This window comes from Streptomyces sp. WY228 (assembly GCF_019287315.1).
GTDB classification, from domain to species: Bacteria; Actinomycetota; Actinomycetes; order Streptomycetales; family Streptomycetaceae; genus Streptomyces; species Streptomyces caviscabies.
The window spans coordinates 3806997-3921983 of sequence record NZ_CP079114.1 but is presented as its reverse complement, the minus strand read 5'-3'; the positions used below and the strand labels follow the sequence as shown (position 1 = coordinate 3921983).

Below are 114987 nucleotides of genomic sequence, written 5' to 3'. Positions count from 1 at the left end.
CGCAGCCGACGTTCCGTGCCACCGCGCACGGCTCGATCGCCCTCGGCCACAACGGGAACCTGGTCAACACCGCCCAGCTCGCGGAGATGGTCGCCGACCTCCCGCGCAAGGACGGCCGCGCCACCCAGGTCGCCGCGACCAACGACACCGACCTGGTGACCGCGCTGCTCGCCGGGCAGCGCGACGAGGACGACAAGCCGCTGACCATCGAGGAAGCCGCCGCCAAGGTGCTCCCCGACGTCAAGGGCGCGTTCTCGCTGGTCTTCATGGACGAGCACACGCTCTACGCCGCCCGTGACCCGCAGGGCATCCGCCCGCTGGTCCTCGGCCGTCTGGAGCGCGGCTGGGTCGTCGCGTCGGAGTCCGCCGCGCTCGACATCTGCGGCGCCAGCTACGTACGCGAGATCGAGCCGGGCGAGCTCGTCGCCATCGACGAGAACGGTCTGCGCACCTCGCGATTCGCAGAAGCGAAGCCCAAGGGCTGTGTCTTCGAGTACGTCTACCTGGCCCGTCCTGACACCGACATCGCCGGCCGGAACGTCTACCTCTCCCGGGTGGAGATGGGCCGGAAGCTGGCCGCCGAGGCCCCCGTCGAGGCGGATCTCGTCATAGCGACCCCGGAATCCGGCACCCCCGCCGCGATCGGGTACGCGGAGGCCAGCGGCATCCCGTTCGGCGCCGGACTGGTGAAGAACGCCTACGTCGGCCGGACCTTCATCCAGCCCTCGCAGACCATCCGCCAGCTCGGCATCCGGCTCAAGCTGAATCCGCTGAAGGAAGTCATCAAGGGCAAGCGCCTGGTGGTCGTCGACGACTCGATCGTCCGCGGCAACACCCAGCGCGCCCTGGTCCGGATGCTCCGCGAGGCCGGAGCGGCCGAGATCCACATCCGGATCTCCTCGCCGCCGGTGAAGTGGCCCTGCTTCTTCGGGATCGACTTCGCGACCCGCGCCGAGCTGATCGCCAACGGCATGACCGTCGACGAGATCTGCACCTCCATGGGCGCCGACTCGCTCTCGTACATCTCGATCGACTCCATGATCGAGGCGACGACGATCGACAAGCCGAACCTCTGCCGCGCCTGCTTCGACGGTGAGTACCCCATGGACCTCCCGGACCCGGAGCTGCTCGGCAAGCAGCTGCTGGAGACCGAGCTGGCGGCGGGCCCGGCGGCGACCGCCGCGGCCGACGCGCTGCGCCGTCCGTGACCCGGACGCGCCGCCGCATCCCCCACCAGCCCCGTATCTCCACACGAAAGATCCCAGGCCATGTCTGAGACAACAGGTGCTTCCTACGCGGCGGCCGGCGTCGACATCGAAGCCGGTGACCGTGCCGTCGAGCTGATGAAGGAGTGGGTGAAGAAGACCCAGCGCCCCGAGGTCGCCGGTCTCGGCGGGCTCGGCGGGTTCGCCGGTCTCTTCGACGCCTCGGCGTTTCTGCGCTACGAGCGTCCGCTCCTCGCCTCCGCCACCGACGGTGTGGGCACCAAGGTGGACCTGGCGCGTCAGATGGGCGTGTACGACACCATCGGCCACGACCTCGTCGGCATGGTCGTGGACGACCTCGTCGTCTGCGGCGCCGAGCCGCTGTTCATGACCGACTACATCTGCGTCGGCAAGGTGCACCCCGAGCGTGTCGCGGCCATCGTGAAGGGCATCGCCGAAGGCTGTGTCCTGGCCGGCTGCGCCCTGGTCGGCGGCGAGACCGCCGAGCACCCGGGTCTCCTCGGCCCGGACGACTTCGACGTCGCCGGAGCCGGTACGGGCGTGGTCGAGGCCGACCGACTGCTCGGCCCGGACCGTATCCGCAAGGGTGACGCGGTCATCGCCATGGCGTCCTCCGGTCTTCACTCCAACGGGTACTCGCTCGTCCGCCACGTGGTCTTCGACCGGGCCGGCTGGACGCTGGACCGCGAGGTCGAGGAGTTCGGCCGCACGCTGGGCGAGGAGCTCCTGGAGCCCACCCGGATCTACTCCCTGGACTGCCTGGCCCTCACCCGGACGACCGAGGTGCACGGCTTCAGCCACGTCACCGGCGGCGGCCTGGCGAACAACCTGGCCCGGGTCGTCCCGGACGGTCTGCACGCCACCGTGGACCGTTCCACCTGGACGCCGGGCGCGGTCTTCGACCTGGTCGGCAAGGCCGGTCAGGTCGAGCAGCTGGAGCTGGAGAAGACGCTGAACATGGGCGTCGGCATGATCGCGATCGTCCCGGCCGACTCGGTGGACGCGGCACTGACGACGCTGGCCGACCGCGGGGTCGACTCCTGGGTCGCCGGTGAGATCACCGACCGCGGCGACCACGCCACGGGCGCCGAACTGACCGGAAGCTACGCACGCTGAGCCGTACGCCGTGGTGCGCCGGGCGGACCGCCCGGCGCACCGGGCACGGAACGGTCGGAACGGAAGCCGGGCCGCACCGGGCACGGCCGGATCGGGACACACAGAACCCGGCCCGGGGCAGGCCCGGACCGGGTTGATGTGTCAGGCGAGGTCAGCTGCCGCGGCGCTGCGACGAGGGACCGGACTGATCGTCCTGATCCTCGTCATCGTCCTGGTTGTAGCGATCCGCGTACTGTGCGTACGGGTCATCTTCCTCGTCGTCCTCGAACGGCTCTGCGTTCGGTGGCTGACTCGAAGGCGATGCGCCCAGCTCATTGGCCAGACGCGACAGGTCCGTCCCGCCGCTGCTGTACTTCAGCTGGCGGGCGACCTTGGTCTGCTTGGCCTTTGCCCGGCCGCGCCCCATGGCTCGACCCCCTCGGTGACGGGGCTCGACGGCCCCAGAGTCTTGACACGCGTTCATGTTTCGGGACGGACTCTCGACAGAGAGACCGCGCCCGTAGAGCTTTAACGGTACCTGCTTCCGTGGCCATACGGTACGCCGCCCGCATTCCGGTCCCCGGCACAGGGCCAGTGAGGAGCCCCGTCCTCGCTGGTCAACTGCGATTTTAACCTCTTGTGGAGGTACGACCCGCCGACGGGCGTGAGTCTTGTCTCGTCGGCCGGCGGGTCGTCGGGCGCCGCCCGGTCAGCGGGAGCGCGCCTCCGCCATCCGCTGTTCGGCGAGCCGGTCGGCCGCTGCGGCCGGCGGAATCCCGTCCGCCTTCGCACGTGCGAATATTTCCAGCGTGGTGTCGAAGATCTTCGTCGCCTTCGCCTTGCACCGGTCGAAGTCGAACCCGTGCAGCTCGTCGGCCACCTGGATCACGCCACCGGCGTTGACCACGTAGTCGGGTGCGTAGAGAACCGACCGGTCGGCCAGGTCCTTCTCCACGCCCGGGTGCGCGAGCTGGTTGTTGGCCGCGCCGCACACCACCTTCGCGGTGAGCACGGGGACGGTGTCGTCGTTCAGCGCGCCGCCGAGCGCGCACGGCGCGTAGATGTCCAGGCCCTCGGTGCGGATCAGCGCGTCGGTGTCCGCCGCCACGGTGACCTCGGGGTGCAGGTCGGTGATCGCGCGCAGCGACTCCTCGCGGACGTCGGTGATCACGACCTCGGCCCCGTCGGAGAGCAGATGCCCGACGAGGTGGCGGCCGACCTTGCCGACGCCGGCCACGCCGACCTTGCGGCCGCGCAGCGTCGGGTCGCCCCACAGGTGCTGGGCCGAGGCCCGCATGCCCTGGAAGACACCGAACGCGGTGAGCACCGAGGAGTCGCCCGCGCCGCCGTTCTCGGGGGAGCGGCCGGTGGTCCAGCGGCACTCGCGGGCGACGACGTCCATGTCGGCGACGTAGGTGCCGACGTCGCAGGCGGTGACGTAGCGGCCGCCGAGCGAGGCGACGAACCGGCCGTAGGCGAGGAGGAGTTCCTCGCTCTTGATCGTCTCCGGGTCGCCGATGATGACGGCCTTGCCGCCACCGTGGTCGAGGCCCGCGAGGGCGTTCTTGTACGACATCCCGCGCGACAGGTTCAGCGCGTCGGCGACGGCGTCGGCCTCGGAGGCGTACGGGTAGAAGCGGGTACCGCCGAGGGCCGGGCCCAGGGCGGTGGAGTGGAGGGCGATGACGGCCTTGAGGCCGCTGGCACGGTCCTGGCAGATCACGACTTGCTCGTGGCCCCCCTGATCCGAGTGGAACAGGGTCTGCAGTACGTCAACGTGCCCGCTAGTCACATCGGTCACTGTGGTGACTCCCAAAGAACGAAGCGGCGGAGGCCCTCCTAGGGGTGGGGAGGGCCCCGGACCGACCGGCTCGGCCGGTCCGATGGGCAAGAGCGTAAGTCCTCCGGCGGCGCGGATCTGCCCCTGCGCGAAGGATCACCCTCCGGTGGTGCGGAGCCATGACACGATGCGCTCCATGTCGGTGGTGTCTTCGGTGCTCGTCCCTTACACGTCCTACCTCCGGATCTACGAGCCGCTCGCCGCATTCGCCGAGCCGGAGCGGAGCCACTGGGCGCGTTACGCGCAGCGCGACGAGCTCCCCACGGCCCAGGACGAACTGCGCCGCTCGCTGGCCGACTTGGCGTCGACGCCGCCGGTCGGGGTGCCCGTGCACGAGAGCGGCGACGCGTTCGTGGCGGAGCTGGACGGGGTGGTGTGCGTCTGCCCGTGGCGGACCAGGCTGCGGGGCTGGCTGGCACTGGAGGAGCTGGGGGGCATGTTTCCGGCCAACGTGCTCGACGCCCTGCTGCCCGCGGTGGTGCGCGGCCAGGCGACGGCGGACCACGAGCGCTGGCAGCGGCTCCACCCGGACGCCCGGCCCTGGATCCGGACCACGGTGTGGCAGGTCCCGGTGCGCTGGTTCGTCCTCTTCCACGACGAGGAGCGGGAGTACGCGGCGGCCGACGAGGACGGGGCCGCGCCGGTCCTGCGCTACCGCACCCGGATGGTCGAGGCCCGGCGCCGACTGGCGCGGGCGCTGCGGACCCTGCGCGAGAGCGTTCCCGAAGGTCCGCTGACCGAGGGCCTGGTGGACGTGGGGCGCTGGCTGGAGGAGTTCCATCCGCGCTCGCTGGTCGAGCTGGACTACGGGGGCCTCGTCCACGCGCTGCCGGCGGAACGGCTCGCCGGGGATCGGTCGGCGGCGGATGTGGCGGAGGGGCTCACCGCGCTGCGGGACGGCGACAGCGAGGGTGCGGGAGAGGCGTACGCGCGGCTCGCGGAGCGCTGGCGGGCGGTCAGGGACCTCCAGTTCACCAATTGACGTGAAAAGGCCCACAGTGGCATCAAGGTGATGGAACCGGGGCATCCTTCATTCGGAGCCGGAAGGAGGAGGAAGCCGGGCCGCCTCGGCGGAGGGCGGCGAAGAGGGTCCGACGATCAACTGACGGGCCGTGAACCTGCGTCCTGTGTGGCGCGTGTGATGGGTGAGGCGGAAGCGTACGTCGCTGGGCCCAGGACCTACGTCCCGAACCGGGCCTTTGCCTCAAGCGTGATGGACAGCACTAACGGGGCCCTTGCGCCTATCCCTACCCCTCATGCCAAAATAGGACAAGGAGTCCGGGGGGGGCTCCTTCTGTCCAAGTAAGGGCAGAATGCTCGACATTGCACTCTATGGGGGGTCTGACGACTCCTGATCGCTCTGTGACTGATCGTCACCGGGGCGTGACTGTCCGCTATGGCATGGTCCATCGGCTTCCGTCGCTGATGAACACCTGGGAGGGCAATTCCATCGGTTTGGCCGACGTGGCTGGACGGATGGTGTAGTTGTAGTGCCGAGGACAAGCCGTTCGTCCTATAACCGACTCGGCCCGCGTCCGCCATTTCGGGCAACGCGGGTCAAGGTGCAGAATTTAGAGGAAAGAACCGAGAAGGTTCGGTTCTCCCGAGGAGGCCGCTCATGACCGCTCGCACCCCTGATGCCGAGCCGCTGCTGACCCCGGCTGAGGTTGCCACGATGTTCCGCGTGGACCCGAAGACGGTCACCCGTTGGGCCAAGGCTGGCAAGCTCACGTCCATCCGCACGCTCGGTGGACATCGCCGGTACCGCGAGGCTGAGGTCCGCGCACTGCTTGCGGGTATTCCGCAGCAGCGCAGCGAGGCCTGACACACCCCTGCCACGCAGCAGCACAGCAGTACAGCACCACCGCAGTACAGCAGCACAGCATCACCAACCGGGCAGCTGCCAGGTCCCCCAACCTCAGCCGTCCACCCATAGCTCCACTCGACGGACGCCTGCCCCAACGGGCGTCATACCTGTGTCTTACGGGTGTCGTCGTATCGATCGCGCTGGACTCCGCCGGGTCCAGCGCGATCTTTTTTGTGCCCGGGTTCCGCACCCCGGGTTTCGCGCCGCCGGGCCGGCCTCTTCGGGCCCTCGCGGGCCGTTCCCGGCCCCTCCGGCCGCCCGTTCCAGAACCGGGCGGTCGGTCGGCTTCAGGGGGCCGACGGGGGCCTTCGTGGGTCTGTGAGCGGGTCTGTGCGGGAGTGTGGGTGAGCGTCCCGGACGCGGTGGGACAGCCCCGGACGGAACGGTCCTCGCGCGTCCACCGCCCCCGTGCAATTGCACATATTAAATTCACTAGTTGTAGGGGAGGCGTAAAATCCCCCGGTCTGAAAACTCTTTCGGTGACTACCGTCACACTGCCCGATGCTTGCCAACTCCGAGCCTGCCACTGTCGGAACGCGGAGTCACCCGGCCGATGGTCGTGTCGTCGGGGGTCTTTCGTCCTCGTTCCCGTCCGGCCGCCCGGCGGCGTCCTGGGAGGCGCCGGAGCGGTCCGGGGCGGGCTCGCCCTCTTCTCCGGCCCCCGGGGCCGCCCCGGGCTCCATGGCGAGGCGCAGGAGGCGGTGGCAGACCGCACAGTGCCGGGTGAGGTGGCGATAGGCGGAAGCGGCCGCCAGATGGGCGCGCAGCAACGCGCGGGTCTCGTGTCGTGCTGTGGACGCGGACATACGAGCCACCTCCCGGTGGGCCCGGCCCGGACGTCCCCCGCCGTGAGAAGCACCGAGCAGTGCCGAGAAAGCACCGAGCAGTGCCGAGAGCGCCGAGAAGCGCCGAAGAACGCCGGGGGGCGCCGGGAAACAGGGACAGCCTCTGCTTCTACGGGGTACCCGCGGCGGATGGAGCCGTCAAGACGCGGGGCAGGACGCGAGAAAGCCCGGATCGAAACGATCCGGGCTTTCTTCCACTGCGGTCCTGACGGGATTTGAACCCGCGGCCTCCACCTTGACAGGGTGGCGAGCACTCCAAACTGCTCCACAGGACCAGGTTTTCGCCGCTTGCCTTGCGGCTTGCTGCGAAACCAGACTGTACAGGAGGTGGGAGGTCCAGGTCGACTTCACTCCTGGTGGTGACTCCGTCACCGCCTCGCGGGCCCTGCCGGAGCCTCCGCGTCAGGGTGCCAGCGCGTCGATCGCCTTCACGATCCGCTTGTCCGAGACGGGGAACGCGGTGCCCAGCGCATGGGCGAAGTAGCTCACCCGCAGCTCCTCGATCATCCAGCGGACGTCCAGCACCTCCTGCGGCACCGGCCTGCCCTGCGGGAGCTGTTCGAGCAGCCAGGCGTACTCGTCCTGCATCTCGTGGACCTTCGCCATCCGCGTGGTGTCCCGCTGGACGGCCGTCGGCATCTGCTGGAGCCGCCGGTCGGCCGCCACGAGGTAGCGCATCAGGTCCGGCAGCCGGCGCAGTCCGGTGGCCGTAACGAAACCGGGCGGTACGAGACGGGCCAGCTGCTCGCGCACGTCCGTGACGTTGGCCACCAGCGTCAGGCTGTTCGTCGCCTTCAGCCGGCGCTCGCTCGCCTGCCAGGCGGCCAGGATCTGCTGCACCTGGTCGATCGTGCGGACGGTCAGGTCCACCAGATCGGCGCGGACCTTGTCGTACAGCGTCCGGAACGCCTTCTCGTCCCACGCGGGTCCACCGTGCGCGGCGATCAGCCGGTCGGCCGCGGCGGTGGCGCAGTCCTCGAAGAGGGCCTGCACCGAACCGTGCGGATTACGGGAGAGGGCCAGCTTCTGCTGATTGCTCAGCCGGTCGGACGCGAACTTCGCCGGGTTCACCGGGATGTTCAGCATGATCAGCCGTCGGGTGCCGCGCCACATCGCCTGCTGCTGCTCGGCCTCGGTGTCGAAGAGACGTACGGCCACGGTCTCGCCCTGGTCGACGAGGGCCGGATACGCCTTGACCGGCTGGCCGGCCCGACGGGTCTCGAAGACCTTGTTGAGCGTGCCGATCGTCCAGTCCGTGAGGCCCGAGCGCTCGATGGACTCTCCGGACGGTCCCGCGGTCGCCGCGGCCGCCTTGGAAAGCGCCTGCCGGGCCTTCGGCCGCAGCCGGAGCTTCAGCGCCTCCAGGTCCTTGTCCTCGGCGACCTTGCGCCGCCGCTCGTCGACGATCCGGAACGTGATCTTGAGGTGCTCCGGGACCCGGGAGAGGTCGAAGTCGTCCGCGGTGACCGGCACGCCGACCATCCGCTGGAGCTCGCGCGCCAGCGTCTGCGGCAGCGGCTCCTGGAGCGGGACCGCCCGGTCCAGGAACTTGTCGGCGTAGTTCGGCGCGGGGACGTAGTGCCGGCGGATCGGCTTCGGCAACGAGCGGATCAGCTCGGTGACGACCTCCTCGCGCAGCCCCGGGATCTGCCAGTCGAAGCCCTCGGACGTCACCTGGTTGAGCACCTGGAGCGGTACGTGGACGGTCACGCCGTCCGCGTCCGCGCCGGGCTCGAACTGGTACGTCACCCTGAACTTGAGCTTCCCCTGCCGCCAGGAGTCCGGGTAGTCGTCCTTGGTGACGGCCCCGGCCTTCTCGTTGATCAGCATGGAGCGCTCGAAGTCGAGCGCGTCCGGCTCCTCGCGCTTCTTGTTCTTCCACCACGAGTCGAAGTGCGCCCCGGACACGATGTGTTCGGGGATCCGCTGGTCGTAGAAGTCGAAGAGCGTCTCGTCGTCCACGAGGATGTCGCGGCGGCGGGCGCGGTGCTCCAACTCCTCGACCTCGCCGAGGAGTTTGCGGTTGTCGTGGAAGAACTGGTGGTGGGTGCGCCAGTCGCCCTCGACCAGGGCGTTGCGGATGAACAGATCCCGCGAGGCCTCCTGGTCGATCCGGCCGAAATTGACCTTGCGCTGGGCGACGATCGGCACACCGTAGAGGGTGACCCGCTCGTACGCCATCACCGCCGCCTGGTCCTTCTCCCAGTGCGGCTCGCTGTAGGTGCGCTTCACCAGGTGCTGGGCCAGCGGTTCGATCCACTCGGGCTCGACCTTGGCGTTGACCCGCGCCCAGAGCCGGGAGGTCTCCACCAGCTCCGCCGACATCACGAACCGGGGCTGCTTCTTGAACAGCGCCGACCCCGGGAAGATCGCGAACTTGGCGTTGCGCGCGCCCACGTACTCGTTCTTCTCGGTGTCCTTCAGCCCGATGTGCGACAGCAGACCGGCCAGCAGCGAGGTGTGCACCGCCTGCTCGGGAATCGACGCCTCGGCCTTGGGCTCCTCGACGGTGATGCCCATCTGCTTCGCGACCGTACGCAGCTGCGCGTAGATGTCCTGCCATTCGCGAATGCGCAGGAAGTTCAGATACTCCTGCTTGCACATCCGGCGGAACGAGGACGAGCCGCGCTCCTTCTGCTGCTCGCGCACATAGGCCCAGAGGTTCAGATACGCCAGGAAGTCGGACGTCTCGTCCTTGAACCGGGCGTGGTTCTGGTCGGCCTGGGTCTGCTTCTCCGCGGGCCGCTCGCGCGGGTCCTGGATGGAGAGCGCGGCGGCGATGACCATGACCTCGCGGGCGCAGCCGTTCTTGTCGGCCTCGATGACCATGCGGGCCAGGCGCGGGTCGACGGGCAGCTGGGAGAGCTTGCGGCCGAGCGGGGTGAGCCGCTTCTTCGGATCCTTCTCGCCCGGGTCGAGCGCCCCCAGCTCCTGGAGGAGCTGGATGCCGTCGCGGATGTTGCGGTGGTCCGGCGGGTCGATGAAGGGGAACTTCTCGATGTCCCCGAGCCCGGCGGCGGTCATCTGGAGGATGACGGAGGCCAGGTTGGTCCGCAGGATCTCCGGGTCGGTGAACTCCGGCCGGGTGGTGAAGTCGTCCTCGGAGTAGAGCCGGATGCAGATCCCGTCCGACGTACGGCCGCAGCGGCCCTTGCGCTGGTTGGCGCTGGCCTGGGAGATCCGCTCGATCGGCAGCCGCTGGACCTTGGTGCGGTGGCTGTAGCGGGAGATCCGGGCGTTGCCCGGGTCGATCACGTACTTGATGCCGGGGACCGTCAGTGAGGTTTCGGCCACGTTGGTCGCGAGGACGATACGGCGTCCGGTGTGGCGCTGGAAGACGCGGTGCTGTTCGGCGTGCGAGAGGCGCGCGTAGAGCGGGAGCACCTCCGTATGTCTGAGGTTCCGCTTGTTCAGCGCGTCCGCCGTGTCCCGGATCTCGCGCTCGCCGGAGAGGAAGACCAGGACGTCGCCGGGGGCCTCGTGGCCCAGTTCGTCGACGGCGTCGCAGATCGCGGTGATCTGGTCGCGGTCGGAGTCCTCGCTGTCCTCCTCCAGGAGGGGCCGGTAACGGACCTCCACCGGGTACGTCCGCCCGCTGACCTCCACGATCGGGGCCTCGCCGAAGTGGCGGGCGAACCGCTCGGGGTCGATGGTCGCCGAAGTGATGACGACCTTCAGGTCCGGGCGCTTCGGGAGCAGCCGGGCCAGATAGCCGAGCAGGAAGTCGATGTTGAGCGACCGCTCATGGGCCTCGTCGATGATGATCGTGTCGTATGCCAGCAGCTCGCGGTCCGTCTGGATCTCGGCGAGCAGGATGCCGTCCGTCATCAGCTTCAGATACGTCGACTCCGGGTTCACCTGGTCGGTGAAGCGGACCTTCCAGCCGACCGTCTCGCCCAGCGGCGTCTTCAGCTCGTCCGCGACGCGCTCCGCGACCGTACGGGCGGCGATCCGGCGGGGCTGGGTGTGCCCGATCATGCCCCGGACGCCGCGCCCCAGCTCCATACAGATCTTGGGGATCTGCGTGGTCTTCCCGGACCCGGTCTCACCGGCGACGATCACGACCTGGTGGTCGCGTATCGCCTCCAGGATCTCGTCCTTCTTCTGGCTGACCGGCAGCTCTTCCGGGTACGACAGGGCCGGCAGCCGGGCCGCGCGCGCCGCGAGCCGGTCGGCCGCCTTTCCCGCCTCGGCCGCGATCTCGTCCAGCACGGACTGGCGGGCCTCGGGCTTGCGGATGCGGCGCGCTCCTTCGAGGCGCCGGCCGAGCCGGTTCGCGTCACGGAGCGAGAGCTGTCCGAGCTGGGACTGGAGATCGGCGAAGGAAGTAGACATACGGATCCCAGGATCTCACCCGGGCCCGGCCGGTGGCGACCTCATTTCGCGCGGGCTGCGTCACGCGGCACGTACCATTTCGGGCAGTCGAACGCTCGTCACCGCCGCTCGCGCGAGAAAGGCCCGGTCCCGTGTCCCGTACGCAGTGGTGGAGCCTGACGGCGCTGCTCGCGGTCGTCGTGGGGCTGCTGTGCGGACCGGCGGCGAGCGCGATGTCCTCAAACGCCGCGCCCGGGGCGCTCGGCCCAGCGGCTTCCGCCCCGGCCTCCGCCACCGCCCCGGCCTCCGCCGCCGCGCAGACCCTGGCCGAGGCCCGGACCCGTGCGCAGGCCCCGGTCGCCGAGGCCGCCGACCCGGGCATCCCGGTCCCCGGCTGCGGGAAGCTCCGGGACCACGACGGCGAGCCCGCCGCTCCCTCCCGCTCCCGGGCCGCGTACGACCAGGCGCCGGGCCTCGCCCCGTGGGGGCTGCCCGCCGCGACGGGCGCGCCGCCGGCCGAGCCGCCGCCGGGGATACGGGTCAGGGCCCCGGTCCCCGTCACACCGACCCCGGTCGAGCTCTCCGTGCTGAGGGTGTAGGCGGGCCCCGCCCGCCCCGCACCCGTCCCTCTCTCCTCCCGCACACAGCACGGAGCGCCCGCATGCCCACGCCCAAGAAGTCCGCGCCCAAGAAGTCCACGCACCAGACGTCCACCGCCGCTTCGAAGAAGCCCCTCGTCTACGGCGCGGCGGTCGTCCTCGCCGCCGGTCTCCTCGGCTTCGCCTCGTACAAGGCCACCGCCCCCGACGACACCTCGAAGGACACCACCGCCACCGGCCCCGCCGCCGAGGTCTCCGCCGACCCGAACGAGGGCGTCTACCCGGAGCTGGCGAAGCTCGCCCGCCGGGACGCCGACGACAAGCTGGCCACCGGCCGCGCGGACGCCCCGGTCGTCCTGATCGAGTACGCCGACTTCAAGTGCGGCTACTGCGGAAAGTTCGCCCGGGACACCGAGCCGAAGCTGATCGAGAAGTACGTGAAGGACGGCACGCTGCGCATCGAGTGGCGCAACTTCCCGATCTTCGGCGAGGAGTCCGAGAACGCGGCGCGCGCCGCCTGGGCCGCCGGGCAGCAGGACCGCTTCTGGGAGTTCCACCGCGCCGCCTACGCCGAGGGGGCGAAGGAGAAGGGCTTCGGCAAGGACCGGGTCAAGGCGCTCGCCGCGGAGGCCGGGGTGAAGGACCTGAACCGGTTCATGAAGGACCTCGACGGCGAGCCGGCCCGGGCCGCCGTCGCGAAGGACCAGGAGCAGGGGTACGGGATCGGCGCGACGTCCACCCCGTCGTTCCTGATCAACGGCCGGCCGATCGCGGGCGCCCAGCCGGACGAGACGTTCACGCGGGCCATCGAGGCCGCCGCCGAGCAGGCGAAGACCACGGGGGCCGCGGGCCAGGCCGGGGAGCCCGCCAAGTGACGGCGGACATCGGCTACTTCGCTGCCTTCCTCGGCGGGCTGCTCGCCCTGGTCAGCCCGTGCAGCGCGCTGCTGCTGCCGGCCTTCTTCGCTTACTCCATCGACTCGACCTCCCGGCTGCTGGCCCGCACCGGCATCTTCTACGCCGGGCTCGCCACCACCCTCGTGCCGCTCGGCGCGGCCGGTTCGTACGCCGGGCGGCTGTTCTACGGCCACCGCGACGCGCTCGTCACCGGTGCGGGCTGGCTGATCATCGTGCTCGGCGTCGCGCAGATCGTGGGCCTCGGCTTCGCGTCCCGGCGCATCGCGGCCCTCAGCGGCCGGATCCGTCCGACCACCGCGTTCTCCGTCTACGCGCTGGGCGCGGTCTACGGCCTGGCCGGATTCTGCGCGGGCCCGATCCTGGGCAGCGTCCTGACCGTCGCGGCGGTCAGCGGCAGCCCGGTCTACGGCGGACTGCTGCTGGCGGTGTACGCGCTCGGCATGGCCGTACCGCTGTTCCTCCTCGCCCTGCTCTGGGAACGCTTCGACCTCGGCCGCCGGGCGTGGCTGCGCGGCCGGGCCGTCCGGGTCGGCCGGTTCGAGCTGCACACCACATCGCTGCTGTCGGGGCTGTTCTTCATCGGCCTCGGCGCGCTGTTCCTCGTGTACGACGGGACGACCGCGCTGCCCGGGCTGCTGGGGGTCGACGACTCGTTCGCGGTCGAGCAGTGGGCGCAGAAGTTCGGCGAGCGGGTGTCGGACGGGGTGGCGCTGGTCGCGGTGGTCCTCGTGGTGCTGCTGGTCCTGGGCGTACGGGCCTGGCGTCGGCGCGGCGCCGACGTACCGCGGGAGGAGCGGCGGGAGCAGCAGGAGGAGACCGAGAAGGTGTGACACGGCGAAGGCCCCGTCCGGTGGACGGGGCCTTCGAGTGGTGGCTGGGGCCGGGATCGAACCGGCGACCTATCGCTTTTCAGGCGATCGCTCGTACCAACTGAGCTACCCAGCCACGCAGCTCACCGAGGTGATCTGCAGCGGTCCTGACGGGATTTGAACCCGCGGCCTCCACCTTGACAGGGTGGCGAGCACTCCAAACTGCTCCACAGGACCAAGCAATGTGCGAAACAAGTCTCGCACACGGTGAAACGTGCCCCCAACGGGATTCGAACCCGTGCTACCGCCTTGAAAGGGCGGCGTCCTGGGCCACTAGACGATGAGGGCTATTGGCCCGCCGGTTCGCTTTGCAGCGCGTCGGGGACGTGAGAAGCATATGGGATGGGTGGAGCTATCGCCAAAACGGTTTACGGCGAGGGCGTCGGGCGCGCCGGAGAGCGGGTCGGGGAGGGCGAGGTGGCAGGTGGGGAGCCTGGCGAGGAGGTCGGGGACGGGGTGGGTGAGGTGGGGGAGCCCGGCTTCAGGTTCTCCTCCGGGAGGTGGCGGCCGACCTCGGCGGTCGTCAGCCCGAGACCGCCCAGCGTGATCTCGTCCCAGGCCTGGAGCCGGCGGGTGGAGCGGTCCATGTAGAGCACCGAGGCGTGCACCTTCTCCGGCTTCTCGTTCTGCACGGCGCGCAGCCCGCCGCCGCCCGTGGAGCCCTCGACCTTCAGCCGGGTGCCGAGCTTCAGCTGTTCGTTGATCCGGCGGTGGAGGTGGCCGGCCAGCACCAGCGGGACCGTGCCGTCGGTCTCCCGGGCGGTGTTCGGGTCATGGGCGACGGCGATGTCGGCGGGGGTGCCGGCCTGCTCCTGGTCGCGCAGCGCGGAGGCCAGGCGCGCGCCCTCCAGCCGGGCGGCCGCCTTGCCGCCGACGGGGGCGGTCCGGTCCGGGGTGAAGGAGACGTCGCCGGTGCCCGCGATCCGCAGCCCGCCGACGTTCACCGCCCTGCCGTCGTCGAGGACGTGGACGTTCTTGAATTTCTCCAGGTAGGCCTGGGTGACGGCGGAGTCGTGGTTGCCGCGCACCCACACATAGGGCGCGCCGAGGTCGCGGATCGGGTCGAGGAAGCCGTTCTCCGCGGCGGAGCCGTGGTCCATCGTGTCGCCGGAGTCGACGATCACATCGATCTCGTACTGCTCGACGAGCGAGGCGATGATGTGCCAGGCGGCCGGGTTGAGGTGGATGTCGGAGACGTGCAGGACCCGGATGGTGCCGGGGTCGGGCTGGTAGACGGGGAGCGTGGAGGTCGCGTCGTACAGCTTGGTGACGTTGGTGACCAGGCGGGCCAGTTCCTGCTGGTAGATGTCGAACTCGGTGACGATCGAGCGGGCGTCGCCGACCAGGGACGGGGCGCTGGAGAGCAGCCCGGAGAACTTCGGCTCCAGGACGGACTTCGGGTTCCAGGTGGCGTAGGCGCTGACGCCGGACGCGGCCAGCAGGGTGAGGGCGAGCCCGCCGGCGGCCAGGGCGCGGCGGGGGCGGCGGTAGACGACGAGGCCGAGCGCGGTCGCGCCGGAGACGACGGCGACGCAGGAGCGTACGGCCAGCTCCCGGGTGCCGGCGGCCACGTCCCGGGTGACCTCGTCCTGGAGGTGGGAGAACCGTTCCGGCCGGTCGACCAGGGCCTGGGAGCGCTCGGGGTCGAGGCGGTCCACGTCCACGTCCAGCCGGAGCGGCGCGGTGTGCGAGTCCAGCTCCAGGGCCCCGAGCGGAGACACGTTGATCTTGCTGCCGCCGGTGAGGGAGGGGCGCAGGGTCATGTTGGTGTCCATGGGGCCGACCGGCGTACGGATGGAGCCCACGGCGAGCAGTCCCAGCCAGGCCCCCAGCACGACCACGGCGAGCATGCCGAGGGCGCGGAGGTACGGGCGGCGGGCGGGGCTCGTCAGGTCGCCGGGGGCCGCGGCGCCGGTGCGCGTGCGGGAGCCGGCCGGGGCGCCGGTGCGGGGCTTCGGGCGGACGAGCTGGCTGAGGCGGTGCCGGATGCGGGCGGCTGCGGCACGGAACGGGACGCGGACCATTGGGCCCGTATGCCCCGGTACGGCCTCCGCCATGCCGGGCGGCGGAGGCGGTCATGAGTCCGGGCGGGCCGCCATCTGCCCGCACCCGGCCCCGTACGTGACAATGGCGGGGTGCTGGAGATGACGCGGGAACAGTTCGAGGAGCTGGTGAGCCAGGCTCTGGACCGGATTCCGCCGGAGCTGACGCGGCTGATGGACAACGTGGCGGTGTTCGTCGAGGACGAACCCGACCCGGGCGACCCCGACCTGCTCGGGCTCTACGAGGGCACCCCGCTCACCGATCGCGGTGAGTGGTACGCCGGGGTGCTGCCGGACCGGATCACCATCTACCGGGGGCCGACGCTGCGGATGTGCGCGTCGCACGAGGACGTCGTCGCGGAGACCGAGATCACCGTGGTCCACGAGATCGCCCACCACTTCGGCATCGACGACGAGCGGCTGCACGCCCTGGGCTACGGGTGAGCTTCTGCCGTCGCGTCAGGAGGCTCTGAACGCCGAGGAGGCGTGGACGGCGACGGTGGTGGCCGTGCGCGGGGCGGTGGGGCGGCGGCCGGATCGGGACACGGTGTTCTCGGGGGCGGAACCGGCGGGTGGAACCGGCGGGCGGGACCGAGGGGCGGCAGGGCGACGGGGCGCTTCGGCGGGCGTCGCGCGGGCGCGTGGTGTTTCGGGCGTGTCTCCGGCGGGGTCGGGGGAGTTGGGCACGGTACGACGACGCCGTGCCGCTCGCTTGTGTTCCCCGCGGCCCCGACGCCGCGCTCCCCGCTCAGCTCCGCCGCCCTGCCCCCGCTCGCCGCTCCCTCGCCCCGGAGGTGCCCCTCGTGCGCCAGTTGTCCGCCCCTGTCCGCTGGGCCGCCGTCACCGCCCTGACGATCGCCGCGTCCACCGGCTGCATGAGCGTCGGCGAGGACGGCGCCGGAGGGCCCGGTCCCTCCCGCTCCGCCGGTCCGAAGGGCTCCGCCGCCGATCCGGCCGGGGACACGGTTCCCGGCTCCGGGCAGGCCGGGGGGCGCGGCGGGGGCGCCCACCCGCACTCGGACCGGGGCGCCCCCGGGAGCAGCCCGAGCCCGGACGCCTCCGGTGCCGCGCCGTCGGTCACCCCCAAGGGCTCGCGCCCCGAGCCCGGTGCTCCGGTGCCCACCCGGGGCGGCCCGCAGCCCTCGCCGACCCCCTCGACGCCGGGGCCGGGGGAGCCGCCACCTACCACCCCGGAGCCGCCGGTCCCGCCGACGCCCGATCCGGACCCGGAGCCCGAGCCGGAGCCCACCGATCCGCCGGAGCCGCCCCCCTCGGCCTCGCCCGCCGCGCAGCTGCGGGCCCATGCGATGAGCGGACCGGAGGGCGCCGGGCCGTTGCGGACCCCGGAGGCATCGCCGCAGGTGGGGCCGGTGTAGCCGGGGTCACAGTGAGGGTGGTTTGCGCAAGGTGGGTGAGAGTGCGTATGGTGGTAGATCGTTTGATCCCATTGCCCGGCGCCGACACAGAAGAGCGCCGTGTGGCGCGTACTCTCCCTTGCCGTGGCTGGACCGCATTGAGGCGGTCGAAATTGCGAATCACGGAGTTATGGGCGCGTGCCGAGACTCCGGAAGGTTTCGCATTTCGCATGTCAATTTCCAGTTCTGACCACACCGTCATGCCCGAGAACGTCGACAACGCCGCGCTCGCCGAGCTCGTCGAGTCCGCCGTGACCGAGGCCCCCGCCGGCGCCCCGGCCGCCGAGAAGACCGTCGTCGAGAAGACTGTCGTCGAGGAGCCCGCCGTCGCCGAGAAGTCCGTCGCGGACTTCATCACCGACGCGGACCCGCAGGCCGAGGCCCCCGAGACCGCTGACGCCCCCGAGGCCGAGGCGTCCGAGACCCCCGCCGAGCCGACCGTCACCTTCGGCGACCTGGGCCTGCCCGAGGGCATCGTCCGCAAGCTCGCGCAGAACGGTGTGACCACGCCCTTCCCGATCCAGGCGGCGACCATCCCGGACGCCCTGGCCGGCAAGGACATCCTCGGCCGCGGCCGTACGGGCTCCGGCAAGACGCTCTCCTTCGGTCTGCCGACCCTGGCCGCCCTGTCCGGTGGCCGCACCGAGAAGAAGAAGCCCCGCGCCGTCATCCTCACCCCGACCCGTGAGCTCGCGATGCAGGTCGCGGACGCGCTCCAGCCGTACGGCGATGTGCTCGGCCTCAAGATGAAGGTCGTCTGCGGCGGTACGTCGATGGGCAACCAGATCTACGCGCTGGAGCGCGGTGTCGACGTCCTCGTCGCCACCCCGGGCCGGCTGCGCGACATCATCAACCGTGGCGCCTGCTCCCTGGAGGACGTCCAGGTCGCCGTCCTCGACGAGGCCGACCAGATGTCGGACCTGGGCTTCCTGCCCGAGGTCACCGAGCTGCTCGACCAGGTCCCGGCCGGCGGTCAGCGGATGCTCTTCTCCGCCACCATGGAGAACGAGATCGGCACGCTGGTCAAGCGGTACCTCTCCAACCCGGTGACGCACGAGGTCGACAGCGCCCAGGGCAACGTCACGACCATGTCGCACCACGTCCTCGTCGTGAAGCCGAAGGACAAGGCGCCGGTCACGGCCGCCATCGCCGCCCGCAAGGGCCGCACCATCATCTTCGTCCGCACCCAGCTGGGCGCGGACCGCATCGCCGAGCAGCTCATCGAGTCGGGCGTGAAGGCCGACGCGCTGCACGGCGGCATGACCCAGGGCGCCCGTACGCGGGTCCTGGAGGACTTCAAGAAGGGGTACGTCAACGCGCTCGTCGCGACCGACGTCGCCGCCCGCGGTATCCACGTCGACGGCATCGACCTGGTCCTGAACGTGGACCCGGCCGGTGACCACAAGGACTACCTGCACCGCTCGGGCCGTACCGCCCGCGCCGGCAAGTCCGGTGTCGTCGTCTCGCTGGCCCTCCCGCACCAGCGCCGCCAGATCTTCCGCCTGATGGAGGACGCGGGCGTCGACGCCTCGCGCCACATCGTCCAGGGCGCGGGCGTCTTCGAGCCGGAGGTCGCCGAGATCACCGGCGCCCGTTCGCTCACCGAGGTCCAGGCCGACTCCGCGAACAACGCCGCCAAGCAGGCCGAGCGCGAGGCCGCCGACCTGACGAAGCAGCTGGAGCGCGTCCAGCGCCGCGCCGTCGAGCTGCGCGAGGAGGCCGACCGCCTGGTCGCCCGCGCCGCACGCGAGCGGGGCGACGACCCCGAGGCCGCGGTGGCCGAGGTCGCCGCCGAGGCGGAGGCCGCCCTGGTGGCCGCCATCTCCGTCCCGGAGCAGCCGGTCGCCCGCGACGAGCAGCGCCGCGACGAGCGGGGCAACTACGAGCGCCGCGACAACCGCGGTGGCGACCGTGGCGGTTACCGCGGCAACGACCGCCGTGACGACCGCTCCTCCGGTGGCTTCCGTTCCGGCGGCGACCGCCGTGACGACCGTGGCGGCCGTCCGTTCGAGCGTCGTGACAACGACCGTCCGTCGTTCCGCGACCGCCGTGACGACCGTCCGTCGGGCGGCTTCCGTTCCGGTGGCGACCGTCGTGACGACCGTGGTGGCCGTTCCTTCGAGCGTCGTGACAACGACCGCCCGTCCTTCAACCGCGACCGTCGCGACGACCGTCCCTCCGGCGGCTTCCGCTCCGGTGGCGACCGTCGTGACGACCGTGGCGGCCGTTCCTTCGAGCGTCGTGACAACGACCGCCCGTCCTTCAACCGCGACCGCCGCGACGACCGCCCCTCCGGCGGCTTCCGCTCCGGTGGCAGCGACCGCCCGTTCAACCGTGACCGTCGCGACGACCGCCCCTCCGGCGGCTTCCGCTCCGGCGGCGGCGACCGCCCGACCGGCCGTCGTGACGACCACCGCGGCGCCAACACCGGCACCAACACCGGCTCCTTCGGCCGCCGCGACGACAAGCCGCGCTGGAAGCGCAACGGCTGACCCCCGCCCGGCCGACACCCGGCCGAGCAGGTCCGCCTGACAGACCGGCAGGGCCCGTACGCCACCGAACCGACTCGGTGACGTACGGGCCCTGTTGCTGTTCTCCGGGCATCCGCAGGCCCGCTCTCCGGAAGCCGCGACGGGCCCGACACCGATACCGGATCGGCTGCCGGGACCGGGCGGGCTATGCTCGTGGGGTGATCAGTCGAGGGCCGTTAGCTCAATTGGTCAGAGCAGCGGACTTTTAATCCGTTGGTTGTGGGTTCGAGTCCCACACGGCCTACCGGCAGCAGGACAGGGGCAACCCTCTGGCCTGCGGTGGAGCGCCCCGATCGGTTTCGGCCGGTCGGGGCGCTCCGTCGTTCGGGGGCGCGTGGGTGAGCGCTGGTTCTCCGGGGTGCGCTCCTCCGTCCGCTCAGCGGTCGCGGAGTTCGGCCAGGGTGGTGTCGAGGTCTGCGGCGGGCGGCCGGTTGTGGGGGAGCTTGGCGAGCACGGCTGCCATGCCGCAGGTGTTGGTGAGGGCGGAGAAGACCAGTCCCGCGGCGATGCCGGCCGCGAGGAGCTGGAACGCCGGGTGGACGAGGATGCCCAGGAGGAGGCCGGTCAGGACGACGGATCCCGCGGTGAAGCGGACCTGGCGTTCCATGCCCCAGGCCGCGCGGGCGGCGCCCTGGGGGCGGTGCAGGTCGTGGCCGTCGGCCGCCCAGGCGCCGGTGCCCCCGGAAAGGGTGGCGGCGGCGATGTGGTGCTCGGCGAGCATGCGGCAGGCGTTCTCGGACCGTGCGCCGGAAGCGCAGACGACCAAAATGTCCCCGCGCTCGGCGGCGTGGCGGATGTCGGGCAGGGCTCGCCGGATCTGGTCGAGGGGGATGTTGAGGGCGCCGGGCAGGTGCCCGCTTGCGTACTCGCCGGGGGTGCGGACGTCGATCACGGTGAGTTCGTGCAGTCGGGTGCGGGCTTCGCCGGCTCCGAGGGTGGTGAGCTGGGTCATGGCCGGTGTCATCCTTTGCTGTCGGCGGGGTCCCGCTCACGCGGGAGTATATTTACCCCAGGGGGTATGTGGTGAGGAGTGGTGATGGAGCTTGATCTGGCGGGTGCGGAGCTGAAGGCGGTGCTGAACCGGCTTCGCCGGGCGCAGGGGCAGATCTCCGGAGTGATCCGGATGATCGAGGAGGGGCGGGACTGCGAGGAGGTCGTGACGCAGTTGGCGGCGGCTTCCCGGGCGCTGGACCGGGCCGGATTCGCGATCATCGCGACCGGGTTGCAGCAGTGCCTGACCGAGATGGAGGACGGCAGCCGCACCGGCGAGGACCGGGACGTGATGCGCGGTCGGCTGGAGAAGTTGTTCCTGTCGCTGGCCTGAGCCGACGGGCGGCCCGCTCAGACGACCACGTCGATGAGCATGACGGCCGCCACCGCCAGCAACACGAACGCGAAGACGCGCTGGAGGGTCCGTCCGGTGATCCTCGACGCGAGCCGCTTGCCGTCCCAGGCTCCGAGGATCGCGGCCCCGGCGAACGGGGCGATCACCTCCCAGCGCAGCTCACCGCCCGTCCCGGTCCGTGAGGTGAGCGCGGCCAGGGAGTTGACGGTGATGACCAGAAGACTGGTGCCCACCGCCTTCTTCATCCGCAGGCCGAGGACTCCCACCAGGGCCGGGACCGCGAGGAACCCGCCTCCCACACCGAGGAGTCCGGTCACGGCACCGAGTCCGGAGCCGGCGGCGGCCGCCTTGGCGGGACGTACCCGCTCGGGTGTCCCGGCGGCGGCCGGGCGGAGCATCCGCAGGGCGGCCAGGGACGCGACGACGGCGAAGGCCCCGGTGAGCACAGCCGCCGGGAGGCGTCCGGCGGCGGCTCCGGCGAGGAAGGCCGGCCCGATGCCCGCGAGGGCGAACAGGCCACCGGTCCTCCAGGCGACGTCGCCGTCGCCGGCGTGGGCGTACAGGGCGGTGGCGGAGGTCGCGGTGACGATGATCAGGGCGGCCGTGGACGCCGACGCCGGTGAGAAGCCGAGCAGATAGATCAGGGCGGGAACCGCGAGCACGCTGCCACCGCCGCCCAGGGCGCCGAGGGCCAGACCGATGACGGCCCCGGCGATCAGAGCGAGGACGAGGGTGCTCACGCTATCGAGCCGCTGTTCCCGCGTTCGTCGACGACCGGATACCCGGCGGCGGGCCACGCGTTCATGCCGCCCTCCACGTCCACCGCGTCCGCCCCTCGTTCGGCCAGGAGCTTCGCGGCCAGCCCGGTCAACGGGGCGTGCAGGGCGTCCGGGGCGTGTCCGGCCCTCCACTCGGGCTTCTCCCGCACATCCAGCAGGACGGACTCGGGCCGCTCGCCGCCGGTACGACCGCGTGCTTCGTGCACGGACAGGCGCGGTGCCTTGCGGTTGAAGAGGAACATCGTCGCTCTCGCCTTTCTCTTCCGTGTTGCGTTCGGGGCCGGTTCAGCCGGTGACGACGGTCAGCCCGGCCTCGGCGGCGGCGTCGAAGCGGTCGTCGACGGCCACGACCTGCCGTCCGGCCGCATCCAGCAAGGAGGCGGCGATGCCCGCGCGCATGCCGCCCGCGCAGTGCACCCAGACCGTGCCGTCCGGCACCTCGCCGAGCCTGCGGTGCACTTCGTGGACCGGGATGTGCACCGAGCCCTCGATCCAGCCCTCCGCCCTCTCGGAGTCCCGGCGTACGTCCAACACCACGGCCTCTTCCGTGCCTTCGGCCGCGAGCCGCGCGAACGTGGCTCGCGGGAACGAAGCCGGACGCTCGCCGTCGCGCAGCCACGCCTCGGGGCCTCCGGTCGCGGCGGCGGCCGGCCGGTCGATACCGACTCGGACCAATTCCCGCTGAGCTGATGCCAGTTGCTCGGGGCTCCCGGCGAGCAGGGTGACGGGCTTGCCCCACGGGATCATCCAGGCGAGGTAGGTGGCGAGCTTGCCGTCCGCCTCGAAGTTGAACGAACCCGCCACATGGCCTTCGGCGAAGGCGACGCGGTTGCGGAGATCGACCACCCACTCCCCGGCCGCGAGCCGTGCGGCGAGTTCCCGCGGATCGGCGATGGCGGGAGGGGTCAGGTCGACCGGGGCGGGGCCGGTCGCGTTTGCGGGGCCCATGTGCGCGTAGTAGGCGGGCACGTCCTCCAGCCCGGCGAGCAGCTCGGCGACGAAAGTGTCCACGTCCACGGTCAGTGCCGAGTTCGCGGCCTTCTCCTTGCCGATCGTCGTCGCGTCCCCGCCCGCCTGCGCGGACGAGCAGAAGCTGCCGAACCCGTGAGTGGGCAGCACGGCCGTGTCGTCGGGCAGGGCGTCGGCGAGCCGGTGCGCCGAGGCGTGCTGGGCGCGGGCCAGCTGCTCGGTCAGCCGCGGCTCGACGAGATCGGGCCGGCCGACCGTACCGATGAGCAGCGAGCCTCCCGTGAACGCGGCCACGGGGCGGCCCGCCTCCTCCAGTACGTACGCGGTGTGATGCGGCGTGTGTCCGGGCGTCGAGACCGCTGTGAGCGTCAGGTCTGCGTCGACGTCGACCGTGTCGCCGTCGAGGACCGGGGTCCGGGCGAACGACACGTTCGCCCCCGCCGGCACCAGATAGACGGCGCCCGTGATCCGGGCGAGCTCCAGCCCGCCGGTGACGTAGTCGTTGTGCAGGTGGGTCTCGACCACGTGGGAGACGCGTACCCCGCGCCGCGCGGCCGCGGCCAGCACCTGATCGATGTCTCGCGGTGGGTCCACCGCCACCGCCGACGACACGCCTCCTGCCAGGTAGCTGCGGTTGCCCAGCCCTTCCAGCTCGATCACGTCAACGAAGAACACAGTGATGCTCCTTCCGCGAAAATTACCCCCCGGGGTATATGGCCGACTCTAGCACTATTACCCCCGGGGGTATATTTGGAGTGGTCGCCGGCCCGGCTCCGTCCGGACCGCGCGGCATCACTCACCCCGCCCGGCCAGGCCTTTCCATCCGTTGGTTCTTGCGGTGGAACGCCTGGGTGGGGCTGCCTCGGCAGCGGTGGATGCGACCGGCGTCACGTGGCTCCACGGAAAAGTGGTCGGAGCGGCCGCTCCGATGACGTAGAGTTGGGTTCACCGACGCGGGGTGGAGCAGCTCGGTAGCTCGCTGGGCTCATAACCCAGAGGTCGCAGGTTCAAATCCTGTCCCCGCTACTGAAGGCCCGGGCCCGGCACGTACAGCGTGCCGGGCCCGAGTCGTTTCCGGGGCCGGCCGAAGACGCTTGACCTTGACGCAGCGTAAAGATCTAGCGTTTCCGGCATGGAGTGGTCCATTCAGGAAATCGCCCGCCGGGCCGGCACCACGAGCCGCACGCTCCGGCACTACGGGGACCTCGGTCTCCTCGCGCCGAGCCGGATCGGGAGCAACGGCTACCGCTACTACGACCAGGACGCCCTCGTCCGGCTGCAGCGCATCCTGCTGCTGCGGGAGCTCGGGCTCTCCCTGCCCGCCATCAAGGACGTGCTGGAGGGGCAGCGGGACACGGCCGTGGCGCTGCGGGCGCATCTGCTCCTGCTCGAACAGGAGCAGGAGCGCATCGGGCGGCAGATCGCCTCGGTGCGGACCACTCTCCACAAGACCCAGGAGGGGACGGCACTCATGGCCGATGAAGTGTTCGACGGCTTCGACCACACCGCCCACGAGCAGGAGGTGACCGAGCGCTGGGGCCGGGACGCGTACGAGGAGGGCGACCGCTGGTGGCGTTCGCTCGGGGACGCGGAGAAGAAGGCGTTCCAGGACGAGCACGAGGCCATCGCCCGCGACTGGGGGCGGGCCAGGGAAGCCGGGCTCGCCGCCGACGGGGCCGAGGCGCAGGACATCGCCCGGCGGCACTGCGCCTGGCTGTCCTCGGCCAAGGAACCCAGCCGTGCGTACGTGATCGGGCTCGGTGAGATGTATGTCGCCGATCCGCGCTTCGGAAAGAACTACGATCGCCACGGGGACGGCACCGCCGCCTTCGTACGGGACGCGCTGACGGTCTACGCGGAACACCGGCTCTCCGACTGACCCCGGAAGCGCCGGGCCTCCGTTCGCTTCCCCCTATTCGGCCGATGCGGAGTCGCCGCTCGGCGCGGCTCCGGGAAGCCTGGACGGGGCGCGGTACCGTCCGCAGCCGTGGGTGGACCGGGCAGGGAGTGCACAGGTGGGGATGGCCGAGAGACGGCGCAGCGGCACGGCGGGGAGCATCGACGCCGTGGGCCGTGCGGTGTTCGGCGCCCCGGGAGGCGATGTGACACCGGGCGGCCGGGGGTCCCGGCGGTTCGTCCGGATGCTGCCCGCCCTGCTGATCATCGGCGGGCTGATCTTCGACTCGCTGGCCCCGCCCAACTTCACCGCCGTCCCGCTGTTCGTCGCGGCCCCGCTGATCGCCGCGCCGTTCTTCTCGCGGTCCAGGACCGTCCGCACGGGCATCGCCGCGGTCGTCTCCGTCATCGCGATGCGGCTCTCCGACGGGACGTCCACCCAGGTCGTTCCGGTCATTGAGATGATCACCGTGCTCACCGCCGCGGCGCTGGCCCTCGTCATCAACGGCGTCGTGCGGCGCGGCAACGAGCAGCTTGCCTCGGCCCGGGTGATCGCGGAGACCGCCATGCGGGCCGTGCTGCCGACGCCGGCCGAGCGGATCGGCGGGCTCCAGGTGGCCGCGCGGTACGAGGCGGCGCAGGCGGACGAGTTCGTCGGCGGCGACCTGTTCGCCGTCGCGGACACCCCGTACGGCGTACGCCTGGTGGTCGGCGACGTACGCGGCAAGGGGCTCGGCGCCGTCGAGGCGGTGGCGGTGATCATCGGGTCGTTCCGGGAGGCCGCCGAGCAGGAGCGCTCGCTGGAAGGTGTGGCGCAGCGGCTGGAGCGGGCGCTGGCCCGGGAGGGGACGCGGCGGTACGGGCTGGACGCCATGGAGGGGTTCATCACCGCCGTACTGGCCGAGATCCCGCCCGGTTCGGCCTCGCTGCGCCTCGTCAACCGCGGCCATCCGGAGCCGATCCTGCTGCACGCGGACGGCACCTTGGAGGTGCTGGCGCCCTCGATGCCCGCGCTGCCGCTGGGGATGGACCTGGGGGTGTGGCCGGACCGGGCCGACGAGTGGGAGATGCCCGCCGGGGCGACGCTCCTCGCGTTCACGGACGGCCTGTCGGAGGCCCGGGACGCGAACGGGGTCTTCTACGATCCGGCGGCCCGGCTGCGCGGCCGGATCTTCCCGGGCCCCGAGGAGCTGCTGTCGGCGCTGACCGACGACGTACGGCTGCACACCGGAGGGCGGACCACGGACGACATGGCGCTGCTCGCGGTCGGCCGGCCGGCGGAGGGGCAGCCCGCGCGCCGGACGACGGTGAAGATCGTGGGCCGGGGCGAAGACACGGTGCGTAGTTGAAGGGCACCGCTCCGCATAACATTTGACACACCGTCAGAAAAAGCAGTGCGGCTGAGTCGCAGTCAAGTCGCCCGATTCCGCCCGCTTGCGACCCGTACATCCCCGCTGTGTCCCTTAATGATCAACAGGAACAGCTTGGAATCGGGCCCGGGTGTCTATTAACGTTCGATAACGCAGCGCGGTCGTCCCAGCCGTCGTCAGAGACGGCACCGCGCGCGAGCGCCGAATTCCGCAAGGGAACCGGGGAACCACCTACATGGGGTGAATCGGACGCCTGCGTCTCGTGAGAGACGGAGGGGCCCGTAGGAGACCTTCCTGCTCCGAACCCGTCAGCTAACCCGGTAGGCGAGAAGGAAGGAAAGGAGTGCGCCCACGTGGCGTCCAACAAGCCTGCCCCTGAGGCCCCGTCACCCTTCAGTGCCGACACCTTCGGTGACGCGGAGCGGTCCTGGGAGGAGTGGAATCCCACCGAGGAGTCCATCCGGCCCGTGCGCGGCAGGCACCGCGTAGCCAAGCAGCGTGGTCTGGCCCGTAGCTCCACCGTCCTCGGGGTCGGCGTCATAGCGGCCGTCGGTGCGGGTGGCATGGCCACCGCGCAGGACAAGGCCCCGGTCTCCATCTCTCTTCCCGATTCCATCGCGGACAACCTCCCCGACGCCAAGTCCCTTCCCGGCGTCGGGTCCTTCATGTCGGACGCCGCCGAGCCCGCGCCGGTCGCCGCCGCCGCGCCGCTCACCACCGCCGGCCTCACCACCGCCGAGGCCGAGGAGGGCGCCACCGACGCGGGCGAGGCCCTGCGCGCCCGGATCCTCCAGCAGGCCGAGCAGCAGCAGGCCAGCGCCGACGCCGAGGCCAAGGCCGCCGCCGAGAAGGCCGCTGCCGAGAAGGCGGCGCAGGAGGCCAAGAAGCAGCAGGACCAGGCCGAGGCCGAGGCAGCCGCGAAGAAGAAGGCCGAGGAGGAAGCGGCCGCGAAGAAGAAGGAGGCCGAGCGTCTCGCGAAGCTCGCCGCCAGCTTCTCCCTGCCCACCTCCTCGTACACGATCACCTCGACCTACGGTCAGTCCGGCGCCCTGTGGTCCTCGGGCCAGCACACCGGCCTGGACTTCGCCGGGTCGGCCGGCACGCCGATCAAGGCCGTGCACGGCGGCACGATCACGTCGGCCGGCTGGGCCGGTTCGTACGGCTACCGCACGGTGCTCCAGCTCGATGACGGCACGGAGGTCTGGTACGCGCACCAGTCCTCGATCGACGTCTCGGTCGGCCAGAAGGTCACCACCGGCGAGACCATCGGCCGCATGGGCGCCACCGGCAATGTGACCGGTGTCCACCTCCACATGGAGGTCCGCACGGCGGGCGGTTCGGCGATGGACCCGATGGCCTGGCTGAACAGCAAGGGCCTCTCGGTCTGAGCCCCCGGCCTCGCACGCCTTCCTGTGCGGGGCCCGGGCCGCGGTTCCCGGGCCGTTCGGTCCGATTCCTCGGCCCTCCGGCTGACGACGCACGTCCTTCGCCTTCGCCCCACCCCGAAACCCCGGCAGCCCTGACGCACACCCCCCCGACGTCAGGGCTGCCGGTCTGTCCGGGGACGGCCGGCCCACTCGGCCCGGACGGCCTGACCGGGTTCGCGCGGCGATGGAATACCACCCCCGCCCCGGCCCGTTGAACCCTCACATGACTTCTGCGCGCACCCCTCTCGGCACCTCCGACCTCCAGGTCTTCCCCCTCGCCCTCGGCGGCAACGTCTTCGGCTGGACGGCGGACGAGGAGCAGTCCTTCGCGGTCCTGGACGCGTACGTCGCGGCCGGCGGCAACTTCATCGACACCGCCGACGCCTACTCCTCCTGGGTCGAGGGCAACCGGGGCGGCGAGTCGGAGACCGTCATCGGCAGGTGGCTCGCCTCCCGGGGCAACCGCTCCGACGTCGTCGTCGCCACCAAGGCCGGCGCCCATCCCGATTTCCGCGGCCTGTCCGCCGGCACCCTCAAGGGCGCGGCCGAGGCCTCGCTGCGCCGGCTCGGCACCGACCACATCGACCTCTACTACACGCACTTCGACGACGAGACCGTCCCGGTCGAGGAGATCATCACCGCCCTCGACCAGCTGGTGAAGGACGGCAAGGTGCGCCACATCGCCGCCTCCAACATCAGCCCCGAGCGGCTGCGGGCCTCCCTCGACTTCTCCGAGCGCGAGGGCCTCGCCCGGTACGTCGCGCTCCAGCCGCACTACAACCTGGTCTCCCGCGACACCTACGAGGGCGAGCTCCAGGACACCGCGGCCGCCGCGGGCCTCGCCGCCGTCCCGTACTACGCGCTCGCCTCCGGCTTCCTCACCGGCAAGTACCGCCCCGGTACGACCGTGGAGAGCGCCCGGTCCGCGAAGGCGGGCGGCCACCTGGAGTCGGCGCAGGGCCGCAGGGTGCTGGCCGCCCTCGACCAGGTCGCCGGGGAACGGAACGCCGAGATCGCGACGGTCGCACTCGCCTGGCTCGCCGCACAGCCGACCGTCGCCGCCCCGATCGCCTCCGCCCGTACGGTCGAACAGCTCCCCGCCCTCGTCGCGGTCGCCGACCTGGAGCTGACGGACCGGGAGATCGCGCTGCTCACGGAGGCGTCGGCCTGACGGAACCCCTACTGCGGCGGCCGGCGGTGGCTGTGCGGTGGGCCGCTGTACGGCTGCTGCGGGACCGGGCCGCCGTAGCCGTATCCATGCCCGTTTCCGTACCCGTACCCGTTTCCGTACGGCGGCGGCCGGTGGTGGGCCGGCGGGCGGTGGGACGTGAGGCGGGCCGCGTGGGTGAGGGCCGGGGCGGCGATGTCGCGGCGTTGCCAGAGGTGGTGCAGCAGCTCCCGCTCGCGGGCGCCGAAGTCCGGGCCCACCGCGCCGTGGCGGGCCCGGCGGCGCAGGCCGGCCAGGGAGGTCGCGAACGACTCGTACTCCGCGACCGCGCGGGCCGCCGCCCGGCCCCGGGTCCGGTCCTGCTGCCAGTGGCGGGCCAGGTCGCGGGCCATGCCCCGGGCCCGCATGGAGGAGAGCGCCGTCGGTTCGGCGGGAGTGAGCCAGCCGGCCGCCGCGTACGCGGGCAGCTCGGCCGCCAGGGTGCGCAGCTCGCGCTGGCGTGACCAGATCGCCAGCCAGGTCACCAGGCCGAACGCCGGGACCATGACGATGCCGTACACCGCGTAGAAGCCGTACGGGCCGAAGGCCGACGAGCCGTTCCACAGGGCGTGCAGCCCCATCGCCAGCAGCAGGCCCAGCACCGGCAGGGCGATCCGGCGACCCCGGTGGCGGCGGGCGCTGACGGCCGCGAAGCCGAAGCCGAGGCCGGTGAGGACCGTGAACAGGGGGTGCGCGAACGGCGACATCACGATCCGTACGAAGAACGTCCCCGCCGTCACCGAGGCGAACCCGGAGCTGCCCAGCTGCTGGTCCTCGCCGAAGGCGTTGCCCAGATAGAGGATGTTCTCGGTGAACGCGAAGCCCGTCGCGGTGAACCCGGCGACGACGATCCCGTCCACCACCCCGCCGAACTCCCGTCTGCGGAACAGGAAGATCAGCAGCACGGCCGCCGCCTTCGCGCTCTCCTCGACGACCGGGGCGATCACCGTCGCCCCCAGGGTGTCGGCGCCCGCCGGGTCGGCCGTCGCGGTGGCTATCCAGCGCGTCGCGAAGGAGTTGGCGATGATCGCGACCAGCGCGGCGGCGCACGCGCCCCAGGCGAAGGAGAAGATCAGATTCCGCCAGGGGCCCGGCTCGACCCGGTCCAGCCAGCGGAAGGCGGCCATCAGGAGCGGCACCGGCAGCACCGCCAGGCCGAGACCGACGAGGAACCCCTCCGGCCCGGTCTGTTCGCGGACGAGGGCCAGGATCACCAGCCCGCACAGCACGAGCGCCACGATCACGGCACCGGCGCGGAACACCTTGCTGCGCCACACCATGCCGACCCGGCGCGGCCGGTAACGCCACTGGCCACGCTCCGGCGCGGCGCCCAGGACCTCATCGAGCCGCTGCTCGTGGAGGACCGGGACGGCGGGCCGCGCCTGCTGATACCGCACGGAAGGGTCGGACACCTCTCGACCCTAACGAGGAGCACCGACACCCGGCGACGGCGCATCCGGCCAGGACATGGCCGTACGCCGTCGCGCACCGCCCTGGGTCAGACGCGGGCGAACAGCAGGTCGTGGACGACGTGGCCCTTGTCCAGGCCCTGCCCCTCGAAGCGGGTGAGCGGCCGGAACGCGGGACGCGGGGCGTAGCCGCCGTCGGCCGCGGTGTTCGCGAAGCGGGGGTGCGCGGTGAGCACCTCCAGCATCTGCTCGGCGTACGGCTCCCAGTCGGTCGCGCAGTGGACGATCGCGCCGGGCTTCAGGACCGGGGCCACCAGGTCCAGGAACTCGGGCTGGATGAGGCGCCGCTTGTGGTGCCGGGCCTTGGGCCACGGGTCGGGGAAGTAGACCCGCAGGCCGTCCAGCGACTCGGGGGCCAGCATCTCGCGGAGCAGGATGATCGCGTCGCCGTTCGCCACCCGTACGTTGGTCGAGCCCGCCCGGTCCGCGAGGCCCAGCAGATTGCCCTGGCCGGGGGTGTGGACGTCGACCGCGAGGATGCCGGTGCCCGGGTCGTCGGCGGCCATCTGCGCGGTGGCCTCGCCCATGCCGAAGCCGATCTCCAGGACCACGGGCAGCCCGTCGAACAGCTCGGTCAGGTCCAGGACCCGCTTGCCGTCGATGTCCAGGCCCCACTTCGGCCACAGCCGCTCCAGGGACTCCTGCTGGCCGGTGGTGACCCGGCTGCGGCGCGGCTGGAAGCTGCGGATCCGGCGCTCGTGGTGCGAGCCGGCCGGGTCGGCGGCGGGGCCGCCGGGGAAACGGGGCTCCATACGCAGTCGGCGGGCGCGCTCGAAGGAGGCGGCCCGCAGCGCGGCGGCTTCGTCGGCCGTGGAGCCGGTGGCCCCGGCTTCGTCGGTCACGGCGTCGGCGGCCGTGGAGCCGGTCGCGGACGTCCCGGCGTCGTCGGGGGCCTCGGCGGGCGTGGGGTTCAGGGGCTGCTCAGACACAATGACCGGATTCTACGGCGGGCGGCCTCCACCCCGTCTCCCGAGCCCGGCGCAGCGCGAGCCGCGCCACCTCCCGTCCGATGGGCAGGCACGCCGTCGCGGCGGGCGACGGGGCATTGAGCACATGCACGGTGTGCGGGGCCTCGCGGATCAGGAAGTCGTCGACCAGCGTGCCGTCCTTCAGCACCGCCTGGGCCCGGACCCCGGCGGGCGACGGGCGCAGGTCCTCCTCGGTGACGGCGGGCAGCAGTCGCTGGACGGCCCGGGTGAACGCGGACCGGGACAGCGAGCGGTGCACCTCGCCCGCTCCGTACCGCCAGTGGCGGCGGGCGATCTGCCAGGTGCCCGGCCAGCTCAGCGTGGACAGCAGTTCGGCGGGGCGGACCTGCGGCCAGGTGTAGCCCTCGCGGGCCAGGGCGGGCACCGCGTTCGGACCGACGTGGACGGAGCCGTCGAAGCCCCGGGTGAGGTGGACGCCGAGGAAGGGGAACGCCGGATCCGGCACCGGGTAGACCAGACCGCGCACCAGCTCGGGGCGGGCCAGCGCGTAGTACTCGCCCCGGAACGGCACGATCCGCACTCCCGGGTCGTCCCCGGCGAGGCGGGCCACCCGGTCGCAGTGCAGCCCGGCGCAGTTGACCAGCACCCGGGCCCGGACGACCAGGCCGTCCGCGGTGCGCACCGCGACGCCCCAGGGGCGCCGGTCTATCGCGGTGACCTCCGCGCCGTACCGCACGATGCCGCCCGCCGCGGTGACCTCGGTCGCGAAGCGGGTGGCCACGGCGGTGAAGTCGCAGACGCCCGTCGTGCCGACCCGGATCGCCGCCAGACCCCGGACCTCCGGTTCGTACTCCGCGATCTGGGCCGGGCCCAGCTCCCGCACGGGCAGTCCGTGCTCACGGCCGCGCTGCACCAGGCCGTGCAGCCGGGGCAGCTCGGAGCGCTCGGTGGCGACGATCAGCTTGCCGGTGGTGGCGTGCGCGATGGAGTGCTCCGCGCAGAAGTCCGCCAGCTCGGCGGAGCCGCGCAGCGCGTACCGGGCCTTGAGGGAGCCGGGGCGGTAGTAGATGCCGCTGTGGATCACGCCGCTGTTGCGGCCGGTCTGGTGGCGGGCGGGGCCGCGCTCCTTCTCCAGGACCGTGACCCGGGTGCCCGGAGCCGCCCGGGTGAGCGCATACGCGGTCGACAGACCGACGATCCCGCCGCCGATCACCAGCACATCGCAGTCGTACGCCGCGTGCGTCATCATCACGCCACCTCCCACCCCGATAGTGCACTGACCCACTGACAACCGGCTCAAACCCGAGATGGGCAGGGCGTGGCGCACATTCCGCCCGGCACCGGCCCGGTGGGCGGAGTGTGCGTCCGGGTCTCAGGCCTGGGTGACCAGCAGCGGGCGGGCCCGCTCCCGCAGCTCGGCGACGCGGGGCTCGTCCCCGTACGGCTCCAGGCGGTGCAGCAGATCGCGCACGTACTCCGTGGTGCGGGCCGAGGAGATCCGGCCCGCGACCTCCACCGCGCGGGTGCCCGCCGCGCAGGCCGCGTCCAGATTGCCCGACTCCAGCTCGGCGACGGCGGAGACGACGAGCCGCAGTCCGTGGCTGCGGACGAACTCCTCGGTCGGCCGGGACAGCGCCTGCTCGGTGAAGCGCCGCACCTGGCGGGGGGCCTTCAGGTCCCGGTAGCACTCGGCGGCGTCGGCGGCGAACCGGTCGTAGCCGTAGAAACCGAGCCAGGGCGGGTCGGAGTCGCCCGCACGGGACCGCTCCAGCCAGCTCTCGGCGCCCTTGAGCGCGGCCCCCGCGGCCGGTGCGTCGCCCGCCTTCGCATGGGCGCGGGCCTCCACCAGCCGGAAGAAGCTCATGGTGCGGGCGGTGGCGAGGCCGCGGTTGCGCTCGACGGCGGCCTGGGCGAGGTCGACGCCTTCGTCGGCGAAGCCGCGGTAGGTCGCCTGGAGGGACATCGAGGCGAGGACATAGCCGCCGAGCGGTACGTCGGCGGCGGCGCGGGCCAGGCGCAGGGCCTGGATGTAGTAGCGCTGAGCGGCTTCCTGCTGGCCGGTGTCGAAGGCCATCCAGCCGGCCAGCCGGGTCAGCTCGGCGGACGCGCCGAACAGGGCCCGGCCGACCTCGTCGGTGTACGAGCCGAGGAGCAGAGGCGCGGCGTCGACGCGTAAGCACTCGGGAACCATGGAGGAACGCCAGTCGCCGCCGCCGTACTTGGAGTCCCACCGCCGGGCGTCCTGGGCCGCCTCGCGCAGCTTCGACACATCGCTGTGGCCGACCCGCAGCGGCGAGGCGTCCGCCGCGGTCTCCGGGCCCGGCTGTACGGGAACGGAGCCGGCCGCGCCGGGTGCGCCGCCGGGAGTGTGGAGGATCTGTGCGCCCCGGGCGTCCGGTGCGCCCTGGGCGCCGCGGGCCGCCGGACCGGACGGCCCGTCGGGGGCGCCGCCGCGTGCTCCGAGGATCGCCGCCTGCGCCGCCGTCGGGTCCCGGGCCACCGACGGATCGGCGGGGGTTATCAGCCAGCGGGAGGCGGGTGTCGCGTACGCGCTCACCGAGAACGATCCCGCCAGGGACTGCCAGATCCCGCCGCCGCCCCGCCGCCCGGCCAGATCCAGCCGGTACAGCTCGGTCGCCGACCGGACCGCCTCGCCCACGTCCCGGGGGAAGGCGAGGCCGACCTCCGGGGCCGGGTCCGCGTCGGCGAGGCCGATCTCGTGCAGCGGGACCGGCCGGCCGAGCTTGGCCCCGATCGCCGCCGCGATGAGATGCGGCGCCGCGCCCTGCGGCACCATCCCCTTGGCGACCCACCGGGCCACCGAGGTCTTGTCGTAGCGAAGTGTCAGACCGCGCTGTGCTCCGAGGTCGTTGACCCGCCGGGCGAGCCCGGCGTTACTGATTCCCGCGAGGGCGAGAACCGTGCCGAGCTTCTCGTTCGGCCCGCGTTGCTCCCTGGACATGCGCCACCCCTCGACACACAGACAGCCGCCGCGTCACCGAGGACGGCGCGCGGCATTCGTACCGATGCCTCCCCAGGTTCGAACCCTCGTACTCCGCCTGCACACGCATGTGGCCGAGCCCCGAGGAATATGCCCCCCTGTCGAGAACACCAGTAAACACAGCGTAGTTCTCCCTATCCCTACCGTTAAGGGGCAGACGTCCGGATGGCGGGATTGTTGTCCGTGCGGGCGGTCCGGGCCGTCCGGGCGCGGGTGCGCGGGCCGGGGTGCGGCGTGCTCCCGGCGTGTGGCCGTGCGCCCGGCCGTGCGCTCTGGCCCGGCCGTCGCCGTGACGCTTGGCTGGGTACCGCGTGGGTCGGCCCGCTGCACTGGACTCAGTGGGCTGGGGGAAACCGCCGCTCCATTCCCCGCGGGCGGCGGACCGGTCCGGGAGGTGAGGCCCACCTCCCGGACTGTGCGTGGAGGGGTCGCCAGGGGGGCGCGGCACGGTATGCGCGCGTGGTGGCGCTTCGAGAGAATGGCCGAATAGCGACGGTCCGGTGAGGGTCTGGCCAACGGTCCGACTATGGCCGGATATCGCCGCTGTTTCCGGGCGGCGCCGGCCCTTCCCCTTCCACGGGGACGGGCCGGGGCGGCGCGGAGACCGGACGGCCCGACCTCCGCAACTCCCGGAACCCGCACTTCCGTTGCTGTCGTCCCGGTGAAGGTCGCGTCGGGCCTTTGCCAGGGGCGCATGCTCTTCCGGCGTGCGCCGCCCGTACACCCTCTCCTGCGGCATTGTCGTGGCAGCATGTCCCGCAGCGGCGTTCTCGCTCATCTCGTGCGCCGTTTGTCCACAGCCTGTGGAGGCGGCGATGCGTTGGTTGGTGGGATGGAGCAGTATCGCCGCGAGCTTCGGCACCGTCGGCGCCGTCGGAAACGGCGGAGAGGGGCGCACGGTTCACCCCGTGGGCTCCCAACTCCTGTGGGGCGACCCGGATCCGTTGTGGGCGGTCGGCGACTGGCGCCCCGACGAGATCCGCGTCATCGGCGTCGCGACTCCCGAAGGGGCGCCCACCGCACGCCTCGCGGTCCTCGGCTGCTGCGGCGCCACCGACGAGCAGCTGCGCGTCGGACTCCTCGCCGCGCGCGGCGGCGCGATGCGCCATCTCACCGCCTGGCCCGGCAGTTACACCGCCGTCGTGCAGATCGGCCGCCGCATCACCGTCGCGGGCGACCTGGCCGGCGCCCGGCCGGTCTTCCACACCCCCTGGGCCAACGGCACCGCCTACGCCACCGCCGCCCTGCCGCTCGCCGACCTCATCGAGGCCCAGCTCGACATCGGGCACCTCGCCGCCCTGCTCGCCTGCCCGGAGACGCCCGAGGCGCTCGGCGACGGCACGCCCTACGTCGGCGTGAAGCGCGTCCCGCCGGGCCACGCGCTGATCCTGCGGGAGGGCTCGCGGGAGATCACCGGGTACGAAGCCGTCGCCTCGCTCGCCGTCGCCGCACCCCAGGCCGACCCGGTGCACGCCGTGGAGGGCGTACGGGACGCGCTCGTCGAAGCCGTACGCGCCCGGCTCACGGCCCCGCGCCACGCGCCGGAGAACCTGCCGCAGGACCCTGGGCCCGTCCCCGGCATGGGCCCCGCCGACCGGCGCGCCGCCCGGGGCGGACCGGTGGCGGGCATCGGCGCCGACCTCTCCGGAGGCAGCGCGTCGGCCACCCTCGCCCTGCTCGCCTCCGGGCTGCCCGGACTGCCCGGCACCCTCCTCGGCCACGGCACCGGCGCCGGCGAGCGGCTGCTCGCCGTCACCTTCAACGACCTCACCACCCGCGGCAACGAGGACGAGATGGAGCGGGCCCGCGCCATCGCCGCCAACCCGCGCCTGCACCATGTGGTCGTCGCGGCGGGCGAAGAGGCCCTGCCGTACTCCGGGCTGGAGACCGTCACCCTGACCGACGAACCGGCCCCCTCGCTCGTCCTGGCCGACCGCCACCGCCGCCGGCTCTCCGCGGGCAGCGCCGACCACCTCGTCGGATCCGGGGCCCGGCAGGTCCTGGACGCGCACCCGGCCCGCCTCGCCGACCTCCTGATGGACCGGCGCAGACGCCACCTCCTGCGCCCCGTCGCCGCCCTCACCAAGGCCGAAGGCCCCACCGCGCACTCGCTGTTCGTCCCGCTGACGGTCTACCGCGCCGCCCGCCGGCTGGCCCGTACGTCCTACCGCACCGGCCTGGAGTCCGCCGCCGGGCTCCTCCCCGACGCCAACCGTCACGCCCCCGACCTCGCCACCCCCGCCGACGCCTCGCTCGCCGCCCTCGCCTGGTCGCGCCCGGGGCCCGCGGCGCGCTGGCTGACGGGGGAGGCGCTGGCCGAAGTATCGGTTCGTCTCCAGGAGGCGGCGATCCGACCCACCTCCGTACAGCGCCCGGGGGAGGCCCGGGCCCGCGCCGCGCTCGCCCGGGGGGCCGCCGACCACCGGATCCTGGAGCAGGCCGCGGAGATCCGCAGCCAGCGCCTGCACGCCCCGTTCCTCGACAACCAGGTGGTCAGGGCGGCCCGCGCGCTGCCCGAGTCGCTGCGCGTCCAGCCCGGCGCACGGGCCGCGATCCTGCGCCGGGTGCTCGGCGGGGCGGGCATCCACGATCTGCCGCCCGGCTGGGGTGCGCCCTCCCAGGCCACCTCCACCGCCGTCACCCGGACCGGCCTGCGCACCGCGCTGCCCGACCTGATGGCGCTGTTCGACGCCCCGCTGCTGGCCGACGCGGGACTGGTCGAGGCCCGGGTGGTCCGCAAGGCCCTGCGCGCCGCCTCCGAGGGCGAACCGCTGCCGCTGGACGGTCTGGCGGACCTGGCCTCCACCGAACTGTGGCTGCGCCGCCTGGTGACCCGCCGCGGCACCTGCTGGACGGGCACCGCCGCCCCGCGCCAGCGCGCGGTCGCGGGCGGTGTGATCCCCGCCCGGCGCACGCTCCAGCCCTGACCGGAAGAGACCGGAAGAGACCGGGCACCGGTCCCCGGGAGCCTCCGGTCCCGGCAGCCTCAGGAGCAGCTGATCCGGGAATCCGCCCAGTCCGCCAGGGCCACCCCGCCCATCGGGGTCTCCGGCTCCACCACGAGGCGGATCGAGGACTGCCCGGCGATGTTCACGCTCACCGGGACGGCGGGCTCGCCGCTCTTCATCACCGGGGAGCGCCAGAGCCGCGCGCCGTTCCCGTTGAACACCGAGAAGCGCACCGCGCCGAGCAGCGGCGTCAGATCGTCCACCCCGACCATGGCCTCGTAGCGCGTGCACGGCCGGTTCAGCTCGATGGTCACCGAGGAGCGGGCGTGCACGGTCACCCCGTGCGCGTAACGGGTGGAGGCGATCGACACGTTCGACCGCTGCCAGACCCAACTGCTCTGCCCCATCGCCACTTCCGGCTCGGAGTGGTCGCCGAACACGGAGTACGCCAGCTCGCTGACCTGGTACACCTCCGGCGCGGGCGGCGGCGGTGTGGGCTTCGGCGGCTCGGGCGTCGGCTTCGGGGACGGCGGCGAGCTCGGCGCCGGGGGCGCGGGCTTCGGCGGCGGCTCCGGGGAGGGCGTGGGGCTCGGCGTCGGCGTGGGCTTCGGGGACGGCGCCGGGGGCGCGGGCGGTGCGGGGGCGGCCGGAGGCTTCGGCGCCGGCTCGGGGGACGGCGGAGGCTCCGGCGTCGGCACCGCGGGCGCCACGGCCGGCGGCTTCGCGACCGGCTTGGGCTCCGGCTTCGGCTGGTCGTCGCCGACGAGCGCCCACACCAGACCGGCCACGGCCACGGCCACGGCGGCGGCGATCCCGGCCTTGGCGGGCGCACCGAGCCCCTCGGAGGCCGCGGCGCCTCCGGCGGCGCCACCGGTGGAACCGGAGCCGGTGGCCGCCGCGGCGGCTCCCGCTCCGGCGGCCCCGGCCGCACCGCCGGCCACGATGCCCGCGGCCTTGAGCGAATACCCGGCGGCGAACCAGCCGATGACCGCGACGGGCAGCAGCGCCGGGATCCCGGCGTTCACATGGTCCAGCTCGCCCGCGGCCACCCGGCACTTGGCGCACTCGTCGAGGTGCTTGCGCAGCCCGCGTTCGGCCCGGGTCCGCAGCCCGCCCCGGGCGTGGGCGCCGAGCCGGTCGGCGTACTGCGCGCAGTCCCCGCCGGTGGTCAGCGCCTGGCTGACATGGGCCTGGAGATACGCCTGCTTGAGTCCTTCGCGGGCGCGGCTGGCCAGGACGGCGGTGGCGTTGGCGGTGAGGCCGAACAGCGGGGCGATCTCGCTCGGCGACTCCTCCTCCACCGTGGTGTGCCACAGGACCGCCTGCCAGCGCTCCGGGAGGCTCCGGAACGCCTGCATCGCCATCGTCTGCTCGGCCTCGTGCATCGCCAGGACGTCGGCGCCGAGTTCGAGGGTGTCGTCGTCGGAGACCTCCGAGGAGCGGGAGGCCTGGGCGGCGAACACCGCGAAGTCGTCGACCAGATGCTCCCGCTTGGCGCTCTTGGTCCAGGCGGCGGCGACATGGCGGACGGCGGTCATCAGATAGGCCCGGACCGCTTCCGTCGGCCCCTTGCCGCCCCGTACGGCCTGGAGCGTGCGCGCGAACACCTCGGCCGTCAGGTCGTCGGCGGTGTGCGCGTCCCGGCAGCAGCTGCGGGCGTAACGGAGCACGGCGCCCGAGTGCCGCCGGAACAGCTCCTCGTAGGCCTGGTCGTCGCCCGCCCGCATGTCCTCGATCAGCCGGGCGTCGGAGAGACCGGCCTCGGGGGCCCCGCTGCGGCCCGCGCGCTGCTGCGGAACCGCCGGCGCGCCGGCACCGCCGGAGGCGTCCTCCTCGGCGCGGGCGGGCCACGGGCCGGGCAGGACGGTGCCGCCCTCGGCCTCACCGTCCGACGAGCCGCGTACAGCCTGGTTCGGCACCTGCCCGGCGGACAGCCCGTCCGCCTTCGTGTCCCTGTCGGCCGCAGCGATCTCGCCGAGCGGCTCTTCCTGCTGCTCGTTACCGCTCATCGCGGAAGCCCCCGTATACACCCTCGGACCCGAATACCGGCCAAGACTGCCACATGGCTCAATCGCGTTGGCATCTCAGTCCTGCCAACCACTCATCCGGGGCGTTTTCCCGAATACGAGTACTGGAGAACCTTCTTTCGGGGAATGAGACCCCGTCGATTCGTCTCCCGGCACCCGATCCCCGCCCGTCCGCGCCCGCCCCTGTCGACAGCCGGACGGACCGGGCGGACACGGACGGACGGACACGGACGGACGCGGACAGACGGACGGGCGGACGGCTGCGTCACGCAGGCCGCGACCGCAGCCCCTCCAGCAGGATGTCCAGCAACCGGGCCGAAGCCGCGGCCTGCTGAGCGGCGTCCGGCAGCGAAGGAGCCGCCGTCGCGATGACCAGCAGCACATCGGCCACCGTCACATCCCGACGCAGCTCACCGGAGTCCCGTGCCCGGTCCACCAGCTGCCCCACGACCTCCAGCAGCTCGACCGCGCCCGAGTCCTCACCGAGGCCGTCGAGCTCGTCGCCGCTCCCGGACCGCGGGCCGACGACGCGGAAGTCGTCCTGGCCCACTCCCTGCCGCTGCTGCGGAACCCGCGTCTCGTCCACCGCGCCCGACGCCGAAGCCGCCCCGGAAGCCGCCGGTGCGCCCGGCTCCTCCCCGTCGACCCCGACCCGCAGCACCTGCGGCGGCAGCAGCCTGCCCGCACCCGACGCCACGGACGTACGCAGGAAGCGGGAGAGCGCCGACCAGGGCTTCTCCTCCTGCCCCAGCGCCGTACGCGCCTGCTCGGTCAGCCGGGAGGTCTCCTCCTCGGCTATCCGTCGTACCAGCACGTCCTTGCTCGGGAACCGTCGGTAGACGGTGCCCACGCCGACGCGCGCGCGACGTGCCACATCCTCCATCGGAGCGCCGTAACCCAGCTCTCCGAACACCTCACGCGCCGCGCGCAGCACGTGCTCCAGATTGCGCTGCGCGTCCACGCGCAGCGGAGCCGAGCGCGGCGCGCCCGCGGCTCCCGTCGTCGCCCCGTTCGGGGCCTGTCCGGCACCGGCCGAACTCAGCGCCGCGGCACTCACCGCGGCCGCCGAGCGAACGGCGTCCGCCGAGCTCATGACGCCGAGCGCACCCACGGAGCCGAGGCGTCCGTGGTCCTCGGACGCGCGCGAGAGCGCAGCCTGGCCATGCGTATCCTGAATATGCATAACTTCCCCCGGTTATGACGTCTCCCCCCGGAGACTTCCCGCCGTTTCAGACGGGGAGCGGAGCACAACGAAATCCGCACCCGACACCCCGACGGGTTACGAACATAGTTGAGCCCGCGTCAATTCAGAAGGGGGTAGTTCCGCATGGGGCGCCCCTCGATCGGACCAAGATCCGATCGGCGCCGGAACTTCGCCCTTCTGCCTCCCTCGTGCGTAGCGCCTGACCTGCACCGCTGTCGTTTTCCGCCACCCGCGGGCCCCGAGTGCCGTTGAGCATCCGCCAGTCACACAATTTGCCGGGCCTGTGGACAAACCACTGACTCCGTTGCGTCATGGGGTGGTGATGGCTCCAGATTCCCGGGGGACGACCCCCGGCACCCGGCCAGGTGTGCGCATTCTCGTCGTCGGCGGCGGCTACGTCGGGATGTACACAGCGCTGCGTCTCCAACGGAAGTTGAAGCAGAGACTGAGGAGCGGCGACGCCGAGATCGTGGTCGTCACGCCCGAGCCGTACATGACGTACCAGCCCTTCCTCCCCGAAGCGGCCGCCGGCTCGATCTCGCCCCGCCATGTCGTCGTGCCGCTGCGCCGCGTCCTGAAGGACTGCACCATCGTCATCGGCGAGGCGCAGCGCGTCGACCACAGCAAACGGACCGCGACCGTCACCACCCTCGCCACCGGCGAGGACGGCACCGGAGCCCTGGAGATCGGGTACGACGAGATCGTCATCGCCCCCGGATCCGTGTCGCGCACCCTGCCCGTCCCCGGCCTCGCCGAGTTCGGCATCGGTTTCAAGACCGTCGAGGAGGCCATCGGGCTGCGCAACCACGTCATCGAACAGATGGACATCGCCTCCGCCACCCGCGATCCCGCGATCCGCGACGCCGCGCTGACCTTCGTCTTCGTCGGCGGCGGCTACGCGGGCGTGGAGGCGCTGGCCGAACTGGAGGACATGGCCCGCTACACGGCGCGTTACTACCACAACATCAAGCCGGCCGACCTGAAATGGATCCTGGTCGAGGCCTCCGGGCGCATCCTCCCCGAGGTCGGCGAGGCCATGGGCACGTACGCCATCGGCGAGCTGCGCGGCCGGAACATCGACGTACGCCTCGACACCCGCCTCGACACCTGCGAGGACCGCGTCGCCGTCCTCAGCGACGGCTCCCGCTTCCCCACCCGCACCCTCGTATGGACCGCGGGCGTCAAACCGGCCCCGCTGCTGGCCGCCACCGACCTGCCCCTCACCGAACGCGGACGGCTCCGCTGTACCGCCGGCCTCGGCGTCGAGGGCGTCCCGCACGCCTGGGCCGCCGGCGACGCCGCCGCCGTACCCGATCTGACCGCCTCCGAACCGGGCCGCGAGACCGCCCCCAACGCCCAGCACGCGGTGCGCCAGGCGAAGGTCCTCGCCGACAACGTCCTCGCCTCGATCGACGGCCGCCCGATCAAGGAGTACCGGCACGCGTACGCCGGATCGGTCGCCTCCCTGGGGCTGCACAAAGGCGTCGCCCACGTCTACGGTCGCAAGCTCAAGGGCTACCCCGCCTGGCTGATGCACCGTACGTACCACCTCAGCCGGGTGCCGACGTTCAACCGGAAGGCGCGCGTCCTTGCCGAATGGACCCTGTCCGGACTCTTCAAACGCGAGATCGTCTCGCTCGGTTCGCTGGAACACCCCCGCGCCGAGTTCGAACTCGCGGCGGGCGGCGGCTCCGGCACCCCGGGGATCCCCGGACCGGGCCGCCCGAAGGGCCCGGAAGAACCGCCGGACGACCGCCGGACGGACAGCTGACGGACATCCGGCGGACAGCTGACGGGCGGGCAGGGCGGCGACTGTCAGTACGGTCGGTCACACTGGACGTGTGACCATAGGTGGGCCCACGCCTGCACAGAGTGACCCGACGGGCAGTGACCGACAGTGACCTGCGGCGACGCACCACCAGCACGACGAGGCCCGGCTGCGCCTTCCCGGGGGTACGGCCCCCGGAGCCCCGAACATGCCCGAAGAAACGGCAGAAGAAGCAGCCCGCCCGAGCGGACCAGACCGACACACGAGGCCAGAAATACCGTGAACTTCACGCGTTGGAGCGCCCGCCTTCCCGGAACGCAGCGCCGAGCCGCCGCGCGGGACGACCGCAGCGCCGTGCCGGCGGCCCGAGCCGAGTACGCCCGGCCGGAGGGCTCGCCCGCCCCGCCGGACGACGCCTCCCCGGCGCCTTCCGGACCCGCCCCGACCGAGGCCCTGCCCGGGCCCGCCCTCGACGACCTCTCCGCCCGCGAGATCCTCGGCCGGCTCCCCGCCCCCGTCGCCCTGCTGCACGGCGCGGACCACCGCGTCGCCTACGTCAACGACGCGTACGAGGCCGCGTTCGGCCCCCGCCCGTCCGGCGTCCCCGCGGCCGAGGCCCTGCCCGAGCTCGCCCAGCTCAGCGTGCTCCCCCTGCTCGACCAGGTCCTGCGCAGCGGCACCGCCCGTACGGTCAAGTCCCGCAGGACCGCCGAGGGCGGCTCGTACACCGTGACCTGCACCCCGGTCGCCGCCTGGGACAGCGCGGAGGAGAAGGAGGGCAAGGAGCCCGACAGGGGCGACGCCAAGGCGGACGCCAAGAAGGAGGGCGGCGTCCTCGTCTACGCCGCCGACGTCACCGACCACGCCGAAGCCGCCGAACGCCTGCGCACCAGCGAGCGCCGCCACCGCGAAACGGCCGTCACCCTCCAGCGCTCCCTCCTCCCGCAGGAGCTGGAACAGCCCGACGACCTCCGCATCGCCGCCACCTACCAGCCCGGCGGAACCGACGCCGCGGTCGGCGGCGACTGGTACGACGTCATCACCCTCGGCGCGGGCCGCACCGCCCTGGTCATCGGCGATGTGATGGGCCGCGGCGTCCGGGCCGCCGCCGTGATGGGCCAGCTCCGCACCGCCGTCCGCGCCTACGCCCGGCTCGACCTCCCGCCGCACGAGGTGATCCAGCTGCTGGACATCCTCGCCGCCGAGATCGACGCCAGCCAGATCGCGACCTGCGTCTACGCCGTCCACGATCCGAACGAGGGGCAGCTCGTCTACGCCTCCGCCGGACACCTCCCGATCCTCGTCTGCGACGAGGACGGCACGGTCCACCGCGCCGCCGACCCCACCGGCCCCCCGCTCGGCACCGGCGGCTGGGTCCACACCTCGGGCACCATCGCGCTGCCGCCCGGCTCCACCGCGGTCCTCTATACGGACGGCCTGGTCGAACGGCGCAGCGAGGACATCGACGAGGGCGTCGCCTCCCTGGCCCGCGCCCTCTCCGGCGCCAAAGGATCACCCCAGGTGGTGTGCGACCGGCTGATCCGCTCCCTGGGCGTGACCGCCGAGCACGACGACGACGTGGCGGTCCTGGTGGTCCAGCACCCCGCCCGTACGGGACCGAACGCGGAGCTGTTCCACAACGCCGCGCTCGACCTCCTCGGCGGCATCGAGGCCGCCCCGCGCGCCCGCGCCTTCGCCACCGGGGTCCTGACCTCCTGGCGCTTCCCGGTCGAGCTCCGCGACCTGGGCGTCCTCGCCACCAGCGAGCTCGTCGCGAACTCCCTCCAGCACGGCACCCCTCCGATGCGCCTGGGACTGCGTCGTACGGACCGCCGGCTGATCATCGAGGTCACCGACGGCGACGACCACCTGCCGCGCCGCCGTCAGGCCGAACCGGCGGACGAGGCGGGACGCGGCATCTCGATCATCGCCTCGATCGCCACTTCATGGGGCAGCCGGCGCACACCGGGCGGCGGCAAGGCGGTCTGGTGCGAGTTCGCCCTGCCGCAGTGAAGCAGGGCGGTAGGGCGAACGTTCTTCGTCAGGCCCGGTCAGTGACCGGCGGCAGCCGAGGCGGGAGCGGGCGCGCCGTTCCCGGCGGGCACCGCGCCGTCCGCACCTTCGGGCAGTGACACCGCCACCACCCGCGAGGGGACGGCCGCCAGCGACGGCTGGTCCTGTACGGGGGTGAGCCGACGGCCCAGCCGCAGCGCGAGCACCGTGATGCCCAGCGAGAACAGCACGAAGGTCACGATGTACGGGCCGTGCAGCGACGCCCCCATCGGCCCGCCGACGGCCGGACCGACCGCGAGCGCGAGCTGCTTGCACAGGGCGAACGCCGAGTTGTACTGCCCGACCATCGACTCCGGCGCCAGATCCGCGACCAGCGGCGCGACGGTCGGCGACAGCATTGCCTCACCGAGCCCGAACAGCGCGTACGTCGAGATGAACGCGGCCGTCGCCATGGCCTGGCTGCCGTGGCCCAGCCCCGCGTATCCGGCGACGATCCAGGCGAACGCCCAGATCAGGCCGACCGCGGCGATGACCCGGCTGCGCCGCCGGCGCTCCACGAGCCGCAGTACGACGAACTGCGCGACGACGATGACCGCGGTGTTGGCGGCCAGCGCGAAGCCGAGGGTGGAGGGCTCGATCCCGGCGGCCTCCGTGCCGTACGCGGCGAGCCCGGACTCGAACTGCCCGTAGCAGGCGAAGAACAGCACGAACCCCAGCACGCACAGCTGCACCATGGCCCGGTGCGACAGCAGCGCCCGCAGCCCGCCGCCCTTCGCGGCGGAGCCGTCCGCCGGCCTGGCACCGCCGAGCGAAGCCGTACGCGGCATCCGCACGGTGGTCACGACGACACCGAGCACCACGAACATCGCGGCCTCGATCAGGAAGAGCATCGTGAAGCTCGCCGGACGGTCCACGTCCACCAGCTGCCCGCCGACGAGCCCGCCGAGGCCGAGCCCCAGGTTCTGCAGGAAGAACTGCATGGCGAAGGCGCGTGTACGGGTCGCGGTGCTGGAGCACCACACGAGCATCGTGGCGAGGGCGGGCTGCATGACGGCGGTCCCCGCACCGAGGACCGCGGCGGCCAGCACGGCGGCCGGAACGCTGCTCGCGAACCCCAGGGCGGCGGCGCCCACGGAGGCCAGAGCGGAGGCCACCACCAGCACGGGCAACGGGCCCCGCCGGTCGATGGCCCGCCCGGTGAACGGCAGAACGGCCAGCGCCGCCATCGCGAAGACCGCCAGGACGACTCCCGCCGTCCCGGCGCCCAGATCCCGTACCTGCGCCACGTAGACGTACAGATACGGAACGGTGAACCCGAGCCCGAACGCGCTCAGCGCGCTGCCCAGCTGGATCCGCCGCAGCGCTGCGCCCATCTCCCTGGTCACACTCACCTACCTCAAGATCTTGAAGGAATCAGACTCGAAGACTTTAGCACTAAACTTAGAAGGTGAAAACTACAGCCTGAAGGACTTCAAGGGTGGTGAAGGCGTGCCATACTGCCCGCCATGTCTGAGAGCACCGAGGAGCCCGGCCCCAGCGAGCCGAGCCTCGACGAACAGATCGCCGCCTATCAGCGCGAGTTCCGCGACCTCGACCCGCAGGTCGAACAGGTGGTCTCCGCGCTGGGCCGCCTGAACCGCCGGATGAACGTCGCGTACGGGAGGCAGGTCGCCGCCCTCGGCATCAGCAACGCCGAGTGGGAGGTCCTCAAGACCCTGGTCCTGTCGGGCGCCCCCTACCGGCTGGGCCCCGGCGAACTGGCAAAGCGCCTCGGTCTCACCCCGGCCGCCATGACCCACCGCATCGACCGGATGGCCGGCGAGGGCCTGGTCACCCGGGACCGCGACGAGAACAACCGGGTCCGCGTCATCGTCGAGCTGACCGACGAAGGCCGTACGAAGTGGCTGGAGGCGATGCGCATGGCGACCGACTTCGAGGAGGACCTCCTCCAGGACCTGTCCGGCGACGAACGCGGTGTCCTCGGCGAACTGCTGGTCCGCCTCCTGCGCCGCGTGGAACACGCCCAGCCGGACGCCGGCGGCCGCCTCACCGACCTGGACTGACGGCCACGCCGGAGGTCCTGCGGAGGTCGCCGCAGGGGCCACCGGGGGAGGGTTGACACACCCCTGGTGGATCCGTAAAGTTCTCCGAGTTGTCACGGAGCCGGAACGGTTCCGCGGCAGCCGATCCCGCCGCGAACGCGGCAACCAAACTTCAGCACGATCTCCCACTCGGGACGATTTCGGCATGCCGGAATTCATGACGAGGGCCCGATTATGAGCCGCCGGGAGAATCCGCTAGAGTTTGAGCGTCGGAACGGCCCAACAGCCGGGAAGACAAGCCCCGCTGACTGGGAATCAGGCCCGAAAGGATCTGATAGAGTCGGACTCGCCGAAAGGGAAAACGCGAAAGCGAAGAACCTGGAAAGCGAAAACTGCACGGCCCGCTTCGACCGGGAATCGGACACGAAAGAGTCTGATAGAGTCGGAAACGCAAGAACGAAGGGAAGCGCCCGGAGGGCCCCGGTGAAACGGGACCGAAGGAAGCGTCCGTTCCTTGAGAACTCAACAGCGTGCCAAAAGTCAACGCCAGATATGTTGATACCCCGGCCTGCTTCGGCAGGTTGGTGGTTCCTTTGAAAGTCCTGCCGTTCCGCTCCTTGTGGGTGGCGGTAGGCAATAGGACGCTGTGAACCTATTCCGACCGTCTTATGTTCCGCTCGTGGTGTGCCCGTTGTGTGTTCACAACAGTTTGTTCCTGGCTCAGGACGAACGCTGGCGGCGTGCTTAACACATGCAAGTCGAACGATGAAGCCGCTTCGGTGGTGGATTAGTGGCGAACGGGTGAGTAACACGTGGGCAATCTGCCCTTCACTCTGGGACAAGCCCTGGAAACGGGGTCTAATACCGGATAACACTCTGTCCCGCATGGGACGGGGTTAAAACTCCGGCGGTGAAGGATGAGCCCGCGGCCTATCAGCTTGTTGGTGGGGTAATGGCCTACCAAGGCGACGACGGGTAGCCGGCCTGAGAGGGCGACCGGCCACACTGGGACTGAGACACGGCCCAGACTCCTACGGGAGGCAGCAGTGGGGAATATTGCACAATGGGCGAAAGCCTGATGCAGCGACGCCGCGTGAGGGATGACGGCCTTCGGGTTGTAAACCTCTTTCAGCAGGGAAGAAGCGAAAGTGACGGTACCTGCAGAAGAAGCGCCGGCTAACTACGTGCCAGCAGCCGCGGTAATACGTAGGGCGCAAGCGTTGTCCGGAATTATTGGGCGTAAAGAGCTCGTAGGCGGCTTGTCGTCGGATGTGAAAGCCGGGCTTAACCCGGGTCTGCATTCGATACGGGCTAGCTAGAGTGTGGTAGGGAGATCGGAATTCCTGGTGTAGCGGTGAAATGCGCAGATATCAGGAGGAACACCGGTGGCGAAGGCGGATCTCTGGGCCATTACTGACGCTGAGGGCAGCGTGGGGAGCGAACAGGATTAGATACCCTGGTAGTCCACGCCGTAAACGTTGGGAACTAGGTGTTGGCGACATTCCACGTCGTCGGTGCCGCAGCTAACGCATTAAGTTCCCCGCCTGGGGAGTACGGCCGCAAGGCTAAAACTCAAAGGAATTGACGGGGGCCCGCACAAGCAGCGGAGCATGTGGCTTAATTCGACGCAACGCGAAGAACCTTACCAAGGCTTGACATATACCGGAAAGCATCAGAGATGGTGCCCCCCTTGTGGTCGGTATACAGGTGGTGCATGGCTGTCGTCAGCTCGTGTCGTGAGATGTTGGGTTAAGTCCCGCAACGAGCGCAACCCTTGTTCTGTGTTGCCAGCATGCCCTTCGGGGTGATGGGGACTCACAGGAGACTGCCGGGGTCAACTCGGAGGAAGGTGGGGACGACGTCAAGTCATCATGCCCCTTATGTCTTGGGCTGCACACGTGCTACAATGGCCGGTACAATGAGCTGCGATGCCGCGAGGCGGAGCGAATCTCAAAAAGCCGGTCTCAGTTCGGATTGGGGTCTGCAACTCGACCCCATGAAGTCGGAGTTGCTAGTAATCGCAGATCAGCATTGCTGCGGTGAATACGTTCCCGGGCCTTGTACACACCGCCCGTCACGTCACGAAAGTCGGTAACACCCGAAGCCGGTGGCCCAACCCCTTGTGGGAGGGAGCTGTCGAAGGTGGGACTGGCGATTGGGACGAAGTCGTAACAAGGTAGCCGTACCGGAAGGTGCGGCTGGATCACCTCCTTTCTAAGGAGCACTTCTTACCAGGCTCTCGAGTTTGGTCAGAGGCCAGTACACCGGCGAATGTTCGGTGCTGGTTGCTCATGGGTGGAACGTTGACTATTCGGCACGGTGAGCACGGTTTCGTTAGTACTGCTTCGGCGTGGAAAACGGGAACGGGTTGATCGTGTCGGGCACGTTGTTGGGTATCTGAGGGTACGGCCGAGAGGCTGCCTTCTGATCCGGTCCCAGTGAACTCGTCTGTTAAGGACGGGGTGATGGGTGGCTGGTCGTTGTTTGAGAACTGCACAGTGGACGCGAGCATCTGTGGCCAAGTTTTTAAGGGCGCACGGTGGATGCCTTGGCACCAGGAACCGATGAAGGACGTGGGAGGCCACGATAGTCCCCGGGGAGCTGTCAACCAAGCTTTGATCCGGGGGTTTCCGAATGGGGAAACCCGGCAGTCGTCATGGGCTGTCACCCGCTGCTGAACACATAGGCAGTGTGGAGGGAACGAGGGGAAGTGAAACATCTCAGTACCCTCAGGAAGAGAAAACAACCGTGATTCCGGGAGTAGTGGCGAGCGAAACTGGATGAGGCCAAACCGTATGCGTGTGATACCCGGCAGGGGTTGCGCATTCGGGGTTGTGGGATCTCTCTTTTACAGTCTGCCGGCTGTGAGACGAGTCAGAAACCGTTGATGTAGGCGAAGGACATGCGAAAGGTCCGGCGTAGAGGGTAAGACCCCCGTAGCTGAAACATCAGCGGCTTGTTTGAGAGACACCAAGTAGCACGGGGCCGAAATCCCGTGTGAATCTGGCGGGACCACCCGCTAAGCCTAAATATTCCCTGGTGACCGATAGCGGATAGTACCGTGAGGGAATGGTGAAAAGTACCGCGGGAGCGGAGTGAAATAGTACCTGAAACCGTGTGCCTACAAGCCGTGGGAGCGTCGCACAAGGACTTGTCCTTGTGTCGTGACTGCGTGCCTTTGAAGAATGAGCCTGCGAGTTAGCGGTGTGTAGCGAGGTTAACCCGTGTGGGAAGCCGTAGCGAAAGCGAGTCCGAATAGGGCGTTTGAGTTGCACGCTCTAGACCCGAAGCGGGTGATCTAGCCATGGGCAGGTTGAAGCGGAGGTAAGACTTCGTGGAGGACCGAACCCACCAGGGTTGAAAACCTGGGGATGACCTGTGGTTAGGGTGAAAGGCCAATCAAACTCCGTGATAGCTGGTTCTCCCCGAAATGCATTTAGGTGCAGCGTCGTGTGTTTCTTGCCGGAGGTAGAGCACTGGATAGGCGATGGGCCCTACCGGGTTACTGACCTTAGCCAAACTCCGAATGCCGGTAAGTGAGAGCGCGGCAGTGAGACTGTGGGGGATAAGCTCCATGGTCGAGAGGGAAACAGCCCAGAGCATCGACTAAGGCCCCTAAGCGTACGCTAAGTGGGAAAGGATGTGGAGTCGCAGAGACAACCAGGAGGTTGGCTTAGAAGCAGCCACCCTTGAAAGAGTGCGTAATAGCTCACTGGTCAAGTGATTCCGCGCCGACAATGTAGCGGGGCTCAAGCGTACCGCCGAAGTCGTGTCATTCCAGCATGTACCCCCAACGGGGGCTGGGATGGGTAGGGGAGCGTCGTGTGCCGGGTGAAGCAGCCGCGGAAGCGAGTTGTGGACGGTTCACGAGTGAGAATGCAGGCATGAGTAGCGATACACACGTGAGAAACGTGTGCGCCGATTGACTAAGGGTTCCTGGGTCAAGCTGATCTGCCCAGGGTAAGTCGGGACCTAAGGCGAGGCCGACAGGCGTAGTCGATGGACAACCGGTTGATATTCCGGTACCCGCTTTGAAACGCCCAGTACTGAATCAGGCGATGCTAAGTCCGTGAAGCCGGCCCGATCTCTTCGGAGTTGAGGGTAGTGGTGGAGCCGATGAACCAGACTTGTAGTAGGTAAGCGATGGGGTGACGCAGGAAGGTAGTCCAGCCCGGGCGGTGGTTGTCCCGGGGTAAGGGTGTAGCCCGTGTGGTAGGTAAATCCGTCACACGTTAAGGGTGAGACCTGATGCCGAGCCGATTGTGGTGAAGTGGATGATCCTATGCTGTCGAGAAAAGCCTCTAGCGAGTTTCATGGCGGCCCGTACCCTAAACCGACTCAGGTGGTCAGGTAGAGAATACCGAGGCGTTCGGGTGAACTATGGTTAAGGAACTCGGCAAAATGCCCCCGTAACTTCGGGAGAAGGGGGGCCATCACTGGTGATCCGATTTACTCGGTGAGCTGGGGGTGGCCGCAGAGACCAGCGAGAAGCGACTGTTTACTAAAAACACAGGTCCGTGCGAAGCCGTAAGGCGATGTATACGGACTGACGCCTGCCCGGTGCTGGAACGTTAAGGGGACCGGTTAGCTGACTTTCGGGTTGGCGAAGCTGAGAACTTAAGCGCCAGTAAACGGCGGTGGTAACTATAACCATCCTAAGGTAGCGAAATTCCTTGTCGGGTAAGTTCCGACCTGCACGAATGGCGTAACGACTTCTCGACTGTCTCAACCATAGGCCCGGTGAAATTGCACTACGAGTAAAGATGCTCGTTTCGCGCAGCAGGACGGAAAGACCCAGGACCTTTACTATAGTTTGATATTGGTGTTCGGTTCGGCTTGTGTAGGATAGGTGGGAGACTTTGAAGCGGCCACGCCAGTGGTTGTGGAGTCGTCGTTGAAATACCACTCTGGTCGTGCTGGATGTCTAACCTGGGTCCGTGATCCGGATCAGGGACAGTGTCTGATGGGTAGTTTAACTGGGGCGGTTGCCTCCTAAAGAGTAACGGAGGCGCCCAAAGGTTCCCTCAGCCTGGTTGGTAATCAGGTGTTGAGTGTAAGTGCACAAGGGAGCTTGACTGTGAGACCGACGGGTCGAGCAGGGACGAAAGTCGGGACTAGTGATCCGGCAGTGGCTTGTGGAAGCGCTGTCGCTCAACGGATAAAAGGTACCCAGGGATAACAGGCTGATCTTCCCCAAGAGTCCATATCGACGGGATGGTTTGGCACCTCGATGTCGGCTCGTCGCATCCTGGGGCTGGAGTCGGTCCCAAGGGTTGGGCTGTTCGCCCATTAAAGCGGTACGCGAGCTGGGTTTAGAACGTCGTGAGACAGTTCGGTCCCTATCCGCTGTGCGCGTAGGAATATTGAGAAGGGCTGTCCCTAGTACGAGAGGACCGGGACGGACGAACCTCTGGTGTGCCAGTTGTCCTGCCAAGGGCATGGCTGGTTGGCTACGTTCGGAAAGGATAACCGCTGAAAGCATCTAAGCGGGAAGCCTGCTTCGAGATGAGTATTCCCACCTCCTTTGAGGGGTTAAGGCTCCCAGTAGACGACTGGGTTGATAGGCCAGATGTGGAAGCCCGGTAACGGGTGGAGCTGACTGGTACTAATAGGCCGAGGGCTTGTCCTCAGTTGCTCGCGTCCACTGTGTTAGTTCTGAAATAACGAACGGCCGTGTTTACATCCGGTGTTCTAAATTTCATAGTGTTTCGGTGGTCATTGCGTTAGGGAAACGCCCGGTTACATTCCGAACCCGGAAGCTAAGCCTTTCAGCGCCGATGGTACTGCAGGGGGGACCCTGTGGGAGAGTAGGACGCCGCCGAACAATTTTTCCGGGAAAGCCCCGCACCTTTTTGGTGCGGGGCTTTTCTGCGTTCCGGGGTTCTTACGCACTGTCACATCGGGGTGACCAGGCGGGTGTCGTAGGCCAGGATCACTGCCTGGACGCGGTCCCTCGCGCCTGTTTTGGCGAGGATGCGGGTCACATGCGTCTTCACCGTGGACTCGGCGAGGTGGAGGCGGGTGGCGATTTCCGTGTTGGACCAGCCCTGGCCGATGACGGTGAGGATTTCCCGTTCCCGTTCCGTCAGTGCGGTGATGCGCGGGTCCGACGCGGTCGGTGCGCCGGGTACGGCCGGGAGGTGGTGGACGTACGCGTCGAGGAGACGGCGCGTCAGGGTCGGGGCGACCACCGCGTCGCCGGCGGCCACCGCACGTATGCCGGCCAGGAGTTCCTCGGGCAGGGCGTCCTTGACCAGGAAGCCGCTGGCTCCGGCGCGCAGACCGTCGTAGGCGTACGCGTCGAGGTCGAAGGTCGTGACGATCAGGATGCGGGTGCCGGCGCCCGAGGCGATGATGCGCCGGGTTGCCTCGATGCCGTCCAGGCCCGGCATCCGTATGTCCATCAGCACGACGTCCGGGTGGTGGCGGGCGACCAGGTTGACGGCCTCGGTGCCGTTGCCCGCCTCGCCGACGACCGTCATGTCGTCCTGGCTCTCCAGCAGCATGCGGAAGCCGAAGCGCTGCATCGGCTGGTCGTCCGCGATGAGTACGGTCGTCACTGGTGCGTGTCCTCCAGGGGAAGTCGGAGCCGAATCTGCCATCCGCCGTGGTCCGGCAGTGGGCCCGCTTCGAGGGTGCCGTCGTACAGTGCGGCGCGTTCCCGCATGCCCATGATGCCCTGGGCCGGCAGGGGGGTTTCCTCCGTTACCGCGATGGTGCCGGTGGTCGTGCCCGCTGTGGTGCCCGCTGAGGTGCCGAGTTCGGCTGCGGTTCCCGTATCGGTGATGTGGGTGTCCAGGTGTGTGCGCGAGCAGGTGAGTGTGACCGTCGCGGACGTGGGGCCGGTGGCGTGTTTGAGGGTGTTGGTCAGGGCTTCCTGGATCACCCGGTACACGGTGAGTTGGCGGCCCGGGGTGAGGGATGCCTGTAGGGGGTCGCCGTTCAGTTCCAGGTGGACGGGCAGGCCCGCCCGGCGTACGCGGTCGATGAGGGGGGCCAGTTCGTCGAGCGTGGGCTGGGGGGCGCGGTCGGCGTCGGGGTGGTCGTCGCGCAGGACGCCCAGGAGGCGGCGGAGTTCGGCGAGGGCCTGTCTGCTGGTGGTGCCGATGGCTTCCAGCGCCTGGCCCGCGCGTTCCGGGTTCTTCCGGGCCGCGTACGCGCCACCGTCCGCGAGGCCCGTGATGACGGAGAGGTTGTGGCCGATGATGTCGTGCATCTCCCGTGCGATGCGGGTGCGTTCGGCGGCGGCGGCGAGCCGGGCCTGCTGGTCGCGTTCGTGTTCCAGCCGGTGTGCGCGTTCGACCAGGGCCTCCGTGTACTCGCGCCGGGTGCGTACCGCTATGCCCAGAAGCACCACGAACACCAGGCCCCAGACGTACGAGACCACTTCCTGGCCCCAGGCTGCGGGGATGCGGACGCCGCCTGCCAGGACCGGGACGACGAACAGCAGGGCCGCCGACCCGACCGTGCGGAGGGACGAGCGCAGCACGATCTGGAAGACCGGGATCAGCTGGAGGAGGGCGGCCTGCACCACGGCCCCCGTCCAGATGTTGACGACCGACACCGGTGCCATCAGGAGCAGTACGGCCACGGGGTGCGTGCGGCGCCACAGCAGGGGCAACGAGAAGCCGAGGCTCATCAGGAGCACCAGGAACTCGGGCGCTGTCACGTCGTCGTGTGCGACGGTTCGCCAGCCGCCGGAGGTGTAGTCGAGCACCGCCGCCACGACCCAGAAGGCGGTCAGCGCGGTGTCCCAGGCCCGTGGCCGGTGTCGGTCGAAGGCGCGGAGGCGGTCCAGGGTGTCGCGGATGATCCGGGTGAGGGGGGCCGTCGTAGCGTCGGTGCCGGTGAGCGGAGAGGGGGGCTGGGGGCGGTCCGTCACCTGGTGGCTCCTCGTGTGTCAGACGTCGCGGCGCTTGAGCGCCAGCGCTGCCGCGGCGAGCGTCGTGCCCGCCCACAGCGACAGGGCGAGCAGGGCGGCGCCGGGGGCGATGGTGCCCGGGATGGGGGTGGCGGAGCCCAGGGCGCCGGTGGCCTGGGTGGGAAAGTACATGATGGCGCGCTCGACGGCGTCGTACGGGAGCATCCCGAGGACCTCCGGCAGGATCATGACGCCGCCGATGACCGCACCGATCGCCCCGGGCACGGAGCGCAGCAGTGCGCCGAGGCCGAGTGCGATCAGGCCCATCAGCGTGAGGGCGCCGGCGTTGCCCGCGAGGGCGCGCAGGATGCCCGGGTCGGTGAACGAGGCCGCCTGGTCGGTGTCGTGGAGGAAGGCCTGGGCCGCCGCGAACGTGACCAGGGCCGTCGCGAACATCACCGTGAAGACGGTGGCGGCGAACACCGCGGCCTTGGCCCACAGGACGGGGAGCCGGGCGGGTACGGCGGTGAGCGAAGAGCGGATCATGCCCGTCGCGTACTCGCCCGCGGTCATCAGGATGCCCAGGACGATCAGGCACAGCTGACCGAGCATGCTGCCGTACAGCGTCAGGACGACCGTGTCGACGTCGGAGTCCCCGCCGCCCGAGGTGTACGTCCCGCCCATGATCAGGCCGACGCCCAGGACCATGACGACCGCCGAGACGACGGTGATCCAGGTGGAGCGCAGGGAACGGAGCTTGTGCCATTCCGAGCGCAGGACGTGGGTGGGGGTGATGCGGTACGGCGAGGGGGAGAGGGAGGGGGGTGGTGACGGTGTGGGGTGGGCCGGGTGGGCCGGGCGGGTTGTGGTCATGCTGCTGCTCCGATGCGGTGGTGGTGCGCGCGGTGGTCCACCGATTCCTGGGTGAGGTCCATGAACGCCTGCTCCAACGACACGGTCTGCGGAGTCAGTTCGTGCAGCGTGATCGCGTGCGCGGCGGCGATGCTCCCGATGCGCGTGGCGTCCACGCCCCGGATGCGGAGCTCCTGGGCCGGGGGTTCGGTGGTGGAGGCGGGAGTGGAGCCGGGCGTGGAGTTGGGCGTGGCGGTGATGGTCACGTCCGGGGCCGCCAGGTGTGCGCTCAGTTCCTTCGGTTGCGGGGTGACGACCTTGACGGACTGGCCGCCCGCCGAGCGGATCAGCTCGGCCACGGTGGTGTCGGCGAGGAGCCTGCCGCGGCCGATGACGATCAGGTGGTCGGCGGTGAGGGCCATCTCGCTCATCAGGTGGGAGGAGACGAGGACCGTACGGCCTTCGGCGGCGAGGGAGGTGAGGAGGGTGCGGATCCACAGCACGCCCTCCGGGTCCAGGCCGTTGACCGGCTCGTCGAGGATGACGGTGGCGGGGTCGCCGAGGAGTGCGGCGGCGATGCCGAGCCGTTGGCCCATGCCGAGCGAGAAGCCCTTGACCCTTCGGCGGGCGGCGTCGGTCAGCCCGGCGAGGTCGATGACCTCCTCCACGCGGCGGCGCGGGATGCCGTGGGTGTGGGCGAGGGCGATGAGGTGGTCGAGGGCGGACCGGCCGGGGTGGACGGAGCGGGCCTCCAGCAGGGCGCCGACCTGGGTGAGGGGCGCCGGGTGGGTGGCGTAGGAGCGTCCGTTGACGGTGGAGCGGCCGCGGGTCGGGGTGTCGAGGCCGAGCAGCATGCGCATCGTCGTGGACTTTCCGGCTCCGTTGGGACCGAGGAATCCGGTGACCGTGCCGGGGCGGACGGTGAAGTCGAGGTCCTGGACGACGGTTCTGTCGCCGTACCGTTTGGTGAGTCCGTGTGCCGTGATCATGCTCTCGACGCTACGGAGCCGGCGGGGCGCGGTCGTCCGACCGGGGGTGGGACGTGGGCCGGGGCGTAGTACCGGGGTACGACGGGGTGTGCCGGGGGACCCGTGCTCGGTGGGCTTACTCGGTTGAGCGTGGGGCGGGCGGGGGTGAGGATCGGGGCATGGACTATGTGATGCGTGTGGTGCGGGCCGATGAATGGCCGCAGGTCAGGCAGCTGCGGTTGGACGCCCTGAAGGATCCGGCGGCGCCGGTGGCGTTCCTGGAGTCGTACGAGGAGGCGGTGGTACGGCCGGACGTCTTCTGGCAGGAACGCGCTGCGGCCGCGGCCGAGGACGGGGGCGGCCGGGTCCGGCAGTTCGTCGCGGAGGCGCCGCGACCGGGGTGGTGGGCACGCTGTTCGTGCCCGTCGGATGGAGCCGGAGGAGAGGCGGCGCGGGGAGCTTCGGCGGTGGATCAGGCTTGCAGCCAGGGGCGGGGCGTGCAGCCCGGCCGGGTCTGGCCGGTCGCCAGGAGTTCCGGGAGCTGGGGCAGCGGGGCCACGGCGGCGACGTCGTCGAGGACGAGCGTCATTGGTGGGTCGAGCCGACCGGCGGATGACCGTGCGGCCATGCGGCGGCCGTGCTCGACCACGTCTGCGGCGAGCGCGGTGAGGAGGGGCATCGCGCCGGGGCGGGCGCGCGGATCCTCGATGGGTTCGCCCACCAGGTAGAGCGTTCCCCCTTCGTCCGCAAAAGATTCCAGCGCGAGGGAATCCGCTCGGTTCGCCGTGCAGGCCTCGCGGATGTGCACCGTGGACAGTGCGGCGAACGCCCGTACCGTCAGTTCCTGGGCCACTTCCCGCCGTTCCGGATAGGCGGTGAGCGCGGACTCCAGCAGCCCGGCGAGTCCGGACGCGGCCTTGGGGTGCGTACGGAGGAGGCGTACCGGTTCGTGGGCGCCGGCCCCGGAGGCCCAGCGCAGGACCTGGCGGAAGGGGCGGCCGTCCACCGCGGCGGCGTGCAGCCAGCACTGGAGGAGCGTCTGCGCGGTGTCGGCCACCGCCGCGTCGATCCGGGCCTGCGGGCGTACCGGGGCGAGCAGGGCGGCCGCGCGTGCGGCGGCGGCGTCGGGGAGCTCGCAGCCCTCGGTGGGCGACCAGTGGAGGCGGGCCGGGGTGTCGCAGAGGTGGCCCGGGTCGTAGACGAGGACCGGGCCGAGCTTGCCGCGTGCGTCCTTCGTCTCGGCCCAGACGGTGGGGTCCGAGGTGACGACGAGTGCGGGGCCTTCCGCGTCGTGGATGGCCTGGACGACGGTGGGGCGGCGGTCGGGGGCGGGAGCGTAGACGAGGAGAGGGGTGCGGGGCGAGGGGAGGACAGCCGCGCTTGTCGCGGGGAGAGGGCGGGTGTCTTCGGTCGCGGGCGGGTGTGCGGCTGGGGGGTGGGGTGTTGCTGTCGGCGTCGCTGGTGGTGAAGCCTGTGCTGGTGCTGGTGCTGGTGCTGGTGCTGGTGCTGGTGTGGCTGCTGGTGTCGCCTGTGCCTGTGCCTGTGCCTGTGCCGATGTCGGCGTTGGCGTCGGTGCCTGCTTGTCCGTGGAGATCGGTGGCTTGTTCGGCGTGAACGACCGTTCCTCGCGGCGTCGTTCCCGTACGGCCCGACCACGGGCCACGACTCCGAGCGTGAACACCGTGAGGACCACCAGCACCATCAGTCCGCCGATGAACAGGCCCCAGAACAGCCCGTATCCGGAGAGCTGCGCCGGGGGCGTCTGGGGCCAGGCGGCGGGGAGGTCCTGGGGGGCGGTGGCCAGTTCGCGCAGGGCGAGCGGGGAGCGGGTGAACGTCACGCCGTCCGGCCAGGCCCCGTGGGAGAGGAGCCCGGCCAGCCCGGTGGCCGTCCAGGTGACCAGGGTGGCCGCGAGGAGGAGGCCCAGGAGGCCGATCAGCAGGCCGTCCGGGATGCCGCCGCCCTGGGGCCGGCTGTCGTGTCCGTCGTGGTGGGCGGGGCCGCTGCCCCGGCCCCGTGATGGCCGGCGTGCCATGTCATGCCACCGTTGACTCTGACGACTCGTTGATCCGTTGCTGGTGCTCGATCCGGGCCGCCCGTTGCTCCGCCTCCAGTTCGGCGGCGCGGATGTCCTCGGGGAGCAGGTCGTCCGCGTCCGGGGCCGATCCCTCGGTCATGGCGCGGTCGGTGAAGACCAGGGGGCGTTCGGCCTCGGTGATCAGGTGCTTGACGACCTGGACGTTGCCGTTGACGTCCCAGACGGCGATGCCGGGGGTGAGGGTCGGAATGATCTCGACGGCCCAGCGGGGCAGGCCGATGACCCGGCCGGTCGCTCTGGCCTCGTCCGACTTCTGGGCGTAGATCGTGCGGGTGGAGGCCATCTTGAGGATGGCCGCCGCTTCCTTCGCCGCGGCTCCGTCCACCACGTCGCTGAGGTGGTGGACGACGGCGACGAAGGAGAGGCCGAGGCGGCGTCCGAACTTCAGCAGGCGCTGGAAGAGCTGGGCGACGAAGGGCGAGTTGATGATGTGCCACGCCTCCTCGACCAGGAAGATGCGCTTCTTGCGGTCGGGCCTGATCCAGGTGTGTTCCAGCCAGACGCCGACGATGGCCATGAGGATCGGCATCGCGATCGAGTTGCGGTCGATGTGCGAGAGGTCGAAGACGATGAGGGGCGCGTCGAGGTCGATGCCGACGGTGGTGGGGCCGTCGAACATGCCGCGCAGGTCACCGTCGACGAGCCGGTCCAGGACGAGGGCGACGTCCAGGCCCCAGGCCCGTACATCGTCTATGTCGACGTTCATCGCCTCGGCGGACTCGGGCTCCGGGTGGCGCAGCTGCTCCACGATGTCCATCAGGACCGGCTGGCGGTCGGTGATGGTCGCGGTGACGTAGGCGTGGGCGACCTTGAGCGCGAAGCCGGAACGTTCGTCGAGGCCGTGGCCCATGGCGACTTCGATGATCGTACGGAGCAGGGCGAGCTGGCCGGTGGTGGTGATGGAGGGGTCGAGGGGGTTGAGGCGGATGCCGCCGTTGAGCGCTGCGGTGGGGTCCAGGCGGATGGGGGTTATGCCCAGCTCCTGGGCGATGAGGTTCCATTCGCCGACGCCGTCCTCGCCCTGGGCGTCCAGGACGACGACCTGACGGTCGCGGAAGCGCAGCTGGCGCAGGACGTACGTCTTCTCCAGCGCGGACTTGCCGTTGCCGGACTCGCCGAGGACGAGCCAGTGGGGGGCGGGGAGCTGTTGTCCGTACAGCTGGAAGGGGTCGTAGATGTAGCCCTTGCCGCTGTAGACCTCGCGGCCGATGATCACGCCGCTGTCGCCGAGGCCGGGGGCGGCGGTGGGGAGGTAGACGGCCTGGGCCTGGCCCGTGGACGTACGGACGGGGAGGCGGGTGGTCTCCACCTTGCCGAAGAGGAAGGAGGTGAAGGCATCCGACAATGCGGACAGGGGGTCTCGCATGGCGTGGGTGCCCTCTCTTCCTGCGGGTTGGTGCGGTTGGTCGGTTCGGGTGGTTCGCGTGATTCGGGTCGTTCGGGTCGTTCGGGTGGGGCGGGTTCGGTGTTCTGTGCGGGTGCTCGGGTCAGCGGCGGATGCCGGTGGCGAACGGGAGCGTGTTCACGAAGGCCCGGTGGTGCTCGCGGTCGCACCATTCCAGCTTGAGATACGACTTGCCGGCCGAGGCGCGGATCGTGCGCTTGTCGCGGGCGAGGGCTTCGGGTGAACGGGACGACACCGTGATGTACCCCACCAGGTTCACTCCGGCCGCGCCGCTGGCGAGATCTTCACCCCGCTGGTCGAGCCGGCCGTGGGCGGCGATGTCGCGGGGGTCGACGGTGCGGTTCATCTTGGCCTGGCGGCTGGCCTCGGCGTCGTCGTTGGTCTTCTCGGTCAGCATGCGTTCGATGGCGACCTCGGTGGGTTCGAGCTCCATGCAGACGGCGACCGTACGGATGACGTCGGGGGTGTGGACGAGGAGCGGGGCGAGGAAGTTGACGCCGACGGGGGTCATCGGCCACTCCTTCACCCAGGCGGTGGCGTGGCACCAGGGGGCGCGGGTGGTGGACTCGCGGGTCTTGGCCTGGAGGAACGTGGGCTCGACGGCGTCCAGTTCGGCGGGCCAGGCGTTGCGTTTGGTCATGGCCTGGATGTGGTCGATGGGGTGGTCGGGGTCGTACATGGAGTGCACGAGGGAGGCGAGGCGGCTCTGGCCGAGCGGCTGGCGGACGCGGATGTCGGCCTCGGCGAGGCGGGCGCAGATGTCGGTGAGCTCGCGGGCCATGACGACGGCGAGGCCGGCGTCGCGGTCGAGCTTGCGGCCGCCGTGGGGGCGGGCGGCGCGGGCCATGGCGTTGGCCTCGGCGGCCAGTTCGCGGCTGTAGTGCATGCAGGCGACGAGGTAGGCGCGGTGCTGCTCGCTGGAGGTGGAGACCATGGACTGGAGCTGGTCGTAGGAGTCCTGGAGCCAGCCGGGGGCCGTCTTGTCGCCGCGCTGGGCGACGTCCTTGGCGTGGGCGTCGGGGTCGGCGGGGAGGGTGCGGGCGAGCATCTGGAGGCGGGTGACGAAGCCGTCGCCGTTGGCCACGTGCTTGAGGAGGGTGCCGAAGCGGTCGACGAGGGCTTCCTGGTCCTCGCTGTCGCGGAGGCCGACGCCGGGGCCCTCGATCTCGATGGCGGCGGTGACGGTGCGCCGGTCGGCGTGGAGGAGTACGGCGATCTCGTCGGGGCCGAAGGGGGCGGCGAGCCAGCTGATCCGGCCGATGCCGGGGGGCGGGCCGATCTCGACCTCACGGCCGTCGGCGCTGACGCCCGCTTCCATGGCGCCGGAGCGGTAGGCGGTGCCGCGGCGCAGGGAGCGCTTGAAGCTGCGGTTGATCTCGAACCACTTGTAGAAGGTCCGGCCCTTGTACGGGACGTACACGATGGCGAGGGCCAGCATGGGGAAGCCCACGAGGCAGACGATGCGCAGGGAGAGGACCGGGACGAGGAGCCCGCTCATCATGCCGAGGAACGCGCCGACGATGATCAGGGCGATCTCGCCGGTCTCGCGGTTCTTGCCGACGATCGCGTTCGGCCGGGCGCGGCCGATGAGATACGTGCGGCGGGGCGCCATCGTGTGGGACTGGGTCGTCAACGCCCGCCACCTCCTGTGCTCGAGTTACCTGTGGTGCCGAAGCCGCCTCCGCCTCGGGGGGAGCGGCCGCTGTGGGGGGTTCCGGAGGTGGGTGCGGACCCGCTGCGGGGGGAGGGTGCGGCGGAGGGGACGGATCCGCCGCCTCCGCCTCCGCCGGAGGTACGGGAGCTGTGGGCGGCGACGCCGCCGCTGGCCGGGTTGGCGGGGCGGGCGCCTCCGCCTCCGCCGCTGTTCTGGTCGTTGCGGCCGCTGTGGGTCTTGATGCCCTGGGAGACGAGGGCGGCCGGGGAGCTGATCAGGGCGGCGGCCTGGGCGCCGTCGGTGGCCTGCTTGCGGTTGGTGCGGGCGCCCTGGATCTCGTCGCCGAAGCCGGGGACGAAGCGGTAGATCATGGCGGAGGCGAAGATGGCGAGCAGGATGATGGAGAGACCGGAGACGACGGCGGAGAAGGCGTCGGGGCCGTCGCCCGCGGAGAGTGCTCCGGCGAGGCCGAGGACGATGACGATGACCGGCTTGACCATGATCACCGCGATCATGATGCCGGCCCAGCGGCGGACGTGGCCCCACATGTTCTTGTCGACGAGGCCGGCGTAGACGACGATGCCGAGGAGCGCGCCGACGTAGAGCAGGGCGGCGCGGATCACGAGCTCCAGCCACAGGATGCCGGCGGCGAGGATCGAGACGAGCGAGACGACGATCAGCATGATCGGTCCGCCGCCGATGTCCTCGCCCTTCTTGAGGGCTTCGGCGAACGAGCCGAAGAAGACGTCGGTCTGGCCGCCGGTGGCGGAGGAGATGACGTCGGTGACGCCGTCGGTGGCGGAGACGATCGTGTAGAGGATCAGCGGCGTGAAGGCCGAGGCGAGGACGGTGAGCCAGAGGAAGCCGACGGCCTCGGAGATCGCGGTGGTGAGGGGGACGCCGCGGATGGCGCGCTTGGCCACGGCGAGGAGCCAGAGGACCAGGGTGAGGACGGTGGAGGCCGCGAAGATGACGGCGTACTGCTGGAGGAACTTGGGGTTGGTGAAGTCGACGTTGGCCGTGGACTCGACGGCCTCGCTGAGCTTGCCGACGATCCAGGAGGCGGCGTCGGCGCAGCCTCGGGCGAGGGAGGAGAGGGGGTCGGTGGGATTGTCGAGGTCGGTAGGAGCACGTGACCCGCTGCGGGCGTTCTCGCCGTCCTCGCAGTAGTCCTTGGCGAGTCCGACGATGAGGTCGCAGGGATTGTCGCTCCCGCTGGGGGACGGTGTCGGGCTCGGTGTGGGGTCCGCGGAGGCGCGCGGCGCCATGACCATCAGCGCGGCAGGAACGAGGCCGGCGACGCCGACCAGCGAGGAGAGGCGGAACCGTCGGCTATCGGGCATAGGTGAAGCCTCCGTACGCATCGACCGCTGCGGCCATCTCGTCGGCCGTGGAGGCACGGTTGTCACCGTTGACCGGTGTCGGGCCCTCCGTCTGCCTCGACGACGAGATCTTCCAGTCGCCGTCGACCCACTTGAGCTCCTGCGAGATGGTGAACCAGGTCCCGGTGACAGGCTTGGTGGAGTCCTGCCCGGCCAGCCCGACGAGACCGGTGCACCAGACTTCCACCGTGGCGGCGTCGGTCTCCATCGTGACGACCTTCGTACCGACCGGGACGGTCCGTGACACGAAAGTCAGCCCGGTGGGCGTGGTGCCGTCCTCGTTGAGGCCGACGTTCTTGTAGAACGCCGGTGAATAGGCGGCGTCCAGGTCGTCCTGGAGTTTCTGGGCCACCGCTGGATCATGCGTCGCCTGAATGATGCTGCGGCGGGATTCCGCGGTGAACATCTCCGCCGACCCCAGCGCCACCGCATAGTTCGCCGCCGCGCTCTGCGCCCCTTGCTCGTCGTGGGCGAAGCCGGAGGCGATCGTGCCGTTCTTGCCCCGGACGGGCTTGGTGCCGGTGGGTGCCGTGGGGGCGCTGCCCGCGGTTCCACGGCCCTTGGCGCCCGGGGACGCGGCGTCCTCGCTGCCGCCGCCGCGGTTCGCGATGGCGATGGCGGCGACGAGGAGGACCACGACGGCGGTGACCGTCACGAGCGAGCGGGAGTTGCGGACGGGGCGGCGCGCGTGGGGGTGGCCCGGGTCGCCGTCGGGAAGACGGGTACGGGTCTGACGGGTGCCGCCGAGGGTGCTGTACGGGTCGTCGGAGCGGCTCCCCTGGTCCTTGCCGCGGTAGTCGTGCTCGTCACCGGGACTCATGCCGCGTTCGCCCCCTCGGTCGTGTGCAGATCCGCGCAGGACGACGGTAGCTGTGCTGGTTGCCGCTTGAGCGCGGTGTGGTGACTCGACATCAGGGAAACGCAACCTCAGCCGGTGGGCACGACGGGCGGATGGTGGGGAGCGGGCTGGGACGGCCCGGACGGGTGTGGCCGGCGGTGGGTCAGACGGCCATTCCGTACACGATGGTGAACAGGGTGCCCAGGGAGCCGATGATGAAGACCCCGGTCAGTCCCGCCACGATCAGGCCCTTGCCCTGCTCGGCGCTGAACGTGTCGCGCAGTGCCGTCGCTCCGATGCGCTGCTTCGCCGCGCCCCAGATCGCGATGCCGAGGCAGAGCAGGATGGCGATGGCCATCACCACCTCGATCATGATGCGCGCCTCGTTGCCCAGCGTCCCGAACGGCCCCCAGTCCGGAGCGATTCCGCCGATGATGGTGGTGATGTCGCCCTTCTCTGCTGCCAGGATCATGTAAGTCACCGCCCCTGTTGGGTAGTTCGCTGCCCGTGCCGTGCGGCACGGGTCGCCTTCTATCTTCGCTGATGAAACCGCGCTCGCACGACGCCTTCCCGGGTCTCTTTACCCGGATCTCGCACGTTTGACCGGGGCGGCCGCCCTGACCTGCGGCTCGTCCCGGCTCCCCACGTATATGCCTGGTTACTCTGTGTATCACGGGGTGTGACCAGGAGCAACGACGGTGGCCATGGGTTCTGGTGCGGTTGCAGCGTTCGCGGGGCACGGCGTGTTCGTATGCGCCGTTCGAGAGCCGTCGGTGCGCCGGTCGGCACCGTGTTCGATGTTTCGTCAGGCCGGGCGGGTGCGGCGGTAGTAGGAGACGGTGACGGCCCCGAGGAGCGGACCCCAGAGGACGAGCGGCTGGTAGATGACGCCGACCAGGAGCCGGCCGGTGGGGGGCATGTCGGTGTGGGGGTACGTCCACCACAGCGGCATGGTGGCCCAGATCGCCGTCAGCGCGAGAGCACCGGCGGCGGCCGGTACGACGGCGGCCAGGGGGCGGACGCGTCGGCCGCCGACACGAGGTATCCAGCGGGGCACCGTTTCGCCCCACGGCCGCACCAGGCCGAGGGAGAGCAGGGCGAGCAGTTCGCAGACGACGCTCAGTGTCAGCATCCACAGCTTGGCGCCCGGGGTGTCGAACGGTACGAAGCCCGCCGCGGTGTACCCGGACGGGAACCCGAGAACCATCGCCAGCCGCCACAGCGCGGTCGGCAGCACGATCAGCGTGATCAGCTGCGCGGAGCGGACCGCCCAGGGCGGTGCGGGTGGGGGAGGTGGGGGGAGCGCGGGGGGCGTGCGGGTGGTGGAGCCGGTCGAGTCGGTCGCGTCGTTGGGTGCTGTGTGGTCGGTGCCGTCAGTGCCGTCGGTGTCGTCGGTGTCGTCGGTGGGGCGTTCCTGTCGGGATCGCGTCATGCGTTCCATCGTGGTCGGGGTGGTGTGGCGTGGCGTCAGTTTCTGAGCCGGTGTGCGCTGTTCTGCGGCACGAGGGCGAAGGCTGCGTCTCCGCCGTGCGGCGGAGGGGGCTCGACCGTGGTGTGCCTGTGCCTGTGCCTGTGCTCGCGCTCGGCCCCCCTTCGTTCGGGTGAACCGCAGGGCTCCACGGGATCGGCGCCCCCGCTTCGCCCGGCCGGGAACCACGGGACCGGGTGGGTGCGGAGCCGGGGCGCCGGAGCGTTGACGGGCGGCATGTCGCGTACCGCGGATTTGGCACAGTGCCGCTCCACGATCAGGAGAACAGCGTGAACGGGGTGAGCGGTGTGGGTGGAGTAACCATGGTCGGGCGGCCGAACGACGGCTGGGAGCGGCTGGGGGCGCCGGTCGGATCTGCGGCATCGGTGGGGACGGCCGGGGACGGGGATCTCCTGCACAGCGGCGGCCCATGGCAGCGGGCCGCCGGTGGGGCCGACCACTTGGTCACGCACCTCGGCCCGGTGAGGAGCGAACTGGCGGCGGCGCACCAAGGCGTGATCGCCGGGGCCGGAGCGCTGTCCGCCTTGGCCGAGCTGAGCACCGTGCGGGCCTCCTGGGAGCGCCGGATCGAGGCGGCGCGCCGCGAGTGCGGGAGCCTCGCCGGGAGTCTCCGAGGAGCCGTCCAGGCGCAGACACGGACGAACGAGGGGGTGAGAAGCGACTTCGACAGGGTGAAGGCGCAGAGCGGTGGCGGCGCACGGTGAGCGGACGGAGCGGCGGGGCGGGTTCCGCGCTGACGTGGTCCGCGTTACGCGACGTGAAGTGCGCCGAGCTGGAGGAGGCCGCGGACGGCTGGGGCCGGGTGAGCAACCGTGCCGACGCGGCCCGGGACCGTATCGAGGGCCGGATGCTGCCCGGGCTGCGCGACACGCAGAAGGGGGAGGCAGTGGGGGCGGCCGAGGGGCGGCTGCGCCGGCTGGGGATGAACTTTCAGTACATCTATACCGAGTGCGGGCTGCTGCGGACCGCGCTGAACAGCCTGGCCCATGAGATCAAGGCTCAGCAGCGGGTGTTGCAGGGGGCGCTGGACGATGCGGAGGCGCTGAAGTTCACGGTGCACGCGGACGGTTCGGTGACGTATCCGGCGGCGGGCGAGGGCCTGGTCGACGGGAAGCCGCTGGCGGGCGGGACGGCGTCCGGGGTCCCGAACCCGGGCATGGCCACCCCCTCGGGGCTCGTCGCGCCCAACCCGAACGCGGGCAAGGCCCAGGACATCGCGGACCGCGTGGCGCGGGCGGTGCGGACGGCGGCCGATGCGGACTGGCGGTACGCGAGGATCCTGCGGTCGCTGAAGGCGCATGAGGGGTTGGCCGTTCCGGCCGCGACATGGACGGACGCCGCGGCCGATGCGGCGGCGGTGCGGCAGGCGGCGCACGCCTACCTGAAGGAAGCGATCCCGCACGACGCGAGTCCCGCCGAGCGCAAGGAGTGGTGGGCCGGTCTGACGGACGAACAGCGCGAGGAGTACCTCGCGGTGTATCCGGACCAGATCGGCAACCTGGACGGGATTCCGGCCCTGGTCCGGGACGCGGCGAACCGGGACAACCTCCAGTTGTTGATGGGGAAGCTGGAGGGGCGGGACGACGACGAATCGGCGACGAAGCTTGCGGCGTTGCGGGAGATCGACCGGCAGCTGCGGGCGGTGCCGAAGCCGGGGGAGCCGCCCATGTATCTGCTCGGGATCGGCGATCAGGGGAATGGTCGGGCGATTGTCTCGTACGGGAATCCGGATGCCTCGCGGAATGTGGCGGCTTATGTGCCGGGGTTGAATACGTCGTTGGATGAGGAGTTTGCTCAGGGGGATTTGAAGCGGGCGCGTGACACGGCTATGGCGGCCAGGGAGATCGATGAGTCCACCTCGGCAATCGTCTGGCTGGGCTATGACGCGCCTCAGAGCCCAGATGGATTGAGTAGTTTGGCGGTCGCCGGCACTGAAAGAGCCGAGACCGGCGGACAGGCGTTCAATGGGTTCATGTCCGGGCTGGCTGTATCGAACGACCACGGTGATCCGCACATGACGGCTATTGGACACTCGTACGGTTCGAGAACGGTCGGAGCCGCCACACAGCGAGGTGACGGAATTCCTGGGGTGGATGACATCGTCTTGGTCGGCAGCCCGGGGCTTGGTGTGGACCGCGCGGAGGATCTCAAAGTGGGTAGAGAGCACGTATTCGTTGGTGCCGCAGAGAATGACGTGGTGACTCACCTGCCATCCAAGGAGAAGGGGTTGCTCGGTGCGGCGGGGAGCGCGCTCGGACCAGCCGGGTCGCTGGTGGTGGATACGGTTCATCGGGGAGACGACGGTCTGTGGTTCGGGAGAGACCCGGCAAGCGAAGAGTTTGGTGCGCGGCGCTTCGCAGCGGATCCGGGGCCGCCGTTGGTGGGCCTTAACCGTGTTTCGATCGATGCGCATTCGCAGTATTTCGATCCGGAGCTGGACTCCGCGTCGGCAGACAGCATCGCGATGGTTGTCGCTGGGGCTGGCCATAGGGTCAAGCAAGAGGATGCACGTTGAGGCGGCTGACTCGTCTTCTGGCGATCGCCGGATGCACTGCTATGACGGTGGTTGGGTGCGCGACAGGCAGGGATACGGGCGTGGATATGCAAGCTGCAGCGGAGCGATCGGACGAGATTCTGGACTCCGTTCTCCGGGAGATTCAGCCGGAGTTGCGCTGGACTCACGGTCCCACAACCGTGGGTAGTTGCGATGTGTCACGCAGGCGGGTCGTCATGACGGAAATTTCGGCGGCAAGGAGAGGGAATCTCCTGGGGGTTGTGGATCGGTTCTGGCGGAAGAGCGGATATCGGATGACGGTCATCAATAACGATGCAGAATATCCGGCCATCTATGCTCGAACCCGAGACGGGTTCGGTGTGAGGCTCCGCATCGGCGGCAAAGGGCAAGCGTTCTTCCAGGTGGATACGCCATGCGTGCGTGAGTCCGAAGTGGCGGACTCCACCAGCAAGGCGACGGCACCCCTGTACGAAGGCATGGAGTTCATCCCCCGCCCCAACATCCACTCCGACTTCTGGTCGGCAGACGGATCCGGCTCGGCGGCGGCAAGCAGGTCCTGATCGGGTCAAGGTGGCTCAACTAGGAGGGTCTGTAAGGATTTTGAGCCCGCCATTGGGTCCTGGGGCCCATGTCGTGTCCCCTGCCCGTGTGGTCGCATACGCGGAGTGACTGATCTGTCGCCCGTTCCGCCCACTCACGAGGTAGGGGACTGCTCTTGTCCGGCATACGAAGAAGCGCGGTTCCTGTCGGCGTCGATGTAAGCGCTGCCGTGGCGGGCTCGGGCGGGAGGCTGATGCCCCGGCCGTTGCAGGCGGTCCTGATCCTCCTTCACGTTCTCTTCGTCGCCACTCTGGTGGGCGCGATCCGAGCCCTCTCGACGGCCTCCTCGGTGAACGCGGTCGACGGGTACCTCCTCGGGCTGCTGCTCTACGCGTCGTTACCCGGTGTCGCCGCCTTCGTGCTGTCGCTGTACGTCCGTCATGGCGGCGTCCGGGTCTGGTACGGGCTCCTCGCCGTGCAGGCGTGGATCGTCCTCGGCGCCCTCGCCGAGCTGAGCGGGGGGTCCGGGGGCGAAGGCGTCGCGCGGCTGGTGATACCGGCGGCCGTCATCGTGCTGCTGTGCCGGCCGGAGAGCCGTCGATGGTTCCGGAGCGAGCTGGAGCAACGGGCCGAGCAACGGCTGTTCAGCTTCGCCCGGATGATGAAGCTGCGCCGTGACGGCGGGCAGACCGCGTTGGAGTACCTGGGGCTCGTCCTGGTGGTGGTCGCTCTCGTCGGCGGGTTGATGGCCACCGGAACCGGCAGGCAGCTCACCGCGGAGATCCGTAGCGCGATCTGCGAACTGACCGGCAGTTCGTGCCCGGCGCCGGGGCACGACCTCGTGGCCGGTGACGGAAGCGCCGACAGCAGTGGCAGTGGCAGTGACAGCAGCGGTGGGAGCGGTAGTGCCGGCGCCGGCGGTAGTGGTGGCGGTGATGCCTCTGGTGTCGGCGACGGTGGCGGCGAGTCCAGCCTCACCGGTGGTACCGGCAGCACCGGTACCAGCGGTGACACCGGAGGGACCGCGACCACCGGCAGTACGGCCGGAAGCGGCGGTTCCGCCGGGACCGGCAGCACAGCCGGAAGCACCACCGGAAGCACCGCCGGAAGCAACGGAGCCGCCGGCGCCCCCGGTGACACCACCCGCCCCCAGGGCAACGCCTCGTCCCCCTCCACCCAAGGCGGCGACACCTTCCCCCCGGGCGACGTCATCGTGCCGGTTGACGCGGGTAGACCCGCGGGGCCCAACGGTGGCGGGTTCCTCGGCGGGTTTCTCGGGGACGGGCTGGGGGGTGACGTCCAAGGAGTCGTCGACGCCGTTCTGCGGCCGGGTGACAGTGGGCGGCGCATCGTCGACCAGTGGGGGCGCGACACCCGTGGCGCGGGCGAGAAGTGGGCGCGGGGCGACTACATCGGTGCGGCCTGGGACTGGAACAAGGCCGTCGGCGGTGCGGGCGCCGGGCTGGCGATACCCGGGTCCGGGGCGCGGGTCGACGCCGAGGTGCGGGAGGCCGAGCGCGCGCACCTGAGCGAGCGGATCCCGCAGAACGCCGCGCCCGCCGAGCGCAAGGCCTGGTGGGACGGGCTCTCGCCGGAGGAGCGGGAGCGGTACATCGAGCTGGTCCCGGAGCGGATCGGCAACCTCGACGGCATCCCGGTCCTCGCCCGCGACGCCGCCAACCGCCGCAACCTTCCGGCGCTGATCGACAAGCTGGAGGGGGTCGACACCGACAAGGCCCGCGACCAGCTGGCCGGGCTGCGGGAGATCGAGCGGCAGTTGAACGAGAACGGGAAGCCGCCCATGTATCTCATCGGGATCGGGGACGAGGGCAACGGGAGGGCCATCGTCTCCTTCGGGAATCCGGACGCGTCCCAGCATGTGTCGGCCTATGTGCCGGGGCTCAACACCTCGCTCGACGAGGAGTTCGCCAAGAACGACCTCGGGCGGGCCCGGGACACCGCGATCGGGGCCCAGGGGTACGACGAGTCCACGGCGTCCATCGTCTGGCTCGGCTACGACGCGCCGCAGCTGCCGGACAAGGACGGGGTGGCGGGCTACTTCGCCGTCATGGGCACGGGGCGCGCCGAGAAGGGCGGGGAGGCCTACCGCGGCTTCATGGACGGCATCTCCGTCACCAACCAGAACAAGGATCCGCACCTTACGGCCATCGGGCACTCCTACGGTTCCCGCACCGTGGGCGCCGCGGCGGCCAAGCCCGGCGGGATTCCCGGAGTCGACGACATCATCCTGGTCGGCAGTCCGGGTGTCGGCGTCGACCACGCCGTGGACCTGGGCGTCGGCAGCGAGCACGTCTTCGTGGGGGCCGCCGCCAATGACCCGGTGACCAAGCTGCCCTCCAAGACCCAGGTCGTGGTGGGCGGGATCGGGCTGGCCCTGGGAGGGCCGGGCGGGGCGTACATCGCCGGCGATCTGGCCGATCCGGGTGACGACGACCTGTGGTTCGGGAAGGATCCGGCGAGCAAGGCGTTCGGGGCCCGGCGCTTCCCGGTGGCCGACGGTCCTCCGCTCGTCAGCGGCAGCGGCATCAGCCTGGACTCGCACTCGAACTACTTCAGTCCGGAACGCGACGCCGTGTCCGCGGACAGCATCGCCCTGATCGTGTCGGGCAACGCCGACCGGCTCAAGATGGAGGAACCGAAGTGAGGCGAGCGAAGCGGGCCCTGCCCCTCGTCACGGTGGTCCTGGCCGTGGGGGTCGCGGTGTCCGGGTGCGGCAGCGAGAGCGGGACGGGTGGCAGCGGCACCGGAAGCGGGAAAGAGAGCGGGAAGGAGAGCCGGATGGACATGCAGGAGGCCGCCGAGCGGTCCGACGCGATGCTGGACGCCGTCCTGAAGGGCATCGACCCCGATGTGCAGTGGGCCCACGGGCCGACCACCACCCGGTCCTGCGGGGTGACCCGCCGGCGGGTCGTCATGACCGTGGTCTCCGCCGACCGCCGGCAGACCTTCCTGGACCGGGCGGAGACGTTCTGGCGGACGAACGACTACCGGATCAAGGCGGTCAACAAGGACGAGAAGTTCCCGGCGGTCTACGCGGTCACCGAGAAGGGCTTCGGTGTCAGCGTCTCCTTCCGCGGGAAGGGGCAGGCCTTCTTCGAGGCCGACAGCCCGTGCGTGAAGGAGTCGAAGGTCGCCGACCCGACCGCCGAGCCGAACGGGCCCGCGTACAAGGACGTCTACCCGCTGCCCCGGCCCAACGTCCGCTCCGACTTCTGGTCGGGGAAGGCGAATCAGGGCAGCTGAGGCTGCGTCAGGGCTGTGAGTGGTGAGCCGTCGGCGCCCCCGTGTGCTTCGGGTGCGCCGGTGGTGTGCCGCGGATGACTCGTACACACCGTCGAAAACACCTCTGAAGCGCGCCCCGATGGGGGATGGTTGAGGGGTGCGGAAATTCTGGGTGTTCGGTGGCATCGGCGTCGGCATGGTCATGTGTTTCCTGGCCCTGCTCGTCGTCGGTACGTACTCGGCCGCCGCCGGTCTCGCCGGGCCGGGGGGCGGCGGTGCCGTCGCGCTGGCCAAGGGGGCGGTCCCGGCGCGCTTCCAGCCGCTGGTGCAGAAGTGGGGCAACCTCTGCCCCGCCATCAACCCGGCCCTGCTGGCTGCGCAGTTGTACCAGGAGAGCGGCTGGAACCCGAGGGCGCAGAGCCACGCCGCCGCCCAGGGCATCGCCCAGTTCATCCCCGGCACCTGGGCCACGCACGGCATCGACGGCAACGGCGACGGCAAGCGGGACGTGTGGGACCCCGCCGACGCGATTCCCTCGGCCGCCTCGTACGACTGCGAGCTCGCCGGGTACGTGAAGAAGGTCCCGGGCGATCCGACGAGCAACATGCTCGCCGCGTACAACGCCGGCGCCTACGCCGTCATCAAGTACGGCGGTGTGCCGCCCTATAAAGAGACGCAGAACTACGTCAAGATCATCCGCTCGCTGGAGAAGAGCTTCGCCCGGCCCGTCGGCCGGGTCGCGCCCTCCCAGCAGGCCGCCGGGGCCATCTACTTCGCCCAGAAGAAGCTCGGCACGCCGTATCTGTGGGGCGGCAACGGCACGCCGGAGCAGCAGGGGCGGTTCGACTGTTCCGGGCTGACCCAGGCCGCGTACCGGACTGTCGGGATCGAGCTGCCGCGCGTCGCCAACGACCAGTACAACGCGGGGCCGCATCCCTCGCGGGACGAGCTGCTCCCGGGGGATCTGGTGTTCTTCTCCGACGACCTCACCAACTCGCGCGCGATCCGGCACGTCGGGTTGTACGTCGGCGGCGGCTATATGATCAATGCGCCGTTCACCGGGGCGGTCATCCGGTTCGACAAGATCGATACGCCGGACTACTTCGGTGCGACCCGGGTCACCAAGGACGGCGCCGCCGCCCTGCCGAGGGATCTGCCCACGGGGTGACGGAAGTCTCCCGCGCGGGGTTTCCGGAGCGTGGCGGGTGCTGACGGGCAGTCGGCCGCGGTCGGAACTCTCCGTGAAGCCTGGGCCCTGAGCTGCGACGACCCATCACTCTTCGATAACGTCATGGTGATCATTCGGTGGAGAGCGGAACGCACACGACGGCCGGGCCGTTCCCTGGACGGGGTACGGGAACGGCATGCGCACTGACCACGCGTCGCAGAAGGCAGTACCGCGGTGAGGCAGTACCGCAGTGAAGCGGTACGCGGCACGGCGATGCGATGCGGTGCGGTGCAGTACGGAAACGGATCGCACCGACACGGGGGTTCGACCAGGGCGGCGGGCAAGGACGCGCGTCGCGGCAGATGAAGCAGACAAGGCAAGGGGCCGCAGCAGATGGCTGGACTCGAACTCGACGGGTCGAACCCGGACGTCAGTCTGCTCTACGACATCAACGGGCTCGCGAAAGCCGCTCCGACCTGGTTCGACCGGGTCATGGAGTTCGTCGGCGAGTACGGGATCATGTTCGGCCTGGTCCTGGTGGGGCTGTGGTGCTGGTGGAGCATGCGCAAGCGCGGGACGGCCGAGGACTCGGTGACGGCTGCCGCCGCCATCGTCTGGGCGCCGCTCGCCGCCGCCATCGCGATCCTCGTCAACGTTCCGATCCGGGGTTTCGTGGAGCGGCCACGTCCGTTCAACGACCACGACGGCCTTGAGGTCCTGATCCACGGCAAGACGGACTTCTCGTTCGTCAGCGACCACTCCACGCTGGCGATGGGCATCGCCGTCGGCATCTTCGTGGCGAACCGGAAGTTCGGCTTCGTCGCGATCGGCCTCGCGCTCTTCGCCGGATTCAGCCGGGTCTACATGGGCGTCCACTACCCGACCGACGTGATCGGCGGGTTCGCCCTCGGCACGGCCGTCACCCTGCTGCTGGCCCCGCTCGCCATGGCGCTGCTGACCCCGCTGATGGCGGCGATCGCCCGCTCACCGCGCGTCGGCTGGTTCGTCCGGTCGAAGCACGCGGACGTCGTGGCCGCGGACGAGCAGGGCGGGGCGCGGGGCATTCCCGAGCCGCGGCCCGGCACCGGGCGGGGCGACCCGGGCGAGAAGGACCTCGCCGCCTGACGCCCCCGGGCATCCGGACCGACCGAACCGAACGGACTGAACCGAACCGAACAGACCGAACCGACCGAACCCCCAGGTGCTCCGGCGCCTGGGGGTTCGTGCTGTACAGGGGAGGGGCGGTCGTGGATCAGGGGGTGGCGAGGTGCTCGGCGGCGTCGGTACGGGCCCGGTCCCGGGATCTGCGGGCGGGGCCCCACCAGCCGCAGGTGCAGCGGGCCAGGCAGAACGAGCCGCGTTCGGTCGTCGTGGCGCTGTGTCCGGCCGGCGGGCCGGGAGGGGGAGCCTCCGGCATCGGTTCCGGGAGGGCGGGGGAGGTCCGGACGGGGGTGCGCGGGGCGGCGGTGGTGCGGGCCGCGGCGGGGGGATCCTCATGCACCCGTCCACGGTACTGGCCACGGCGCCCCGGTGGCGTGACGGGGGGCGGCGGCGGTCGTTATGCGAGGCGGGTGAGGGCTCGGCCGGGCGGTAGTCGTTGGGGGTTGGCAGGCGATGGTGGTGCAGCAGTACAGGGACGGAGGCGGGGCCCGCGCTGCCCGTGCCCTCGCCGTGGCCGGGGTGATCGCGGTCACCGCCGGGTGCGTGGGCGGGGGCGCGGACAGCGGCGCGGGCGACGGTTCCGGGCAGCGCTCCGTGGCCGCCGGCCGCCCGCTCGACGCGCTCGGGCAGGCGGCGGACGTCCTCGTCGAGGCGGGCGGCGCGGAGACCCGTACGTCGATGGAGACGGCGGCCGGCGGGACGCGGGTGACGATCCGGGGGCAGGGCACGTACGACTTCCGTACGCAGATGGGACGGCTCAAGGTGGTGCTGCCCCAGGACGCGGCGGGCAAGGACGCGGCGGGCGCGGACGACCACCGGCCGATCACCGAGCTGCTGGCCCCCGGGGCGCTGTACATGAAGAACCGCGGCGCCGGGGTGCCCGACGACAAATGGGTCAGGATCGACACGACCACGCTGAAGGACGGCAACCTCCTCACCGGCGGGGTCACCGACCCGATGGCCGCCGCCGAACTGCTGCGCGGGGCCGACGAGGTGACGTACGCGGGGAAGTCCGAGCTGGCCGGGGTGACGGTGCATCACTACCGGGGGGTCGCGGACCTCGGCCGGGCGGCCCGGGCCGCGTCACCGCAGTCGCGCGGGGCGCTGAGCGCGGCGGCGAAAGGGTTCAGCAAGGACGCGGTGCCCTTCGACGCCTACCTCGACGAGGAGGGGCGGCTGCGGAAGGTCCGGCACCGGTTCACCTTCTCCGCCGACTCCCGGGCCCCGGAGGTGTCGGTGGTCTCGACGCTGCTGCTGTACGGGTTCGGGCTGCCGGTCACGGTGAAGCTGCCGGACGAGGACGCCATCTACACCGGCGAGATCCGGCAGGGCTGAGGGCGCTGGGGCGGCGGCCGGCCGTGAGCCCCGGGTAAGGGGTGCCCGCCGGGACGGGCCGGGCGGTGGTGGCCGGTTGGGAGGGGGCTCAAATGGTCCGTCCGTGCCATGCGCGGCAGGTGTCCCGCTCCCTAGGCTGGGGAGTCGGTGTGCCGGGGCCGGGAGACGGCAGAGAGAGGTGACGCAGGTGGTGACGCTCAGTGCTCCGAACGCACAGGACTCTGTGGCTCTCGCCGAGATCGAGCTCTGCGGCGAGCTGATGATCGCCGCGTCGGCCGCGGGCGAGGAACGCCTCAGCCCCGACCGTATCGACGAAGTGCTCGACGTCCGGGGCGCGGAGTCCTGGGCGACGGTCCCCCGGCAGGCCGCTCGCCGGGGGTGACGCCCGTGCGCTCGCCCGTACCGCCGCCCACGGGGCCGCGTCTCAGGTACGGAGCAGACGGGCGATGGCCTTCGTGGCCTCCTCGACCTTCGCGTCGATCTCCTCGCCGCCCTTGACGGCCGCGTCGGCGACGCAGTGGCGCAGGTGCTCCTCCAGCAGCTGGAGGGCGAAGGACTGCAGCGCCTTGGTGGACGCCGACACCTGGGTGAGTATGTCGATGCAGTAGACGTCCTCGTCGACCATGCGCTGGAGGCCGCGGATCTGGCCCTCGATCCGGCGCAGCCGTTTGAGGTGCTCGTCCTTCTGGTGGTGGTAGCCGTGGATGCCGCGGTCGTGGTCGGTGACGATCTCCACCGGGGCCGCTGCCTCCGTGCCGGGGGCCGCCACGCCCGCCGATTCCGCTCCTGTGGTCCCGGTCGTGGTCATCCGCGTCCTCCCGCTTGTCCTCGATGGGCCCGGTGATGGGCCCGGTGGTGTGCCCTGTGCAACGCCGAACGGTGCCGTTCTTATACCCCTGCCGGGTATATCGTAACGAATCCTGCCGAAACGTGACCGGGGGTCCGTGCTGATCGCCTTGTCCGATGGGCGACACTGAAGAACGCCGGTTAGCCGTGGCCGGATGATGCGCCTAGCATCAGCCTGACCGAATCCAAAGCATCCCGAGGACCCCACGTGCGCTTTCGTCTGACCCCCAGGGAGACGAGCTTCTACGACATGTTCTCCGCATCCGCGGACAACATTGTCACGGGCTCGAAACTCCTGATGGAACTGCTCGGGGCGGATTCTGCCTCCCGAGTCGAGATCGCGGAGCGTATGCGGGCAGCGGAGCACGCGGGGGACGATGCCACCCACGCGATCTTCCACCAGCTGAACTCCTCCTTCATCACGCCGTTCGACCGCGAGGACATCTACAACCTGGCGTCCTCGCTCGACGACATCATGGACTTCATGGAGGAGGCCGTCGACCTGGTCGTCCTCTACCAGGTCCAGGAGCTCCCCAAGGGCGTCGAGCAGCAGATCGAGGTGCTGGCCCGGGCGGCGGAACTGACCGCCGAGGCCATGCCGGGGCTGCGGACCATGGACAACCTCACCGAGTACTGGATCGAGGTCAACCGTCTGGAGAACCAGGCCGACCAGATCCACCGCAAGCTGCTGGCCCACCTCTTCAACGGCAAGTACGACGCCATGGAGGTGCTCAAGCTCAAGCAGATCGTGGATGTGCTGGAAGAGGCGGCTGACGCGTTCGAGCACGTCGCGAACACCGTGGAGACCATCGCGGTCAAGGAGTCCTGAACCTCGTGGACACCTTTGCGCTGATCGTGACCATCGGTGTCGCGCTCGGCTTCACGTATACGAACGGCTTCCACGACTCGGCGAACGCCATCGCCACCTCGGTCTCCACCCGGGCGCTGACCCCGCGTGCGGCTCTGGCGATGGCGGCGGTGATGAACCTCGCCGGCGCCTTCCTGGGCCAGGGGGTCGCCAAGACCGTCAGCGAAGGCCTCATCGCCACGCCCGTGGGGCAGAAGGGGATGGGGATCCTGTTCGCGGCGCTGGTCGGCGCGATCATCTGGAACCTCATCACCTGGTACTACGGCCTCCCCTCCTCGTCCTCGCACGCCCTGTTCGGCGGCATGGTCGGGGCGGCGCTGGCCGGCGGGACGGACGTCATCTGGTCCGGCGTGCTGGAGAAGATCGTCATCCCGATGTTCCTCTCGCCGTTCGTCGGCCTGATCGTCGGCTATCTGGTGATGGTCGGCATCATGTGGATGTTCCGGAACGCCAACCCGCACAAGGCCAAGCGCGGCTTCCGGATCGCGCAGACGGTCTCGGCGGCGGGCATGGCGCTCGGCCACGGCCTCCAGGACGCGCAGAAGACGATGGGCATCGTGGTGATGGCCCTGGTCATCGCCGATGTCGAGGGTCCCAACGACGAGATCCCGGTCTGGGTCAAGATCGCCTGTGCCGTGATGCTCTCGCTGGGTACGTACGCGGGTGGCTGGCGCATCATGCGGACCCTCGGCCGGAAGATCATCGAGCTGGACCCGCCGCAGGGCTTCGCGGCGGAGACCACCGGCGCCTCGATCATGTTCGGTTCGGCGTTCCTGTTCCACGCCCCGATCTCGACGACGCATGTCATCACCTCCGCGATCATGGGCGTCGGCGCCACCAAGCGGGTGAACGCCGTGCGCTGGGGCGTCGCGAAGAACATCATCCTGGGCTGGTTCATCACCATGCCGGCCGCGGCGCTGGTCGCAGCGCTGAGCTACGGAGCGGTTCTGCTGCTCTTCGGCTGAGCCCCGGCCGAGCCGGGCGGAACCCGGTTGGTTACACGTGTGGGTCCGCCCCCGTCCTCGTACCGAGAACGGGGGCGGACCCTTTCGCCTTGTGGTGGCACCGCCATGCAGCACCGCAAGGCCGTATCGGGGGCGTGGAGCCCGGGCGGCTCAGCCGAAGCGGCCGGAGATGTAGTCCTCCGTGGCCTGGACCGACGGGTTGGAGAAGATCCGCTCCGTCTCGTCTATCTCGATGAGCCGGCCGGGCTTGCCGACCGCCGCGAGGTTGAAGAACGCGGTGCGGTCCGAGACCCGGGCCGCCTGCTGCATGTTGTGCGTCACGATGACGATCGTGAAGCGCTCCTTCAGCTCGCCGATCAGGTCCTCGATGGCGAGGGTCGAGATCGGGTCCAGCGCCGAGCACGGCTCGTCCATCAGCAGGACCTGCGGCTCGACCGCGATGGCGCGGGCGATGCACAGACGCTGCTGCTGTCCGCCGGAGAGGCCGGAGCCGGGCTTGTTGAGCCGGTCCTTCACCTCGTTCCAGAGGTTCGCGCCGCGCAGGGACTTCTCCACAACGTCGTTCAGCTCGCTCTTGCGGTAGCTGCCGTTGAGCCGCAGGCCCGCCGCCACGTTGTCGAAGATCGACATGGTGGGGAACGGGTTGGGGCGCTGGAAGACCATGCCGACCGTGCGGCGCACGGTGACCGGGTCGACGTTGGAGGCGTAGAGGTTCTCGTCGTCCAGCAGCACCTTGCCCTCGACGCGGCCGCCGGGGGTGACCTCGTGCATCCGGTTCAGGGTGCGCAGGAAGGTGGACTTGCCGCAGCCGGACGGGCCGATGAAGGCGGTCACGGAGCGGGGCTCCACGGTCATCGAGATGTCCTCGATGGCCTTGTGGCTGCCGTAGTAGGCGGTGAGGCCGCTGATGTCGATGCGCTTGGCCATGGGAATCACTGCTTCTTTCGGGAGGTCGCTGATGGCCGCGTCAGCGACCGGTCTTCGGGGCCTTCCAGCGGGCGATGCCGCGGGCCACGAGGTTGAGGATCATGACGAAGGCGATCAGTACCAGGGCCGCCGCCCAGGCGCGGTCGTAGGCCTGGATCGAGCCGACCTTGTACTGCTCGTAGATGTAGAACGGCAGTGAGGACTGGGCGCCTTCGAAGGGGTTGGTGTTGATCAGCTGGCTGCCGAAGACCAGCAGGATGATCGGGGCCGTCTCCCCGGCGATGCGGGCGATGGCGAGCATGACGCCGGTGGTGATGCCGCCGATCGCGGTGGGCAGGACCACCTTCAGGATGGTGCGCCACTTCGGGATGCCGAGGGCGAGGGAGGCCTCGCGGAGCTCGTTGGGGACGAGCTTGAGCATCTCCTCGGTGGAGCGGACCACGACGGGGATCATCAGGATCGTCAGGGCCAGCGCGCCCATCAGGCCGGAGGGCTCGAGGCCGCCCATCAGCATGATCGACAGGATGAAGAGACCGGCCACGATGGACGGGATGCCCGTCATGACGTCGACGAAGAAGGTGACGGCCTTGGCGAGCGCGCCCTTGCCGTACTCCACCAGGTAGACGGCGGTCAGCAGGCCGAGCGGAGCGGAGATCACCGTGGCGATCCCGACCTGTTCCAGAGTGCCGATCAGTGCGTGGTAGACGCCGCCGGTGGGGTCGTCGGTGAGGACTCCGCCCATCGAGTGGGTGAGGAAGTAGCCGTCGAGGCGCTCGGCGCCGCGCTGGATCGTGGTCCAGAGCAGCGAGGCCAGCGGGACGACGGCGACGAGGAAGCAGACCCACATCACGCTGGTGGCGAGGCGGTCCCTGGCCTGCCGCTGGTTCTCGACGACCGTCGTGACGATGTAGGAGATGACCAGGAAGAACAGGGCGGAGAGAAGGCCCCACTGGATGCGGCTGTGCCAGCCGACGGCCAGCGGGATGCCGACGCCGAGCGCGATCGAGACGGCGGCGAAGCCGAGCGGCGCGAGGCGGGGCAGGGAGCGGCTGCCGAGGCTGCTCGTCGGGGTGGGCGACGAGGGCGTCGGGCGCTCGATGACGCCGGTGGGTGCGTGGCTCATGCGTTGGCCCCCGAATACTCCTTGCGGCGGGCGATGATGAGCCGGGCCGCGCCGTTGACCAGCAGGGTGAGGACGAAGAGGACGAGGCCGGAGGCGATCAGGGCGTCCCGCCCGAGCGGGTTGGCCTCGCCGAACTTGGCCGCGATGTTCTGGGCGAACGTCCCGCCGCCCGGGTTCAGCAGGTGCAGCGAGATGAGGAAGTTCGGGGAGAGGACCGTGGCGACGGCCATCGTCTCGCCGAGCGCGCGGCCCAGGCCGAGCATCGAGGCGGAGATGATGCCGGAGCGGCCGAAGGGCAGCACCGAGAGGCGGATGACCTCCCAGCGGGTGGCGCCCAGCGCGAGCGCCGCTTCCTCGTTCATCCTCGGGACCTGGAGGAAGACCTCGCGGCTGACGCTGGTCACGATCGGCAGGATCATGATCGCGAGCAGGATGCCGACGGTGAAGAGCGAGCGGGCGACGCCGACCTCGGTCTTCTCGAAGATGTACGTCCAGCCGAAGAACTGGTCGAGCCAGAGGTTCAGGCCCTCCAGATACGGGACCAGGACGAGCGCGCCCCAGATGCCGTAGACGATGCTCGGCACGGCGGCCAGCAGGTCCACCACGTACGCGATGGGGGCGGCCAGCTTGCGCGGCGCGTAGTGCGAGATGAACAGGGCGATGCCGACAGCGATCGGAACCGCGATGATCATCGCGATGATCGAGCTGACGACGGTGCCGAAGAGCAGGACCGCGATGCCGAAGACCGGCGGGTTTCCGGTCGGGTTCCAGTCGAAGGTGGTGAGGAAGTTGCCCTCGTTCTCCGAGATGGCGATGACGGAGCGGTAGCTGAGGAACACGGCGATCGACGCCATGATCACGAGCAGCAGGATGCCCGAGCCGCGGGAGAGGCCCAGGAAGATCTTGTCGCCCAGGCGCCCGGCGGACCGGGAGTCGGGCCGCGGGACCGGCGGTGCCGGTGGCGTGTCTATCGGTGTGGTGGAAGCCATGGTCTTTCCGGTCTGTGTGGGGGAGCGGTGCGCTCCCCTGGCGGCGGTGCACCGGATGGAGGAGGGGCGGGTTACGCCGGTGGGGCGGCCGGGTCCGGGTGGACCCGGCCGCCCGGGTGTTACGAGAGGGAGCTGATGGTCTCGCGGACCTTGGAGTTGATCTCGGCCGGGATCGGGGCGTAGCCGGCGTCGGTCAGGATCTTCTGGCCGTCGTCGGAGGCGGCGTAGGAGAGGAAGGACTTGACCGTGTCGAGCGTCTCGGGCTTGTTGCCGCTGTCGCAGACGACCTCGTACGTGACCAGGACCAGCGGGTAGGCGCCCTCGGCCTTGGTGGTGTAGTCCAGGTCGAGCGCCAGGTCCTTGCCGGTGCCCTTGACCTTGGCGGCGGCGATGGCCTTGGAGGCGTTCTCCGAGGTGGCCTGGACCGGGGCGGAGCCGCCGGTGTTGATGTCCACCGTCGGGATCTGCTGGGACTTGGCGTAGGAGAGCTCGAAGTAGCCGATCGAGCCGTCGACGGTCTTGACCTGGGAGGCGACGCCGGAGGAGCCGGAGGCGGCCTGGCCACCGGGGGCCGGCCACTTCTTCTCGGCCTCGTACTTCCAGTCCTGCGGAGCCGCGGCGGAGAGGTACTTGCCGAGGTTCTGCGTGGTGCCGGAGTCCTCGGAGCGGTGGAAGGGCTGGATCGCCTTGTCCGGGAGGTCGACGCCGTCGTTCAGCTTGGCGATCGCCGGGTCGTTCCACTTCTTGATCTTCGTGTCGAAGATCTTCGCGAGGGTCGGGGCGTCCAGCGTGAGCTTGTCGACGCCGTCCAGCTTGAAGCCGATCGCGACCGGGCCGCCGACCATCGGCAGGTTGATGCCCTGGCCGGTCTTGCACATCTCCTTGGAGTCGGCGACCTCTTCGGGCTTCAGCGCCGAGTCGGAGCCGGCGAAGCCGACGGTGCCCTGGTTGAAGGCGACGATGCCCTCGCCGGAGGAGGAGGAGTTGTAGTTGATCTCCACACCGGAGCAGGCGGCCATGTAGTTCTTGACCCAGAGGTCCATGGCGTTCTTCTGAGCGCTGGAGCCGGAGGCGCGCAGCTGGCCCTTGGCCTTGCCGCAGTCGACGTCCGACGCCGCGGTCGTCTTCTCGCCGGTGCCGGCGGAGCCGCCGCCGGTGTTGTCGTCCGAACCGCACGCCGTGAGGACCAGGGCGCCGGAGACGGCGAGGGCACCGAGCGCGGTGGCACGAAGCCGGTTCTTGCGCTGAAGCTTCACTTTCGGGTGTTCCTTCCAGGAGCCGCCGTGGTCATTTCGTTCTACGACGGCGTGCGATGAGGAGGGGTGCTGTGGCGTGTCGCCGCGCACCTTGTACGTCCGAAATTAGGCAGAACAGGTGAAGCCGCCTACGGGGGAGGGTGAACGGCAGGTGAACCGTGTCCGGCAGGCGGGTGCGCGCCCTGCCGGAGGCGCTGATCAGGACGCGGACAGCACGTCCAGGAGCGCGGTGAGCTGCTGGACGTCGCGGGGCTGGGTGAGGCGTACGCGGGCGGCGTAGGGGGCCAGCCAGAGGATGCGGTCCACCTCGTCGTTGGCGGTGAACGAGCCGCCCGTCGCCTCGGCCGCCCAGTAGGCGACCTCCTTGGGCCGGCCGTCCACCGGGTAGCGGGAGGTCGGCAGCCGGTCCCCGGGGGCGCAGTGGTGGCCGGTCTCCTCCAGCACCTCCCGTACGGCGGCGGCCAGCGGGTCCTCGCCGCGCTTCAGCTTGCCCTTCGGGAAGGACCAGTCGTCGTAGCGGGGCCGGTGGACCAGACAGATCTCCACCCCGCCCGCTGTCCCGTCCCCGCCCGGGGCACGCCGCCACAGCACACAGCCCGCTGCCAGGACCGGGCCGGTCCCGGTGCGGCGCTTCGCGGGCCCGCGGCCCGGGGGCCCGCCGCTCATGGGGCGGTCAGGACCGTGGCGTACGGCCAGCTCTCCCGGAACACCGCCCGCGCCGCCTCCACCTCGTGGCGCTGGTCCGCGTGGAGCACGCCCAGCGCGTACGCCGTGGCCGGGGCGATCCGGGGGGTGCGGGCGGCCGCGGCCGCCGCCCCCGCCGCCTCCACGGCGTCCCGGTGCAGGTCGAGGGCGTGCCCCGGCGCGGCCAGGGCCGGGTCGGCGGCGCCGAGGACGACCTCGTGGGCGTACCGGTGCAGCCGCAGCAGCAGCCGGGCCTGGTGCCACGCCGCGTCCTGCGCCTCGTTGTACGGCTCGGAGTCCTCGGGCGGGAGGGCGGCCACCGCGGCGAGGAGGCGTTGCTCGGCGCGTTCGGCGGGCTCCAGCAGCTCCTCGGAGCCCCGGCCCGCGGGTCCGGGGGCCAGCGGGACGTCGGAGGCCAGGAGCGCGACGGCGTCGGCGACCGCGTGGAAGCGGGAGGAGCCGAGCGCCTGGAGGGCCGCGGAGTGCGACCGGGTCCGGGCGAGGGTGAGGCGGCGTTCCAGCAGCGCCCCGGCCCGTGCGGCGCCCACCCCGAGGGCGGCGCGGCCCTGGGCGTCGGCCGCGCCTTCCCCGGCGGCCCTGGCCCCCCGGGCGGCGGGGAGGGCCGGGCCGGAGAGCTGGTGGAGGGCCTCGACGAGCCGGGTGAGGCGGTTGGCGTAGGCGTGTTCGCGGGCGAGTACGCCGGTGAGCCAGGTCAGCTCGGTGCGGAGCTGGTCGGCCCAGAGCGGGTCGAGCGCGGCCCGGAAGGTGTGCAGGGAGCCGCTGATCCGGCGGGCCGCGCGGCGCAGGGCCCGGGTGGCGGCCGCGGCGTCGTGGCCGCCGGAGTCGGCGGGGGCGCTGTGCTCGTGGTGCAGGCGCAGGCTGCGCAGGAAGTCCGCGGCCTGCGCGCGGAGGTAGGGCGCGAGGACCGCCTCCGTGGTCAGGTCCCCGGCGGGGCGGCCCGGGGCTGCGGCGGGCCCGGTTCCGGCGGGGTGCCCCGGGCCGGTCGCCCCGGGCGGGAGCCCCGGGCCCGGGGTGCCGCCGGAGAGGCTTTCCGCGCCCGTGGCCGCGGCGGCCGGGGTGTCCGCGGCGGCGCCGGTCTCCGGGGCGGGACCCGTGGTCGGCCGGGTCGTCGTCTGCTGGTCAGGGCGTCGCACGCCTGCGCCTCCGGGCGTCGATGAGCATTTCCTGGACGTGCCGCAGCGGCTGGCCGTCCGCGTCCGTGGCGTGCCGGGTCCAGTTCCCGTCGGGGCCCAGGTGCCAGGAGGAGGTGGTGTCGGCCATACCGGTCTCCAGGAGTCGGCTGAGTGCGGCGCGGTGGGCGGGGTCGGTGACCCGGACCAGGGCTTCGATCCGGCGGTCGAGGTTGCGGTGCATCATGTCGGCGCTGCCGAACCACACCTCGGGCTCGCCGCCGTTGCCGAAGGAGAAGACCCGGGAGTGTTCGAGGAAGCGGCCGAGTATGGAGCGGACCCGGATGTTCTCGGAGAGCCCGGCGACCCCGGGGCGGATCGCGCAGATCCCGCGCACCCAGATGTCCACGGGCACGCCCGCCTGGGCGGCCCGGTAGCAGGCGTCGATGATCGCCTCGTCGACCATCGAGTTGACCTTGAACCGGACGTAGGCGGGACGGCCGGCCCGGTGGTGGGCGATCTCCTTGTTGATCCGGGCGATCAGCCCGTCGCGCAGGGACTTCGGCGCGACCAGGAGGCGGCGGTAGGTCTCGCGGCGGGAGTAGCCGGAGAGCCGGTTGAAGAGGTCGGAGAGGTCCGCCCCGACCTGCGGGTCGGCCGTGAGCAGGCCGAGGTCCTCGTACAGCCGGGCCGTCTTCGGGTGGTAGTTGCCGGTGCCGACGTGGGAGTAGCGGCGCAGGGTGTCGCCCTCCTGGCGGACGACGAGCGAGAGCTTGCAGTGGGTCTTCAGCCCGACGAGGCCGTAGACGACGTGGCAGCCCGCCTCCTCCAGCTTGCGGGCCCACTTGATGTTGGCCTGCTCGTCGAAGCGGGCCTTGATCTCGACCAGGACGAGGACCTGCTTGCCGGACTCGGCCGCGTCGATCAGGGCGTCCACTATCGGGGAGTCGCCGGAGGTGCGGTACAGCGTCTGCTTGATCGCCAGCACGTCCGGGTCGCCCGCCGCCTGCTCCAGGAACGCCTGTACGGAGGTGGAGAACGAGTCGTACGGGTGGTGGAGCAGCACGTCCCGCTCGCGCAGGGCGGCGAAGATGTCGGGCGCGGAGGCGGACTCCACCTCGGCCAGGTCCCGGTGGGTGCCCGCGATGAACTTCGGGAACTTCAGCTCCGGCCGGTCCAGCGAGGCGATGGCGAAGAGCCCGGTCAGGTCGAGCGGGCCGGGCAGCGGGTAGACCTCCGCGTCGGACACCTTCAGCTCGCGGACCAGCAGGTCCAGCACGTACGGGTCGATGGACTCCTCGACCTCCAGCCGGACCGGCGGACCGAACCGGCGGCGCATCAGCTCCTTCTCCAGGGCCTGGAGCAGGTTCTCCGCGTCGTCCTCCTCGACCTCCAGGTCCTCGTTCCTGGTGACCCGGAACATGTGGTGCGCCAGCACCTCCATGCCCGGGAACAGCTCCTCCAGGTGGGCCGCGATGACGTCCTCGATGGGGACGTACCGCTGGGGCGAGGCCTCCAGGAAGCGGGTCAGCAGCGGCGGGACCTTGACCCGGGCGAAGTGGCGGTGGCCGCTGACCGGGTTGCGGACGACGACGGCGAGGTTGAGCGAGAGCCCGGAGATGTACGGGAAGGGGTGCGCGGGGTCGACGGCCAGCGGGGTCAGCACGGGGAAGACGCGCTGCCGGAAGAAGGTGAAGAGCCGGGCCTGCTCCTTCTCGGTCAGGTCCGGCCAGCGGATCAGCTGGATGCCCTCGTCGGAGAGGTCCGGGGCGATGTCCTGCTGGAAGCAGGCGGCGTGCCGGGCCATGAGCTCGCGCGAGCGGGTCCAGATGAGGTCCAGGACCTCGCGGGGCTGGAGGCCGGAGGCGGAGCGGGTGGCGACGCCGGTGGCGATGCGGCGCTTGAGACCGGCCACCCGGACCATGAAGAACTCGTCGAGGTTCGAGGCGAAGATGGCGAGGAAGTTGGCCCGCTCCAGGACGGGGGTGGCCGGGTCCTCGGCCAGTTCCAGCACGCGTTCGTTGAACGCGAGCCAGCTGCGTTCGCGGTCCAGGAAGCGGCCCTGGGGCAGCTCGTCGCCGTCCCGGTCGGGCTCGTAGGCGTCCGCGTCGGCGTCGAGGTCGGGATCGAGATCGGCCGCGGTGGAGAAGCCGACCCCGCGCGAGGCGGAGGTGGCGTGCGGCCGGTGCGCGGCGAGCGAGCCGACGGACGGCTGGGCGGCGGGCTGGACCGGGACCTCGGAGCTGGGCTGCTGGCTCATGGGCCCATTGTTCCGCGTGGAGGCCTCCGCGGGCGCGTCGGAGCCGGGAAAGATCGCGGAAGGTCCGGGGAACCCCGGGTCACGACGGGAGGAGCCGGCGGGGGAACCCGGGGTACCCGGAGAGCCCGTGGAGGCGTTCCCCCGGGCTCTCCCGTTACGGCGGGGGGCGGGCACAGCTGGCTGCATTCCGTGAGGGTCGCAAGGGCGTCTGAATGGCTGGTAACGGCGACATGACGTACAGGAAGCGGTGTGCCTGCGGGTGGGCCTCACGGTCACTGTGCGTGGTCGCCGCGCCCGGGTCGCCCTGGGGGCGCGCGTACGTGTTCGTGCTGCCGGGCCGCCCTGGGAGTGGGCGTACGTGTTCGCCGTCCGGGCCCACCCCTCGTGGGGCCCGGACGACGGCTTGTGCCGGTGTCGGCCGCTCAGCCGTGGAGGCGGCGCAGGACCCGGAAGGCGGCGAACACGGCCAGGGCGGCGAGGGCGAGGAGGATGCCGGTCTCGACGAGCTGGAGGGGCCAGTAGTGGGAGGCGGGGTGATATTCGAGGTAGCTGTGGGCCACGGAGTGCTCCGACCGGCAGACATCGAGGTCGAGGGCGTTGGTGCAGATGTCGGCGGGCAGCCGGTCGCCCCCGCTCGTGATGTAGCCCCACTCGACCACGGCGACCCGGTCGGGCCAGACGTAGCCGCTGCCCGGGGTGAAGGTGTCTCTCACGGCCGGCCACAAGCTGTCGCGCAGCAGGCCTAGGACGACCGTCACCAGTCCGGAGACGAACAGGCTGACCGTCATCGCGGGAACCGTGCGCCGCAGTGCCAGGCCGGCGAGGGCGCCGATCGCGAGGCTCATCAGAGCACCGGCGGCCGGGACTGTCCCTGAGGCACCGAAGACCGACACCTCGTGCCAGATGATCGGGTACGGGTCTCCGAGCCGACCCCGGGACCAGGACAGGACGGCGGACAGCACGGTGATCCCGCAGACCACCAGCGCGGCGGGCACGGCGAGCCGCGCGGTCAGCCAGGCGGAGGGCGAGGACGACTGGGTCCAGGACAGCTTGACGCTGTTGCTCTCCCACTCGCGGGCGACCATCGGACCCGCGACGAAGGCCCCGACGGCGGCGGGCAGTGCAATGAGGGCCAGCCCCATGTAGGTCAGCATCCGGTCGAGGTCGAGCATCCGGTCGGAGTAGTCGCGCGCCGGCTGGAAACAGGCTTCGGCGGAGCTGCTCAGGGTGCATCCGATGTCGGCGAAGTCCCCGATGAGCCAGTCCGCCAGGAGCGCCGCGGCGATCATGCCGACGACTGCGGCGGCGGCGACCGCCCCGGCGGCCCACAGGGCCCGCCGGTGTACGCGCAGCAGCACGCGGTACGGCCCCCGCAGCGTGCGGACGTTCGTGAGCGTGCTCATGCGGACGCCACCTCCGCACGCGTTCCGGCCGCCGAGGCGCTCGGCGTCAGCAGCGGCGGGGCGTCCGGGGCGCGGAGGTGGGCGAGGAGCAGCTCCTCCAGGGACGGTTCCGTGACGGACCAGGCGGCGGTGTCCACCGGGCCCTCCTTCCGTACGAGCGCGGTGAGCTGGCGTCCTGTCGTACGGGATTCGACGACGGTGTGCGGGGAGAGGTCCCGGGCCCGGCCGGTGAGCAGGGCGTGGGCGGAGACGATGTCCTCGGCCTCGCCGCCGAGCCGGATGCGCCCGCCGTCCACGAGCAGGAGGTAGTCGCAGGCGCCCTCCAGCTCGGTGAGGATGTGCGAGGACATCACGATGGTGGTGCCGTGCTCGGCGGTCTCCGCCATCAGGACGCCCATCAGCTCGTGCCGGGCCAGCGGGTCGAGGTCGGCCATCGGCTCGTCCAGCAGCATCAGTTCGGGCCGCTTGCCGAGCGCGAGAGCCAGCGCGAGCCGGGTGCGCTGACCGCCGGAGAGGGCACGGACGCGGGCACCGCGCTCCAGCGGTCCGGCGATCCGGTCGGCGGTGGCGCGGTCCCAGCGCCCGGGGTTCAGCTCGGCCCCGGCCCACAGGGTGTCGGCGACGGTGAGCTGCGGGTACAGCGGCTTGTCCTGGGAGACGAAGGCGATGCGGTCGCGTACGTCGCCGGGGTCGGTGGAGCCGAGAACGGTGAGCGACCCGGAGCCGGGCCGGTCAAGACCGGCCGCCAGGTTCAGCAGGGTCGACTTGCCCGCGCCGTTGGGCCCGACGAGGGCGCAGACGCGTCCGGCGGGGAGCCGGAACGAGCAGTCGTGCAGGGCGCGGTGGCCGCCACCCCTGCGTCCGTAGGTCCTTCCGAGGCCGTGTGCCTCGATCGCGACGCCGGTCATCGTTCCTCGTCCCCCTTGTACGTGCTGTCCAGTACGGCCGTGAAGAGCGCGCTGACGTCGTCCTTCTCCAGCCCGGCCGCCCGGGCCCGGCGGGCCCAGTCGGCGAGTTCGGTGCGCAGCGGCGCGTCGGTGGCGGATGCCTCGGACGCGCCGCCCAGCGTCCGGCGGACGAAGGTGCCGAGCCCGCGGCGGGCCTCGACGAGGCCTTCGCGCTCCAGCTCCCGGTACGCCTTGAGGACCGTGTTCGGGTTGATCGCGGTGGCCTCCACGACCTCGCGGGCGGTCGGCAGCCGGTCGCCCGGTTCGAGAACGCCCAGGCGCAGCGCCTGCTTCGTCTGCTGGACGATCTGGAGGTAGGTGGCGACGCCGCTGCGCCGGTCGATGCGGAACTCGACAGCTGCGGACTCGGCCGTCATGCGCTGCACCACCCTTTCACTAATTGAGTAGTGAAAGGGTGGTGCAAAAGTGGGGCGGCGTCAAGCGACGCCGCCCCACGGGCAGTTCGGGTGGTGCGATCGGATCAGGCGTTCGGCGAGGCCGTCGCGCGCTCGGCGCGCAGCTCCTCGTTGATGCGCTGTGCCTCTTCCAGCTGGTCCTCGAGGATGACGATGCGGCAGGCATCCTCGATCTTCGTGCCCTGGTCGACCAGTTCTCGGGCGCGGGCGGCGATGCGCAGCTGGTAGCGGGAGTAACGGCGGTGGCCTCCGTCGGAGCGCAGCGGGGTGATCAGGCGGTTCTCGCCGAGCGCGCGGAGGAAGGCGGGGGAGGTGCCGAGCATCTCGGCGGCCCGGCCCATGGTGTAGGCGGGATAGTCGTCATCGTCGAGCTTGTTGGTGGGGCGGGTACTGCTAGGGGGCATAGCACCTCTTCTTTCGGGGACACGTCGGGGGGCCCGAGCGCCGTGCGGCGCTCGGGCCCCGAGCTTTCAACACCATCTGCCGGCCGACTGTGCCGGCTCATCTGTTCCGCCGGTCCGCCCGGTAGGGCGGGGAAGCGGGGATCGTGGATGCTTGACCGGGGACCACCTTCCGTTCCGGGGCCTGCGGTACCCGAGCGGAGACTTCCTCGCTCAGGCGATCCTGATGGCGTCTGCTCCTTACCTCGTGCGGTTCAGTGTTTTCGGTACTGCGGTACTGCGGTGGTGCGGTACTGCGGTGTTGCGTGCGGCCCCTGGGGCCGCCCGGCCCGGCAGCCAGTGGGGGAACCCACCGTTTCCGGCTCCCTCGCTCCACTGCCGTTCCGCTCACTGCTCTGTACTGCTCTGACCTGCATGCACGGCAGTTCGTGTCTGCCGTGCCCTCTTTTCTTCCGGCTACGAGGAAAACGCTAACCCCACCGGGCGTCGGATGTCTACCGTCGCCACGACAGATTTTCTCCGGAGCTGAATGCGGTACATCTGCGGCGGCGGCACTCCGGAAGCTCTGACGCCCGGCGGCCTCAGGACTCGGTGCGGTACATCAGATCCACCTCGTGCGTGGTGAAGCCCATCCGCTCGTACACCGTCACGGCCGCCGTGTTGTCCGCGTCCACGTAGAGCATCGCGGTGGGCAGCGCCTGGGCCGCCAGATGGTGCAGGCCGATCGAGGTCAGCGCCTTGCCGAGGCCGCCGCCCTGGGACTCGGGCAGGACGCCGACCACGTACACCTCGCCGAGCTGCTCCTCGGCGTGCACCTTCGTCCAGTGGAAGCCGACGATCTCCCCGTCCTGCTCGGCCAGGAAGAAGCCCTTCGGGTCGAACCAGGGCTCCGCCTTGCGGTCGTCCAGGTCCTGCTGGGTCAGCGACCCCTGCTCGGGGTGGTGAGCAAAGGCGGCGCGGTTCACGGCGAGCCAGGCGGCGTCGTCACGGCCCGGCTCGAAGGTCCGTACGGTGACGCCCTCGGGCAGCACCGGCTCCGCGAGGTCGAGCGGGATCAGGCTCCGCCGCAGCTGGCGCAGCTCGCGGAAGAGGGAGAGGCCGAGGACCTGGGCGAGGTGCCGGGCCGCGGAGCTGCCGCCGTGGGCCCAGACCCGCAGCCGCTTGCCGGTCGCGGCGAGGAGGGCCGCGCCGAGCGCCCGGCCGTGCCCGCTGCCGCGCCGGTCGGGATGGACGACCAGCTCGGCGGCCGGGGCCTCGACCGGGTCGGTGTCCTCCAACTGGGCGTAGCCGGCGAGCGTTCCGCCGACGGTGAGGAGGAAGTGCCGTACGCCGGCGCGGTGTCCGCCCCGGAGCCGGAGCCTGCCCTGCTCGGAGACCGCCTGCCGGCCGTCGGACCGGGCGGCGTCGGCGAGCAGGGCGAGGACGGTGTCGGCCTGCGCGGAGTCGAGTGCGTCGAGGGCCTGAATCTCGCGTCCGGGAGCGGGGAGGGGTGCGTCAGTCGTCATGCCTCCGAGCGTACGGCGAGCGGGCGGAGGGGCGAGGGCTCGACGGGTGCGTGCCGGGGCTGCGGGCTGTGCCGGGATCAGGCGTCCTCGGCCGGGGGTGCGGCGTTGAGGACGTGGTCCGCGATACGGGAGAGGTCCTCCGCGCTGGGCAGCAGCTCCCGTACCCCTTCGGGGAGCCCGGCGTAGGTGCTGACGGCCAGCGGGGTGTTGTACCCGCGCAGGGCGTACTCCACCATGGCCCGGTCCCGGCTCTCGGCGATCAGGATGCCGAGGGTGGGCTCGTCCCGCTCCTTGTCCCTGACCAGGTCGTCCACCACCGAGACGTAGAACCCGAGCTGCCCGAAGTGCTCGGCCCGAGCCTTGCGGGCCTTCAGCTCCAGCACGACGTAGCAGTGCAGCTTGCAGTGGTAGAAGAGGAGATCGATGCGGTACTCGGAGTCGCCGACGACGATCGGGTACTGGCGCCCGACGAAGGCGAACCCGACGCCCAGTTCGGTCAGGAACCGCACGAGGTTGTCGACGAGCGCGTCCTCCAGATCGCGCTCCGCCGGCCGGCCCGTGAGCTCCGTGAAGTCGAGGCGGTAGGGGTCCTTGAGGATCTGCCGCACGGCGTCGGACGTGCCGGGCAGGCTGACGTCGAAGTTGTTCGCGGCAGCCCCTTCGGAGAGGTGCAGCTGCCGGTGGATCGCCGACTCCAGATGCGTACGCGACCAGCCGTGGTGGACGGCGTGCTGGGCGTAGAAGTCCCGCTCGAAGCGGGTCGGGCACTTGCCCATGAGGAGGACGACGTGGCCCCAGGGCAATTGCGCAACAGCCTGTTGCGCAATTGAGTCGGGCCAGACCCTGGCCATCTGCTGCATGTACTGAAGGTTGCGCGTGCTGAATCCCCGCTGCTGCGGGAACTCCGTCCGCAGCTCCGCGGCGATCCGCTCGATGACCTTCGTGCCCCACCTCTCACCGCTCTGGCGCTCCAGGATGGTCCGCCCGATCTCCCCGTACATCCGGAGCATCTCGGTGTTGACCTTGAGCTGTGCTCGGACATGGGCGCCACGGACGATCGTCTTCAGGTCGTCGACCATGTCGAGAAAGCCGTCAGGAAGGCCGGCGGGAGGCCCGGCGGGAGGCCCGGCGGGACGTTCCGCCGACGGCTGCTGCCGGCCCGGAACCTTCGCCGTGGCCGTGAGTTCGTTCTCCATGCCGTACAGGCTTCCGGTGGCGATGCGTGCGGTGACGTTTCTGCCCGGATATGTGAGCCATATGAGTGACGTGCGCGCTTGTGGGGGGTCCCTGACGAGCCATTTGGCCGGATGGCAACCAGTCCGTAACCCCGAACACCTGTTGCGCTACGCGCGTTGACTCTAGGCTGCGGCACGCAGCGTTCCAGTCGTGGCACCACAGAACCACCGACACCGCAGAACCACCGACAGCACTGACAGCTCTGACTCACAAGGGGACCGATGTCAGCGACTCCGCAGAAGAACCGTGCGACACGGCGGGTGCTCGCCGCCGCAGCCGGTCTGGCCACCGTGGGCGCGCTCGTCGCCGCGATGCCGGCCGGTGCCCATGACCGGGGCCACGGGCACGGGCACGGCCACAAGCCCCGTACCGTCGACGTCCAGTTGCTGTCGTTCAACGACCTGCACGGCAACCTGGAGCCGCCGGCCGGTTCGGCGGGCAACGTCTCCGAGACGCAGCCCGACGGCACGGTGAAGGCGATCCCGGCCGGTGGCGTCGAGTACCTGGCGACCTCGCTGCGCACCGCGCGCAAGGGCAACCCGTACTCCGTCACCGCGGCCGGCGGCGACATGGTCGGCGCGAGCCCGCTGCTGTCGGGCCTCTTCCACGACGAGCCGACGATCGAGGCGCTGAACAAGCTCGACCTGGACGTCACGGCGGTCGGCAACCACGAGTTCGACGAGGGCGCGACCGAGCTGGCCCGCCTCCAGAACGGCGGCTGTCACCCGGTCGAGGGCTGCTACGAGAAGGGCAAGAAGTTCAAGGGCGCGGACTTCCCCTACCTCGCGGCCAACGTGACCAAGGAGAAGACCGGCAAGCCGCTGCTGAAGCCGTACACGGTCTGGAAGAAGAACGGCGTCAAGATCGGCTTCATCGGGGTGACCCTGGAGGGCACGCCGGACATCGTCACCGCGAACGGCGTCAAGGGCCTCAAGTTCCACGACGAGGTCGAGACGATCAACAAGTACGCCAAGGAGCTGGACCGCAAGGGCGTCAAGTCCATCGTGGCCCTGATCCACGAGGGCGGGGCCCCGGCCTCCACCTCGTACAACTACGACTGCGACAGCCCCGGCGCGGGCGACGGCATCTCCGGCCCGATCGTCGACATCGCCAAGGGCATCACGCCGAAGGTGGACGCCCTGGTCACGGGCCACACCCACCAGGCGTACGTGTGCACCGTCCCGGACCCGTCCGGCAAGCCGCGCATGGTCACCTCGGCCTCGTCGTTCGGCAAGCTGTACACGGACACCACGCTCACCTACGACCGTCGCACCAACGACATCGTCCGTACGTCGGTGAAGTCCGCGAACCACGTCGTGACCCGGGACCAGCCCAAGGCCGCCGACATGACGCGCCTGATCGACCGCTGGAACAAGCTGGCCGCCCCGATCGCCAACAAGCCGCAGGGCTGGATCAGCGCCGACATCAACGGCCGCGGCTCCACGGCCCCGGAGAAGCCGCTCGGCAACGTCATCGCCGACGCCCAGCTCGAAGGGCTCGCCCCGGCCGACAAGGGCGGCGCGGAAGTCGCGTTCATGAACCCGGGCGGCATCCGCGCGGACCTGGTGCACAAGGCGTCGGGCAGTGAGGGCGACGGCGTCGTCACGTACGGCGAGGCGTTCACCGTGCAGCCGTTCACCAACATGATGAACGTCGTCGACCTGACCGGCGCCCAGCTGGTCACCGCCCTCCAGCAGCAGGTCAGCGGCGGCAACGAGGCCAGCCCGAAGATCCTCCAGGTCTCCAAGGGCCTCACCTACACGCTCGACCTGACGAAGAGCGGCGCGGACCGCGTGGTGGCCGACACCATCAAGCTGAACGGCGAGGCGATCGACCCGGCGCGCACCTACCGGGTCGCGATGAACGAGTTCCTCGCGGGCGGCGGCGACGGCTTCGCGGCCCTCGGCGAGGGCACGAACAAGCTGGTCGGCGCGTCCGACCTGGACCTGTTCAACGCCTACCTGGCGGCCCACTCGACGGCCGCCGCTCCGCTGGACCCGCCGGCGACGGACCGGATCACGGTCATCCAGTAGGCGTCGTGTGACGTGAGGTCGGGGCGGTGGGCCTGCGGGCCCGCCGCCCCTTCTCGCATCCTGGCCATGCTTCTTGCCGGGCTTCGTACCGGCCGTAGTTGACCCCTAAAGTAGGCAGCCGACCGGCGGCCGACCGTCGGACGCACCGCTTCCCAGCCCCAAGGAGCATGCCGGATGAGCAAGGTCATCACCATGGGCGGCCTCCGGCGAAAGCTCCCGGGCCACACGCCGGATTCGGTCCAGAACCTGGTCTATCTCCTCGACGGATCGGGACTGCCCGAGGCCATCGGGTACGTGGAGCGCGAACTGCCGCCCGGTGGCGTTCCCGCCTACCTCGCGGCCCGCAAGAAGGGCGCCCGCACCTTCGCCCTGTGGACCGACGCGCACCGCCGGGACCGGGTGGCGACGGTGGTGACCCTGTCGGCCACCGGCGGTGTCTCGACGTTCCAGGTGCTCGGCGTCCACGGGGAGCTCATCGGCACGATCGTGCGCGAGAAGGCGTTCCGGGGGAGGGGCGTGCGCACCCGATGGACGGTGACCCCGGCCGGCGCGGCCGACGCGGTGGGGTACAAGGGCCGGATCCTGTGGTGGTTCGTGTGGTGGCTGTGCCTGCCCGTGATGGTGCTGCTCCTGATCGTCTCCATCTTCGACAGCACCCCCGGCGAGGGCGGCGCCGCGCGCGCTCCCCGGCGCATCAGGTGGCGGGCGGGCGGCGAGATGCCGCTGGAGTTCCGGTCCGGCGGCGACAAACTGCACCTGCACGCACCGGGCCTGGACTGGCGGCTCGGGGCGGCGCTGGTCTCGCTGGTGCGCAGCTTTGGCTCGCACCACTGGGACGCCATGAAGAAGTGACGGCGTGCCGTCTCGTTGCCGCCTCCTCACCGCCGCCTCGTTCGCGGTGAGGGTGGTGTTTCGGGGCGGTGCACAGTAGAACTGGGCCCATGTCCGACCAGCAGCCGCCGCCACCTCCGCACCGGCCCCATACGCCCGGCGAGTCCGGTGCGCCCTGGGGGTTCGTGCAGCCACGGGACCCGGAGATCACCCCCGGCTACCGGCGCCGGGCGACCATCCTCACCTGGGCCGCGATCGTCCAGGGAGCCCTCATGGCGGTGGCGCTCGTGGTGAGCGTCGTCTTCCTGATCCTGGCGGACCAGGACACGCGCAACGCGGCCTACGGCTACCTCGCACTCGTCCTCTGGGTCGCCATCGCCGCCGGGGTCCCGGTCCTGCTGGCCCTCGCGATCCCCGGCGCCCGGATGAGGCGGCGGGTGCGGGAGCAGAACCGGGCGGGGAACTCGCCCTGGTAGGAGGGCATCGAACGACGGCTCACGCAGGAGGGCGACCCGGTCACCGAGGCTGAAGCCGGCAGCCCCCCGCGAGCGGCCTTTCCTGCCGGGCCGCCGCTGCCCTCAGGGCCGGTACAGCGACGTCAGGCCGGTCACCCGGCCGTTGCCGTCGAAGGCAAGGTCATATCCGATGCCGCCGGAGAGGGCGGGGTCCAGCCGGGAGATCAGCGTGACGAGCCGGTCCGGGGAGTACGCGAGCAGCTCGGCGCGGCTCGTGCCGGTCACCTCCTCGCGCACTGGGACCGCCAGCAGCACCCGGCTGCTGTCGGCCATGGACACCGTGGTGAAGGGCCCCGTGCCCGGGGTGACCTCCCAGGTGTCGAACCGGGTGTTGACCTTCTTCCGGGCGGGCCGCACGGACAGGTAGGTGCGGCCGTCGTCGCTCCATGCCTTGCTGATGGTCACGAACTGCTCGGTGCCGGCGAAGGGGGCGCCGACGGCCGGCTCCGAGGTGGCCTCGGGGGCTGCCGGGGTGGCAGGTCTGCCTTCCGGTGCGGAGGACGGGGCGGAGGCGTCGGACTTCCTGTCGGTGTCCGTCCGGGGGCCCTTGCGGTCGTCCCGCCCGGAGGAAGCGGAAGGAGCGGCCTTCTTGCCGCTCTCGGCGGGATCGGCGGACTTCTTGCCGTCATGGGGCCGGCCGTCGTCCGTCGCGCCGCCGGCCGTGGGGGACGGGGCCGCCTCGGCGGCCGCGGCGGGCTCCAGGCGGTGTGAGGGCTCCTGACCGCAGCCGGTCAGGACGAGGGCGCCGAGCGCGACAGCGGTGAGCCAGCCTTTGGCGGAGTGGCGGCGGAAAGCGTTCATCGTCAACTGCTCCTATGGTGAATGCGTTTCAGTGCGGTTGGGATACGTACTCTCTACGCCCCGCGCCGCCCCCCGGGTTGCACTCGAATCAGGAATTTATCTTTTTGCTTCCTCTGGTTGTCCTGCCGCGGAAACAACGAAGATTCCGGCCGATCGGGGCCGGCCTGCGGGAACGCGAAAGATGCCCCCGAGCGAGCGTGTTCCGGGGGCTTTCCGTTTCTGTCGGTATTCCGTTGAGGAGTCGGTTCTTCCCTTTCAGGGGGTCACTCGACGGTCAGCCAGTAGGCTTCCCGGAGTGACTGCACCCGGCCCTCGCCGTCATAGTCGACGGCGAACACCCACTGCGGGCCTCCGCTCAGGATTTCCACCAACTCGCCTGCTCGCACGTCCTTCGCAGTGCCGCCGACCGCATGCTTCACTTCGACCGGGGTTTCCCGCTTCAGGGTCAATTCGTGCACCGCTCCGGTGCGAACGGCGACACCCTTTTCGGTGTGCACCTGTGCCACGGTGACCTGAACCATATTCCCTTTCAGTGGAACCGCGTCGTAGACGAAACCGAGTTCGGCGGCGTATTCCTCTCCCTGTGCCGGCGTCGGGGTCATGAACGGGGAGACGCTCGCCGCTGCCGTCGGCAGCGCCGCGGGCGGTGCCGGCCCCGGTCCGAGCCCGACCACCGACAGGATCCCCAGCGCCAGGGCCGCCACCGTCACCACGCCGCCCGAGGCCCGGGCCGCCCGCTTGCGCCGCCGACGCCGGTCCCCGCGCGCTCGGACCTGCTCGGCGGCCGGCGGTACGGCGTGCCGTCGGCCCGAGGCGGCAAGGTCGGCGAGTCGGCTCTCCAGGCCGGTCTCCTCGGCCATGTCCCACCTCCGCTGTGGGTCTCGGGAGATCCCGGCGTACCCGGATCACGGCTTGTACAGCGACTGCACCTTGGAGACCTGCCCTTCTCCGTCGAAGCTCAGGTCGAATCCGGCTCCTTCGCGGGTCCGGGGATCCAACTGCGTGAGAAGGGTGACGAATTCGGCCTGCGAGGCAGGCACGGGTTCGCCGCCGCTGGTGCCCGGGGAGTCGTCGCGGACCGGCACGGTCAGCAGCACCCGGGCGTCCTTCGTCAGGGTCACCGTGACGTAATCTCCCGTGCCGGGGACGATCTCCCAGGTGTCGAACTGGGTGTTCTCCTTCTTCTCGGCGGACCGCACCGACAGCTTGGTCAGTCCGCCCTCCGTCCAGGCCTTGTCGGCCGTCACGAACTGCTTGGTACCGGCGAACGGCTTCTCGGCGGCCGATGCGGTCGCCGTGGCCGGCGCCCCTTCCGGGGAGGGAGCCGCTGCGGTGCCCCCGGTCGACCCGCCGCAGCCGGTGAGGGCAAGGGCGCCGAGGGCTGCCACGGCGAGCAGGCGCAACGCGGCCCGGCGGCGTGAGGCGTGCATGGTCAACGTTCTCCTGGAGATCGGTGCGGTCGGGTTCCACGGTCTCTACGCCCCGCACCACCCGCCGGGTTGCATCCGGCCGGAACACATTTCCGACCCGGGCCCACCACCGCCCGGCCCGCCCGGACATGACGCCCCGGAGGCATCGTCCCGGACGTCACGTCCCGGAGGTCATTCCAGGGTCAGCCAGTGCGCTTCACGCAGCGACTGAACCCGGCCCTCGCCGTCGTAGTCGAGCGCGAACGCCCACCGCGGCCCGGCCCGCAGCCGGTCCACGACATCGGCCAGCCGCATGTCTCCCGGCTTCCCCCCGGCCAGGTCCCGCACCTCGACCGGGGTCACCGCCGGCAGGGTCAGCTCGTGCACCACGCCGGTGGGCACAGCCGTCCCCTTCTCATCACGAAGTTGCTGGACGGTGGCCCGGACCCTGTCCCCGTCGAGCGCCACCGCGTCGTACACATAGCCGAGTTCGACCGCGTATTCCTCCCCCGGAGCGGGCGTCGGGGCGACGAACGGGGGAGCGCTCGCGGACGGGCCGGGCGCGGTGGCGGCCGGTGCCGGCTCCGGCCCGGGGCGGACGAGCGCCATCCCACCCACGACCACGGCAGCGGCCAGCAACACGCCGCCCGAGGCCCGGGCCGCCCGCTTGCGTCGTCGACGCCGGTCCCCGCGCGCCCGGATCTGCTCGGCGGCCAGCGGAACGGCACCCTGCCGCCCGTCGGCGGCGAGGTCGGCGAGCCGTTCGTCCAAGCCGGTCTCCTCAACCACGTTCCACCTCCGAAACCCGGCCCGCGTGCGGATCCAGCTCAGTGTCGGCCAGCAAGCGCGCCAGTGCGGTACGGCCCCTGCTCAGCTGCGCCTTGACCGTACCCACGGGAGAGCCGGTCTCCTCGGCGACCTGCTTCACTTCGAGATCGCACAGGTGGTGGAGCACGATGGCCCGGCGCTGCGCCGCGGGTATCTGCTTCAACGCCGCCACCAGCAGCACATGGTGGTCGTCCGGTGCGGGCACGTCCGGGGGCGGGCCCTGCCGCTTCGCGAAGGTGAGGGAGGTGCGCACCCGACGCCACCGGCTGACCGCCAGTCGGTAGGCCACCGTACGCACCCACGCCTCCGGCGCACCGTCCTTGTCCAGTGCGGCCCGGCGCTCCCATGCCCGTACGAAGGCTTCCTGGACGACGTCCTGCGCCTCGGCACGGTCACCGATCATGGCGTACAGCTGACCGATGAGCCGCCCCACGCTTCCTGCGTAAAAGGCGTCGAACGCCTGCTCGTCCATCCCCACCCGGTCTTCGGAGGTCGCACCTACGTGAAGCGGCACACATATTCGGACGTGCGAACACTGCCACCCGGCACTCGTGCGGCGCAAGGATCGAGTGCGTCACCGGTACGCGCGGATTCTGTCCGCCCGTCAGGTCGGGAACTCCCCGCACCACTCCCGGCTGATCAGGTGCTTCGGCAGGCGCGGCAGTGCCGTGTCCACCGGGAAGTCGCCGTCGTGGGCGAGGCAGGCCAGGGCGAGTGGGCCGAGGGCCACGTGGCCGCGGGGGTCCGGCGAGCCGGTCCAGTAGTGGTCGTGGTGGGCCACGGCCTCGGTGAGGGTCTGGGCGAACGCCTCGTGGTTCCCGGTGATGAGGCGGTGGAAGAGCGCGGCCGGCTGGTAGTCGATCTGGTTCAGCAGCGCCGGGTCCGTGCCGGTCGCGACCTTGGGGTCGGACGTCTCCATCGTGGCGATGAGCTTCTGGGCGATGTCGTCCAGGGACGCGCCGCGCCAGTAGGTCTGGAGCGTGTCGATCCAGTGGAACAGATAGGCGTCCTGCGACGGATCGGCACGGCGCAGATCCTCCAGCGGGACCCGTGCGAGCCGGGACAGGCGGTCCCGCTCGCGGCAGACGAGGGCGAACCAGAAGGCGTCCAGCCAGGCGCGGCCGTTCGCCTGCGGGGACGGGCCGGTGGCGGGCAGGGCGACCGTGCGGTCGCCGATGCGGTACTCCGCCGTGCCCGCGTCGGAGAGGGTGGTGGCGAACAGCGCGTCGCCCAGCTGCATCGCGGTGACCCAGGCCTCCCAGGTCTCCAGCTTCCCGCTGTCCGGGTCCTCGGCGCAGCGGGCGAGGGCGTGCGCCGTCGCCGCCCGGAAGGCCTCGGGGAGTGCGGTCGGGTCCTGGGGGAGGCCGGTAATCAACCCGGCTGCGTTGTCCGCCAGTTGGGCGATGTCGGGGGCGGTGCTCGCGGTGGTGGCCGGGGTGGCCGGTGGCTCCTGCTCCGGCTGGCCCTGCGCGTGCAGGCTCCGCATCAGGTCCATCAGCTCCGGCGGCGGCACGACCTGCATCGCGCGGGTCTGCTCGTCGAAGGCGGTGAGGCAGACCAGATTGTCCCGACGCCACCAGTACAGCAGCGGGTTGATCGGGCCCGGCCCGTCCTCGTACGCGCCCATGGCGTACATCCCCAGGTCGTTGACCGCGTCCACCACCGTGGCGTCGACGATCGGGTGGAACGCCAGCAGATGCCGGGTCGGTACGACGACGAGCGCCCCGGCCTCCGGCAGGTTGTGGCCCGTCAGGGTGCGGGCCAGGTCGCCCAGGACGAGCGCCTTGCTCGCCACGAAGTGGGAGTCGCCGTACACCGAGTGCAGGAGCGCGCCCGACGGCGTACGGATCTCCTCGTGTGCCACCGGCTCGGCCAGCAGGTTCGCCCGGCCCGCCGCCTTCAGCGCGTCGAGGCCCGCGCGTTCGACGTCCGCGTCGGTCAGCATCCGTACGGTGTCGGGGGCGTCCAGGGCGAGCGCCGTCATCAGGCCGTCGGCCGCCGGCCAGGCATAGCGGTGGCCGTCTCCCGCACCGGCCGCGAGCGCTTCGGCGGGCAGCAGGCGCAGGACCGTCCGGCGCAGCAGTTCCTCCGCGCTCTCGCCGCCCTGCGCCACGGTGTCGAGGGCGGTGAAGTGCCGGGCTATCAGAGCGGGCCAGTCCTCCGGTGTCGCCGCCCCGCAGCGCTGCGCCAGCACGGTGAGGTCGTGCGTGGAGCGTTCGCGTACGGCCGTCGCACCGTCGACCTGGGGGCGGGCCCCGTCCCGCGCGCTCAGGTCGTCGGCCACCAGGCGGCGCAGGCGGTCGGCCCGGTCGGCGGTCAGCGCGGGCAGATGGGCGTCGGCTGCGGTGCCGCTGGTGTTGCTGCTACTGGTGTTGTTGCTGTTGTTGTCCTGGGTCACCCGGAAACCCTACTGAGGGGCTCTGGCGCGGTTGTCGAGGGCGGGATCCCCGCGGTGGAGGTGTGGTCGTCGAACGCCGCCATGAGCGGGTCGTGCGGGTCGTGCGGTGCGACGCGTTCGGCGTTCGGGAGGCCGGTAAGTCGTCTGCTACTTCAGGGACTTCTGCGTCGAGACCACGACCCCGTAGAGGTCCTGCACCGTGGCGAGCGCCGATTCGTGCAGCTGCCGCGCCGGGATGCCGTTCGGGTTGCCGTTCAGCGGCAGCGGGCGGGTCGCGCAGGCGTCGGCGACGACGGTGGGCCGGTTGCCGCGCAGGAACGCGCCCTGCGCGGTGAACGCCACGCACATATGGGTCATCCAGCCCGCGATGATCACGTCCTGGCCCTCGGGCACGTGCTCGCCGAGGTCCGTGCCGTGGAAGGCGTTCGGGACCTGCTTGACGACGACGGTCTCTCCGTCGGCCGGGGCGACGGCCGGGTGGATCCGTCCGATCTCGGCCCGGATGTCGTACGGAGTTCCCTCGCCGCCGTCGTTGATGACGTGGACGACCTTCGTCCCCGCCTCGCGGGCCCGCTCCAGCAGCTGCGCGGCGGCGTCCAACGAGGCCTGCCAGCCGTCGAGTTCCATCACGCCCCGGGTGTAGGTGTTCTGGAGGTCGATCAGGATCAGCGTCGAGCCGGTCAGCGTGGCCGGGGCCGCGTCGAAGCCGTTGAGTTCGCGCAGGGTGGTTCGGGACATGGGTGTACCGCCTCGGGGGTCGTGCGTCGGAGTGGGGGTGAGCTCGGCTCGGGTGGCGAGCTGTCTTAGACGCTAGGGCCCGGTGCTGATGTCCACAATGACGTCTAACATGCAGATACCGACATGCGTGCGGGCGGTCGGTGTCACGTCAGGAGGCTCGTCCATGGACACCGACGGACGAACGGGCGCGGTCGGACGGCTCGTCGTCATCGTTCTCTTCGAGGGCGTCGACCTGCTCGACGTCACCGGGCCGCCGGAAGTGTTCTCGCTCGCCCGGCGCGAGACCGACGACGCGGCCGGCTACGAAGTCGTGCTGGCGGCCGCGTCGTTGGAGCCCGTCACCACCGGCGCCGGGGTCCGCATCCTCCCCGACCTCACCTTCGAGCAGGTCGGCGGGCGGAGCATCGACACCCTCATCGTGCCCGGCTCGGTGGAGGTCGACAGCGAGCGGCGGGTGCACGCGCTCGTCGACCCCGAGCTGGTGGAACGGGTGAGGGAACTCGCCGCACGGACCCGGCGGGTCACCTCCGTGTGCGTCGGCGCGCATCTGCTGGCCGCCGCCGGACTGCTCGACGGCAAGCGCGCCACCACCCACTGGTCGACCGCGCGGCAACTCGCCGCCGATCACCCGGAGATCGAGGTCGACGCCGACCCGATCTTCATCCGCGAGGGCGACGTCTGGACCGGGGCCGGGATCAGCGCCTGCCTCGACCTGTCGCTGGCCCTGATCGCCGACGACCTCGGCGAGACGATCGCGCTGCGCGTCGCCCGGCAGCTCGTGATGTATCTGAAGCGGCAGAGCGGACAGAGCCAGTTCAGCGTTCCGCTGGAGCAGATCTCCACGACGCGGCGCATCGAGGACCTCCGCCACCACATCCTGCGCAACATCGGCCTCCAGCTCACCGTCGTGGACCTGGCCGCGTACGCCCATGTCAGCGACCGCCACCTCACCCGGATCTTCAAGACCGAGCTGGGCATGACCCCGCACGCCTACATCGAGTCCGTGCGGGTCGAGAAGGCCCGCAACGAGCTGGAGTCCTCCGACGCCACCCTCGAACGCATCGCGTCCGTCTGCGGGTTCGGCACGACGGACACCCTGGTGCGGGCGTTCCGGCGGCGGTTGAACACGACGCCCACGGAGTACCGGCGGCGGTTCCGGTCCCACCCGGCCGGCTGAACGGGTGAGGGGGCGGAGCCTGTCCGGCCCCGCCCCCTCACTCCTTCATGCCTTGACGGCTTCGCGGTCCACGCCGTCACCCGTCGGGCGTCGGAACCGGCCTGTCAGGCGTCGGAACCGGCCTTCCGGCGGCGTACGACGAACATCGCCGCCGCGCCGAGCGCCACGGCCGCACCGCCCGCGAGGGCGATCGAGGGGGTGGCCGAGGACGAACCCGTGGCCGCAAGGTTGCCGTTGGCGCCGGTCTTCACCGGGGTGCTCGACGTCGTGCCCTGCGGCTCGAGACCGGTGCCGTTCTTGCCGGGCTTCTCGGTCGTGACCGGCTTGGCGTCCGCGGGCTTTCCGGGCTTGGCGCCGGCGGCCTTGACGTCGAACTCGTACATGTCGGCGCCGGGCGCACCGCCGCAGGAGCCGTCCTCGTTGAAGAAGTCGGCTGCGATGAACGCGACACCGTTACCGGCCGGCGCGGCCTTGTCGACGGTCAGCCGCAGCTTGACGTCGGCGTGCGCTCCGGGCTTCAACGCGCCGATGGCGTCGATGTAGTTGTGCTTGTTGATGTTCTGCCACTTCGGCGAGGACGCGGTGGACCACTGGAGCCGGAAGAACTCGCCCGTGTCCTTGAGCCCGGACCTGTCGGTCGCGTGGACACCGGCGTACGCGATGATCTCGTCCATGTGCCGGTCGCTGCCGTTGGTCACACGGATGGAGAAGGCGGTGGTCGTCCCGGCGACGAGCGTGGACGGCAGGCCGGTGACATCGGCGGTGAGGTCGAGCTCGGGCTCGCACTCCTGGCCCTCCTCCGCCTCCTTGATCGCCTTCGCCAGCGCCTGGTCGGCGGCGGTCTTCGCGGCGAGCGCGTCCGTGAGGGCCTGGGAGACCACACCGTAGATGCGGAAGGCCTCGACCCGCGCGTCGGTCACCGCCTCGTCGGCCTCGGCGGACCTGGTGTCGGCGGCGGTCTTGGCGGCGTCGGCCGTCTTCGCGGTGGCCTCGGCCTCGGAGAGCGCGTTCGCCGCGGCGGTCCGCTCCTCCTCCGTGGCCGTCTCGGGCAGTGCGTCCACGACGGCCTTCGCGTCGGTCACGGCCTGGTCGGCGGTGGTCTTCGCGGTGGCGGCGTCCTTCGCGGCCTGCTCGGCCGCCTTGGCGGCGACCGCGAGCGGGTGGGTGCTCTTGAGGGCCGCCAGGGTCTCCTCCAGCTTCACGTGCGCGTCGGCCTTCGCCTTGACGGCCTTGTCGTACGCCTTCTGCGCCTCGGCGGCCGCCTTCTCCAACTCCTTGATGCTCGGCTTGCTCTGCTTGTTCTGCGTCTGTGTCTGCGACGGGGCGGCCGGCTTGGTGTCGGCGGCCGCGGGCGTGACGGAGAGCAGCACGGCGGGGGTGGTCACGGCGAGGGCGACAGCCGTGGCGAGTACGCGGCGAATCTACACATGATCCCTTGGGTCGGGTCCGGAACGGCAGATGAACGCTGAGGGGTGGCTGCCGCAGCGGAATGGATCACGCGGGCGGCCTGTGCCGATCGTATGAGGATTCTGTGAGGAGCCGGCCGAATATTCCGGCGGGCCGGGCCGGGGCGGTGTCCTACGGAGCGGACAGACTTCGCCAAAGCGCGCAGTTGCCCTCAGTTTCTTCCTTTTCGGTGTGACGAAGGCCACGCGGCCGTATGCCACGCGCTGATGCGCCCCGCCCGCCGCCGTCCGGTACGCGTCCGGCACGGGCCGTTCCCCTGGTGGCCGTTGGCTCAGGTGCCGCCCGGGCCCTTCGCTGTCGCCGCTTCGCCGAAGAGGCGGCGGTACGCGCCCGGTGTCGTCCCGAGGGCGGTACGGAACCGCCTCCGCAGGTTGACCGCCGAGGACAGCCCGGTCCGGACGGCGACCGTCTCGACGGGCAGGTCGGTCCGCTCCAGCAGCGACCGGGCCGCGTCGATGCGCTGCTGGAGCAGCCACTGCCCGGGGCTGACGCCGACCTGGCGGACGAACCGGCGGGCGAAGGTGCGCGGGGAGAGTCCGGCGTACGCGGCCAGCCGGTCGACGGAGAGGTCCGTCTCCAGCCGGGTCAGCGCCCATTCCAGCACCGGGGCCAGGGAGTCGTCCGTGCCCGCGGGGGCGGGCGGAGTCGCGTACGGGAGCTGGCTGCCGTCCCGGTGCGGCGGCAGCACCATGCTCCGGGCCACCTGCGTGGCGTAGAAGGCGCCCAGGTCGGACCGTACGAGATGGAGGCAGAGGTCGATGCCCGCGCCGCTGCCCGCGCTGGTCGCCACATCGCCGTGGTCGACGTAGAGCACGTCCCCGACGACGGTCACCTCGGGGAAGGCCTCGGCCAGCAGCTCGCTCCGCCGCCAGTGCGTGGTCGCGCGGCGTCCCGCCAGCAGCCCGGCCCGGGCGAGGACGAACGCGCCCGTGCAGATCGACACGATGCGCGCCCCGCGCCGGTGCGCCGCCCGCAGGGCCTCCAGCACCTCGTCCGGCACCGGCCCGCCGGGCGGCTGCCAGCCCGGCACGATCACGGTGTCCGCCCTCCGCAGGGCGTCGAGGCCGCTCTCGACGAGCAGCGCGTGCCCGACGGTGGTGCGCAGCGGTCCGGGCCGCCGGGCGCAGACCTCGAAGGTGTAGTGCGTGGGCAGATCCGGGCGGTCGGCCCCGAAGACCTCGGCGGCACAGGCGAGTTCGAAGGGCGACTGCGGCTCGTTGAGCAGCGCCGCCACATGATGCCGGGCTCCGGATGCGGGCATGGCAGAAAAGTACCCGAGGATGTCAGTACGGACACTCGCCCCGGGTGATCGCCCCGCGTCACGGTGGAGCCATGAGCGAGGAGACGCGAACCAACACGGCGGCGACGCGGACAGACGCGGCGACGACACGGGCCGATGCCGCGGGCCCGCTGAAGACCGTCGTCCAGGTCGACGAGGTCGAGGCGCACGAGGTGGCCCCCGGGATCTGGCGGCGCAGGCTGCCGGGCACGGCGTACGCCCGGGGCTGGCTGATCGACTTCGCGGCGGGCACGGAGTGGCCCGAGGTCGACGAACACCGCACCGAGGAGCGGTATTTCGTCCTGAGCGGTGAGGTCATCGACGGCGGCGAACGCCACGGCCCGGGGGCGTACGTCGTGTTCGCGCCGGGCAGCGCACACCGGCCGCGTACGGAGACGGGGGCGCGGATGCTCGGCATCTCGCTGATGAGCGCCTGAAGTCGAGCCGATGCCCGGGTCCGTGCCCAGGCCGGTGCGCTTCGGCCGTCCGCCCGGAACAGGGGACCGGGCGGGCGGTCCGAGGCCCGTTGTGCGGTGTGCGCACACCGCACAACGGGCCGCTTCCGGATCGGTGCGGATCAGTGCCGGTTCGCGGCCAGCGACCCGCAGTTGGTGCCGTTCTTGCCGGCCACCTCGCCGGCGATCTCACCGCGCCACGTCACGCACAGGCCGCGTGCGTCGAGGTAGACCGGTCCCGCGTACGTGGTGTAGTACCCCGTGTCCGTGACCGTCGTGGTGGGCGAGGCGAAGCCGAGCGAGGCCGTCATGTGCACGGCCTTTCCGGGCTTGGTCCGGACGGTCACCACGCAGTTCTTGCCGGTGGCGGAGTTGTAGGTGAGGAATACCGTGCCCTGGGCGCCGATCTGCGCGGAGTTCACCACGGAGTAGCCGCCGCCACAGGCGCCGTTGTACGTCGCGGCCGCGGCGGCCTTCGTCGCCGCGGTGGCACGGTGGGCCGTCGGCTCCGCCGCGACGGCGGCCGGTGCGAGGGCGACCGCGGCGCAGGCGGTGGCGGTGACAGCGGCGCCGATGGCTGACGCACGTCGGATGTTGGTCATGTCGTTCCCCGGTTTCTCGGTCGGTCACTGCGCGACGCCTGGTCGGGCGCCCGGATCCTCACCCGTCCACGTGGCGTGAGTCACACCCTGTCGGACAGGCCGTGACGCGGTGGAGTTGTGCTCCGGGAGCCCTGTTACGAAGTCATGACACAGGTGGACAAGATCACCTTTGTTGATCCATATCCACTCGACCGGGGCGGATGCGGTCAGCCGTCGATGCTGTACAGGTCGAACTGCTCCCAGGAGCCGGTGACTTCGGCGGAGCGGGCGCGCAGCGTGTACTGGAGCGGGCCCGTGTAGCTGTTCTCCATCGCGACGAAGAGGTCGTTCAGGGTGGACCGGAGTGCGTACAGGTTCAGTTCCTCGTTCTGGTAGAGCTCGAACCGCTCCCAGCCGCCCGCCGTCGTCGAGCGGGCCCGCAGCGCGTTCTTCGCGTTGCCGGTGAAGTTCTTCTCGACCGCCACGTAGAGGTTGTTCGCGAGGGACTTCAGGGCGAACGTCTGGGTGGCCTCGTCCCACTCGAACGCGAAGCCCTCCCACGCGCCGGTGGGATAGGGCGAACGGGCGCGCAGTACGCCGGTGTTCGGCGCGGCGTCATTGATCTCGGCGGCGGCGAACTTCCCGTTGCGCACCGACTTGAGGGCCAGGTTCGTGGTCTCGTCCGCCCGGGCCCCGCTGCCGATGGCGCCGGCGAGGTGGGCCAGGTCGTCCGCGCCCGCTCTCTCCCAGCCTGCCGGTACGCCGGATGCCGGGGCCGGCCGGTCGGTCCGCGGGGCGGCGCCGGCCGCCGGTGCGGCGAGGGTGGAGGCGGCCAGTACGGCGGCCAGGGAAAGGAGGGTGGAGGTCATGCGTCGCACAGGTATTCCTCGCGTTTCGTTGCGGCGGATTCCGGGCTCCACGTTCTGCGTTTCGCATTCTCGGATACGGAATGCGAGGAGAGTGTGGGGGATCCGTGAAGTGGCCCCAGGGTAAGGGCAGTTCACAATTTCCGGCAAAAGATTTAAGTGGCGGCTCGGGAATTCCGGCGACGGTCGCGATGAATATATTCTTCCGCGGTTTTCCGTTAAGAAAGGAGACTCGCCTCGTTTCCGTCCCGGCCACTTCCGGCGGGGCGGTCAAGGGTGCGGCGGTGGGCGCGGTTGGTGGCCATCAGGGTGTCCAGGGCGTCCCGGGTGGAGAGCAGGTCGTCGATGTGGGCGGAGAGCCGCTCGCGCTCCTGCTCCATCCGCTCCATCGCCGCGTCGGAGGACTCCTCGCTGGGGGCGTCGACGCAGGGCAGCAGCTCCTTGACGGTGCGGCTGGAGAGGCCGGCGGCGTAGAGGCGCTGGATGAAGTGGACCCGGTCGACCTCGGCGTCCGTGTAGTGCCGCTGGCCGCTCGGGCTGCGGGTGCTGGTCAGGAGCCGCTGCTCCTCGTAGTACCGCAGCGACCGGACGCTGACCCCCGTCGCGGCCGCGAGTTCTCCGATGCGCATGCTGTGCCCCTCACGCCTTGCCCCTCACATTGATGTCAGGTTTTAGCGTAGCGCTGTGCCCGGGAAACGGGCGTTACGGGAGCGGCACGGCCGCTCAGTTCAGTCAGGAGCTTCGCGCCATGGACCAGAGCCTCTTCGACCGCCACCGCCTCGGTGACCTGGTGCTGCCCAACCGGGTCGTGATGGCCCCGATGACCCGCGTCCGGGCGGCCTCCGGCGGGCTGGCGACGCCCTCGATGGCCACGTACTACGCGCAGCGGGCCACCGCCGGGCTCATCGTGAGCGAGGGCGTGCAGCCCAGCCCGGTCGGGCAGTCCAACCCCGGCACGCCCGGCCTGTACACCGACGAGCAGGTCGCCTCCTGGCGGCCGGTGACCGCCGCCGTGCACGCGAACGGCGGCCGGATCTTCGCCCAGATCATGCACGGCGGCCGGGTCTCGCACCCGGACACCACCGGGCTGCGGCCGGTCGGACCCTCCGCCGTCGCGGCGGTCGGCGATGTGTTCACCCCGACCGGACCGCAGCCCGCGCCGCTGCCCCGCGCCCTGGAGACCGCCGAGGTGCCCGAGCACGCCGCGTCGTACGCGGCGGCCGCCCGCCGGGCCGTCGACGCCGGGTTCGACGGCGTCGAACTCCACGGCGCGAACGGCTATCTGATCTCCCAGTTCCTCTCCACCAACGCCAACCTCCGCACCGACCGGTACGGCGGGTCGCTCGCCAACCGGGTGCGGTTCGCCGTGGAGGCGACGGCGGCGACCGTGGACGCGGTGGGCGCGGCCAGGACCGGCATCCGGCTCTCCCCGGGCGGCACGTTCTGGGGCGTCGAGGAGAGCGACGTACCGGAGCTGTACGCCCTGCTGCTGGCCGAGCTGGCGCGGCTGGAGCCGGCGTACGTGCACCTGGAGGGCACCGCGGACGAGGAGGTGCTGGTCGCCCTGCGCCGCGCCTGGCCCGGCACGCTGATCATGAACCCGTCGCTGCCGATGAGCCCGAAGCAGGTGGAGCGCGCCGACGCCGACCGCTGGCTGGGTCTGGGGGCGGACCTGATCAGCTTCGGCCGGGCCTATCTGTCCAACCCGGACCTGGTCGAGCGGCTGCGCACCGGGGCGCCGATCGCGCCGGCGGACGAGGCCACGTACTTCCAGGGCGGCGACACGGGCTATCTGACGTACGCGGCCTTCCAGCACGCGGCCTGAGACATGTCAGGCGTGCGCCCTCTTCCGGAGGTGACGTGTGCCCGACAGAATCCAAGGGCCCAGCCCCCCACGGCCCTTGGAGGCGCCCCGCATGTCCTCTCCCGCGCGCACGCCCAACTCCCCGTCCGTGCCCACCCGTAGAGGCTACCTGCCTACCCGCAGGGGATTCCTGGCCGGGGCGCTCGCCGTCTCCGCCACCGCCGTCGTCGGCGCCGCACCCGCCGTCGCCGCCACCCGCGAGGGCGCCCGGGCGGTCCGCGGCACCCAGGACTGGATGGCCGCTCTGCCCGACTCCACCGCGCTCCAGCGGCTCACGATCCCGGGCACGCACGACTCGGGGGCCCGGTTCGGCGGCCCCTGGTCGGAGTGCCAGAACACCACGATCGGGCAGCAGTTGGAGAGCGGCATCCGCTTCCTCGACGTACGGTGCCGGATCACCGACGGCTCGTTCGCGATCCATCACGGGGCCTCGTTCCAGAACATGATGTTCGGCGACGTCCTGGTCTTCTGCCGGAACTTCCTGGCCGCCCGGCCGACCGAGACCGTGCTGATGCGGGTCAAGCAGGAGTACTCCTCCGAGAGCGACGCCGCGTTCCGGGCCGTCTTCGACGACTACCTGGACGTACGGGGCTGGCGGCCCCTGTTCCGCCTCGACTCCACCCTCCCCGACCTCGGCGGGGCCCGGGGCAAGGTGGTGCTGCTCGCGGACAACGGCGGGCTGCCCGGGGTGCGGTACGCGGACCCGGCGCTCTTCGACATCCAGGACGACTACATGGCGGAGCCGTTCGCCAAGTACCCCAAGATCGAGGCCCAGTTCCGCAAGGCGGCGCAGCAGCCCGGAAAGTTCTACATGAACTACGTCTCCACCGCCGCCCTGATGCCGCCCCGCTGGAACGCCGACCGGCTCAACCCGCAGGTGCACTCCTTCCTGGAGCGCTCCGAGACCGCCGGGTGGACCGGGCTCGGCATCGTGCCGCTGGACTACCCGAACCAGCGGTCCGGTCTGGTGGAGTCGCTGATCCGGCACAACCCGACGGGCTGAGCCCGGTCGTCCTCACAGCCCCGGCGGCGGCGTCGGCGCCCCCGGCAGCGTCAGCGCCGCCACGGTCCCGGGGCCGCCGTCCGGGGCCGGGCGCAGCGCGATCCCGCCGCCCGCCTGGTGCACCGTACGGGCCACGATGGACAGGCCCAGACCGGAGCCGGGGAGCTGGCGGGCGGACGGGGAGCGCCAGAACCGCTCGAAGACGTGCGGGAGTTCCTCGGCGGGGATGCCGGGGCCCCGGTCCCGCACGGTCAGCTCGCCCCGGTGCAGCCGCACGTCGATCGTGGCGCCGGGCGGGCTGAACTTCACCGCGTTGTCCAGGACGTTGACGATCGCCCGCTCCAGGGCGGCCGGTTCGGCCCGTACGTACCAGGGAGCCAGGTCGTCGGTGATCGTCAGCTCCGGACCGCGCAGCCGGGCCCGGCGCAGCGCGGTGCGGGTGATCTCGTGCAGGGCCACCACCTGGAGCGGTCCCGGCTCGGCCGCGTCGGGGCGGGCCAGCTCCTGGAGGTCGCCGATCAGCGCGGCCAGCTCCGTCATCTGGGCCTTCACCGAGGCCATCAGCGCCTTGCGGTCCTCCGGCGGGATCACCCGGCCCGTCTCGTCGCTGCGGGCCAGCAGCTCCACGTTCGTCCGCAGCGAGGTCAGCGGGGTGCGCAGCTCATGGCCCGCGTCCGCGATCAGCTGGGCCTGGCGGTCGCGGGACGAGGCGAGCTGGGCCGTCATCGAGTTGAAGGAGTTCGACAGCCGGGCGATCTCGTCCTCGCCGTCCACCGGGATGCGTACGGTCAGATCCTCGGTACGGGCCACGTGCTCGACCGCCTCGGTCAGTTCGTCCACCGGCCGCAGCCCGGCCCGCGCCACCCACAGCCCGGCCGCGCCCGCGCCGACGACGCCGATGCCGCCGACCAGGGCCAGCACCCAGGCGAGCGTGGACAGCGGTGCGTCGATCTCGCTGAGCGGGCGGGCCACCGAGACCGCCAGCTCGTTGTTCGCCTGGCCGGAGCTGACCACCGGCGGCAGCTTGCGGGTGTAGACCCGCATGTCCTGCCCGCGCTCGTTCTCCGTCGTGTGCAGGGCGTCGGTCTTCCGCCCCGCCGCCACCGCGATGTCGCTGGGCTGGGCGGGGACGGGCGTCGTGTTCGGGGCCGTGCAGTAGTCGCCGTTCGCCGCGACGATCTGCACGGTGTACTGGCCGGGGAACTCCTGGGCGGGCAGCTGTCCGCCGCTCAGGCACGAGGTCAGCAGATCGCGCATCGGAGCGTTGTCCATCTTCGCGCTGCGCAGCGAGTCGTCGAGCTGGTCCTCCAATTGCTCCCGGGTCACGAACCAGCACGCCACCGCCACCGCCGCGACCGCCACCGCGACTGCCGTGGCCACCAGCAGCGCCAGCCGGGAGCGCAGCGGCAGCGCCCGGAACCGGCGCAGCAGATGCAGGCCCCGCCGCCCCCGCCCGTCCGCGACGGGCGTCGACCCGCTCACGCCTCCCCGCCCCCGCCCGTGCGCAGGGCGTAGCCCACCCCGCGCACGGTGTGGACGAGGCGCGGCTCGCCGCCCGCCTCCGTCTTGCGGCGCAGGTACATCACGTACACGTCCAGGGAGTTGGAGCTCGGCTCGAAGTCGAAGCCCCAGACGGCCTTGAGGATCTGCTCCCGGGTCAGCACCTGGCGCGGGTGGGACAGGAACATCTCCAGCAGCGTGAACTCGGTACGGGTCAGCTCCACCCGGCGCTCGCCCCGGGTGACCTCGCGGGTGGCCAGGTCCATGCGCAGATCGGCGAAGGAGAGGACGTCGTCGTCCGGGGCGTCCGCGCCCGCCGCCGACGCCGCGTACGAGCTGCGGCGCAGCAGGGCCCGGATCCGGGCGAACAGCTCGTCCAGCTCGAACGGCTTGACCAGGTAGTCGTCCGCGCCCGCGTCGAGGCCGGTGACCCGGTCGCCGACGGTGTCGCGGGCGGTCAGCATGAGGATGGGCGTGGTGGAGCCGGTGGCCCGGATGCGGCGGGCGGCGGTGAGGCCGTCCATCCGGGGCATCTGGATGTCCAGGACGATGAGGTCGGGGGCGTAGGCCTCGGTCATCGCCAGGGCGTCGTACCCGTCGACCGCGACCTTGGTGCCGTACCCCTCGAAGGCGAGGCTGCGCTGCAGCGCCTCGCGCACGGCCGGTTCGTCGTCGACGATCAGGATGCGCTGGGGATCGTCTTCGGCGGGGCTCATCGCTGTCTCGTCCTCTTCTCGTGCCGGCCTGGTCCGTCCGCCCTGCGCGGGCGCTCTCAGCCTCGCACGGTCAGGAGCCGTTCCCGGCGCGCAGGGTGTCCAGGTCGGCCTTGAGCGTGTTCACCGGGATCGCGAAGCCGAGGCCCACGCTGCCCGCCGAGGAACCGCTGCCCGAGGCCGAGGAACTGGGCGCGTACATCGCGGAGTTGATGCCGATGATCTCCCCGTTCATGTTGATCAGCGCACCGCCGGAGTTGCCGGGGTTGAGCGAGGCGTCGGTCTGGAGCGCCTTGTACGTGGTGGTCTCCTCGCCCGTGTCGCCGTTGAACTGCTGACCGCCGAACTCGAACGGCCACTGCTGACCGCCGCCCTGCCTGCCCTGGCCCTGGTCCTGTCCGGAGCTGCCGGAGTCGTCCTTGGCGACGGTGACGTCCCGGTCGAGCGCGGAGACGATACCGCTGGTGACGGTGCCGGTCAGTCCCTCGGGCGAACCGATCGCCACGACCTCGTCGCCCACCTTGACCTGCGAGGAGTCGCCGAGCGTGGCCGTCTTCAGCCCGCTCGCGCCCTGGAGCTTGATGAGCGCGAGGTCCTTGTCGGGGTCGGTGCCCACGACGTCGGCGGTGTACGTCTTGCCGGTGGAGAGGGTGACCTGGATCTGCTGCGCGCCCGAGATCACGTGGTTGTTGGTGACGATCTCGCCGTCCTCGGTGATCACCACGCCCGATCCGGTGGACTTGCCCGCCGACGAGGTCGCGCCGATCTCCACGATCGCGGGCGAGACCGCCTCCGCGACGCCCGCGACGAGATGACCGCCTGGTGGCCGACGCCGGGTCGATCCCGGCGCCGCGAACGCGACCGCGCCGCGACCGGGTCGTCGCCGCCTGTACGCCGTGGTGCCGTCCTGCGTCGTGCCGTAGGAGGAGGCGTACGGGTACGCGGTCGGGTCCTGGTCCGTCGAGTGCGCGCCGCTCGGGCGAAGGTTCTCCGTCATGTGCACCAGGCTGGCCAGCGAACATGAGAGGGGCCTGAGTACGTCCTGAGAAGCCCGGAAGAACCGCGTATGCCCGCTGTAAAGGCCGAAGCGGGAAGCCGGAGCGGGAGGCGGTTCAGGCGGAGGGCGAGGGCTCTCCGCAGCCGCACGAGCGCCGGACCACCAGCGCGGAGGGGAACTGCTTCAGCCGCTCGCGCCGCGATCCGGAGACCCGGAGCGAGTCGTCCAGCACCAGGTCCACCGCCGCCCGCGCCATCGCCGGCCGGTCGGAGTAGACCGTGGTCAGCGGCGGATCGGTGAGGCCCGCTTCCTTCACGTCGTCGAAGCCGGCCACCGCCAGCTCGCCCGGCACGTCGATGCGCAGCTCACGGGCGGCCCGCAGCACGCCGATGGCCTGGTCGTCGGTGGCGCAGAAGATGGCCGGCGGCCGGTCCGGTCCCGCCAGCAGCCCGAGGGCCACCTGATAGGCGTCGTAGCGGTTGTACGGGGCCTGGAAGAGCCGGCCCTCCGTGGAGCGGCCCGACTCGTGCATCGCCCGGCGCCAGCCCTCGACGTGGTCGGCGACCGGGTCGCCGACCGACGGGGTCTCCTCCGTGCCGCCGAGGCAGGCCACGTACGCGTTGCCGTGCTCCAGCAGATGCCGGGTGGCGAGCTGGGCGCCGCCCACGTCGTCGGTGACGACGGCGACGTCGTCGATCGCCTCGGGGCGCTCGTGCAGCAGGACGACCCGGGCGTCCCAGGCCTCGATCTCGGCGGCGGCGCGCTCGCTGGGGCCCTGGCTGACCAGGATCAGCCCGGAGACCCGCATGCCGAGGAAGGCCCGCAGGTAGTGGACCTCTCGCTCGTCGCGGTAGTCGGAATTGCCGACGAGCACCATCTTGCCGCGCTCGGCCGCGGCCTGTTCGACCGCGTGCGCCATCTCCGCGAAGAACGGCTGCCGGGCGTCCGGGACGATCATGCCTATGAGGTCCGTGCGGCGCGAGGCCATGGCCTGGGCGACCCGGTCGGGGCGGTAACCCAGCTCCTTGATCGCGGCGAGCACCCGCTCGCGCGTGGCCGGGGCGACCGGCCGGGGTCCGTTGTTGATGACGTAGCTGACGACCGCGGTCGACGTCCCCGCCAGTCTCGCCACATCGTCCCGCGTCACCTTGGCCACGCGCCGCAGTCTACGCGGATGGACCTACCTCTTGGCAGCCTCCACCGGGGCTTCTTCCTCCGCCGTGGCCGAAGATGACTGCTCCGAACGGGTGACGGGCCGGGCGGCGGGGTCGTCGGCCTTCGGCCGCCCGCCCGCGCGCTCCTTCGCCTCCTCGGCGGCACGCTCGACCTTCTCCGGCGTGACGAAGCGGTAGCCGACGTTGCGCACGGTGCCGATCAGAGACTCGTGCTCGGGGCCGAGCTTGGCGCGCAGCCGCCGTACGTGGACGTCGACCGTCCGCGTACCGCCGAAGTAGTCGTAGCCCCAGACCTCCTGGAGGAGCTGGGCGCGGGTGAACACCCGGCCCGGGTGCTGGGCGAGGTATTTCAGCAGTTCGAATTCCTTGAAGGTCAGGTCCAGGACCCGGCCCTTGAGTTTCGCGCTGTACGTCGCCTCGTCGACGGAGAGATCGCCGTTGCGGATCTCCATCGGGGAGTCGTCGGAGGTGATCTGCTGACGGCCCATGGCCAGCCGCAGCCGGGCCTCGACCTCCGCAGGCCCCGCCGTGTCCAGCAGCACGTCGTCCACGCCCCAGTCGGCGGTGACGGCCGCGAGACCGCCCTCGGTGACGACGAGGATCAGCGGACAGCCGGGTCCGGTGGACCGCAGCAGCTGACAGAGCGAGCGGACCTGCGGGAGGTCGCGGCGCCCGTCGACGAGGATCACGTCGGCGCCCGGGGTGTCCACGAGGGCCGGGCCCTCGGCGGGGGCCACCCGCACGCTGTGGAGCAGAAGACCGAGGGCGGGGAGCACCTCCGTCGACGGCTGGAGTGCGTTCGTGAGAAGCAGCAGTGAACTCATCGCCGCCCACCTGCCTGGTTCGGTCGATCGTGTTGCACGGTTCGCTCGCCCATTACGTCGGTCCTCCTCGTTCCCTGCGAGAGGGGCACTCCCGGGTCGGACCCGGGGGAGTAT

96 protein-coding genes, 6 tRNA genes, 3 rRNA genes and 1 riboswitch (1 of these 106 cut by a window edge) are annotated in these 114987 nt (G+C 70.8%); of the genes, 42 read left to right on the top strand and 63 right to left on the bottom strand.

Features of this window, described 5'->3' with window-relative positions:
• Positions 1-1208, top strand: partial view of an amidophosphoribosyltransferase gene (purF, locus tag KV381_RS17150; RefSeq protein WP_030076797.1) — the 3' portion only. Its footprint begins 319 nt before the window's first position; 1208 of the gene's 1527 nt are visible here — the last part of the coding sequence; the start codon falls outside the window, past its left edge; the stop codon is at positions 1206-1208.
• 60 nt (positions 1209-1268) lie between these two features.
• Positions 1269-2342, top strand: a complete 1074-nt coding sequence (purM, locus tag KV381_RS17145; protein WP_030076795.1) for a phosphoribosylformylglycinamidine cyclo-ligase — start codon at positions 1269-1271, stop codon at positions 2340-2342.
• A 151-nt stretch (positions 2343-2493) separates the two neighbouring features.
• Here the strand turns inward: purM and KV381_RS17140 are convergent, their stop codons facing one another.
• Together KV381_RS17140 and KV381_RS17135 are read right to left on the bottom strand one after the other, a co-directional pair.
• Positions 2494-2748, bottom strand: a complete 255-nt coding sequence (locus KV381_RS17140; RefSeq protein ID WP_030076794.1) for a DUF3073 domain-containing protein — start codon at positions 2746-2748, stop codon at positions 2494-2496.
• A 282-nt stretch (positions 2749-3030) separates the two neighbouring features.
• On the bottom strand, positions 3031-4122 hold the full coding sequence (locus KV381_RS17135) for a Glu/Leu/Phe/Val dehydrogenase dimerization domain-containing protein (RefSeq protein WP_030076793.1): 1092 nt from the start codon (positions 4120-4122) through the stop codon (positions 3031-3033).
• A gap of 175 nt (positions 4123-4297) precedes the next feature.
• On the opposite strand from KV381_RS17135, the gene KV381_RS17130 reads away from it, so the two are divergent.
• Together KV381_RS17130 and bldC are read left to right on the top strand one after the other, a co-directional pair.
• A complete protein-coding gene (locus tag KV381_RS17130) occupies positions 4298-5143 on the top strand; it encodes a hypothetical protein (protein ID WP_030076791.1) in 846 nt (281 codons plus the stop codon).
• Between the two features lie 636 nt (positions 5144-5779).
• Entirely contained in the window at positions 5780-5986 is a 207-nt protein-coding gene (bldC, locus tag KV381_RS17125) for a developmental transcriptional regulator BldC (RefSeq protein WP_003949541.1), read from the top strand.
• A 584-nt stretch (positions 5987-6570) separates the two neighbouring features.
• Here the strand turns inward: bldC and KV381_RS17120 are convergent.
• The 3 genes from KV381_RS17120 to hrpA form a co-directional block, all read right to left on the bottom strand.
• Complete coding sequence (locus KV381_RS17120) at positions 6571-6834, bottom strand: DUF6274 family protein (protein WP_218785576.1); 264 nt, start codon at positions 6832-6834, stop codon at positions 6571-6573.
• A gap of 239 nt (positions 6835-7073) precedes the next feature.
• Positions 7074-7148, bottom strand: a tRNA-Asp gene (locus KV381_RS17115).
• Positions 7149-7275: 127 nt separating this feature from the next.
• The gene (gene hrpA, locus KV381_RS17110) at positions 7276-11208 is read right to left on the bottom strand and encodes an ATP-dependent RNA helicase HrpA (RefSeq protein ID WP_218785574.1); all 3933 of its coding nucleotides are present in this window, start codon (positions 11206-11208) and stop codon (positions 7276-7278) included.
• A 131-nt stretch (positions 11209-11339) separates the two neighbouring features.
• Here hrpA and KV381_RS17105 point away from each other — a divergent pair, with 131 nt between their 5' ends.
• The 3 genes from KV381_RS17105 (at position 11340) to KV381_RS17095 (ending at position 13533) form a co-directional block, all read left to right on the top strand.
• Positions 11340-11786 carry a hypothetical protein gene (locus tag KV381_RS17105; protein ID WP_218785572.1) on the top strand — a complete coding sequence of 149 codons (447 nt, stop codon included), beginning with the start codon at positions 11340-11342 and terminating at the stop codon, positions 11784-11786.
• Positions 11787-11848: 62 nt separating this feature from the next.
• Positions 11849-12661: a DsbA family protein gene (locus tag KV381_RS17100; RefSeq protein ID WP_030633476.1), complete on the top strand. Its 813-nt coding sequence runs from the start codon at positions 11849-11851 to the stop codon at positions 12659-12661.
• The gene (locus KV381_RS17095; RefSeq protein WP_218785570.1) at positions 12658-13533 is read left to right on the top strand and encodes a cytochrome c biogenesis CcdA family protein; all 876 of its coding nucleotides are present in this window, start codon (positions 12658-12660) and stop codon (positions 13531-13533) included. Before KV381_RS17100 ends, KV381_RS17095 begins: the two co-directional genes overlap by 4 nt.
• Positions 13534-13571: 38 nt before the next feature.
• Here the strand turns inward: KV381_RS17095 and KV381_RS17090 are convergent.
• The 4 genes from KV381_RS17090 to KV381_RS17075 all read right to left on the bottom strand — a co-directional run bounded on the left by KV381_RS17090 (position 13572) and on the right by KV381_RS17075 (position 15596).
• Positions 13572-13648: transfer RNA gene (locus tag KV381_RS17090), tRNA-Phe, on the bottom strand.
• A gap of 26 nt (positions 13649-13674) precedes the next feature.
• Positions 13675-13749 (bottom strand) — tRNA-Asp (locus tag KV381_RS17085).
• A 38-nt stretch (positions 13750-13787) separates the two neighbouring features.
• A tRNA-Glu gene (locus tag KV381_RS17080) sits at positions 13788-13860 on the bottom strand.
• An 80-nt stretch (positions 13861-13940) separates the two neighbouring features.
• Entirely contained in the window at positions 13941-15596 is a 1656-nt protein-coding gene (locus KV381_RS17075) for a metallophosphoesterase (protein ID WP_218785568.1), read from the bottom strand.
• 111 nt (positions 15597-15707) lie between these two features.
• On the opposite strand from KV381_RS17075, the gene KV381_RS17070 reads away from it, so the two are divergent.
• From KV381_RS17070 to KV381_RS17055, 4 genes are all read left to right on the top strand, one after another.
• On the top strand, positions 15708-16058 hold the full coding sequence (locus KV381_RS17070; RefSeq protein WP_030089136.1) for a metallopeptidase family protein: 351 nt from the start codon (positions 15708-15710) through the stop codon (positions 16056-16058).
• 359 nt (positions 16059-16417) lie between these two features.
• Positions 16418-16990, top strand: coding sequence for a hypothetical protein (locus tag KV381_RS17065; RefSeq protein WP_098024319.1), 573 nt, complete (start codon positions 16418-16420; stop codon positions 16988-16990).
• 239 nt (positions 16991-17229) lie between these two features.
• Complete coding sequence (locus tag KV381_RS17060) at positions 17230-19521, top strand: DEAD/DEAH box helicase (protein ID WP_218785566.1); 2292 nt, start codon at positions 17230-17232, stop codon at positions 19519-19521.
• A 209-nt stretch (positions 19522-19730) separates the two neighbouring features.
• Positions 19731-19804, top strand: a tRNA-Lys gene (locus KV381_RS17055).
• 132 nt (positions 19805-19936) lie between these two features.
• Here the strand turns inward: KV381_RS17055 and KV381_RS17050 are convergent.
• The gene (locus KV381_RS17050; RefSeq protein WP_218785564.1) at positions 19937-20512 is read right to left on the bottom strand and encodes a rhodanese-like domain-containing protein; all 576 of its coding nucleotides are present in this window, start codon (positions 20510-20512) and stop codon (positions 19937-19939) included.
• Between the two features lie 84 nt (positions 20513-20596).
• Here KV381_RS17050 and KV381_RS17045 point away from each other — a divergent pair, with 84 nt between their 5' ends.
• A complete protein-coding gene (locus KV381_RS17045; protein WP_218785562.1) occupies positions 20597-20884 on the top strand; it encodes a metal-sensitive transcriptional regulator in 288 nt (95 codons plus the stop codon).
• 17 nt (positions 20885-20901) lie between these two features.
• On the opposite strand, the gene KV381_RS17040 is transcribed toward KV381_RS17045, so the two are convergent.
• The 3 genes from KV381_RS17040 to KV381_RS17030 are packed head-to-tail and all read right to left on the bottom strand — an operon-like array spanning position 20902 to position 23328.
• Complete coding sequence (locus KV381_RS17040; RefSeq protein ID WP_098024323.1) at positions 20902-21645, bottom strand: sulfite exporter TauE/SafE family protein; 744 nt, start codon at positions 21643-21645, stop codon at positions 20902-20904.
• A complete protein-coding gene (locus KV381_RS17035; protein WP_218785560.1) occupies positions 21642-21926 on the bottom strand; it encodes a rhodanese-like domain-containing protein in 285 nt (94 codons plus the stop codon). Before KV381_RS17035 ends, KV381_RS17040 begins: the two co-directional genes overlap by 4 nt.
• A gap of 43 nt (positions 21927-21969) precedes the next feature.
• The gene (locus KV381_RS17030) at positions 21970-23328 is read right to left on the bottom strand and encodes a rhodanese-like domain-containing protein (protein ID WP_218785558.1); all 1359 of its coding nucleotides are present in this window, start codon (positions 23326-23328) and stop codon (positions 21970-21972) included.
• Between the two features lie 277 nt (positions 23329-23605).
• Between KV381_RS17030 and KV381_RS17025 the strand changes: the two genes are divergently transcribed.
• From KV381_RS17025 to KV381_RS17005, 5 genes are all read left to right on the top strand, one after another.
• Positions 23606-23679 (top strand) — tRNA-Met (locus tag KV381_RS17025).
• A 106-nt stretch (positions 23680-23785) separates the two neighbouring features.
• The gene (locus KV381_RS17020) at positions 23786-24532 is read left to right on the top strand and encodes a MerR family transcriptional regulator (RefSeq protein ID WP_030089117.1); all 747 of its coding nucleotides are present in this window, start codon (positions 23786-23788) and stop codon (positions 24530-24532) included.
• A 142-nt stretch (positions 24533-24674) separates the two neighbouring features.
• A complete protein-coding gene (locus KV381_RS17015) occupies positions 24675-25898 on the top strand; it encodes a PP2C family protein-serine/threonine phosphatase (RefSeq protein ID WP_030089115.1) in 1224 nt (407 codons plus the stop codon).
• A 210-nt stretch (positions 25899-26108) separates the two neighbouring features.
• Positions 26109-26261: riboswitch (cyclic di-AMP (ydaO/yuaA leader) on the top strand.
• 11 nt (positions 26262-26272) lie between these two features.
• A complete protein-coding gene (locus tag KV381_RS17010) occupies positions 26273-27307 on the top strand; it encodes a M23 family metallopeptidase (RefSeq protein WP_030089113.1) in 1035 nt (344 codons plus the stop codon).
• A 262-nt stretch (positions 27308-27569) separates the two neighbouring features.
• Positions 27570-28517, top strand: a complete 948-nt coding sequence (locus tag KV381_RS17005) for an aldo/keto reductase (RefSeq protein ID WP_030089111.1) — start codon at positions 27570-27572, stop codon at positions 28515-28517.
• Positions 28518-28525: 8 nt separating this feature from the next.
• Here KV381_RS17005 and KV381_RS17000 read toward each other — a convergent pair whose 3' ends face one another.
• From KV381_RS17000 to KV381_RS16985, 4 genes are all read right to left on the bottom strand, one after another.
• Positions 28526-29965 carry a PrsW family intramembrane metalloprotease gene (locus KV381_RS17000; protein ID WP_218785556.1) on the bottom strand — a complete coding sequence of 480 codons (1440 nt, stop codon included), beginning with the start codon at positions 29963-29965 and terminating at the stop codon, positions 28526-28528.
• Positions 29966-30051: 86 nt separating this feature from the next.
• Complete coding sequence (gene trmB, locus KV381_RS16995) at positions 30052-30951, bottom strand: tRNA (guanosine(46)-N7)-methyltransferase TrmB (RefSeq protein ID WP_103537984.1); 900 nt, start codon at positions 30949-30951, stop codon at positions 30052-30054.
• Entirely contained in the window at positions 30944-32200 is a 1257-nt protein-coding gene (gene lhgO, locus KV381_RS16990) for an L-2-hydroxyglutarate oxidase (protein WP_030089105.1), read from the bottom strand. Before lhgO ends, trmB begins: the two co-directional genes overlap by 8 nt.
• Positions 32201-32323: 123 nt before the next feature.
• Positions 32324-33913, bottom strand: a complete 1590-nt coding sequence (locus KV381_RS16985; RefSeq protein WP_030089103.1) for a hypothetical protein — start codon at positions 33911-33913, stop codon at positions 32324-32326.
• An 854-nt stretch (positions 33914-34767) separates the two neighbouring features.
• On the opposite strand from KV381_RS16985, the gene KV381_RS16980 reads away from it, so the two are divergent.
• On the top strand, positions 34768-36879 hold the full coding sequence (locus KV381_RS16980) for an asparagine synthase-related protein (RefSeq protein ID WP_030633502.1): 2112 nt from the start codon (positions 34768-34770) through the stop codon (positions 36877-36879).
• A 59-nt stretch (positions 36880-36938) separates the two neighbouring features.
• Here the strand turns inward: KV381_RS16980 and KV381_RS16975 are convergent, their stop codons facing one another.
• Entirely contained in the window at positions 36939-38909 is a 1971-nt protein-coding gene (locus tag KV381_RS16975) for a sigma-70 family RNA polymerase sigma factor (RefSeq protein ID WP_193464653.1), read from the bottom strand.
• Between the two features lie 283 nt (positions 38910-39192).
• Positions 39193-40110: a TetR/AcrR family transcriptional regulator gene (locus KV381_RS16970; protein ID WP_103538937.1), complete on the bottom strand. Its 918-nt coding sequence runs from the start codon at positions 40108-40110 to the stop codon at positions 39193-39195.
• Positions 40111-40453: 343 nt separating this feature from the next.
• Between KV381_RS16970 and KV381_RS16965 the strand changes: the two genes are divergently transcribed.
• Both KV381_RS16965 and KV381_RS16960 read left to right on the top strand, forming a co-directional pair.
• On the top strand, positions 40454-41902 hold the full coding sequence (locus KV381_RS16965) for an NAD(P)/FAD-dependent oxidoreductase (protein WP_268998449.1): 1449 nt from the start codon (positions 40454-40456) through the stop codon (positions 41900-41902).
• A gap of 276 nt (positions 41903-42178) precedes the next feature.
• Positions 42179-43912, top strand: coding sequence for a SpoIIE family protein phosphatase (locus tag KV381_RS16960; RefSeq protein WP_218785554.1), 1734 nt, complete (start codon positions 42179-42181; stop codon positions 43910-43912).
• A 38-nt stretch (positions 43913-43950) separates the two neighbouring features.
• Here KV381_RS16960 and KV381_RS16955 read toward each other — a convergent pair whose 3' ends face one another.
• Positions 43951-45285, bottom strand: a complete 1335-nt coding sequence (locus tag KV381_RS16955; RefSeq protein ID WP_030089092.1) for an MFS transporter — start codon at positions 45283-45285, stop codon at positions 43951-43953.
• A 132-nt stretch (positions 45286-45417) separates the two neighbouring features.
• Between KV381_RS16955 and KV381_RS16950 the strand changes: the two genes are divergently transcribed.
• From KV381_RS16950 to rrf, 4 genes are all read left to right on the top strand, one after another.
• Entirely contained in the window at positions 45418-45975 is a 558-nt protein-coding gene (locus KV381_RS16950) for a MarR family winged helix-turn-helix transcriptional regulator (RefSeq protein ID WP_030633517.1), read from the top strand.
• A gap of 676 nt (positions 45976-46651) precedes the next feature.
• Positions 46652-48168 (top strand): 16S ribosomal RNA (locus KV381_RS16945).
• A 302-nt stretch (positions 48169-48470) separates the two neighbouring features.
• Positions 48471-51583: ribosomal RNA gene (locus KV381_RS16940) — 23S ribosomal RNA — on the top strand.
• A 78-nt stretch (positions 51584-51661) separates the two neighbouring features.
• Positions 51662-51778, top strand: a 5S ribosomal RNA gene (gene rrf, locus KV381_RS16935).
• Together the 16S, 23S and 5S rRNA genes form the textbook arrangement of a ribosomal RNA operon.
• A 70-nt stretch (positions 51779-51848) precedes the next feature.
• Here the strand turns inward: rrf and KV381_RS16930 are convergent.
• The 11 genes from KV381_RS16930 to KV381_RS16880 all read right to left on the bottom strand — a co-directional run bounded on the left by KV381_RS16930 (position 51849) and on the right by KV381_RS16880 (position 64444).
• Positions 51849-52514, bottom strand: a complete 666-nt coding sequence (locus KV381_RS16930) for a response regulator transcription factor (protein ID WP_098025353.1) — start codon at positions 52512-52514, stop codon at positions 51849-51851.
• On the bottom strand, positions 52511-53836 hold the full coding sequence (locus KV381_RS16925) for a sensor histidine kinase (protein WP_218785551.1): 1326 nt from the start codon (positions 53834-53836) through the stop codon (positions 52511-52513). Before KV381_RS16925 ends, KV381_RS16930 begins: the two co-directional genes overlap by 4 nt.
• 18 nt (positions 53837-53854) lie before the next feature.
• Complete coding sequence (locus KV381_RS16920) at positions 53855-54688, bottom strand: ABC transporter permease (RefSeq protein WP_218785549.1); 834 nt, start codon at positions 54686-54688, stop codon at positions 53855-53857.
• On the bottom strand, positions 54685-55656 hold the full coding sequence (locus tag KV381_RS16915; RefSeq protein WP_030625519.1) for an ABC transporter ATP-binding protein: 972 nt from the start codon (positions 55654-55656) through the stop codon (positions 54685-54687). Before KV381_RS16915 ends, KV381_RS16920 begins: the two co-directional genes overlap by 4 nt.
• A gap of 451 nt (positions 55657-56107) precedes the next feature.
• A complete protein-coding gene (locus KV381_RS16910) occupies positions 56108-57670 on the bottom strand; it encodes a type IV secretory system conjugative DNA transfer family protein (protein ID WP_218785547.1) in 1563 nt (520 codons plus the stop codon).
• 1 nt (position 57671) lies between these two features.
• Positions 57672-59099, bottom strand: a complete 1428-nt coding sequence (locus tag KV381_RS16905) for an ATP-binding protein (RefSeq protein ID WP_030088738.1) — start codon at positions 59097-59099, stop codon at positions 57672-57674.
• 121 nt (positions 59100-59220) lie between these two features.
• Positions 59221-60771 carry an SCO6880 family protein gene (locus KV381_RS16900; RefSeq protein ID WP_030088740.1) on the bottom strand — a complete coding sequence of 517 codons (1551 nt, stop codon included), beginning with the start codon at positions 60769-60771 and terminating at the stop codon, positions 59221-59223.
• Positions 60768-62135, bottom strand: a complete 1368-nt coding sequence (locus KV381_RS16895) for a hypothetical protein (RefSeq protein ID WP_030088742.1) — start codon at positions 62133-62135, stop codon at positions 60768-60770. Before KV381_RS16895 ends, KV381_RS16900 begins: the two co-directional genes overlap by 4 nt.
• Positions 62125-62994, bottom strand: a complete 870-nt coding sequence (locus tag KV381_RS16890) for a hypothetical protein (RefSeq protein ID WP_218785545.1) — start codon at positions 62992-62994, stop codon at positions 62125-62127. The genes KV381_RS16895 and KV381_RS16890 overlap by 11 nt, the downstream gene beginning before the upstream one ends.
• 181 nt (positions 62995-63175) lie before the next feature.
• Positions 63176-63484: a hypothetical protein gene (locus KV381_RS16885; protein ID WP_003968086.1), complete on the bottom strand. Its 309-nt coding sequence runs from the start codon at positions 63482-63484 to the stop codon at positions 63176-63178.
• A gap of 333 nt (positions 63485-63817) precedes the next feature.
• Positions 63818-64444: a hypothetical protein gene (locus KV381_RS16880; RefSeq protein ID WP_256995083.1), complete on the bottom strand. Its 627-nt coding sequence runs from the start codon at positions 64442-64444 to the stop codon at positions 63818-63820.
• Between the two features lie 359 nt (positions 64445-64803).
• On the opposite strand from KV381_RS16880, the gene KV381_RS16875 reads away from it, so the two are divergent.
• The 7 genes from KV381_RS16875 (at position 64804) to KV381_RS16845 (ending at position 73092) form a co-directional block, all read left to right on the top strand.
• Complete coding sequence (locus tag KV381_RS16875; RefSeq protein WP_256995082.1) at positions 64804-65205, top strand: hypothetical protein; 402 nt, start codon at positions 64804-64806, stop codon at positions 65203-65205.
• Complete coding sequence (locus KV381_RS16870; protein WP_218785543.1) at positions 65202-67016, top strand: alpha/beta hydrolase; 1815 nt, start codon at positions 65202-65204, stop codon at positions 67014-67016. The genes KV381_RS16875 and KV381_RS16870 overlap by 4 nt, the downstream gene beginning before the upstream one ends.
• Positions 67017-67096: 80 nt before the next feature.
• Positions 67097-67576: a hypothetical protein gene (locus KV381_RS16865; protein WP_218785541.1), complete on the top strand. Its 480-nt coding sequence runs from the start codon at positions 67097-67099 to the stop codon at positions 67574-67576.
• 233 nt (positions 67577-67809) lie between these two features.
• Complete coding sequence (locus KV381_RS16860) at positions 67810-70221, top strand: alpha/beta hydrolase (protein ID WP_218785539.1); 2412 nt, start codon at positions 67810-67812, stop codon at positions 70219-70221.
• The gene (locus KV381_RS16855; protein ID WP_218785537.1) at positions 70218-70820 is read left to right on the top strand and encodes a hypothetical protein; all 603 of its coding nucleotides are present in this window, start codon (positions 70218-70220) and stop codon (positions 70818-70820) included. Before KV381_RS16860 ends, KV381_RS16855 begins: the two co-directional genes overlap by 4 nt.
• A 151-nt stretch (positions 70821-70971) precedes the next feature.
• Positions 70972-71967 (top strand): bifunctional lytic transglycosylase/C40 family peptidase, encoded by a 996-nt coding sequence (locus KV381_RS16850; protein WP_030088756.1) that lies wholly within the window; start codon positions 70972-70974, stop codon positions 71965-71967.
• Positions 71968-72360: 393 nt separating this feature from the next.
• On the top strand, positions 72361-73092 hold the full coding sequence (locus KV381_RS16845) for a phosphatase PAP2 family protein (RefSeq protein WP_030088758.1): 732 nt from the start codon (positions 72361-72363) through the stop codon (positions 73090-73092).
• A 127-nt stretch (positions 73093-73219) separates the two neighbouring features.
• Here the strand turns inward: KV381_RS16845 and KV381_RS16840 are convergent, their stop codons facing one another.
• A complete protein-coding gene (locus KV381_RS16840; protein WP_030088760.1) occupies positions 73220-73468 on the bottom strand; it encodes a hypothetical protein in 249 nt (82 codons plus the stop codon).
• Positions 73469-73581: 113 nt separating this feature from the next.
• Between KV381_RS16840 and KV381_RS16835 the strand changes: the two genes are divergently transcribed.
• Together KV381_RS16835 and KV381_RS16830 are read left to right on the top strand one after the other, a co-directional pair.
• Complete coding sequence (locus KV381_RS16835) at positions 73582-74463, top strand: hypothetical protein (RefSeq protein ID WP_030625551.1); 882 nt, start codon at positions 73582-73584, stop codon at positions 74461-74463.
• 178 nt (positions 74464-74641) lie between these two features.
• Entirely contained in the window at positions 74642-74845 is a 204-nt protein-coding gene (locus KV381_RS16830; protein WP_030088763.1) for a hypothetical protein, read from the top strand.
• Between the two features lie 42 nt (positions 74846-74887).
• On the opposite strand, the gene KV381_RS16825 is transcribed toward KV381_RS16830, so the two are convergent.
• Complete coding sequence (locus KV381_RS16825) at positions 74888-75271, bottom strand: metal-sensitive transcriptional regulator (protein ID WP_030088765.1); 384 nt, start codon at positions 75269-75271, stop codon at positions 74888-74890.
• Positions 75272-75517: 246 nt separating this feature from the next.
• Between KV381_RS16825 and KV381_RS16820 the strand changes: the two genes are divergently transcribed.
• Together KV381_RS16820 and KV381_RS16815 are read left to right on the top strand one after the other, a co-directional pair.
• Positions 75518-76138 (top strand): DUF47 domain-containing protein, encoded by a 621-nt coding sequence (locus tag KV381_RS16820; RefSeq protein WP_003968094.1) that lies wholly within the window; start codon positions 75518-75520, stop codon positions 76136-76138.
• A gap of 5 nt (positions 76139-76143) precedes the next feature.
• Positions 76144-77142, top strand: coding sequence for an inorganic phosphate transporter (locus KV381_RS16815; RefSeq protein WP_030625556.1), 999 nt, complete (start codon positions 76144-76146; stop codon positions 77140-77142).
• 150 nt (positions 77143-77292) lie between these two features.
• On the opposite strand, the gene pstB is transcribed toward KV381_RS16815, so the two are convergent.
• The 13 genes from pstB to KV381_RS16750 form a co-directional block, all read right to left on the bottom strand.
• Entirely contained in the window at positions 77293-78069 is a 777-nt protein-coding gene (gene pstB / locus KV381_RS16810) for a phosphate ABC transporter ATP-binding protein PstB (protein WP_006125735.1), read from the bottom strand.
• A 40-nt stretch (positions 78070-78109) separates the two neighbouring features.
• The gene (pstA, locus tag KV381_RS16805; RefSeq protein WP_030088769.1) at positions 78110-79192 is read right to left on the bottom strand and encodes a phosphate ABC transporter permease PstA; all 1083 of its coding nucleotides are present in this window, start codon (positions 79190-79192) and stop codon (positions 78110-78112) included.
• The gene (gene pstC / locus KV381_RS16800; RefSeq protein WP_030088771.1) at positions 79189-80181 is read right to left on the bottom strand and encodes a phosphate ABC transporter permease subunit PstC; all 993 of its coding nucleotides are present in this window, start codon (positions 80179-80181) and stop codon (positions 79189-79191) included. The genes pstA and pstC overlap by 4 nt, the downstream gene beginning before the upstream one ends.
• 119 nt (positions 80182-80300) lie before the next feature.
• Positions 80301-81437 (bottom strand): phosphate ABC transporter substrate-binding protein PstS, encoded by a 1137-nt coding sequence (pstS, locus tag KV381_RS16795; protein ID WP_030625558.1) that lies wholly within the window; start codon positions 81435-81437, stop codon positions 80301-80303.
• A gap of 198 nt (positions 81438-81635) precedes the next feature.
• Complete coding sequence (locus KV381_RS16790; protein ID WP_218785535.1) at positions 81636-82103, bottom strand: NUDIX hydrolase; 468 nt, start codon at positions 82101-82103, stop codon at positions 81636-81638.
• Complete coding sequence (locus KV381_RS16785) at positions 82100-83275, bottom strand: CHAD domain-containing protein (RefSeq protein WP_218785533.1); 1176 nt, start codon at positions 83273-83275, stop codon at positions 82100-82102. The genes KV381_RS16790 and KV381_RS16785 overlap by 4 nt, the downstream gene beginning before the upstream one ends.
• Positions 83262-85511, bottom strand: coding sequence for an RNA degradosome polyphosphate kinase (locus KV381_RS16780; protein ID WP_030088778.1), 2250 nt, complete (start codon positions 85509-85511; stop codon positions 83262-83264). Before KV381_RS16780 ends, KV381_RS16785 begins: the two co-directional genes overlap by 14 nt.
• A gap of 422 nt (positions 85512-85933) precedes the next feature.
• Entirely contained in the window at positions 85934-86914 is a 981-nt protein-coding gene (locus KV381_RS16775) for a hypothetical protein (RefSeq protein WP_256995081.1), read from the bottom strand.
• The gene (locus KV381_RS16770; RefSeq protein WP_218785531.1) at positions 86911-87822 is read right to left on the bottom strand and encodes an ABC transporter ATP-binding protein; all 912 of its coding nucleotides are present in this window, start codon (positions 87820-87822) and stop codon (positions 86911-86913) included. The genes KV381_RS16775 and KV381_RS16770 overlap by 4 nt, the downstream gene beginning before the upstream one ends.
• Entirely contained in the window at positions 87819-88238 is a 420-nt protein-coding gene (locus KV381_RS16765; protein WP_030088785.1) for a GntR family transcriptional regulator, read from the bottom strand. Before KV381_RS16765 ends, KV381_RS16770 begins: the two co-directional genes overlap by 4 nt.
• Positions 88239-88342: 104 nt before the next feature.
• Positions 88343-88681 carry a MerR family transcriptional regulator gene (locus KV381_RS16760; RefSeq protein ID WP_098025047.1) on the bottom strand — a complete coding sequence of 113 codons (339 nt, stop codon included), beginning with the start codon at positions 88679-88681 and terminating at the stop codon, positions 88343-88345.
• A 578-nt stretch (positions 88682-89259) separates the two neighbouring features.
• Positions 89260-90183: a mycothiol synthase gene (gene mshD, locus KV381_RS16755; protein ID WP_030088789.1), complete on the bottom strand. Its 924-nt coding sequence runs from the start codon at positions 90181-90183 to the stop codon at positions 89260-89262.
• A 77-nt stretch (positions 90184-90260) separates the two neighbouring features.
• Positions 90261-91379 (bottom strand): YhcG family protein, encoded by a 1119-nt coding sequence (locus KV381_RS16750; RefSeq protein ID WP_256995080.1) that lies wholly within the window; start codon positions 91377-91379, stop codon positions 90261-90263.
• Between the two features lie 261 nt (positions 91380-91640).
• On the opposite strand from KV381_RS16750, the gene KV381_RS16745 reads away from it, so the two are divergent.
• The 3 genes from KV381_RS16745 (at position 91641) to KV381_RS16735 (ending at position 94759) form a co-directional block, all read left to right on the top strand.
• A complete protein-coding gene (locus tag KV381_RS16745; protein ID WP_086777837.1) occupies positions 91641-93452 on the top strand; it encodes a bifunctional UDP-sugar hydrolase/5'-nucleotidase in 1812 nt (603 codons plus the stop codon).
• Between the two features lie 174 nt (positions 93453-93626).
• Positions 93627-94304, top strand: a complete 678-nt coding sequence (locus KV381_RS16740) for a hypothetical protein (protein WP_030625575.1) — start codon at positions 93627-93629, stop codon at positions 94302-94304.
• A gap of 89 nt (positions 94305-94393) precedes the next feature.
• Positions 94394-94759, top strand: coding sequence for a hypothetical protein (locus tag KV381_RS16735; RefSeq protein WP_032786250.1), 366 nt, complete (start codon positions 94394-94396; stop codon positions 94757-94759).
• Between the two features lie 102 nt (positions 94760-94861).
• Here the strand turns inward: KV381_RS16735 and KV381_RS16730 are convergent, their stop codons facing one another.
• The 7 genes from KV381_RS16730 to KV381_RS16700 form a co-directional block, all read right to left on the bottom strand.
• On the bottom strand, positions 94862-95599 hold the full coding sequence (locus KV381_RS16730) for a hypothetical protein (protein ID WP_218785529.1): 738 nt from the start codon (positions 95597-95599) through the stop codon (positions 94862-94864).
• Positions 95600-95862: 263 nt separating this feature from the next.
• Positions 95863-96459: a hypothetical protein gene (locus KV381_RS16725; RefSeq protein ID WP_218785527.1), complete on the bottom strand. Its 597-nt coding sequence runs from the start codon at positions 96457-96459 to the stop codon at positions 95863-95865.
• Between the two features lie 45 nt (positions 96460-96504).
• The gene (locus KV381_RS16720) at positions 96505-97029 is read right to left on the bottom strand and encodes a hypothetical protein (protein ID WP_218785525.1); all 525 of its coding nucleotides are present in this window, start codon (positions 97027-97029) and stop codon (positions 96505-96507) included.
• Positions 97030-97200: 171 nt separating this feature from the next.
• Positions 97201-97779, bottom strand: a complete 579-nt coding sequence (locus tag KV381_RS16715) for a hypothetical protein (RefSeq protein WP_249627604.1) — start codon at positions 97777-97779, stop codon at positions 97201-97203.
• A 10-nt stretch (positions 97780-97789) separates the two neighbouring features.
• Positions 97790-98308, bottom strand: coding sequence for a SigE family RNA polymerase sigma factor (locus KV381_RS16710; protein ID WP_030078421.1), 519 nt, complete (start codon positions 98306-98308; stop codon positions 97790-97792).
• A 132-nt stretch (positions 98309-98440) separates the two neighbouring features.
• Entirely contained in the window at positions 98441-100234 is a 1794-nt protein-coding gene (locus tag KV381_RS16705; RefSeq protein WP_256995079.1) for an immunity 49 family protein, read from the bottom strand.
• Between the two features lie 147 nt (positions 100235-100381).
• Complete coding sequence (locus KV381_RS16700; protein ID WP_030078417.1) at positions 100382-100972, bottom strand: cysteine hydrolase family protein; 591 nt, start codon at positions 100970-100972, stop codon at positions 100382-100384.
• 163 nt (positions 100973-101135) lie between these two features.
• On the opposite strand from KV381_RS16700, the gene KV381_RS16695 reads away from it, so the two are divergent.
• Positions 101136-102149, top strand: a complete 1014-nt coding sequence (locus KV381_RS16695; protein ID WP_218785521.1) for a GlxA family transcriptional regulator — start codon at positions 101136-101138, stop codon at positions 102147-102149.
• A 104-nt stretch (positions 102150-102253) separates the two neighbouring features.
• On the opposite strand, the gene KV381_RS16690 is transcribed toward KV381_RS16695, so the two are convergent.
• Both KV381_RS16690 and KV381_RS16685 read right to left on the bottom strand, forming a co-directional pair.
• A complete protein-coding gene (locus KV381_RS16690; protein WP_373461045.1) occupies positions 102254-103534 on the bottom strand; it encodes an LAETG motif-containing sortase-dependent surface protein in 1281 nt (426 codons plus the stop codon).
• A gap of 353 nt (positions 103535-103887) precedes the next feature.
• A complete protein-coding gene (locus tag KV381_RS16685) occupies positions 103888-104877 on the bottom strand; it encodes a helix-turn-helix domain-containing protein (protein WP_218785519.1) in 990 nt (329 codons plus the stop codon).
• Between the two features lie 71 nt (positions 104878-104948).
• On the opposite strand from KV381_RS16685, the gene KV381_RS16680 reads away from it, so the two are divergent.
• The gene (locus KV381_RS16680) at positions 104949-105332 is read left to right on the top strand and encodes a cupin domain-containing protein (RefSeq protein ID WP_218785517.1); all 384 of its coding nucleotides are present in this window, start codon (positions 104949-104951) and stop codon (positions 105330-105332) included.
• 140 nt (positions 105333-105472) lie between these two features.
• Here KV381_RS16680 and KV381_RS16675 read toward each other — a convergent pair whose 3' ends face one another.
• The 3 genes from KV381_RS16675 to KV381_RS16665 form a co-directional block, all read right to left on the bottom strand.
• On the bottom strand, positions 105473-105952 hold the full coding sequence (locus tag KV381_RS16675) for a spore-associated protein A (RefSeq protein ID WP_098025057.1): 480 nt from the start codon (positions 105950-105952) through the stop codon (positions 105473-105475).
• Between the two features lie 206 nt (positions 105953-106158).
• Positions 106159-106800: a hypothetical protein gene (locus KV381_RS16670; protein WP_218785516.1), complete on the bottom strand. Its 642-nt coding sequence runs from the start codon at positions 106798-106800 to the stop codon at positions 106159-106161.
• Positions 106801-107015: 215 nt separating this feature from the next.
• Positions 107016-107426, bottom strand: coding sequence for a MerR family transcriptional regulator (locus KV381_RS16665; protein WP_030078403.1), 411 nt, complete (start codon positions 107424-107426; stop codon positions 107016-107018).
• Between the two features lie 119 nt (positions 107427-107545).
• On the opposite strand from KV381_RS16665, the gene KV381_RS16660 reads away from it, so the two are divergent.
• Both KV381_RS16660 and KV381_RS16655 read left to right on the top strand, forming a co-directional pair.
• Positions 107546-108622 carry an alkene reductase gene (locus KV381_RS16660; RefSeq protein ID WP_218785514.1) on the top strand — a complete coding sequence of 359 codons (1077 nt, stop codon included), beginning with the start codon at positions 107546-107548 and terminating at the stop codon, positions 108620-108622.
• 91 nt (positions 108623-108713) lie between these two features.
• Positions 108714-109664: a phosphatidylinositol-specific phospholipase C gene (locus KV381_RS16655; RefSeq protein ID WP_218785512.1), complete on the top strand. Its 951-nt coding sequence runs from the start codon at positions 108714-108716 to the stop codon at positions 109662-109664.
• Positions 109665-109676: 12 nt separating this feature from the next.
• Here the strand turns inward: KV381_RS16655 and KV381_RS16650 are convergent, their stop codons facing one another.
• The 5 genes from KV381_RS16650 to KV381_RS16630 all read right to left on the bottom strand — a co-directional run bounded on the left by KV381_RS16650 (position 109677) and on the right by KV381_RS16630 (position 114873).
• On the bottom strand, positions 109677-111146 hold the full coding sequence (locus KV381_RS16650; protein ID WP_218785510.1) for a cell wall metabolism sensor histidine kinase WalK: 1470 nt from the start codon (positions 111144-111146) through the stop codon (positions 109677-109679).
• Positions 111143-111880 (bottom strand): response regulator transcription factor, encoded by a 738-nt coding sequence (locus tag KV381_RS16645; protein WP_218785508.1) that lies wholly within the window; start codon positions 111878-111880, stop codon positions 111143-111145. The genes KV381_RS16650 and KV381_RS16645 overlap by 4 nt, the downstream gene beginning before the upstream one ends.
• Before the next feature lie 70 nt (positions 111881-111950).
• Positions 111951-112874 (bottom strand): S1C family serine protease, encoded by a 924-nt coding sequence (locus tag KV381_RS16640; RefSeq protein ID WP_218785506.1) that lies wholly within the window; start codon positions 112872-112874, stop codon positions 111951-111953.
• Between the two features lie 115 nt (positions 112875-112989).
• On the bottom strand, positions 112990-114030 hold the full coding sequence (locus KV381_RS16635; protein ID WP_030078391.1) for a LacI family DNA-binding transcriptional regulator: 1041 nt from the start codon (positions 114028-114030) through the stop codon (positions 112990-112992).
• Positions 114031-114054: 24 nt separating this feature from the next.
• Entirely contained in the window at positions 114055-114873 is an 819-nt protein-coding gene (locus KV381_RS16630; protein ID WP_103536943.1) for a response regulator transcription factor, read from the bottom strand.
• Between the last annotated feature and the right edge of the window lie 114 nt (positions 114874-114987).

Excerpts from the sequence above, each read along its gene's own strand:
- KV381_RS17130 (WP_030076791.1), top strand. The coding sequence starts at position 4,298 with ATGTCGGTGGTGTCTTCGGTGCTCGTCCCTTACACGTCCTACCTCCGG.
- KV381_RS16745 (WP_086777837.1), top strand. The coding sequence starts at position 91,641 with ATGTCAGCGACTCCGCAGAAGAACCGTGCGACACGGCGGGTGCTCGCC.
- KV381_RS16885 (WP_003968086.1), bottom strand. The coding sequence starts at position 63,484 with ATGATCCTGGCAGCAGAGAAGGGCGACATCACCACCATCATCGGCGGA.
- KV381_RS16665 (WP_030078403.1), bottom strand. The coding sequence starts at position 107,426 with ATGCGCATCGGAGAACTCGCGGCCGCGACGGGGGTCAGCGTCCGGTCG.
- KV381_RS16955 (WP_030089092.1), bottom strand. The coding sequence starts at position 45,285 with ATGGGCGCAGCGCTGCGGCGGATCCAGCTGGGCAGCGCGCTGAGCGCG.
- KV381_RS16905 (WP_030088738.1), bottom strand. The coding sequence starts at position 59,099 with ATGCGAGACCCCCTGTCCGCATTGTCGGATGCCTTCACCTCCTTCCTC.
- KV381_RS17140 (WP_030076794.1), bottom strand. The coding sequence starts at position 2,748 with ATGGGGCGCGGCCGGGCAAAGGCCAAGCAGACCAAGGTCGCCCGCCAG.
- KV381_RS16975 (WP_193464653.1), bottom strand. The coding sequence starts at position 38,909 with ATGAGCGGTAACGAGCAGCAGGAAGAGCCGCTCGGCGAGATCGCTGCG.
- KV381_RS16845 (WP_030088758.1), top strand. The coding sequence starts at position 72,361 with ATGGCTGGACTCGAACTCGACGGGTCGAACCCGGACGTCAGTCTGCTC.
- KV381_RS16985 (WP_030089103.1), bottom strand. The coding sequence starts at position 33,913 with ATGTCCAGGGAGCAACGCGGGCCGAACGAGAAGCTCGGCACGGTTCTC.
- purM (WP_030076795.1), top strand. The coding sequence starts at position 1,269 with ATGTCTGAGACAACAGGTGCTTCCTACGCGGCGGCCGGCGTCGACATC.
- KV381_RS17100 (WP_030633476.1), top strand. The coding sequence starts at position 11,849 with ATGCCCACGCCCAAGAAGTCCGCGCCCAAGAAGTCCACGCACCAGACG.
- KV381_RS16655 (WP_218785512.1), top strand. The coding sequence starts at position 108,714 with ATGTCCTCTCCCGCGCGCACGCCCAACTCCCCGTCCGTGCCCACCCGT.
- KV381_RS16695 (WP_218785521.1), top strand. The coding sequence starts at position 101,136 with ATGGACACCGACGGACGAACGGGCGCGGTCGGACGGCTCGTCGTCATC.
- KV381_RS16760 (WP_098025047.1), bottom strand. The coding sequence starts at position 88,681 with ATGCCCCCTAGCAGTACCCGCCCCACCAACAAGCTCGACGATGACGAC.
- pstC (WP_030088771.1), bottom strand. The coding sequence starts at position 80,181 with ATGGCTTCCACCACACCGATAGACACGCCACCGGCACCGCCGGTCCCG.
- KV381_RS16685 (WP_218785519.1), bottom strand. The coding sequence starts at position 104,877 with ATGCCCGCATCCGGAGCCCGGCATCATGTGGCGGCGCTGCTCAACGAG.
- pstB (WP_006125735.1), bottom strand. The coding sequence starts at position 78,069 with ATGGCCAAGCGCATCGACATCAGCGGCCTCACCGCCTACTACGGCAGC.
- mshD (WP_030088789.1), bottom strand. The coding sequence starts at position 90,183 with ATGACGACTGACGCACCCCTCCCCGCTCCCGGACGCGAGATTCAGGCC.
- KV381_RS16910 (WP_218785547.1), bottom strand. The coding sequence starts at position 57,670 with ATGGCACGCCGGCCATCACGGGGCCGGGGCAGCGGCCCCGCCCACCAC.
- KV381_RS16740 (WP_030625575.1), top strand. The coding sequence starts at position 93,627 with ATGAGCAAGGTCATCACCATGGGCGGCCTCCGGCGAAAGCTCCCGGGC.
- KV381_RS17015 (WP_030089115.1), top strand. The coding sequence starts at position 24,675 with ATGGCCGAGAGACGGCGCAGCGGCACGGCGGGGAGCATCGACGCCGTG.
- KV381_RS16875 (WP_256995082.1), top strand. The coding sequence starts at position 64,804 with ATGGTCGGGCGGCCGAACGACGGCTGGGAGCGGCTGGGGGCGCCGGTC.
- KV381_RS16630 (WP_103536943.1), bottom strand. The coding sequence starts at position 114,873 with ATGAGTTCACTGCTGCTTCTCACGAACGCACTCCAGCCGTCGACGGAG.
- KV381_RS16835 (WP_030625551.1), top strand. The coding sequence starts at position 73,582 with ATGGTGGTGCAGCAGTACAGGGACGGAGGCGGGGCCCGCGCTGCCCGT.
- KV381_RS16700 (WP_030078417.1), bottom strand. The coding sequence starts at position 100,972 with ATGTCCCGAACCACCCTGCGCGAACTCAACGGCTTCGACGCGGCCCCG.
- KV381_RS17050 (WP_218785564.1), bottom strand. The coding sequence starts at position 20,512 with ATGACCCAGCTCACCACCCTCGGAGCCGGCGAAGCCCGCACCCGACTG.
- KV381_RS16645 (WP_218785508.1), bottom strand. The coding sequence starts at position 111,880 with ATGAGCCCCGCCGAAGACGATCCCCAGCGCATCCTGATCGTCGACGAC.
- KV381_RS16915 (WP_030625519.1), bottom strand. The coding sequence starts at position 55,656 with ATGATCACGGCACACGGACTCACCAAACGGTACGGCGACAGAACCGTC.
- KV381_RS16730 (WP_218785529.1), bottom strand. The coding sequence starts at position 95,599 with ATGAACGCTTTCCGCCGCCACTCCGCCAAAGGCTGGCTCACCGCTGTC.
- KV381_RS16860 (WP_218785539.1), top strand. The coding sequence starts at position 67,810 with ATGCCCCGGCCGTTGCAGGCGGTCCTGATCCTCCTTCACGTTCTCTTC.
- lhgO (WP_030089105.1), bottom strand. The coding sequence starts at position 32,200 with ATGATGACGCACGCGGCGTACGACTGCGATGTGCTGGTGATCGGCGGC.
- KV381_RS16790 (WP_218785535.1), bottom strand. The coding sequence starts at position 82,103 with ATGAGCGGCGGGCCCCCGGGCCGCGGGCCCGCGAAGCGCCGCACCGGG.
- KV381_RS16750 (WP_256995080.1), bottom strand. The coding sequence starts at position 91,379 with ATGGAGAACGAACTCACGGCCACGGCGAAGGTTCCGGGCCGGCAGCAG.
- KV381_RS16640 (WP_218785506.1), bottom strand. The coding sequence starts at position 112,874 with ATGACGGAGAACCTTCGCCCGAGCGGCGCGCACTCGACGGACCAGGAC.
- KV381_RS17020 (WP_030089117.1), top strand. The coding sequence starts at position 23,786 with ATGGAGTGGTCCATTCAGGAAATCGCCCGCCGGGCCGGCACCACGAGC.
- KV381_RS16720 (WP_218785525.1), bottom strand. The coding sequence starts at position 97,029 with ATGCACGCCTCACGCCGCCGGGCCGCGTTGCGCCTGCTCGCCGTGGCA.
- KV381_RS16770 (WP_218785531.1), bottom strand. The coding sequence starts at position 87,822 with ATGACCGGCGTCGCGATCGAGGCACACGGCCTCGGAAGGACCTACGGA.
- KV381_RS16880 (WP_256995083.1), bottom strand. The coding sequence starts at position 64,444 with ATGACGCGATCCCGACAGGAACGCCCCACCGACGACACCGACGACACC.
- KV381_RS17075 (WP_218785568.1), bottom strand. The coding sequence starts at position 15,596 with ATGGTCCGCGTCCCGTTCCGTGCCGCAGCCGCCCGCATCCGGCACCGC.
- KV381_RS16950 (WP_030633517.1), top strand. The coding sequence starts at position 45,418 with ATGTCTGAGAGCACCGAGGAGCCCGGCCCCAGCGAGCCGAGCCTCGAC.
- KV381_RS16735 (WP_032786250.1), top strand. The coding sequence starts at position 94,394 with ATGTCCGACCAGCAGCCGCCGCCACCTCCGCACCGGCCCCATACGCCC.
- KV381_RS16825 (WP_030088765.1), bottom strand. The coding sequence starts at position 75,271 with ATGACCACGACCGGGACCACAGGAGCGGAATCGGCGGGCGTGGCGGCC.
- KV381_RS17045 (WP_218785562.1), top strand. The coding sequence starts at position 20,597 with ATGGAGCTTGATCTGGCGGGTGCGGAGCTGAAGGCGGTGCTGAACCGG.
- KV381_RS16920 (WP_218785549.1), bottom strand. The coding sequence starts at position 54,688 with ATGACCACAACCCGCCCGGCCCACCCGGCCCACCCCACACCGTCACCA.
- pstA (WP_030088769.1), bottom strand. The coding sequence starts at position 79,192 with ATGAGCCACGCACCCACCGGCGTCATCGAGCGCCCGACGCCCTCGTCG.
- KV381_RS17060 (WP_218785566.1), top strand. The coding sequence starts at position 17,230 with ATGCCCGAGAACGTCGACAACGCCGCGCTCGCCGAGCTCGTCGAGTCC.
- KV381_RS16725 (WP_218785527.1), bottom strand. The coding sequence starts at position 96,459 with ATGGCCGAGGAGACCGGCCTGGAGAGCCGACTCGCCGACCTTGCCGCC.
- KV381_RS16970 (WP_103538937.1), bottom strand. The coding sequence starts at position 40,110 with ATGCATATTCAGGATACGCATGGCCAGGCTGCGCTCTCGCGCGCGTCC.
- KV381_RS17005 (WP_030089111.1), top strand. The coding sequence starts at position 27,570 with ATGACTTCTGCGCGCACCCCTCTCGGCACCTCCGACCTCCAGGTCTTC.
- KV381_RS16890 (WP_218785545.1), bottom strand. The coding sequence starts at position 62,994 with ATGAGTCCCGGTGACGAGCACGACTACCGCGGCAAGGACCAGGGGAGC.
- KV381_RS16980 (WP_030633502.1), top strand. The coding sequence starts at position 34,768 with ATGCGTTGGTTGGTGGGATGGAGCAGTATCGCCGCGAGCTTCGGCACC.
- KV381_RS16660 (WP_218785514.1), top strand. The coding sequence starts at position 107,546 with ATGGACCAGAGCCTCTTCGACCGCCACCGCCTCGGTGACCTGGTGCTG.
- KV381_RS16670 (WP_218785516.1), bottom strand. The coding sequence starts at position 106,800 with ATGACCTCCACCCTCCTTTCCCTGGCCGCCGTACTGGCCGCCTCCACC.
- KV381_RS17120 (WP_218785576.1), bottom strand. The coding sequence starts at position 6,834 with ATGTCCGCGTCCACAGCACGACACGAGACCCGCGCGTTGCTGCGCGCC.
- KV381_RS16965 (WP_268998449.1), top strand. The coding sequence starts at position 40,454 with ATGGCTCCAGATTCCCGGGGGACGACCCCCGGCACCCGGCCAGGTGTG.
- KV381_RS16710 (WP_030078421.1), bottom strand. The coding sequence starts at position 98,308 with ATGGACGAGCAGGCGTTCGACGCCTTTTACGCAGGAAGCGTGGGGCGG.
- KV381_RS17035 (WP_218785560.1), bottom strand. The coding sequence starts at position 21,926 with ATGTTCCTCTTCAACCGCAAGGCACCGCGCCTGTCCGTGCACGAAGCA.
- bldC (WP_003949541.1), top strand. The coding sequence starts at position 5,780 with ATGACCGCTCGCACCCCTGATGCCGAGCCGCTGCTGACCCCGGCTGAG.
- KV381_RS16675 (WP_098025057.1), bottom strand. The coding sequence starts at position 105,952 with ATGACCAACATCCGACGTGCGTCAGCCATCGGCGCCGCTGTCACCGCC.
- KV381_RS16775 (WP_256995081.1), bottom strand. The coding sequence starts at position 86,914 with ATGAGCACGCTCACGAACGTCCGCACGCTGCGGGGGCCGTACCGCGTG.
- KV381_RS16895 (WP_030088742.1), bottom strand. The coding sequence starts at position 62,135 with ATGCCCGATAGCCGACGGTTCCGCCTCTCCTCGCTGGTCGGCGTCGCC.
- KV381_RS16680 (WP_218785517.1), top strand. The coding sequence starts at position 104,949 with ATGAGCGAGGAGACGCGAACCAACACGGCGGCGACGCGGACAGACGCG.
- hrpA (WP_218785574.1), bottom strand. The coding sequence starts at position 11,208 with ATGTCTACTTCCTTCGCCGATCTCCAGTCCCAGCTCGGACAGCTCTCG.
- KV381_RS16765 (WP_030088785.1), bottom strand. The coding sequence starts at position 88,238 with ATGACGGCCGAGTCCGCAGCTGTCGAGTTCCGCATCGACCGGCGCAGC.
- KV381_RS16780 (WP_030088778.1), bottom strand. The coding sequence starts at position 85,511 with ATGAGCCAGCAGCCCAGCTCCGAGGTCCCGGTCCAGCCCGCCGCCCAG.